102 protein-coding genes and 1 tRNA gene (1 of these 103 running past the window's edge) are annotated in these 115,343 nt (G+C 38.2%); 61 read left to right on the forward strand and 42 right to left on the reverse strand.

Annotation, left to right across the window (positions count from 1 at the left end):
* The first annotated feature begins 533 nt into the window (after positions 1 to 533).
* The 4 genes from SKC36_RS08515 (at position 534) to SKC36_RS08530 (ending at position 3,361) form a co-directional block, all read left to right on the forward strand.
* On the forward strand, positions 534 to 743 hold the full coding sequence (locus SKC36_RS08515) for a response regulator transcription factor (protein WP_459465606.1): 210 nt from the start codon (positions 534 to 536) through the stop codon (positions 741 to 743).
* Between the two features lie 176 nt (positions 744 to 919).
* Positions 920 to 1,219: a hypothetical protein gene (locus SKC36_RS08520; RefSeq protein ID WP_459453996.1), complete on the forward strand. Its 300-nt coding sequence runs from the start codon at positions 920 to 922 to the stop codon at positions 1,217 to 1,219.
* Between the two features lie 40 nt (positions 1,220 to 1,259).
* Positions 1,260 to 1,919 carry a hypothetical protein gene (locus SKC36_RS08525; RefSeq protein WP_459453995.1) on the forward strand — a complete coding sequence of 220 codons (660 nt, stop codon included), beginning with the start codon at positions 1,260 to 1,262 and terminating at the stop codon, positions 1,917 to 1,919.
* Positions 1,920 to 2,629: 710 nt separating this feature from the next.
* A complete protein-coding gene (locus tag SKC36_RS08530; RefSeq protein ID WP_459454004.1) occupies positions 2,630 to 3,361 on the forward strand; it encodes an RluA family pseudouridine synthase in 732 nt (243 codons plus the stop codon).
* A 1-nt stretch (position 3,362) separates the two neighbouring features.
* On the opposite strand, the gene SKC36_RS08535 is transcribed toward SKC36_RS08530, so the two are convergent.
* The 5 genes from SKC36_RS08535 to SKC36_RS08555 all read right to left on the reverse strand — a co-directional run bounded on the left by SKC36_RS08535 (position 3,363) and on the right by SKC36_RS08555 (position 8,187).
* Positions 3,363 to 3,770, reverse strand: a complete 408-nt coding sequence (locus SKC36_RS08535; RefSeq protein ID WP_109324128.1) for an RrF2 family transcriptional regulator — start codon at positions 3,768 to 3,770, stop codon at positions 3,363 to 3,365.
* Between the two features lie 138 nt (positions 3,771 to 3,908).
* Entirely contained in the window at positions 3,909 to 4,376 is a 468-nt protein-coding gene (gene rpsG / locus SKC36_RS08540; protein ID WP_109324129.1) for a 30S ribosomal protein S7, read from the reverse strand.
* A gap of 72 nt (positions 4,377 to 4,448) precedes the next feature.
* Positions 4,449 to 4,853: a 30S ribosomal protein S12 gene (rpsL, locus tag SKC36_RS08545; RefSeq protein WP_109324130.1), complete on the reverse strand. Its 405-nt coding sequence runs from the start codon at positions 4,851 to 4,853 to the stop codon at positions 4,449 to 4,451.
* Positions 4,854 to 4,993: 140 nt separating this feature from the next.
* On the reverse strand, positions 4,994 to 6,184 hold the full coding sequence (gene uxuA, locus SKC36_RS08550; RefSeq protein WP_459465607.1) for a mannonate dehydratase: 1,191 nt from the start codon (positions 6,182 to 6,184) through the stop codon (positions 4,994 to 4,996).
* 473 nt (positions 6,185 to 6,657) lie between these two features.
* Entirely contained in the window at positions 6,658 to 8,187 is a 1,530-nt protein-coding gene (locus tag SKC36_RS08555) for a DUF4301 family protein (protein WP_459465608.1), read from the reverse strand.
* Between the two features lie 87 nt (positions 8,188 to 8,274).
* On the opposite strand from SKC36_RS08555, the gene SKC36_RS08560 reads away from it, so the two are divergent.
* Positions 8,275 to 10,197 carry a RecQ family ATP-dependent DNA helicase gene (locus tag SKC36_RS08560; RefSeq protein WP_459465609.1) on the forward strand — a complete coding sequence of 641 codons (1,923 nt, stop codon included), beginning with the start codon at positions 8,275 to 8,277 and terminating at the stop codon, positions 10,195 to 10,197.
* Here SKC36_RS08560 and lon read toward each other — a convergent pair.
* The 7 genes from lon to SKC36_RS08595 all read right to left on the reverse strand — a co-directional run bounded on the left by lon (position 10,158) and on the right by SKC36_RS08595 (position 18,693).
* Positions 10,158 to 12,653 (reverse strand): endopeptidase La, encoded by a 2,496-nt coding sequence (gene lon / locus SKC36_RS08565; RefSeq protein WP_459465610.1) that lies wholly within the window; start codon positions 12,651 to 12,653, stop codon positions 10,158 to 10,160. The two genes, SKC36_RS08560 and lon, sit on opposite strands and share 40 nt — an antisense overlap.
* A 90-nt stretch (positions 12,654 to 12,743) precedes the next feature.
* The gene (locus SKC36_RS08570; RefSeq protein ID WP_459453990.1) at positions 12,744 to 13,247 is read right to left on the reverse strand and encodes a DUF6702 family protein; all 504 of its coding nucleotides are present in this window, start codon (positions 13,245 to 13,247) and stop codon (positions 12,744 to 12,746) included.
* Between the two features lie 3 nt (positions 13,248 to 13,250).
* On the reverse strand, positions 13,251 to 14,642 hold the full coding sequence (rseP, locus tag SKC36_RS08575; protein ID WP_459453989.1) for an RIP metalloprotease RseP: 1,392 nt from the start codon (positions 14,640 to 14,642) through the stop codon (positions 13,251 to 13,253).
* Between the two features lie 16 nt (positions 14,643 to 14,658).
* Positions 14,659 to 15,831, reverse strand: a complete 1,173-nt coding sequence (locus SKC36_RS08580) for a 1-deoxy-D-xylulose-5-phosphate reductoisomerase (RefSeq protein ID WP_459453988.1) — start codon at positions 15,829 to 15,831, stop codon at positions 14,659 to 14,661.
* A complete protein-coding gene (locus tag SKC36_RS08585; RefSeq protein ID WP_459453987.1) occupies positions 15,825 to 16,448 on the reverse strand; it encodes a rhomboid family intramembrane serine protease in 624 nt (207 codons plus the stop codon). Before SKC36_RS08585 ends, SKC36_RS08580 begins: the two co-directional genes overlap by 7 nt.
* 49 nt (positions 16,449 to 16,497) lie before the next feature.
* Positions 16,498 to 17,475 carry a polyprenyl synthetase family protein gene (locus tag SKC36_RS08590; protein WP_459465611.1) on the reverse strand — a complete coding sequence of 326 codons (978 nt, stop codon included), beginning with the start codon at positions 17,473 to 17,475 and terminating at the stop codon, positions 16,498 to 16,500.
* Between the two features lie 3 nt (positions 17,476 to 17,478).
* The gene (locus SKC36_RS08595) at positions 17,479 to 18,693 is read right to left on the reverse strand and encodes an NADH-quinone oxidoreductase subunit D (protein ID WP_459465612.1); all 1,215 of its coding nucleotides are present in this window, start codon (positions 18,691 to 18,693) and stop codon (positions 17,479 to 17,481) included.
* A 175-nt stretch (positions 18,694 to 18,868) separates the two neighbouring features.
* Between SKC36_RS08595 and rpmG the strand changes: the two genes are divergently transcribed.
* The 3 genes from rpmG to ftsY all read left to right on the forward strand — a co-directional run bounded on the left by rpmG (position 18,869) and on the right by ftsY (position 20,300).
* Positions 18,869 to 19,051, forward strand: a complete 183-nt coding sequence (gene rpmG, locus SKC36_RS08600) for a 50S ribosomal protein L33 (protein WP_109325429.1) — start codon at positions 18,869 to 18,871, stop codon at positions 19,049 to 19,051.
* Between the two features lie 18 nt (positions 19,052 to 19,069).
* Positions 19,070 to 19,222, forward strand: a complete 153-nt coding sequence (locus SKC36_RS08605) for a DUF4295 domain-containing protein (RefSeq protein ID WP_109324168.1) — start codon at positions 19,070 to 19,072, stop codon at positions 19,220 to 19,222.
* Between the two features lie 100 nt (positions 19,223 to 19,322).
* On the forward strand, positions 19,323 to 20,300 hold the full coding sequence (gene ftsY / locus SKC36_RS08610; RefSeq protein WP_459465613.1) for a signal recognition particle-docking protein FtsY: 978 nt from the start codon (positions 19,323 to 19,325) through the stop codon (positions 20,298 to 20,300).
* 45 nt (positions 20,301 to 20,345) lie between these two features.
* Here the strand turns inward: ftsY and SKC36_RS08615 are convergent, their stop codons facing one another.
* Positions 20,346 to 22,013 (reverse strand): glutamine--tRNA ligase/YqeY domain fusion protein, encoded by a 1,668-nt coding sequence (locus SKC36_RS08615; RefSeq protein ID WP_459465614.1) that lies wholly within the window; start codon positions 22,011 to 22,013, stop codon positions 20,346 to 20,348.
* A 248-nt stretch (positions 22,014 to 22,261) separates the two neighbouring features.
* Between SKC36_RS08615 and SKC36_RS08620 the strand changes: the two genes are divergently transcribed.
* Both SKC36_RS08620 and SKC36_RS08625 read left to right on the forward strand, forming a co-directional pair.
* Positions 22,262 to 24,739 carry a T9SS type A sorting domain-containing protein gene (locus tag SKC36_RS08620; RefSeq protein WP_459465615.1) on the forward strand — a complete coding sequence of 826 codons (2,478 nt, stop codon included), beginning with the start codon at positions 22,262 to 22,264 and terminating at the stop codon, positions 24,737 to 24,739.
* A 54-nt stretch (positions 24,740 to 24,793) separates the two neighbouring features.
* Positions 24,794 to 25,843, forward strand: coding sequence for a WD40/YVTN/BNR-like repeat-containing protein (locus tag SKC36_RS08625; protein ID WP_459453981.1), 1,050 nt, complete (start codon positions 24,794 to 24,796; stop codon positions 25,841 to 25,843).
* Here SKC36_RS08625 and der read toward each other — a convergent pair.
* A complete protein-coding gene (gene der / locus SKC36_RS08630; RefSeq protein ID WP_459465616.1) occupies positions 25,823 to 27,145 on the reverse strand; it encodes a ribosome biogenesis GTPase Der in 1,323 nt (440 codons plus the stop codon). The two genes, SKC36_RS08625 and der, sit on opposite strands and share 21 nt — an antisense overlap.
* Positions 27,146 to 27,155: 10 nt before the next feature.
* Positions 27,156 to 28,058, reverse strand: a complete 903-nt coding sequence (gene era, locus SKC36_RS08635; protein ID WP_459453979.1) for a GTPase Era — start codon at positions 28,056 to 28,058, stop codon at positions 27,156 to 27,158.
* Between the two features lie 97 nt (positions 28,059 to 28,155).
* Between era and SKC36_RS08640 the strand changes: the two genes are divergently transcribed.
* The 3 genes from SKC36_RS08640 to SKC36_RS08650 all read left to right on the forward strand — a co-directional run bounded on the left by SKC36_RS08640 (position 28,156) and on the right by SKC36_RS08650 (position 30,795).
* Positions 28,156 to 28,228 (forward strand) — tRNA-Met (locus SKC36_RS08640).
* Positions 28,229 to 29,129: 901 nt separating this feature from the next.
* Positions 29,130 to 29,348: a helix-turn-helix transcriptional regulator gene (locus SKC36_RS08645; RefSeq protein WP_459465617.1), complete on the forward strand. Its 219-nt coding sequence runs from the start codon at positions 29,130 to 29,132 to the stop codon at positions 29,346 to 29,348.
* A gap of 1,132 nt (positions 29,349 to 30,480) precedes the next feature.
* The gene (locus tag SKC36_RS08650) at positions 30,481 to 30,795 is read left to right on the forward strand and encodes a LytR/AlgR family response regulator transcription factor (RefSeq protein WP_459453977.1); all 315 of its coding nucleotides are present in this window, start codon (positions 30,481 to 30,483) and stop codon (positions 30,793 to 30,795) included.
* A gap of 51 nt (positions 30,796 to 30,846) precedes the next feature.
* Here the strand turns inward: SKC36_RS08650 and SKC36_RS08655 are convergent, their stop codons facing one another.
* The 6 genes from SKC36_RS08655 to atpD form a co-directional block, all read right to left on the reverse strand.
* Complete coding sequence (locus tag SKC36_RS08655; protein WP_459453976.1) at positions 30,847 to 31,746, reverse strand: OmpA/MotB family protein; 900 nt, start codon at positions 31,744 to 31,746, stop codon at positions 30,847 to 30,849.
* Between the two features lie 102 nt (positions 31,747 to 31,848).
* A complete protein-coding gene (locus SKC36_RS08660) occupies positions 31,849 to 33,639 on the reverse strand; it encodes an acyl-CoA dehydrogenase family protein (protein ID WP_459453975.1) in 1,791 nt (596 codons plus the stop codon).
* 61 nt (positions 33,640 to 33,700) lie between these two features.
* The gene (locus SKC36_RS08665; RefSeq protein ID WP_459453974.1) at positions 33,701 to 34,159 is read right to left on the reverse strand and encodes a MarR family winged helix-turn-helix transcriptional regulator; all 459 of its coding nucleotides are present in this window, start codon (positions 34,157 to 34,159) and stop codon (positions 33,701 to 33,703) included.
* A gap of 103 nt (positions 34,160 to 34,262) precedes the next feature.
* Positions 34,263 to 34,799 carry a hypothetical protein gene (locus SKC36_RS08670; protein ID WP_459453973.1) on the reverse strand — a complete coding sequence of 179 codons (537 nt, stop codon included), beginning with the start codon at positions 34,797 to 34,799 and terminating at the stop codon, positions 34,263 to 34,265.
* A gap of 4 nt (positions 34,800 to 34,803) precedes the next feature.
* Entirely contained in the window at positions 34,804 to 35,034 is a 231-nt protein-coding gene (locus SKC36_RS08675; RefSeq protein ID WP_109324192.1) for a F0F1 ATP synthase subunit epsilon, read from the reverse strand.
* A gap of 9 nt (positions 35,035 to 35,043) precedes the next feature.
* The gene (gene atpD, locus SKC36_RS08680) at positions 35,044 to 36,561 is read right to left on the reverse strand and encodes a F0F1 ATP synthase subunit beta (protein ID WP_459453972.1); all 1,518 of its coding nucleotides are present in this window, start codon (positions 36,559 to 36,561) and stop codon (positions 35,044 to 35,046) included.
* 216 nt (positions 36,562 to 36,777) lie between these two features.
* Here atpD and SKC36_RS08685 point away from each other — a divergent pair, with 216 nt between their 5' ends.
* Both SKC36_RS08685 and rpsJ read left to right on the forward strand, forming a co-directional pair.
* Positions 36,778 to 38,985: a tetratricopeptide repeat protein gene (locus SKC36_RS08685; protein WP_459465618.1), complete on the forward strand. Its 2,208-nt coding sequence runs from the start codon at positions 36,778 to 36,780 to the stop codon at positions 38,983 to 38,985.
* A gap of 229 nt (positions 38,986 to 39,214) precedes the next feature.
* Positions 39,215 to 39,520 carry a 30S ribosomal protein S10 gene (gene rpsJ / locus SKC36_RS08690; RefSeq protein ID WP_130895342.1) on the forward strand — a complete coding sequence of 102 codons (306 nt, stop codon included), beginning with the start codon at positions 39,215 to 39,217 and terminating at the stop codon, positions 39,518 to 39,520.
* Positions 39,521 to 39,631: 111 nt separating this feature from the next.
* On the opposite strand, the gene SKC36_RS08695 is transcribed toward rpsJ, so the two are convergent.
* Complete coding sequence (locus SKC36_RS08695; RefSeq protein WP_459465619.1) at positions 39,632 to 40,408, reverse strand: glycosyltransferase family 2 protein; 777 nt, start codon at positions 40,406 to 40,408, stop codon at positions 39,632 to 39,634.
* A gap of 223 nt (positions 40,409 to 40,631) precedes the next feature.
* Here SKC36_RS08695 and rpmH point away from each other — a divergent pair, with 223 nt between their 5' ends.
* From rpmH to SKC36_RS08720, 5 genes are read left to right on the forward strand one after another with little or no spacing between them, the layout of a single operon-like run.
* Complete coding sequence (gene rpmH, locus SKC36_RS08700; protein ID WP_109324196.1) at positions 40,632 to 40,787, forward strand: 50S ribosomal protein L34; 156 nt, start codon at positions 40,632 to 40,634, stop codon at positions 40,785 to 40,787.
* Positions 40,788 to 40,847: 60 nt separating this feature from the next.
* On the forward strand, positions 40,848 to 41,252 hold the full coding sequence (rnpA, locus tag SKC36_RS08705; protein ID WP_459453969.1) for a ribonuclease P protein component: 405 nt from the start codon (positions 40,848 to 40,850) through the stop codon (positions 41,250 to 41,252).
* On the forward strand, positions 41,233 to 42,903 hold the full coding sequence (locus SKC36_RS08710) for a S41 family peptidase (RefSeq protein ID WP_459453968.1): 1,671 nt from the start codon (positions 41,233 to 41,235) through the stop codon (positions 42,901 to 42,903). The genes rnpA and SKC36_RS08710 overlap by 20 nt, the downstream gene beginning before the upstream one ends.
* A gap of 2 nt (positions 42,904 to 42,905) precedes the next feature.
* The gene (gene tsaB, locus SKC36_RS08715; RefSeq protein WP_459453967.1) at positions 42,906 to 43,601 is read left to right on the forward strand and encodes a tRNA (adenosine(37)-N6)-threonylcarbamoyltransferase complex dimerization subunit type 1 TsaB; all 696 of its coding nucleotides are present in this window, start codon (positions 42,906 to 42,908) and stop codon (positions 43,599 to 43,601) included.
* Positions 43,601 to 44,110 (forward strand): DUF2480 family protein, encoded by a 510-nt coding sequence (locus tag SKC36_RS08720; protein WP_459453966.1) that lies wholly within the window; start codon positions 43,601 to 43,603, stop codon positions 44,108 to 44,110. The genes tsaB and SKC36_RS08720 overlap by 1 nt, the downstream gene beginning before the upstream one ends.
* Before the next feature lie 117 nt (positions 44,111 to 44,227).
* Here SKC36_RS08720 and SKC36_RS08725 read toward each other — a convergent pair whose 3' ends face one another.
* A complete protein-coding gene (locus SKC36_RS08725; RefSeq protein WP_459453965.1) occupies positions 44,228 to 47,521 on the reverse strand; it encodes an Asp23/Gls24 family envelope stress response protein in 3,294 nt (1,097 codons plus the stop codon).
* Between the two features lie 130 nt (positions 47,522 to 47,651).
* Between SKC36_RS08725 and SKC36_RS08730 the strand changes: the two genes are divergently transcribed.
* Complete coding sequence (locus SKC36_RS08730; RefSeq protein ID WP_459465620.1) at positions 47,652 to 48,542, forward strand: fructosamine kinase family protein; 891 nt, start codon at positions 47,652 to 47,654, stop codon at positions 48,540 to 48,542.
* On the opposite strand, the gene SKC36_RS08735 is transcribed toward SKC36_RS08730, so the two are convergent.
* Positions 48,539 to 49,855: a 4-hydroxy-3-methylbut-2-enyl diphosphate reductase gene (locus tag SKC36_RS08735; protein WP_459465621.1), complete on the reverse strand. Its 1,317-nt coding sequence runs from the start codon at positions 49,853 to 49,855 to the stop codon at positions 48,539 to 48,541. The genes SKC36_RS08730 and SKC36_RS08735 overlap by 4 nt on opposite strands.
* A 209-nt stretch (positions 49,856 to 50,064) precedes the next feature.
* On the opposite strand from SKC36_RS08735, the gene SKC36_RS08740 reads away from it, so the two are divergent.
* Genes SKC36_RS08740 through SKC36_RS08760 form a run of 5 tightly spaced genes read left to right on the forward strand, consistent with a single transcriptional unit; the run spans position 50,065 to position 52,767 of the window.
* Positions 50,065 to 50,679: a hypothetical protein gene (locus SKC36_RS08740; protein WP_459465622.1), complete on the forward strand. Its 615-nt coding sequence runs from the start codon at positions 50,065 to 50,067 to the stop codon at positions 50,677 to 50,679.
* A 17-nt stretch (positions 50,680 to 50,696) separates the two neighbouring features.
* Positions 50,697 to 51,062 (forward strand): hypothetical protein, encoded by a 366-nt coding sequence (locus SKC36_RS08745; protein WP_459453961.1) that lies wholly within the window; start codon positions 50,697 to 50,699, stop codon positions 51,060 to 51,062.
* A gap of 3 nt (positions 51,063 to 51,065) precedes the next feature.
* Positions 51,066 to 51,827 (forward strand): exodeoxyribonuclease III, encoded by a 762-nt coding sequence (locus tag SKC36_RS08750; RefSeq protein ID WP_459465623.1) that lies wholly within the window; start codon positions 51,066 to 51,068, stop codon positions 51,825 to 51,827.
* Positions 51,828 to 51,832: 5 nt separating this feature from the next.
* Positions 51,833 to 52,135, forward strand: a complete 303-nt coding sequence (locus SKC36_RS08755) for a (2Fe-2S) ferredoxin domain-containing protein (RefSeq protein ID WP_459453959.1) — start codon at positions 51,833 to 51,835, stop codon at positions 52,133 to 52,135.
* A gap of 8 nt (positions 52,136 to 52,143) precedes the next feature.
* Positions 52,144 to 52,767: a hypothetical protein gene (locus tag SKC36_RS08760; RefSeq protein ID WP_459465624.1), complete on the forward strand. Its 624-nt coding sequence runs from the start codon at positions 52,144 to 52,146 to the stop codon at positions 52,765 to 52,767.
* On the opposite strand, the gene SKC36_RS08765 is transcribed toward SKC36_RS08760, so the two are convergent.
* Positions 52,746 to 53,453, reverse strand: coding sequence for a YjjG family noncanonical pyrimidine nucleotidase (locus SKC36_RS08765; RefSeq protein ID WP_459465625.1), 708 nt, complete (start codon positions 53,451 to 53,453; stop codon positions 52,746 to 52,748). The genes SKC36_RS08760 and SKC36_RS08765 overlap by 22 nt on opposite strands.
* 53 nt (positions 53,454 to 53,506) lie before the next feature.
* Between SKC36_RS08765 and SKC36_RS08770 the strand changes: the two genes are divergently transcribed.
* The 11 genes from SKC36_RS08770 (at position 53,507) to SKC36_RS08820 (ending at position 67,050) form a co-directional block, all read left to right on the forward strand.
* Entirely contained in the window at positions 53,507 to 54,316 is an 810-nt protein-coding gene (locus SKC36_RS08770; RefSeq protein WP_459465626.1) for an exonuclease domain-containing protein, read from the forward strand.
* A gap of 105 nt (positions 54,317 to 54,421) precedes the next feature.
* On the forward strand, positions 54,422 to 54,751 hold the full coding sequence (gene nuoK / locus SKC36_RS08775) for an NADH-quinone oxidoreductase subunit NuoK (RefSeq protein ID WP_109324234.1): 330 nt from the start codon (positions 54,422 to 54,424) through the stop codon (positions 54,749 to 54,751).
* Between the two features lie 30 nt (positions 54,752 to 54,781).
* A complete protein-coding gene (nuoL, locus tag SKC36_RS08780; RefSeq protein ID WP_459465627.1) occupies positions 54,782 to 56,662 on the forward strand; it encodes an NADH-quinone oxidoreductase subunit L in 1,881 nt (626 codons plus the stop codon).
* Positions 56,663 to 56,684: 22 nt separating this feature from the next.
* A complete protein-coding gene (locus tag SKC36_RS08785; RefSeq protein ID WP_459465628.1) occupies positions 56,685 to 58,133 on the forward strand; it encodes a complex I subunit 4 family protein in 1,449 nt (482 codons plus the stop codon).
* Positions 58,134 to 58,169: 36 nt separating this feature from the next.
* Positions 58,170 to 59,567 (forward strand): NADH-quinone oxidoreductase subunit N, encoded by a 1,398-nt coding sequence (locus SKC36_RS08790; protein WP_459453953.1) that lies wholly within the window; start codon positions 58,170 to 58,172, stop codon positions 59,565 to 59,567.
* 12 nt (positions 59,568 to 59,579) lie between these two features.
* Complete coding sequence (locus SKC36_RS08795) at positions 59,580 to 60,074, forward strand: GtrA family protein (RefSeq protein WP_459453952.1); 495 nt, start codon at positions 59,580 to 59,582, stop codon at positions 60,072 to 60,074.
* Between the two features lie 128 nt (positions 60,075 to 60,202).
* Positions 60,203 to 60,445 (forward strand): hypothetical protein, encoded by a 243-nt coding sequence (locus tag SKC36_RS08800; protein ID WP_459453951.1) that lies wholly within the window; start codon positions 60,203 to 60,205, stop codon positions 60,443 to 60,445.
* 63 nt (positions 60,446 to 60,508) lie between these two features.
* On the forward strand, positions 60,509 to 61,132 hold the full coding sequence (locus SKC36_RS08805; protein WP_459465629.1) for a SprT-like domain-containing protein: 624 nt from the start codon (positions 60,509 to 60,511) through the stop codon (positions 61,130 to 61,132).
* The gene (gene porU, locus SKC36_RS08810; RefSeq protein WP_459465630.1) at positions 61,092 to 64,430 is read left to right on the forward strand and encodes a type IX secretion system sortase PorU; all 3,339 of its coding nucleotides are present in this window, start codon (positions 61,092 to 61,094) and stop codon (positions 64,428 to 64,430) included. Before SKC36_RS08805 ends, porU begins: the two co-directional genes overlap by 41 nt.
* Before the next feature lie 102 nt (positions 64,431 to 64,532).
* Complete coding sequence (porV, locus tag SKC36_RS08815; RefSeq protein WP_459453948.1) at positions 64,533 to 65,714, forward strand: type IX secretion system outer membrane channel protein PorV; 1,182 nt, start codon at positions 64,533 to 64,535, stop codon at positions 65,712 to 65,714.
* Positions 65,715 to 65,754: 40 nt separating this feature from the next.
* A complete protein-coding gene (locus tag SKC36_RS08820) occupies positions 65,755 to 67,050 on the forward strand; it encodes a M16 family metallopeptidase (RefSeq protein ID WP_459465631.1) in 1,296 nt (431 codons plus the stop codon).
* Here SKC36_RS08820 and SKC36_RS08825 read toward each other — a convergent pair.
* Together SKC36_RS08825 and SKC36_RS08830 are read right to left on the reverse strand one after the other, a co-directional pair.
* Positions 67,047 to 67,955, reverse strand: coding sequence for a PfkB family carbohydrate kinase (locus tag SKC36_RS08825; protein ID WP_459453946.1), 909 nt, complete (start codon positions 67,953 to 67,955; stop codon positions 67,047 to 67,049). The genes SKC36_RS08820 and SKC36_RS08825 overlap by 4 nt on opposite strands.
* A 10-nt stretch (positions 67,956 to 67,965) precedes the next feature.
* The gene (locus tag SKC36_RS08830; RefSeq protein ID WP_459465632.1) at positions 67,966 to 69,144 is read right to left on the reverse strand and encodes a hypothetical protein; all 1,179 of its coding nucleotides are present in this window, start codon (positions 69,142 to 69,144) and stop codon (positions 67,966 to 67,968) included.
* A gap of 170 nt (positions 69,145 to 69,314) precedes the next feature.
* On the opposite strand from SKC36_RS08830, the gene cysS reads away from it, so the two are divergent.
* The 5 genes from cysS (at position 69,315) to typA (ending at position 76,362) form a co-directional block, all read left to right on the forward strand.
* Positions 69,315 to 70,808, forward strand: coding sequence for a cysteine--tRNA ligase (gene cysS / locus SKC36_RS08835; RefSeq protein WP_459465633.1), 1,494 nt, complete (start codon positions 69,315 to 69,317; stop codon positions 70,806 to 70,808).
* 4 nt (positions 70,809 to 70,812) lie between these two features.
* Positions 70,813 to 71,553, forward strand: coding sequence for a rhomboid family intramembrane serine protease (locus tag SKC36_RS08840; protein ID WP_459453943.1), 741 nt, complete (start codon positions 70,813 to 70,815; stop codon positions 71,551 to 71,553).
* Between the two features lies 1 nt (position 71,554).
* Entirely contained in the window at positions 71,555 to 72,418 is an 864-nt protein-coding gene (locus tag SKC36_RS08845; protein ID WP_459465634.1) for a rhomboid family intramembrane serine protease, read from the forward strand.
* 68 nt (positions 72,419 to 72,486) lie between these two features.
* The gene (gene dxs / locus SKC36_RS08850; protein WP_459465635.1) at positions 72,487 to 74,439 is read left to right on the forward strand and encodes a 1-deoxy-D-xylulose-5-phosphate synthase; all 1,953 of its coding nucleotides are present in this window, start codon (positions 72,487 to 72,489) and stop codon (positions 74,437 to 74,439) included.
* A 114-nt stretch (positions 74,440 to 74,553) separates the two neighbouring features.
* Positions 74,554 to 76,362, forward strand: coding sequence for a translational GTPase TypA (gene typA, locus SKC36_RS08855; protein ID WP_459453940.1), 1,809 nt, complete (start codon positions 74,554 to 74,556; stop codon positions 76,360 to 76,362).
* Positions 76,363 to 76,394: 32 nt separating this feature from the next.
* Here the strand turns inward: typA and SKC36_RS08860 are convergent, their stop codons facing one another.
* From SKC36_RS08860 to SKC36_RS08895, 8 genes are all read right to left on the reverse strand, one after another.
* Positions 76,395 to 78,398, reverse strand: a complete 2,004-nt coding sequence (locus tag SKC36_RS08860; RefSeq protein WP_459465636.1) for a ComEC/Rec2 family competence protein — start codon at positions 78,396 to 78,398, stop codon at positions 76,395 to 76,397.
* Between the two features lie 80 nt (positions 78,399 to 78,478).
* Positions 78,479 to 79,051: a nicotinate (nicotinamide) nucleotide adenylyltransferase gene (gene nadD / locus SKC36_RS08865; protein WP_459453938.1), complete on the reverse strand. Its 573-nt coding sequence runs from the start codon at positions 79,049 to 79,051 to the stop codon at positions 78,479 to 78,481.
* Between the two features lie 3 nt (positions 79,052 to 79,054).
* Positions 79,055 to 79,621, reverse strand: a complete 567-nt coding sequence (gene gmk, locus SKC36_RS08870) for a guanylate kinase (protein WP_459465637.1) — start codon at positions 79,619 to 79,621, stop codon at positions 79,055 to 79,057.
* Between the two features lie 20 nt (positions 79,622 to 79,641).
* A complete protein-coding gene (locus SKC36_RS08875; protein WP_166229664.1) occupies positions 79,642 to 79,914 on the reverse strand; it encodes a phosphohydrolase in 273 nt (90 codons plus the stop codon).
* Positions 79,915 to 79,967: 53 nt separating this feature from the next.
* The gene (locus tag SKC36_RS08880; protein WP_459465638.1) at positions 79,968 to 80,576 is read right to left on the reverse strand and encodes a sigma-70 family RNA polymerase sigma factor; all 609 of its coding nucleotides are present in this window, start codon (positions 80,574 to 80,576) and stop codon (positions 79,968 to 79,970) included.
* 98 nt (positions 80,577 to 80,674) lie between these two features.
* Positions 80,675 to 81,184 carry a hypothetical protein gene (locus SKC36_RS08885; RefSeq protein ID WP_459465639.1) on the reverse strand — a complete coding sequence of 170 codons (510 nt, stop codon included), beginning with the start codon at positions 81,182 to 81,184 and terminating at the stop codon, positions 80,675 to 80,677.
* A 1-nt stretch (position 81,185) separates the two neighbouring features.
* Entirely contained in the window at positions 81,186 to 82,025 is an 840-nt protein-coding gene (gene mreC / locus SKC36_RS08890; RefSeq protein WP_459465640.1) for a rod shape-determining protein MreC, read from the reverse strand.
* An 18-nt stretch (positions 82,026 to 82,043) separates the two neighbouring features.
* Positions 82,044 to 83,069 (reverse strand): rod shape-determining protein, encoded by a 1,026-nt coding sequence (locus tag SKC36_RS08895; RefSeq protein WP_109324299.1) that lies wholly within the window; start codon positions 83,067 to 83,069, stop codon positions 82,044 to 82,046.
* Positions 83,070 to 83,384: 315 nt separating this feature from the next.
* Between SKC36_RS08895 and SKC36_RS08900 the strand changes: the two genes are divergently transcribed.
* Positions 83,385 to 84,311, forward strand: a complete 927-nt coding sequence (locus SKC36_RS08900) for a helix-turn-helix domain-containing protein (RefSeq protein WP_459453933.1) — start codon at positions 83,385 to 83,387, stop codon at positions 84,309 to 84,311.
* 68 nt (positions 84,312 to 84,379) lie between these two features.
* Here SKC36_RS08900 and SKC36_RS08905 read toward each other — a convergent pair whose 3' ends face one another.
* The gene (locus tag SKC36_RS08905; protein ID WP_459465641.1) at positions 84,380 to 86,224 is read right to left on the reverse strand and encodes a pseudouridine synthase; all 1,845 of its coding nucleotides are present in this window, start codon (positions 86,222 to 86,224) and stop codon (positions 84,380 to 84,382) included.
* 137 nt (positions 86,225 to 86,361) lie between these two features.
* Between SKC36_RS08905 and SKC36_RS08910 the strand changes: the two genes are divergently transcribed.
* Complete coding sequence (locus tag SKC36_RS08910) at positions 86,362 to 88,386, forward strand: OmpA family protein (RefSeq protein WP_459465642.1); 2,025 nt, start codon at positions 86,362 to 86,364, stop codon at positions 88,384 to 88,386.
* A 1-nt stretch (position 88,387) separates the two neighbouring features.
* Positions 88,388 to 89,728, forward strand: a complete 1,341-nt coding sequence (locus tag SKC36_RS08915) for a dihydroorotase (protein WP_459465643.1) — start codon at positions 88,388 to 88,390, stop codon at positions 89,726 to 89,728.
* Here SKC36_RS08915 and SKC36_RS08920 read toward each other — a convergent pair.
* The gene (locus SKC36_RS08920) at positions 89,725 to 90,423 is read right to left on the reverse strand and encodes a porin family protein (RefSeq protein WP_459453929.1); all 699 of its coding nucleotides are present in this window, start codon (positions 90,421 to 90,423) and stop codon (positions 89,725 to 89,727) included. The two genes, SKC36_RS08915 and SKC36_RS08920, sit on opposite strands and share 4 nt — an antisense overlap.
* 56 nt (positions 90,424 to 90,479) lie before the next feature.
* Here SKC36_RS08920 and SKC36_RS08925 point away from each other — a divergent pair, with 56 nt between their 5' ends.
* Positions 90,480 to 91,067 carry a ribonuclease HII gene (locus SKC36_RS08925; RefSeq protein ID WP_459465644.1) on the forward strand — a complete coding sequence of 196 codons (588 nt, stop codon included), beginning with the start codon at positions 90,480 to 90,482 and terminating at the stop codon, positions 91,065 to 91,067.
* 84 nt (positions 91,068 to 91,151) lie between these two features.
* Positions 91,152 to 95,081: a S8 family serine peptidase gene (locus SKC36_RS08930; protein ID WP_459465645.1), complete on the forward strand. Its 3,930-nt coding sequence runs from the start codon at positions 91,152 to 91,154 to the stop codon at positions 95,079 to 95,081.
* Here the strand turns inward: SKC36_RS08930 and SKC36_RS08935 are convergent.
* Genes SKC36_RS08935 through fcl form a run of 3 tightly spaced genes read right to left on the reverse strand, consistent with a single transcriptional unit; the run spans position 95,078 to position 97,757 of the window.
* Complete coding sequence (locus tag SKC36_RS08935) at positions 95,078 to 96,070, reverse strand: YhdH/YhfP family quinone oxidoreductase (protein ID WP_459465646.1); 993 nt, start codon at positions 96,068 to 96,070, stop codon at positions 95,078 to 95,080. The two genes, SKC36_RS08930 and SKC36_RS08935, sit on opposite strands and share 4 nt — an antisense overlap.
* A gap of 5 nt (positions 96,071 to 96,075) precedes the next feature.
* Positions 96,076 to 96,813, reverse strand: coding sequence for a class I SAM-dependent methyltransferase (locus tag SKC36_RS08940; RefSeq protein WP_459465647.1), 738 nt, complete (start codon positions 96,811 to 96,813; stop codon positions 96,076 to 96,078).
* 5 nt (positions 96,814 to 96,818) lie between these two features.
* Complete coding sequence (gene fcl / locus SKC36_RS08945; protein ID WP_459465648.1) at positions 96,819 to 97,757, reverse strand: GDP-L-fucose synthase; 939 nt, start codon at positions 97,755 to 97,757, stop codon at positions 96,819 to 96,821.
* Between the two features lie 120 nt (positions 97,758 to 97,877).
* Between fcl and SKC36_RS08950 the strand changes: the two genes are divergently transcribed.
* Genes SKC36_RS08950 through SKC36_RS08965 form a run of 4 tightly spaced genes read left to right on the forward strand, consistent with a single transcriptional unit; the run spans position 97,878 to position 101,383 of the window.
* Positions 97,878 to 98,816 carry a toxin-antitoxin system YwqK family antitoxin gene (locus SKC36_RS08950; RefSeq protein ID WP_459465649.1) on the forward strand — a complete coding sequence of 313 codons (939 nt, stop codon included), beginning with the start codon at positions 97,878 to 97,880 and terminating at the stop codon, positions 98,814 to 98,816.
* On the forward strand, positions 98,816 to 99,172 hold the full coding sequence (locus SKC36_RS08955; protein WP_459465650.1) for a hypothetical protein: 357 nt from the start codon (positions 98,816 to 98,818) through the stop codon (positions 99,170 to 99,172). The genes SKC36_RS08950 and SKC36_RS08955 overlap by 1 nt, the downstream gene beginning before the upstream one ends.
* 44 nt (positions 99,173 to 99,216) lie before the next feature.
* Positions 99,217 to 100,743: a SulP family inorganic anion transporter gene (locus tag SKC36_RS08960; protein WP_459465651.1), complete on the forward strand. Its 1,527-nt coding sequence runs from the start codon at positions 99,217 to 99,219 to the stop codon at positions 100,741 to 100,743.
* 4 nt (positions 100,744 to 100,747) lie between these two features.
* Positions 100,748 to 101,383 carry a carbonic anhydrase gene (locus tag SKC36_RS08965; protein WP_459453920.1) on the forward strand — a complete coding sequence of 212 codons (636 nt, stop codon included), beginning with the start codon at positions 100,748 to 100,750 and terminating at the stop codon, positions 101,381 to 101,383.
* Here the strand turns inward: SKC36_RS08965 and aspS are convergent, their stop codons facing one another.
* Positions 101,384 to 103,144 (reverse strand): aspartate--tRNA ligase, encoded by a 1,761-nt coding sequence (aspS, locus tag SKC36_RS08970; protein WP_459465652.1) that lies wholly within the window; start codon positions 103,142 to 103,144, stop codon positions 101,384 to 101,386.
* A gap of 105 nt (positions 103,145 to 103,249) precedes the next feature.
* Between aspS and crtD the strand changes: the two genes are divergently transcribed.
* A complete protein-coding gene (gene crtD, locus SKC36_RS08975) occupies positions 103,250 to 104,719 on the forward strand; it encodes a 1-hydroxycarotenoid 3,4-desaturase CrtD (protein WP_459465653.1) in 1,470 nt (489 codons plus the stop codon).
* 22 nt (positions 104,720 to 104,741) lie between these two features.
* Entirely contained in the window at positions 104,742 to 105,215 is a 474-nt protein-coding gene (locus SKC36_RS08980) for a DUF4293 domain-containing protein (RefSeq protein WP_459465654.1), read from the forward strand.
* 2 nt (positions 105,216 to 105,217) lie between these two features.
* Here SKC36_RS08980 and SKC36_RS08985 read toward each other — a convergent pair whose 3' ends face one another.
* The gene (locus tag SKC36_RS08985; protein ID WP_459453916.1) at positions 105,218 to 106,186 is read right to left on the reverse strand and encodes a KpsF/GutQ family sugar-phosphate isomerase; all 969 of its coding nucleotides are present in this window, start codon (positions 106,184 to 106,186) and stop codon (positions 105,218 to 105,220) included.
* An 88-nt stretch (positions 106,187 to 106,274) separates the two neighbouring features.
* On the opposite strand from SKC36_RS08985, the gene SKC36_RS08990 reads away from it, so the two are divergent.
* From SKC36_RS08990 to SKC36_RS09025, 8 genes are all read left to right on the forward strand, one after another.
* On the forward strand, positions 106,275 to 108,593 hold the full coding sequence (locus SKC36_RS08990) for a RecQ family ATP-dependent DNA helicase (protein ID WP_459465655.1): 2,319 nt from the start codon (positions 106,275 to 106,277) through the stop codon (positions 108,591 to 108,593).
* A gap of 8 nt (positions 108,594 to 108,601) precedes the next feature.
* Entirely contained in the window at positions 108,602 to 109,888 is a 1,287-nt protein-coding gene (gene purD / locus SKC36_RS08995) for a phosphoribosylamine--glycine ligase (protein WP_459465656.1), read from the forward strand.
* Positions 109,889 to 109,912: 24 nt separating this feature from the next.
* Complete coding sequence (locus tag SKC36_RS09000; RefSeq protein ID WP_459465657.1) at positions 109,913 to 111,319, forward strand: PSP1 domain-containing protein; 1,407 nt, start codon at positions 109,913 to 109,915, stop codon at positions 111,317 to 111,319.
* Positions 111,294 to 111,779: a gliding motility lipoprotein GldH gene (locus SKC36_RS09005; protein ID WP_459453912.1), complete on the forward strand. Its 486-nt coding sequence runs from the start codon at positions 111,294 to 111,296 to the stop codon at positions 111,777 to 111,779. Before SKC36_RS09000 ends, SKC36_RS09005 begins: the two co-directional genes overlap by 26 nt.
* Before the next feature lie 4 nt (positions 111,780 to 111,783).
* Entirely contained in the window at positions 111,784 to 112,266 is a 483-nt protein-coding gene (locus SKC36_RS09010; protein ID WP_223144158.1) for an Lrp/AsnC family transcriptional regulator, read from the forward strand.
* 72 nt (positions 112,267 to 112,338) lie between these two features.
* Positions 112,339 to 113,436 (forward strand): efflux RND transporter periplasmic adaptor subunit, encoded by a 1,098-nt coding sequence (locus SKC36_RS09015; RefSeq protein WP_459453911.1) that lies wholly within the window; start codon positions 112,339 to 112,341, stop codon positions 113,434 to 113,436.
* Between the two features lie 59 nt (positions 113,437 to 113,495).
* Positions 113,496 to 114,491 (forward strand): glycosyltransferase family 9 protein, encoded by a 996-nt coding sequence (locus SKC36_RS09020; RefSeq protein WP_459453910.1) that lies wholly within the window; start codon positions 113,496 to 113,498, stop codon positions 114,489 to 114,491.
* Positions 114,492 to 114,499: 8 nt separating this feature from the next.
* Positions 114,500 to 115,343, forward strand: partial view of an efflux RND transporter permease subunit gene (locus SKC36_RS09025; protein WP_459465658.1) — the start only. It continues 2,261 nt past the right edge of the window; 844 of the gene's 3,105 nt are visible here — the first part of the coding sequence; the start codon lies at positions 114,500 to 114,502; its stop codon lies beyond the right edge, outside the window.

The following is a 115,343-nucleotide window of genomic DNA, read 5'->3' on the forward strand; positions in this document are numbered from 1 at the left end:
TTAGGCCTGCCGCTAGCGTTCATCCTGAGCCAGGATCAAACTCTCCATTGTAAATAATCTTTGGATGTTTGACTTTGCTCTTACTATTAAAATAAGAATTGTCATTATCCTTGTCTTGAATGCTATTCTTCTCTTCATAACCACTTTAAATGATTATGAACTTTTTCCTTTTATCAACACGTCAAAGAACTCTTTGTACTCAAGTTACCTACTCGCTTAAAAAAACTTAGACAAAAAAATTTGAACTCTTTTAAGTTCGCCTCTTTTTTTATCATCTACTTTATAAGCCTTTGGCCTCTCATACTTCGAACGACTGCCGTTGTAGTCGCTAAATCGGAGTGCAAAGATGTAGGTTTATTTTCCTTATTCCAAATCTAGATTCAAAAAAAATTCACTTTTATTGTCAAAGCCCCGATAATTCACTGAAAATCAAGTCGAAAAAATCCAAAGAAAATTTATCCCTCTAGACCTATTCCGTAATTTTTAATAATATTGACTCCAGAAAATACACTAACCCTAATCTATCATTCATCATGGCAAAGAATATCCAACAAGAGATTTTTACTCTCCGTGAACGCACTATTATTACCCTGATTCAACAAGGACTAACATCTCAAGAGATTGCTCAAGATCTAGACATCTCTCTTCATACCACTAAAAAACATCGAGAAAACATTGCCCGTAAGATTGGTAGTCATGGCAAAATAGAATTCCGAAAAATCATTCGAAATATCAAAATGTAGCTTGCCAGTGGTTCTCCCCCAGGCCTGAAAGTAAATTATCAACTTCTTGATTAAAGTAGGACTTCTTTCCCTACTATTCTCTTTTATTTTTCCAGCAGCTTTACTCCATGTTTGCAAACATTGGTAAAACCAGAAAAACCAGAAAAGAGTAGGGGTAATTTTTAGTGAATTAAAAAATGAGAAATTTTGTAATACTATTTGTAAAAAAATATAAAAGACTATTTGTTATTTTAGCTGTTGTCAGTATCCCATTGATTGCCTTAGGTTATGAAGCTCCAAATCCATGTGAACCTGATTGGAAATTTTTTGGTTGGAGTTATTCAAATTGTGGTTTAGATGGAGGATCTCAGGGAGTAGGTCATTCACATTTACCTGACCCTAAAAGATGTGTCTATTATTTTGAAGATGTAAAATATTTCTTTGGATTTAAAATTGATACTAGGATTAGAACGGAAGAAGGTAATTGCCCAGATTAATAATAAATGACAAATTGATAATACTAATATTTAATAGACAATGAAAATCAACATACTTCATTTTATTATATTTTTGTCATTTACTTTTTCGAGCTTTTTAACTGCGGTCGCTAATCAAAATCTAGAAAATGATAAAACAGACTCTGATTCGACCAAATCAGCTCTGCTGCAAGAGGTCAAAATAACTGCGAAAAAAATAAGTCATTTTGAAACTGAAAAACCTTCCAGAAAAAGACATTATTCGTTTTTAACAAAATCTCCTCATCAAACAGGAATAATTTTTGATGAAGAAGAAATAATTGGAAAGAAACTAAACTCCATTTCTATTTATTTTGACCAAAAATTTACACCAACATATATCTTTCAGATTTTATTGTTTACTGTTGGCAAGGATACCCTTCCATCCACTTTATTAAATAAACGTGAACTTGTCTACTCTGCCAACCATGAAGGCTGGACTAAATTCAACATTCAGACAAATGATATAAGTATTCCTAAAGAAGGTATAGCGGTTGTCATCAATTTTTTCAATAAATCCAATGTCATCACAGGAGAAACCGATCGAATAGCAATGGGTAAATATTCCACCAAGAGACGCTTTTTTTTCCGTCCAACTAGCCAGAACGAATGGATTATTTTTGATTCTTTTCAGGAAGGGCGCATTGGTCCCATGATTCGCATATCCGTAGATAATGAATAAAACAAAAAGTCGAAGCCAAAATTTTCACCAATTTAACTTGGTTTTTTTTCGCCTGGCCTTTTCACTTAGCTCAAATACGAATACCTGACATCAAAAAATTAATTTTCAGAAATAGGACACAAATATTTGTTTAGTAATTTTTAAATATTGCAAAAAACTCAAGCTGGTATAAAACGATGAACATACCTAAAATGCCATGGCCAGCCTCATTCTATCTCATCCTATTTATACTTGGCAAACACATAAATGATGTCATTATTGCGAATCATGTTTTGAATCCTTTGTTTTGGAAAAAACTACTGACTCAATCTATCATCTATTTTATTACAGGTGTTATAATAATTACAATTAATAGAAAATTGTATTTTAAATTTCCACCGACGGTAGCTTCAATCCTCTATTTTATTTTCATTATTGGTTGCCTTATTTATTTTGGACAACAGAAAACAAATGAATGGCAAATAGATTTCATTCTTTTCGCCATTATCAACATAGGAATAATGAGCTTATTCTTGAAAAAAGGGAAAAATGAATCGAATTGAATCAGCAAATTGATTATGTGAAAAATGAATCAATAGACAACTTATGGCATAGAATGGATGCTTTTTACTCAGGGACGCTCCATTCTATTCTGCCTCTGAAAAATTTTACAAATTAATTGTCCTACCTTTGTCATCGCAAGACTAAGTCCATTCAAGTCTTGCTGATTGATTAAAATGAAAGACTACCACATTGTATACGAAGACAATCACCTCCTAATTGTCAATAAAAGAGCGGGAATACTAGTTCAAGGAGATAGCACGGGCGACCTTACTTTGACCGATGTATTGAAGGACTATATCAAGGAAAAATACCAAAAACCAGGAGCGGTTTTCTTACATCCAGTCCATCGCCTAGATCGCCCTGTCAGTGGCTTAGTCGTATTTGCCCGTACTTCCAAAGCTTTGGAACGTATGATGGAACTGTTTCGTAAAAGAGAAATTCAAAAGACCTATTGGGCGGTAACAAGAAGAAAGCCAGATCCTACGAAAGGGAAGCTGACCCATTGGCTTTTAAAAAATGAATCCAAAAATACTACTACTGCTTATGATTACCCTGAGGACAAGGCACAAAAAGCGGAATTGAATTACAAATTATTAGGCAAGATTAACCTTCACTACCTAATCGAAGTTGAACCTATTACGGGTAGACCACATCAAATACGGGTTCAATTAGCTACTCTAGGTTGCCCGATTCGAGGTGATATCAAATATGGCTACGACCGCCCGAATCCAGATGGTAGCATAAATTTACATGCTCGACGATTGTATTTCGTTCACCCCATCAAGAAAACGCCAATCATCTGCAAAGCCGCAGTACCAAACAATCCATTCTGGGAAGAATTCTTAGAGCTAGATTCGGAAGAGGTAAAAGAAAAGAATTTAGATCATTTATATGAATAGCCTAGATCAGCTCTTCTAAAGTAGTTTTTTCCAAAACAGATAGGTTAGCATCACGCCATTTCGCTAGAACCGAACGCAATTTGCAGGTTTCTTCATTGGCACAGTCATCACACTTGCCATAAAAATGTAGAGATACACAAAGAGCAGGTGCAATGGGGCCATCCACAATTCGAATAATTTTCGCAAAGGTCACCTGACTTGGTGGTATACGTAGATAATATCCTCCCCCTTTACCTTTTTGGCTTTGTAGAATACCATGATTTCTTAGCTCCAATAAAATAGCTTCTAAAAACTTTTTAGGGATATTCTCGGATTCAGCAATATGTGAAATCAACAAAGGCCCCTTTTCATAAGCCTGAGCCAATACTTTTAACGCCTTCAAAGCATACTTTGCTTTCTTAGAAATCATACGATAATAATGAATTAAATAGGGAACTGTTCAAAGCTAAACATTTTAACAAGATTTGCCAAATTCTCCATTTGTGATAAAAATCAGCATAAATAAAAAAGGCCAACCTTGCGGTTGGCCTTTCCAAAAAATCATTCATTAAAAACGGAAGTGTGAGAACGCTTTGTTCGCTTCCGCCATACGGTGAGTATCATCCTTCTTCTTCACAGCAGCTCCCTCACCTTTGGATGCAGCAATGATTTCGTTCGCTAAGCGATCCATCATTGTCTTATCACCTCTTTTTCTTGCATATCCAATTAACCATTTCATTCCTAACGCAACTTTACGTTCAGCTCGCACTTCCGTTGGAACCTGGAAGTTAGCTCCACCAACACGGCGACTCTTAACTTCAACAGATGGCATTACATTGTTTAATGCTTTTTTCCAAGTTTCTAATCCATTCTCTTTAGTACGCTCTTCTACCTTATCTAAAGCATCGTAAAAAATAGTGAATGCCACTGATTTTTTACCGTCATACATCAAGTTGTTTACAAACTTAGTTACTAATACATCCCTAAATTTAGGGTCTGGCAATAAATAGCGCTTTTTTGGTTTCGCCTTTCTCATGGTGTTAATGTTTAATGTCGACCCAACCTTCTGCCTTCACCGAGGCATACTGGATCTTTGTGTTAAAAAAAATTACTTCTTCTTAGCTGGAGCTGCTGCTTGACCTGGTTTAGGACGCTTTGCACCATACTTTGAACGAGATTGTAAACGACCAGATACACCGGCTGTGTCCAATGCTCCACGAATGATGTGATAACGTACACCTGGTAAGTCTTTTACACGACCACCACGAATCAATACGATTGAGTGCTCTTGCAAATTGTGACCCTCACCTGGAATGTAGGCATTCACCTCTTTCTGGTTGGTTAAACGAACACGAGCTACTTTACGCATAGCTGAGTTTGGTTTCTTTGGAGTAGTTGTGTACACACGCGTACAAACTCCTCTTCTTTGTGGACAAGAATCCAAAGCTGGTGACTTAGATTTCCAAGTCATTTGCTCACGGCCCTTGCGCACTAATTGCTGAATAGTTGGCATTTTAAATAATTACCGTTTAAATTTTAAATCTTTTTTTATTCCCTTAAATAGCTTAAACTCATTTGGATAGAGTAATGCCATAGTAACGGGGGTGCAAAGTTAGCAATTAGAAATAGAATTCAAAACATCATTTTGGAATTTTATTTTAAAAATCCCTCAATGCCCATCTCTAATCCTCTAAGCTCGGCTAGTCCTCTTAATCTTCCAATTGCCGTATAACCTGGATTGGTCTTTTTACCTACTTGCAAATCATCCAACATTTTATGTCCATGATCTGGCCTAAACGGCATTCTGATATCTTTTCTACCTTGAGCCACTCGGTTTTTTTGCTCCAAAACCAGCGCCTTCATCACACCAAACATATCTACATCTCCATCCAAATGGTCGGCCTCATAGAAATTCCCAAATTCATCCCGACGAGTAGCTCGTAAATGAATGAAGTTGATTCGGTCACCCATTCGCTCTACCATTCCTACCAAATCATTATCCTCCCGCACTCCATAACTTCCCGTACAGAAGCATAATCCATTATTCCGACTCTCATACGCAGCTAATAATTGCTTGGCATCAGATTCTGTACTTACCACTCGGGGCAAGCCTAAAATTGGATAAGGAGGATCATCGGGGTGAATAGACAAATTGACGCCTGACTCTTCAGCTACAGGAGTAATTTCACGAATAAATTCATACAAATGCTCTCTCAACTCCTGATCTCCCACATGAGCATAGGTATCCAATGCTTCTTGAAAGGAAACCAAAGTGAAACTCTCTTCACTTCCCGGTAACCCTGCTATGACATTGCGGATTAATTTTTCTCTTTGACTAGGACTTGACTGATCAAACCAAGTTTTAGCGCGTTGAATCTGTTCAGGTGTATAATGATTTTCGGCGCCTGGTCTTTTCAATAAAAACATTTCAAACGCGGCAAACTCTGCTGCATCAAAACGCAAGGCTCTTGAACCATCAGGCAACTCAAAATCTAGGTCTGTTCTTGTCCAATCTAAAATTGGCATGAAATTGTAGCATACAGTATCCAAACCAGCTTTTGCTAAATTTCGGATCGACTGCTTATAATTTTCAATGTACTTTTTAAAGTCGCCCGACCGAGTTTTGATATCCTCATGAACCGGAATACTTTCAATGACTGACCACGTTAAACCCGCCTTTTCAATAATTTGTTTTCTCTCTAAAATATCTGCCAACTCCCATACTACTCCGTTTGGGATTTGATGCAGTGCGTTTACAATGCCGGTTGCACCCGCTTGTCGGACGTCTGATAAACTAACCGGATCATTCGGTCCGAACCAACGCCAAGTTTGTTCTAATGCCATAGTCTATTTTTTCTATCTCTTATTTATTAAAATTAAATCATTAGCTCAAGCACCAACTAATCAACTTATGCCTATTGTGCCTGGTTTTGAAAACGTATGACTTGAGGCTCAAGGTTTAGGCTTGAGGGTTTAGGGTTTAGGCTCAAGCCTTGAGGCCTAAGCCTTGAGATTTGACAACTTTTGAAAAGTTGTCAAATCTAAATCAAAATCTAAATCAAAATCCTTATCCAAATCCATATCCCAATCAAAATCTAATATATCTCAGAATATAAGCTAAAGAGCACAAAATTAGCCTTTCCTACTCAATAAAATATGAAAAACTTGATTATTTTAACCAGGAATATGGACAAAAAAAACCTTGCCTAGAAACTAAGCAAGGTTTTTGTAATCAAGCATTTATATACTTTCTTTAATATCAATCTCGTTCAAAGGCCGCAAAATTAAAGCCTTTTTTAACAGGAACAAAACATCCCCTAATTTTGATGTGCTGGCCTCAATAAATCATTCACCGTCTTGACAGGATTAAAAGTATCCAATGGGACTTCAACAAATATGGTATTCCAAAAGGCCATCGCGCCATTCCACAACCCAGGTAATTCCTGAGCTTTCAATTTCTTCCCATCTTTGGTTTTCTCCGTAATAAATCCTGTACTCATGTCGCGGTACTGCAATAAATCAAAGGACTTACCATGAATATCCTTGGTGGCACAAACCAAGTCCACCGGATTAAAGTGAGTTGATCCAGTGAAAATATCTTTTTGTGCTTCATTTGACATATCCACTTGAGCCGATTCTACCAATTGCAATGTGCTGTTTCCCTCTTGATCCCGACACCAAAAAGGACCTCCACCCGGCTCTCCTGTATTTTTTACAACCCCGCAAATACGTGTAGGTCGATTAAATATCTTTTTAAATAAATTTAATTTTTCAACTGGTATGTGTGCATCCCATGACTTGCCTGGTTGAATTCCCAAATATTGAGATGCAAAATCCTGGATTTCTTGCATTTTCTCCGCACTAACTTCCCCCTCCAAGTCTTTGGAATAGGCTTTTATCTTATCCAAAATTTCTACCAACAATCCGCCCAAAGCTTTCTTGAAGACAATCGTATTATCTTTCAATTTATCTGGAACCACATTGTCAATATTCTTTATAAATATTAAATCAGCATCTAAATCATTCAAGTTTTCCAATAAAGCGCCATGGCCGGCAGGTCGGAATAACAATGAACCATCCGCTTCGCGGAATAAGTTGTTCTCCATATCCACGGCCACCGTATCTGTACTTGGCTTTTGCTCTGAAAAACTTATATGAAATTTAACCTGATACCGCTTCTCTAATTTAGGTACAACTTGTTGTACCAAGGCATCAAATCGCGAACGATGCTCGGGAGAAACCGTGAAGTGCAAATACGCATCTTTGCCATCTGAAGCATAGGCTACCGCCTCCACCAAATGCTCCTCCAAAGGGGTTCTTACTCCGTCCTCATAATAGTGAAATGATAATAAACCCTTTGGTAGTGAACCATAATCTAATCCCTTACTAAGTAATAAATTTTCTAATATTTCCTGCTCAGTGGACCACTCTGGCAATAATTTCTTCAATTCAGGAGCAAAGGCAAAATCACTCAATCGATCAAAAAATGCCTGAGATTCCTTGTTTGGTTTTGATTCAGCCAAATGCTCAAACAAAGATTTAAACATCCTTGTAGCCGCACCAGATGCGGGAACCATTTTTAAAATGGACAATGTCATTTTAGCATCTTCAAATCGTTTTACATAACGATTCACGTCCCCATCAGTCAAATGAATTATCCCATTCCCAATGCTAGCCGCTCGATCCAATTTCATCCAAGGAAAACCTTGCTTAAAATAATCAACTTGTTGATTTACTTCTTGCTCACTAATTCCTCTTTTACTTAATTGTATTTTGTCCTTTTCTGTCAACATACGTACATATTTATTCCTAAATTTAATTGGAATCGTATAAAATTTCACCATCATGGCCGCTTTTATTCTCTTCTCCCTTCAAATTTTCTCCATGTCAGACATAAACTCCCTGCCCTTTTTTTTGGTAGCTTTGAAATAGCTATGCAGGATATACACGCCATATTAAAAAAATACTGGAATTACGACTCTTTTAGACCCCTTCAAGAGGAGATTATTCATTCCATATTGGCTAAAAATGACACCTTAGCTTTATTGCCCACAGGCGGTGGAAAATCCATTTGTTTCCAAGTTCCAGCCCTTGCATTAGACGGCATTTGCCTAGTAATCTCTCCCCTGATTGCTTTAATGCAAGATCAAGTAAACCAATTGAAACAAAGAAACATTGCAGCTGAAGCGCTCTACTCAGGAATGCATCCTAGGCAAATAGACATCTTGCTCGACAATTGTATTTATGGCCAAATCAAATTTTTATATGTCTCTCCAGAAAGATTAAAAACTGACCTATTTTTAGAGAGGGCCAAGCAAATGAATATCTCCTTAATCGCAGTCGACGAAGCTCACTGCATTTCACAATGGGGATATGATTTTCGACCGTCCTATTTAGAAATTCTACCATTCAAAAATCTATTCCCACAAACCCCTTGCCTGGCACTAACCGCTAGTGCCAATCCAGAAGTTAAAGCGGATATTGTGCAAAAGCTGGATTTTAAAAATCCGCAAATCTTTCAAAAGAGCTTTAGTCGGGCTAACTTATCTTACTCTGTACTATGGGAGGAAAATAAAGAAAAAAAGTTAATCCAAATGCTTCAACGGGTTCCTGGCTCCTCCATTATTTATGTCCGAAATAGAAAAAAAACCCAACAAATAAGTGAACTCATTCAACAGCATGGTATATCCAGCACTTTTTATCATGCTGGTTTAGAACCCAAAGAAAGAAGTTCACGACAAAAAGAATGGATCGAAAGTCGAATTCAAACCATGGTTGCCACCAATGCTTTTGGTATGGGAATCGACAAAGCAGATGTCCGCTTGGTCGTCCACCTGGATTTACCCGATTCCTTGGAAGCTTATTACCAAGAAGCAGGTCGAGCTGGAAGAGATGAGAAAAAAGCCTATGCGGCCATATTAGTGGAGGAAAAAGACATCATCGAACTGCAAAACCAGTGGACAAAATCATATCCTGATGCTCCTGTTTTAAAGAATGTTTATCAGGCCATTAGTAATTATTTGCAAATTCCTGAAGGTAGCGGAGAATTAATGCACTATGATTTTGAATGGGCCGAAATGGCCAAGCGGTTTAATCTGCCATCATCCGAAACCTTTTTTGCACTAAAAACGCTCGAAAATGAGGGTTTAATTTTATTAAACGATGCCTACCAAAATCCTTCCAAAATCAAGATTAAGGTTTCTGCCACAGAACTTTACGATTTTCAAATTCGTAATGAACGCTTTGAATCTTTCATCAAATGTCTTTTGCGAATGTTTGGAGGAAATCTGTATCAACAATTTGTACCTATAGCTGAAGCAGCCATTGCTCAACAATTTAAAGCACCCATAGCCGAGGTTGAACGTAGCCTAAGCTTGCTCGAAAAATTTGAAATTTTGGACTATGATAAACAAAATGGACTTGCTAAATTAACCTTGTTAACCCCAAGAGCATCAGCCTCTGCTTTACCGATCGACTGGACCTCATACCATAAAAAGAAAGAGAGAAGCCAAGGAAAAATTAAGGCAGTGGAACATTATGTCCGAGATAAAAAGATTTGTCGAACCCGACTCCTTGTCGCCTATTTTGGTGAAAATCTGGATAAAAAATGTGGCATCTGCGATACTTGTATTGAACAAAAAAAGGCCTCCACTGGGAAGGCCTATCCTGAAAGTCATGAAAGTGAACGCAAACTAATTCTTCATTACCTTCAACATGGTTCACTTAGTCTTCAAAATCTAGTGGACTGCCTCCGTCCGCTTTCCAAAGATGAGGCCATCCGAATCATACAATATGCCCTAGATATCGGTGAAATTTCCTATACCGCCACAGATGAATTAGGCTTAACTTCGTCTTGAAGCACAAATTTTACTGGATTTTTAACCTGCTCATGTAACAAGGCCAAGGCCAATACCTCCATGGCATTTTCCACATAATGGAAGGTCAAATCCGTTATATATCTGGCCTCAATCTCTTCAATGTCCTTTTTGTTTTTATGACAAAGAATAATTTCCTTAATACCCGCTCGCTTAGCTGCTAATATCTTTTCTTTTATTCCACCTACAGGCAGAACTTTACCTCGCAAAGTAATTTCTCCTGTCATGGCTAAATTTGGTTTTACCCTGCGCTGAGTTAAGGCCGAAGCAATAGCTGTCAACATTGTTATACCAGCCGATGGGCCATCTTTGGGAACCGCACCAGCAGGCACGTGAATATGTAAATTATACTGATCAAAAATGCGATAATCAATGTCTAACAAATCAGCATGCGCCTTCAAGAAACTTAAAGCAGCCATGGCAGATTCTTTCATTACATCTCCTAATTGGCCCGACAAGGTCAATTGACCTTTACCACGGTTCAACAACGTTTCAATGAATAAAATATCTCCACCCACAGGTGTCCAGGCTAATCCAGTCACCACACCAGCATATTCATTGCTTTCATAAGAATCATTCTCAAAATTCTCTTGTCCCAATAAGCGCACTACATCAGCTGGCTGTATTTTGTGGGGGTATTCCTCCCCTATCGCAATGGACTTAGTGATTTTACGTACCACTTTTCCAATTTCCTGCTCTAATTTCCGAACTCCCGATTCCCGGGTATAGCCTTCTACCACTTTTTGAATAGCAGCATCTGACATGGTAAAGTCTGACTTTTCTAAACCATGTTCCTTCTTTTGTTTTGGTAATAAATGCTTTTTGGCAATTTGTACCTTCTCTTCAATGGTATAACCACTTACTTCAATAATTTCCATACGGTCACGCAATGCAGGATGTATGGTATCTAAATTATTAGCTGTGGCAATGAAAATCACGCGAGATAGATCAAATTCAACCTCCAAGTAATTATCCAAAAAACTATTATTTTGTTCCGGATCCAACACTTCTAATAAAGCGGAAGAAGGATCACCCCGATGGTCTGCTCCGACCTTATCAATTTCATCTAAAATAAATACAGGATTGGAAGATCCTGATTTCTTGATATTCTGAATAACTTTTCCAGGCATTGCTCCTATATAGGTCTTCCTATGGCCCCTGATTTCCGCCTCATCCCTGAGTCCACCTAAAGCCATCCGAACATACTTTCTTCCCAAAGCTTTGGCAATACTTTTACCCAAAGAAGTTTTACCTACTCCAGGAGGGCCATATAAGCACAAAATAGGTGCCTTCATGTCTCCTTTCATTTTCAAGACTGCCAAATATTCGATGATTCTCTCTTTTACTTTTTCAAGTCCAAAGTGATCTGCATCCAAAATCTTTTTTGCTTTTACCAAATCAAAATGATCTTTGGTATATTCAGCCCAAGGAAGATCAACCAACAGTTCAACAAAGTTCATCAACATCGGATATTCTCCCGACATGGAATTCGTTCTTTGGAGTTTTGATAACTCCTTTAAGAAAAAATCATTGACTTCTTTTGACCATTTTTTCTTAGCCCCTTTAGCACGCAAACCATCCAATTCTTGTTCCGGACTCTCTACTCCCAACTCCTCTTGTAGAACTTTGATTTGCTGACGAATGTAATAGTCACGCTGCTGCTGGTCAATATCACTACTTGCTTTACTTTGTATTTCACGCTTTAATTCCAGGTGTTGAATTTCCTTCATCATGTATTCCAATAGATGAGTGGCTTGCTCAATACCATCTAGGGTCTCCAATAAAGCTTGCTTATCTTTTAGTTCGGCATTGATATTAGAAGAAAGAAAATGCACTAAAAATGCGGAAGAATCTATATTATCCAAGGCTATTTGAGCTTCTCTCGGAATCTCAGGATTTAAATTCAATATCTTCAGGGCTGATTCCTTCAAAGTAGAAACTAATGCCTTATTTTCCTTATTTAATTTCTTTGGAAAATTGTCTTCCAAATAATTCACTTTGGCAATAAGATTAGGTTCCGTTTTAATAAATTCTCTTACTTCAAAACGCTTGCGTCCTTGAACGATAATCGTTGTATTTCCACCCGGAAGCACAAACATCTTAACAATGTGTGCCACTGTTCCAACTTTGTATAGATCGTCAACCTGTGGCTCCTCCTTTGAATTATTAGCTTGTACCAATACACCAATAGTCCGATCTCCTTTGTAGGCTTTCTTCACTAAACGGACGGATTTTTGGCGACTAACGGTAATGGGTATCACCATTCCAGGGAACAATACAATATTGCGGATTGGCAGTATAGGTAGTTCATCTGACAAAACACTCATTTTGTCATTGTTTTCCAATCCTTCTGCTCCAATTGGAATCAACTCAATATTCTCGAAATCGGAAATATCCGATAGGCTCAAATGCTTAAAAAGGTCATTTGGATTATTCATACACACATTTATTTAATCTCACCCTCCAATCTTGAAAGACGTATGGAGCAATAAACAAATTTCATGCCATAAGACAAGTTGGCAGAAAAATTACCAAACTATCTGATGAAGAACTTGATTTTTTTGAAATAAAAACGATTTCTTTTTTGCACCCCTAGCACAATGTAACAAATTTGTTTGGTCTGGGAATTGTTCAACCAAAAGATCATTCATGATATAAACCCCAGCTAAATCTTGTTCCGAAGGAATTTCTACATATACCCAAATAACGTCAGGGTTAGGCTCCCAACCTATCCAACGGTAAGGAGTCTGTAATTGCTTATTGACTTGGAAACCAAAATGTTTACGAATGTAGGGCTCTAACAATTCATCCATATTAGATGCCTTTTCAAAGCTTATTTTCTTCCCATGAAATTCACTTAGGCCTATTTCTAGGTCATCTTGAAATAATCGAATGGCGATTTCCCAGGATTTTTCCTTTTCATTATACACACACTCCGTTACACTCGTATGAAAAGGATGCCTCTCTTCTCTAGCTAAACTTTCTACCGAGGAGAAAATCAAAAAAAGAAGGATGAAAAGCTGTTTTTTCAAGGTTTAAAAGAATACTTTAAATATATCGTTTCCAAAAGTATATGCCATCAAAGCCAATAACAAAATCATACCGATTTGTTGGGCACGCTCCATTACTTTATCTGAAGCAGGTTTTCCCGTTATCATCTCATATAATAGGAAAATAGCATGTCCACCATCTAAAGCTGGGATGGGCAATACATTAAAGAAGGCCAATGCCATAGAAAGCAAACCAGTCAACATCCAAAATCTAGTCCAGTCCCAAACTCCTCCAAACATCTGCGCAATTCCAATTGGGCCACTCAAGGCTTTAGAAGCCGAAACATCACCCGAAGCAATTTTCTTAAATCCACGAATATTATCCGTAATTACCGAAAAGGCACGTTTTGTACCTATTCCCATGGACTGGGCAAATGTATAATCTTCATGGGTCATTTTCATTAAAATATCTGCCTGAAAACCAATTTGACCCGATTTAGCTACCACCATTTCCAAGGTATCTGCTTTTCCTTGACGAAGAATAGCCAAGCGGATGGGTTTACCAGCCTCCTTACTTAATACCTCACGAATTTCATGGTAGTATTGAATGGGTGTTTGGTTAACTGCCGTAATATAATCTCCCGCTTTCAAACCTGCTGCCAAAGCTGGCAACATCTCTTCGGACTCCTTTCCTAGCCATTTGTCTAATAAACTTGGAGGATTGGGTGCCGCAACATCCAATACCTTAAATTTTGTCATAGGTTCGATAAAGGCTGACTTTTTATCGCTCAATTGACCTATGAAATTAGCAGGGATTTGAATATTAATTTCTTTTCCGTCGCGTAAAACCGTGTAATACGAATTATCCCCCAATAAGACATCTGATGAGCGTAAATCTGATAATTGCTTATAATCAGCTCCATTGACACGAATAATTTTATCGCCAGTTTTAAGCCCAATATGCTTACCCAAATCCAAGGCAACGATGCCATTCTTATTTAATTCTTCTTTAGAAATATAATTGTTTCCATTGGAATAGGTCAAGGAAATGAAAATGACCACACCTGTAATTACATTCACGATTACACCACCTAACATGACAATTAAGCGCTGCCAAGCGGGTTTTGCTCTAAACTCCCATGGTTCAGGTTCCTTCGCCAATGTGGCTGCATCTTGTGTCTCATCAATCATTCCAGCGATAGACACATAGCCTCCTAGCGGAAACCAGCCTAAACCATATTCTGTATCACCTATTTTTTTCTTGAATAAAGCAAAATTCAATAAGGAAGGTATAGGGAATAGAAAATCAAAAAATAGATAAAACTTTTCGACCCGCATTTTGAACCATTTCGCCGTAATGAAATGCCCAAATTCATGCAATGTTACTAAAATGGACAATCCTAAAATCAATTGCCCCGCCATAATCAAACCTTCCATAATCTTGCTTTAATTGCTATTTACTATTTTTTTCTACCCAATGGGTAGCTAATTCTCTACTTAATTGATCACTTTGAACATAGTCTTCTAATGTCGGATTAGCTAAAAAAGTTCCACGACCCATTGTTTCAGATATCAAATCTGACATTTCTAGAAATCCAATTTTATCTTCCAAAAAGGCTGCCACAGCTACTTCGTTGGCCGCATTCAAAATACATGGCATATTCCCTCCTTTATCTAAAGCTTCAAAAGCCAAACCTAGATTTCTAAAAGTAGTCAAATCGGGGGCCTCAAAGGTTAAATTGGGATAAGCGGCAAAATTGAAACGAGGGAAATTTGCTTCTAAACGATTGGGGTAACCCAAGGCAAATTGAATGGGTAATTTCATATCAGGTAGCCCTAATTGTGCCTTAATTGATCCATCCTGAAACTGAACTAAGGAATGAACTATGGATTGAGGATGTACGACCACATCGATCTGGCTGGCTTTTACTTGAAATAACCAAGCTGCTTCAATGACTTCCAAACCCTTATTCATCAAACTGGCTGAATCAATGGTAATCTTGGCCCCCATGGTCCAATTGGGGTGCTTTAAAGCTTGTTCTCTAGTTACTTTAGCCAATTGATCCCTATTCCAAGATCTAAATGGCCCACCAGAGGCCGTCAATATTACTTTCTCAATCGGATTATGGGATTCCCCCATTAAGCACTGAAATATGGCGGAATGCTCTGAATCTACTGGCAAAATAGGTACCCCCATTTTTGCCGCTAATGGCATAATCAATGCCCCTGCCACCACTAATGTTTCTTTATTAGCTAGGGCTATTGGCTTTTTTGCCTCGATAGCACGCACCGTTGGTAACAACCCTGCGTAACCTACCAAAGCAGTTAGCACCACATCCACTTCATCCAAACATACTACATACTCCAAGCTTTTCGCTCCAGCATGTACTTCGATGGGTAAATGAGCTAAGGCCTCTTTGACAAAATTATATTTAGTTTCATCACCTATTACTACATGGCTAGGCAAAAATTCCAAGGATTGTTCTATCAATAAAGCAGCATTGGACTGAGCTGTGAGCACCGATACTTTAAACTGTTCGGCATGCAGAGCGATGACCTCCAAGGCTTGAGTTCCAATAGAACCAGTGGAACCTAAAATGGCAATATGTTTTTGTTTTCCTACCAAAGCATGGCTTTTATCTGTTCAACAAAGGTCAGCCATACTTTCGGATACATGAAAGTCACAAAAACTAAACCATACAATCCTCCATATAAATGGGCAGAATGATTGACGTAATCCCTACCTCTGCGATCCATGGCAATGGAGTACCAAGTAAACAAACCCGCATAAATAAAGCCTGGGATTCCAAGGATACCAAACAAATAGATTTTCTCAGTTGGGAAAAATAATATTCCCGCAAAAATGACTGCGGAAACCGCACCTGAAGCACCCAATGAATTGAAATACGGGTTTTTTCTTTGTTTGAAATAAGTGGGCAAATCTGCCGCAATGATGGCCGTAATGTAAAAAATGACAAACAGCGTTTGACCTATTTCTGGGTATAAGATGGAAAATATATTTTCCAATTGTAAGCCAAAGAAAAAGAAAGAAAACAAATTGAAAAATAAATGGGTAAAATCAGCATGAATAAATCCAGAACTTATAAAACGCCAATATTCATTATCTCGATTGATGTGATAAGGATTCATCGTCATCTTATCCATGAGTGCAGGCTTTTGCCAACACATCAAAGAGACTAAGACGGTAATGATAATGATAATAAAACTGATAGAATCCCCCATAAAACAAAAAGCTTCGTGATGAAGCTAATTTAATTGCCACAAAACTACATTAAACTTCCCGATCAACCAACCCTGCCATAAAACCCAATAAGGTATTTTTCTTTTCTTGTGGTAATTGTAAGGTTTCCATTCCTGAAAATGCCCGGTCAAAATACGATTGAATTTGTTGCTCCACTTCTTCTTTTAGACCTAAGGCTGTATATATCTCAGTAACCGCCTTTACTTTTTCCTCCGCATCAAACTGTTTTTGATTAAGCCAATAACTTAATTTTGCTTCCCTTTCTCCTTGAGCTAATTCCATAGCCCGAATAAGTAAATAGGTTTTTTTGTTGGCCAAAATATCCCCGCCTACCTGTTTCCCAAATTTCTCTGGATCTCCATATACATCCAACAAATCATCTTTTAATTGAAAACCAAGGCCCACCAGCTCACCAATTTGATACAGTTGCTTAGCTATTTCTAAATCAACTTGAGCTAGTAACCCTCCCATTTCCATAGAGAAACCCAATAATACCGAAGTTTTCAATCGGATCATCTCTAAATATTCATCAATTCGTACATCCGACCTTTCTTCAAAATTCATATCCCATTGCTGACCTTCGCAAACTTCTGCAGCGGTCCGACTAAATCGCTCGAGGAGATGTTGAAATTGAGAAAGACTTAATCCTTGAATTTGATTTAAAAATTGGTAGGCTTCAACCAACATGACATCCCCTGAAAGGATGGCTATATTATCATTCCACTTTTCATGAACCGTTTGCTTACCTCTTCTCAAAGGGGCTTTGTCCATGATGTCATCATGCATTAAAGTAAAATTATGAAATACTTCTATCGATAAAGCGGGTTTAACTTGACTAGTCCAATCGTCCCGAAATAATGAATAGGCCATTAAACACATCACCGGACGAATCCGCTTACCCCCTAAGGCCATCAAATATTGAATCGGCTCATACAACTCTATTGGTTGTTTTCCCCGCTCCATCGTGGCTATTTCCTGATCTAGGACTTGTAAAAATTCTTTTGTCATAATTTATCGATCAACTTCCCCCATAACCAAATCCAAGGACCCGATAATTGCTACCAAATCTGCCAAATAGCTGCCTTTTGCTAACGTAGGCAATACCGACAGATGGTGAAATGAGCAAGCCCTTACTTTCATTCGGCTAGGAATATCTGACTTCCCATCCGCACGAACAAAAAAACCTAATTCTCCTTTCGGATTCTCTGCTCGAACATATACGTCCATGGCAGAAGGTCTTATTTTCTTTGGGACCATTGCATGAGGCTGGAAGTCTTTAGTTCTTTTACAATCTCCAACTAATTTATCTAGACATTGTTCGATGATGCGAATAGATTCTTCACATTCTCTAATTCGAACATGGTTACGGTCCCAACAATCTCCTATTTGTCCCATTGCCCCTTCTCCAATAGGTATATCAAATTCTAAAGAGGGATATACCGAATATGCATCTACCCTACGTAGATCAAAAGGCAATCCAGAACCGCGCAAAACAGGTCCCGTGCATCCATAATTAATGGCTGTCGACAAAGGCAAAACTCCAATATTGGCTGTTCTCTTAATGAAAATAGTATTTTCCTCCACGAGGTTTTTTACCTCTTGAATGGTATTTTTTAGTACGGGTACCAATTCTTTTACGCGCGCTTCAAACCCGACAGGTAAGTCATAAAATAATCCCCCGATCCAAACATAATTGTATAACATTCGAGCCCCCGACAACCATTCTAATAAGCGTTGGATATGCTCGCGATCCCGCATTAACCATAAAAATGGCGTGTAAGCTCCAATATCTAATCCATATGTCCCAACGGCAACAAAATGCGATGCAATACGATTTAACTCTGCCACTAAAACACGGATGTATTCAATCCTCAGTGGTAATTTACCTTCCAAATCAAGCATTTTCTCAATAGCCATCACATAGGCGTGCTCAGAATTCATGGAAGCCATATAGTCTAGACGGTCCACGTAGGGAATTACCTGATTATAAGGCAGCGCCTCGGCATGTTTTTCAAAACAACGATGTAAATAGCCTAAATGAGGAACCACATCTACCACCAATTCACCGTCCGATATCAATTCTAATCGGAGTACACCATGAGTAGATGGATGCTGGGGCCCCAGTGAAATGATCATTTCTTCTGATTTCAAATTTTCAAGCGAATATCGATTGGGGTCTGATAAGGCAAAATTTTCCGCTTGATATTGATATTGAAGGGGCTTCATAAAACAAAAATGAGAAAAAAGGCTAGTAAATAAAAGCCCTTGAATGGGATTTAAGGGCGACTTATCAATATGTTTGAAAATTTACGACATATTTTAATTAAAGACTTTGCGAAAAAAAATATTTCTTCTACCTTTGCAGTCCGTTTCAAATGAGGCGAAAAAAGATTTTAATACTATGGCAAAGAAAGGAAATCGCATTCAAGTAATTCTAGAATGCACTGAGCACAAAGAATCTGGGTTACCAGGAATGTCGCGTTACATCACGACTAAAAATCGTAAGAATACGACAGCTCGTATCGAATTAAAGAAATACAATCCGGTATTGAAGAAAGTTACACTTCATAAGGAGATCAAATAGTTTTAATACTTAAGAAATATGGCTAAGAAAGTAGTTGCAACGTTAAAGAAAGAAGGAGGCGTAAAATACGCTAAAATCATTAAAGCGGTTAAAAATCCAACCACAGGGGCTTATACCTTCAAAGAAGAAATTATTCTTCAAGATGAGGTAAATGCTGCATTGAAAAACTAATTTTCAAGCGGGGCACCTTTTTTTCGCTAAGATATTGAAGTCCCTTCGTGAGGGACTTTTTTTATTTTTATTACATTCGTTTTTATTTTCATTCAAAGCCATGGGACTATTCGATTTTTTTAAAAAGAAACCAGCACCACAAGAACAGGAGGAGCTGGAAGCCTTGGAGAAAGGACTAGAAAAAACCAAGGAAGGTTTTCTTTCTAAAATGGGAAGAGCCGTTCTAGGCAAATCTAAAGTGGACGAAGATGTATTGGACGAATTGGAAGAAATCCTATTAAGTTCCGATGTAGGAGTCCCTACTACTTTAAAAATTATAGACCGAATCGAACGCCGAGTTGAGCGGGACAAATTCGTATCTACCGAAGAGCTTGATCAAGTTTTACGGGAAGAAATTGCGGCTTTATTAGAAGAAAACCAGTCGGCCGACTTACAGCATGCTTTTTCCGAACCCAAACAAAAACCTTATGTCATCATGGTAGTGGGGGTTAACGGGGTTGGAAAAACTACCACGATCGGGAAATTGGCTTCGCAATTCCATCAAAATGGGTTAAAAGTGGTTCTTGGTGCGGCGGACACTTTCCGTGCAGCAGCTGTCGACCAATTAAAATTATGGGGAGAACGGGTTGGCATTCCTGTGATAGACCATGGAATGAATACAGACCCAGCTTCCGTTGCCTATGACGCCGTGAAACAAGGCGTTGAAATGAATGCCGACATAGTCATTATTGATACAGCAGGTAGATTACATACCAAAGTGAATTTGATGACAGAATTGACGAAAATCAAACGCGTAGTTCAAAAATTCATCCCTGATGCGCCCCATGAGGTTTTACTTGTATTAGACGGTTCCACCGGACAAAATGCCTTTATTCAAGCTCAAGAATTCACCAAAGCAACTGAAGTAACAGCCTTGGCCATTACCAAGTTAGATGGCACTGCCAAAGGTGGAGTAGTCATTGGAATTTCAGATCAATTCAAAATTCCTGTCAAATACATTGGTGTAGGAGAAAAAATTTCTGATTTACAAGTATTCAACCGAAGCACATTCGTAGAGTCTCTTTTTGCCAAAAAATAATACATATGGTAGAGACGTAGCAATGCTACGTCTCTACCATATGTATTATTTCTGCTGTTTCGCCCAGGTATCTTTCAAGGTAACCGTACGGTTAAATACCAAATGACCTTCTTTGGAGTCTTTGTCTAGACAGAAATATCCCTTCCGCATGAATTGAACTGCATTTTCAACTTTAGCTTCCAGTAATGCAGGCTCTACATAGACTTTATCTAAAATTTGCAATGATTCAGGGTTGATGAATTTCATGAAATCATCGCCTAACTCCGAGGCATCCTCAACAATCAATAATCGATCAAATAAACGTACTTCGGCTACTTCAGCATGAGGAATCGAAACCCAATGAATGGTTCCTTTAACCTGTATGCCTGAGGTATCCTGACCAGATTTACTTTCTGGAATGTAAGTAGCACGAATCTCTTTCACTGAACCATCTTCATTCAATTCAAAACTCTCACATTGAATGATATAGGCTCCTTTTAAACGAACCGATAATCCAGGACCTAGTCGGAAGAATTTCTTAGGTGGATCCACCATAAAATCTTCTCTTTCGATGTATAATTCTCTAGAAAAAGGCACTGACCTTTTACCTGTGCTCTCGTCTTCCGGATTATTTTCAATCAACAAATCTTCTGTTTGACCTTCTGGATAATTGCTAATGACCAGTTTCACGGGATCTAAAACTGCCATGTAACGATTGGCTGATTTATTCAAATCTTCACGAATACAAAATTCTAACAAACTAATGTCAATTAAATTATCCCGTTTGGCTACTCCAATACGTTCACAAAAATTTTGAATGGATGCTGGAGTGAAACCTCTTCTACGTAATGCTGAAATTGTTGGCATACGCGGATCATCCCAACCTTGAACAATTTTCTCGTTCACTAATTGCAACAGTTTTCGCTTACTCATCACAGTGTGTGACAAATTCAAACGAGCAAACTCATACTGGTGAGTAGGGAAAATTTCTAATTTCTCGATAAACCAGTCATATAAAGGGCGGTGCACATCAAATTCTAAGGTACAAATGGAGTGGGTAATACCCTCCATCGAATCAGACTGACCATGAGCAAAATCATACATCGGATAAATACACCAAGCATTGCCTGTTCTGTGATGTTCTACATGCCGTATACGGTACATGAATGGATCACGCATGTGCATATTCGGATGAGACATATCTATTTTGGCTCGTAACACTTTGGCGCCATCTGGAAACTCTCCAGCGCGCATTCTTTGAAACAAATCCAAATTTTCTTTTACTGACCGATTGCGATAAGGGCTTGGAACACCGGGTGTAGTGGGAGTACCCTTCTGAGCGGCAATTTCCTCTGCAGAAGAATCGTCCACATAAGCCAATGATTTTTCAATCAATTGAACCGCATACTGATAAAGGGTCTCAAAATAATCTGAGGTATATAATTCGTTGGCCCAACTAAAACCTAACCAAGCCACATCCTTTTTAATAGATTCCACATATTCTGTTTCCTCTGTAATGGGATTGGTGTCGTCAAAACGTAAATTAGTCTTGCCTCCGAATTCCTTAGCTAGGCCAAAGTTGAGACAGATGGACTTGGCATGACCAATATGTAAATATCCATTAGGTTCTGGAGGGAATCGAGTAAAAATTCCTTGCGGATATTTACCTGCCGCTAAATCGGCTTGAACGATTTCTTCTAAAAAATTAAGGGATTTTGGTTTTAATTCTTCCATTCAATATACGTTCGTGACTATTCTGTCGTTTTAAGGGTTGAAATTGGTTAATTCAACTTCAAAAATAAGCAATATTTAAGCTATGCCTACAGAAAGCTAACAGAATATTCGCCTTTTAAAATTTAATTGTTGTTTTCTGTGCCATTTAATAAATTTCTTGCCCTACATAAGATATTTTTAATTAATTTAGTGCCTAATTCAATAGGTAGCTTTATTGTTTAATTAATCTACTCAAACTCGTTCTTAACATGATGAACAAATTCTTCAAATTCAATTTATCCGCCATTCTAGTTTTCTTGATGGCTTATTCTGCCTCAGCTCAACTTATTAATGGAAAACTAGGTGATCAAACTACACTAGTTAAAAACGGAGAAGCTAAGGCACTTGTAGCATCTGGTTGCCCAGCAGGTACTTATTTCGATTGGGGCTTTTACAAAAATGAGCCTAATGGTGGTGGTGTTACTTATTTCCCAATGGCTGATTGGGATGCTGCCTATTCAGGAAATGGAGTAGCTGATAATAACGTAACAGCGCTTGCTTTAACTTTGGACAATAAACCAGGTGGTAATATTCCTCCATACGTATATGAATTAAAATGTGTCACTACTTTAGGTGGTAGTACCATTGCTCCTGGAACAATGGCTTCCAAGGTAACCATCCAAGTAGTAGATCCTGCAACTTATGCTCCAGCACTTTCTATGTTAGCCGGTAGTATTGTTTGCGGAGATATTAACGATCCAAATTCAGGTTCCATTTCATTAAGAGCCTCTGGTTGTCCAGATGGTACTTTATGGTATTTACCTGTTAACAATAAGACAGTTGAAATTGCTAATTGGGATGCCATTAAAATTTCTGGAACAGACTACATTACTGGTCGTTACAGTGTTAGTTGCATCATCAATTATTCAGATAATGTTGCAGCATTAGGTTCTGGAACTAATATTCCTAAAAAGGAATATTCTAGAGCGGCTGGATACGATGTTAAAAAAGGATATGCTGTTCCAACGGTATTCGTAAACAGTGTAAATAGTTTATTACCTGACAATGATACCAAAGAGGTTTGTCAAGGAACTTTAGTGGACTTAGGTATATACACGAATCCACAAAGAAACAATACCTTAAATTTTAATCAATATAACCAATACTTTGAATTCCAATGGTTTGGAAAAGATGAGTACAAGCCTTCAGATAATTTTGGCGCCGATAGATTTGGTGCAACAGGTTTCACTTCAGGTGTTTTAACAGCCAAGGCCGAGAAAAAATCAGTTTTATACTACGTAAAAATGACTGATAGAGCTGGTGTATGTGGTTCTAAAGAATCAAACCAAGTTCGTATTACTTATGTCGAATTGCCAAAACCAGGCCCTATCACTGGAAACCTAGGTTATTGCATCGAAGGTTCTACTAGTTTGAAAGTTGACTCTGCTTCCTTAGTACGTAATGAAGGTTATTTATGGGCTGCTAACAAAACGCCGACCAAGCCATCTAAATTCCGTTGGTATGTAGATGGAGTAGAAACTGCTTCATTGGGTAATTTATCAAGCATCATTTTCAAACAAAATGCGAAAGTGAAAGTGGACTATGTATCTAACTACAATTGCCCATCTCCTGCTTCAGATGAAGTAACTGTTAAAAACTTTGACAAGCCAGTAACGCCAACTATCACGGCATTGAAACCAGCGAATGGTTCATTGGTTACTGCTTCTACAGTCGGTTTCTGCGAAGGAACTCCAGTGGCAGGTCAATTACAAGCTTCTTCTTTACCAAATGGTGAAGTTACTAAATGGGAATGGAGCAATGCTTTAACAAGCAGCTTGATTGATTACAACAAAGTAGGTTTCTATACTGTTAAAACCATCAACGCGAATGGTTGTTATTCTGAGTCATCTGCTCCAGTTGAAGTTAAAGTGTTAGCTCTTCCAGCTGCTCCGACTATCACAGCTGGTGGTGCCACTACTTTCTGCGCCAGAAAAGATGATGACTATAGTGCATTCAACGCGGTAACCTTAACAGCTTCTACTTCTAACAGTATTGTTAACTGGTATGGTAATGCGAATGCATCTTTATCTACTTTGAAAGTATTTGAAGGAATTAGAACTTCAGATACCTATTACACTAGAGCAACGGATATTTACGGATGTATCTCTCCTGCTTCAAACAAGATTAAAGTAAGTGTTCAACAAAATCCTGTGGCTAGCGATGCAAGAATTCTTAAAGAAGGAGTTTACACATTAAAAGCTTTAAATTTCCCTGCAACAGTAACAGGTGGAACAGCTAGTGAATATGAGTGGAAATTCGGAACCACCGCACTTCCTTCAAAAAGCTACATTACGAAAGTGAAAACAAATGGAGATTACAGTGTTAGAAGAAAGTATTTGTATGCCATCGATGGTTTCCCATTAACTTGCTACACAGACTTCACTAAATATTCTTACACATTAGATCCAGAGTTTAACGGTGTTGCTATCTTCCCTAACCCAGTGACTAAGCCAGATGTTGAAGGTGTTAACATTCAAATCTTAGATGACTGGACTAATGCAGTGGTTACTTTATATGATATGGTGGGCCGTCCAGTATATACAGGAAAAATTGCCTCTATCAATGCAGCAAACCCTGAGCCAACCAATATCCTTAAATTACCTGGATTAGGAAACGGTATTTACATTGTAACCATCACTGCTGACAACAGCAAATCTTATACAGGTAAAATTATCGTAAGTAAATAAGCTATTAACTTATATTAGAAGCCTCTCGTTTACTCGAGAGGCTTTTTTTATGCCATGAAACTACATACACTCCTTCTAGCATTTTGCTTGTTTCAAGCACCTTCCATCCAAGCACAATGGACTAATATCCTATTAGAAACAAAGGCTTCATTCCGTGCAATTCGAAGTCAGAAAGATCAAATATGGATTGGAGGAACACAAGGTACTGTTGTGTATTCTTTAGATGCTGGTAAAACTTGGCAAGAGACAAAAATTGCTGGGGCAGAAAAACTTGATTTTAGGGACTTAGCTATAGTCAATCAAGAAAAAATAATTTTAATGAGTGCTGGACCAGCTGAAAAAGGAGCAGCAAAACTATTCATTAGTAAGGATCAAGGGCAAACCTGGAATCTACTCTTTGAGAAAAAAACAGGACCCTACTTTTTTGATGCAATAGCTTGGAATCAAAAAAAACAAGAAGGAGTATTGTTATCTGACCCCATTCAAGGACAATTCCCCCTATTTAGAATTAAAGCGAAAGAAGACCGCGTAGAAGAAATTAAGATAAAAGAATTTCCAAGCCTATTACCGCGTGAAGCTGCCTTCGCTGCCAGTGGGTCATCCTTACTCTGGGTACTAGGTAAATTGAATTTGGTAACAGGGGGCGCATCACATGCTAGAATCATCCAAAGTGACGATGAAACATTTACACAATTTTTGGATAGACACCATAGTACGCCAGCAGATAGTAGCAGTGGTTTTTTTTCCATTGGAGCTAGAAATAAATTGAATTATTGGGTAGTAGGCGGAAACTACTTACAATTAAATGAAAACAAAATCGGGATTTTAGAAACAAATAATGGTGGCTTAACCTGGGAGAAAATAGCAGAATTTCCGAAATTCTATATGGAAAAGGTTCTTTGGACAGGTAAATATTGGGTGGTGATAGGTCCATCCCAAAGTGCAGCATACCACCCAAAAACAAAAAAGTGGATATCGCTTGGCGAAACCCACTTTCATAATGTAATACTCCACAAAAAACACTTATTTGCTGTAGGATCTAAAGGCACATTGGCCACTCTTTCCTTAGCAGAATTAGACCAATTATTTCTTTCTAAAAAATAGAGAAATTGGAGTACCTTCTAATTTAAATGCCTTACGCATTTGATTCTCCAAATATCGCTCATAACTCTCCTTAATATATTGAGGCAAGTTACAGAAGAAAATAAAGGTTGGGTAAGGTGTTGATACTTGAGTACAATACTTGATTTTGATGTACTTACCTTTCCAAGCTGGAGGGGGATAATTGTTGATAACTTCCAACATCACATCATTCAATTTAGAAGTTGAAATTTTCTGAGAACGGTTCTCAAATACTTCTAACATTTTTTCTACCACCTGGAAAATACGTTTCTTTTCCATCACAGAAGTAAATATGACTGGCATGTAATTAATAGGTGCTAAACGCTCCTTAATCGCGTTTTCCAGTTTAATGGCTGTATTCGTATCCTTGGCTACCAAATCCCACTTATTCACCATCAAAACTATACCCTTCTTGGCTTTATCTGCCATACTGATGATATTCATATCTTGGGCTTCTAAACCCGTATTGAAATCAATGGTCGTGGCATCAACTAAAATAATAGCTAAATCGCATTCCTCCATGGCCTTGATGGAACGAAGAACAGAATAATATTCAATATTATCGTCAATCTTAGCTTTTCTGCGAATACCAGCTGTATCAGTAATGATGAAATCCTTACCATATAAAGTATAACGATTCTGAATGGCATCACGGGTAGTTCCGGCTAAATCCGTTACAATGGAGCGCTCCCGTCCAAGCAAGGCATTTAAGAAGGATGATTTACCAACATTGGGTCTACCTAAAATAGCCACACGAGGTACACCCGCTTCTGGGTTTTCAACACCTTCCTCTTTAAAGTGAGAAACCATCAAATCCAACATATCCCCTGTTCCACTTCCGCTTTCCGCAGCTATGGCATAAGGGTCGCCTAGACCTAATTCATAAAATTCCGCGGCAACAAAAGCCTTATCATGCGTATCGGCTTTATTGGCTACAATAATCACGGGCTTTTTTGATTTTCTTAAAACTTTGGCAAAGTCTTTATCCAAATCCGTTAATCCAACTTGACAATCTACTACGAATAAAAGCACATCGGCTTCTTCCATAGCCATTTCTACTTGCTCACGAATGGCTCCTTCAAACATATCTTCAGAACCATGTACATAACCTCCTGTATCTATTACCGTAAAAAACTTACCAGTCCATTGACCATAGCCATAATGGCGATCCCGAGTAACCCCGGACACATTGTCCATGATGGCCTTTTTTTGTTCAATCAATCGATTAAATAAGGTCGACTTTCCTACATTGGGACGCCCAACGATTGCTACTATATTTGACATGTTATTAAAATTAATCGAGCGAATACCCGAATGAACGCAATTTATCAGCCTTTGCACGCCAATCTGGCTCCACTTTGATAAATTGCTCTAAAAATACTTTTTTACCAAAAAATTTCTCCAAATCTTGTCGGGCTTCTATACCTACTTTTTTGATACTTTCTCCCTTATGCCCTATTAAAATGGCACGCTGTGAGACGCGTTCTACATAAATCTCGGTGGCGATTCGTAAAATAGTAGGTTCGTCTTTAAAAGAAGTAACTACTACCTCACAAGAATAAGGAATCTCCTTCTTGTAATTCATGAATATCTTTTCTCGGATAATCTCCGAAGCAAAAAACTTTTCAGGCTTATCTGTTAATTCCTCTGGATCAAAAAATGGAGGATGAACAGGTAACTGAGCAACTATATGTTCAAAAATTTGATCTAAATGCACCGCTTCTAAGGCAGAAATGGGCAAAATAGGTTTATTAGGGAATATTTGTTGCCAATAATCCAACCGTTCCTGAAGCTTTTCAGTTCCGACTAAATCAATTTTATTTAATAATACGAGAATGGGGGTATCTGTATGATCCTTCCAATTCGTCAAAAATTCCAAATCTTCATAATCATCAAATACATCTGTCACATATAAAACTACGTCTGCATCCTCTAAAGAACTTTTCACAAACTGCATCATGGATTTATGCAATTCGTATTTGGGCATCAATACCCCTGGAGTATCTGAATAAACAATTTGGTAGGGTGTTCCTTCATAAACACCGTTGAGCATACCCAGTATACGGTGCCGAGTGGTTTGGGCCTTAGAACTAACAATGGACAGACGCTCACCCACAAGGGCATTCATTAGTGTACTTTTACCGACATTCGGTTTACCAATGATGCTAATAAAACCCGATTTGTGAGGAGATGTCATAAGAAAAAAATCATTTCCTATTCATAGGAATGAATATTAAAATACAAAGATACTTGTTTTTCTCGACAAAACCCTGCATCTTTGCACTCCGATATATCGCGGGGTGGAGCAGTTGGTAGCTCGTTGGGCTCATAACCCAAAGGTCGTCAGTTCGAGTCTGGCCCCCGCTACAGAAGAGGACAAATCATAGTTACTTGGTTTGTCCTCATTTTTTTACCCTCACAACTCGTTTAAATAGAAGAACTTAGTAACCTGAAATTGTTAATATTTCAAGTTAGAGAACTATGATTTTTCTTGTCAAAATAGATACCTCCCGGAAATAAAGTTTCATGTAGTTTTTATTTGTCTTTGATTGTACACAAATCCCATATATTGACCATATTTTGAAGGTTTTTACAAACATTTGAGATGGTTTCTTCTTGGTTAGATAATGTCGGCATTAGATAGTTCCAATTCCACGCTCAAAAAGACAAACAAAATTGTTTTCAAACAGGCATTATTAACCCTTTAAATTTGTAACTAATAATAATCTTTTTGTATAGTTTGTTTTACATTATGTAATTTTTAATATACATTTACTGTGTACTTAAAAAAACATAATGGGAACAACTCTTTTATTTCACAATCGTTTTAAGAAAATCGGTTGGATATTAATTCTTATTTCAATTGGATTTCAATTATATCCAATGATTTTCAAGAAATACTTGATTACAAGGTATGTCTATGTACCGGTTCTTTTTAGTAACTACATGTTCAAAAATTTCCGGGAGACATTTTCTATTCATCCCCATGATATTGATTTAACAGTATTCTTGACCTTGTCAATATTGGGATGTTTATTGGTCATATTTTCAAAGGAAAAAATTGAAGATGAATTAGTGTCAAATATTCGACTGACTTCATTGATTTGGTCAGTACTTATTAGTTATATGTTATTTTTAATTTTAACAATGACCATTTATGGAACAACATATTTACTGGTCTGTATATTTAACATTTACACAATACCGCTGGTGTATTTAATTAGATTTAACTTCTTACTATATAAAAATTCATTTTACACACGAACTGATGAACAATAAGATAAAGATAGAGAGGGCGGTGAATAATATTACTCAAGACCAATTGGCACAATTGGTTTCAGTAACAAGACAAACCATCAACGCGATTGAACTTAAGAAGTTTGTTCCATCAACGGTTTTAGCTCTAAAAATTTGTAAAGTATTTAATAAACCTGTTGAAGAAGTCTTTTTCCTTGAAGATGAGGATTTCCCAACACAAATAAACTAAAATGAAAAAACAAACATTAAATTCCGGTGTCGCATCAGTGCTCTTGATGTTATTTTGTTTGACAACCAACGTTAAGTCGTATGGTCAAACATTTCAAAAAATTGAATGGAAAAGGGTACATCCTTCTCAATCAAGGATAAAATACGCTATTTCCAAAGGACGGAAAATTGTCTTTAATCGTGTCAATGGTGTTAAATCCTTACCGGACAAATTGAAAAGATTTCAATAGTATCAAGTTGTCACCTCTTCAAGTATATTGTGAAGCTGGTACAAATCAGACAAAATTGAGTTAGAGATTTGTAACGTACAAACTACAAGTAAAAAGCGAACCTAAATGGTTTGCTTTTTTATTTTCGGTGACTTCGAGAACCTCAGTCACCGAAAAAGATTATGAACGTAATGACAAAAACCAGTACCTGAGGTGCTCGAAGGCACCGGAAAAACCACAGGAGCTGTGACAAAAACAGGTGACTTCGAGAACCTCAGTCACCGAAAAAGATTATGAAAGTAATGACAAAAACCAGTACCTGAGGTACTCGAAGACACAGCGAAAACCTCAAGAACCTTGACAAAAATAGGTGCCTGAGGTACTCGAAGGCAGCGGAAAAATCAATTACTATCCTCCCTATCTCAAAGGCGTTTTCAAGTTCTTGAAGATGTTAGACTACCTTATTTTCCAATCGAGAAAACTCATCAAAAATTAAAATTTTCATCTCTTTGCAAAATTTAAATATAATGTAGTCTATTTTGAAAGAATAAAGTACTTAGCAAATGTATAGGTGACTTCGAGAACCTCAGTCACCGAAAAAGATTATGAAAGTAATGACAAAAACCAGTACCAGAGGTACTCGAATGCACAGCAAAAACCTCAAGAACCTTGACAAAAACAAGTGACTTCGAGAACCTCAGTCACCGAAAAAGATTATGAAAGTAATGACAAAAACCAGTACCTGAGGTACTCGAAGGCACCGGAAAAACCTTACATCCCTAATAAAATAAAATTTATTGAGCATGAGAGAATCTAAAATTCAATAACCATTTAAATTGAATACTTACCGCTAGATAAATGCAGGACAGAAATTTACTGTTTGTTAAGTACATTTACACTACCTATTTTAACTATAATCAACCTATGAAAAAAGACATTAAATTGCCGAGCATAGACCAATGCCCGGTAGAGGACATTGTGTTCATCGAAGGGAAAGGAAATTACAGTATCGTATTCCTTAAAAACAAAAAACAAATCACCATTGCCAAAACTTTAAAGAAATTTGAATCTCAATTACGTATGAACCCTTTTTTGCGGGCACATAAATCATACCTAGTGAATAAAGAGAATATTTCAAGTCAAAATTTTCAAGGCACTAACACCTTGACAACAGTTTTAGGCAACGAAATTCCCGTTTCTAGACGAAAGCTAGACTTAGTTAAAAAACATTTCGAATAAAAAAAGGGCCTCAATTGAGGCCCTTTTCTATGATAGTGTCTTATAATCTGATTACTTTCCAGAAGGAGGAGCTAACAAATTAAAGAATTGATCTAACTTAGGAGTAACGATGATCTCCGTACGACGGTTCATCTTACGTCCAGACTTACTCTTATTTTCTGCTTGTGGTTCAAACTCGCCACGTCCACCTGCCGTCATACGCTCAGGATCTACAGAGAATTTAGTTTGCAACAAACGAACAACCGAAGTAGCACGCTTAGCACTTAAATCCCAGTTATCTTTGATACAATCTGTAGAGATAGGTACACTATCTGTATGGCCTTCTACTAAGATATCTAAATCCTTATGATCGTTCACCACTTTAGCAACTTTAGCTAAAACTGCCTCAGCCTTTGTGTTAATAACGGCGCTACCTGAAGCAAACATTAACTTGTCTGAAATCGAGATATAAACTACACCTTTTTTAACTTCTACTGTTACATCTTCATCATTCACATCAGCTAAAGAACGTTTCAAATTCATTACTAATGATAAATTGATTGAATCTTTGCGTTGGATCGTCGAATTCAAGTCTTTGATGTATTTCCCCTGCTCATTCAAGGCATCTAATGACTTACGAATACTTTCAGCACCTGATTTATTGATCACTGACAAATCAGATAAACGATCTAACAAATTGGTATTTGTTCTTTTCATGTAATCTAATTGCTCCTGCAAGTTCTTCAATGAAGCTGTTCTTGCTTCTAACTCCGCATCTCTCTTTTTAATTTCAGCTTGTAAACTAGCTGTTAAAGATTGACAATCAGCAAGATCTGCTCTTGATTTTGCAAGCGATTGGTCACTACTAGCCTGTAGCTCAGTTAAACGTGATTGCAAATCAGCAATTTTCTTTTTGCTTGCACAAGAGAAGAAAAACGGCATCAGAGCGATTACTAAAAGTAATTTTTTCATAATGATGATTCGGTTTGGGGGTTAATGACTCAATGTTTAAAAAATAATTGCCACAAAAGTATGAATCTAATCGCTAAAACTTATCCTTATTTTTATTTTTTTTTAAAAAATATAGCCCATTTTTAGAATAGCAGCCTCTGCGATTTTACGTCTAGCCTCCTTTAAATTTTTTGGATCAATTTTTGTAAATCGCTTCAATCCCATTAACATAACGTTTAACTCATCTCCGCTGGCAAAACCTGTAATTACCTCTTTACCATGGTGGTGAATTTTGTCTACTGCTTCATGTAAATAAACAAGGGCACATTCTTTAGCAATTTCATTGGCTGCTTCGCCATTTTGTTGAATTAATTTGTCTACTCTAACTAAAACTGACTCAGCAACATAAATTTCTATCATCATGTCGGCTAGTGACATCAGGATTTCTTGCTCTTTTTCAATCTCAGTAGTATACTTCTGCAAGGCTCCTCCTGCGGACATCAATAAGGCCTTTTTCAAATTGGCAATCACCTTATACTCCTTACCAAATACACCCTCTGGAACTGAGGTTGAGAAATCTGGCACACCCAATATCTCCTTCCCTACGGCCATAGCTGCCGTCATAATATCCAACTCCCCTTTCATTGCGCGTTTAATGACGGTACCGACTGCTAACAAACGGTTAATCTCATTGGTACCTTCAAAAATTCGATTGATTCTGGAATCCCTGTAGGCTCTATCCATAGGGGCCTCGGCAGAAAATCCCATTCCTCCATATATTTGAACACCTTCATCTACTGAATAATCTAAGGTTTCAGAGCCATGTACCTTTAACAAGGCACATTCAATGGCAAACTGCTCCACCCCTTTTAGTTTGGCTTCTGAATCATTCATTCCTGAGGCCTTTAATTCAGCAATGGTATCATCAATATTTTGCCCAACACGGTAGCAGGCAGATTCACTAGCGTAATTCTTAATAATCATTTCCGCTATCTTATACTTGATAGCTCCAAATTGATGCAATGATTGGCCAAATTGCTTACGGTCGTTAGCATATTGCACAGCTTGATCAATAACACGCTTTCCTGCACCAATAACTGCAGCGGCTAATTTAATCCGACCTATATTCAAGATATTAACAGCTATCTTAAAGCCTCCTTCTCTTTTGTAAAGTAGATTCTCCACTGGGACAGGACAATCATTGAAGAAAATTTGTCTTGTTGAACTACCCTTGATACCCATTTTACGTTCCTCCTCGTTCATGGTAATACCACCAAAACTTTTTTCCACTAAGAAGGCTGTCAAATTCTTATCATCCCCAATTTTGGCAAAAACAATGAATACATCGGCAAAGCCACCATTAGTAATCCACATTTTTTGACCTGTGATCAGATAATGTTTTCCGTCTTCCGATAACACGGCTTTCGACTTCGCCGCATTTGCATCTGAGCCTGAATCAGGTTCCGTTAAGCAATAGGCTGCTTTCCACTCACCCGAGGCTAATTTTGGTAAATAGTGCTGTTTTTGTTCTTCTGTACCATAATATAAAATAGGAAGGGTACCAATCCCCGTATGAGCGGATAAAGCTACAGCAAAAGAATGACCAGAACCACATGCCTCCGCTACCAACATGGACGTATTAAAATCCATTCCAAATCCACCATATTCTTCTGGTACCGAAGTTCCAAGTAAACCTAAACTTCCAGCCTTATCCATCATATCTACCATGACAGAACTATCTTTGGCACCATCCATTTCTTCCAAACGAGGTTGGATCTCCGTTTTGATAAAGTCAATACAGGTCTGACCAATCATCTTCTGCTCCTCTGAAAACTCTTCAGGAATAAATAATTCCTCAGGCAAGAGTGGGCGAATTAAAAACTCTCCCCCTTTCATTGTTTTGTTCGTAGACATGGTATTTGAATTTTATTGTTGATGAAATGTAATGCTTTTCAATGTTTGTTGATGCGTGTAATTATACCTTTTGATTTAGCGCTTGAAGAATTTCTGTTGCATCTTCATCCAAGAACTGATTAATCGATTGTATTACCTTGAAGAACTCTTGAGCCTGTTCGGCACCAATTCGCTCAAATAATTTTTCATTAAATAAAATAACCCCCTGTTTCGCCACATCCCTTTTTTTCTTACCTAGGTCTGTCAAGAATATCTTTACAACGCGCTTGTCAGCATAATTAGTCTCTCGCCTTATCCATTTTTTATCTTCCAAGGTTTTCAACATACGGGTTAGACTTCTGGCTTCCAATCCTAAAGCCGGAGCAATTTTGGTAGCTGGAGTGCCATCCTTGTCAATATGCAGTAATACATAACCAATAGCCATGGACATGTCAAATTGAGCGGCGTATGTATTATACATGCGACTGATGGCATACCAGGCTGATTTAATTTGAAAATCAAATGTACTTTCTGCTTTCATAGTAAAAATCTTATTTAGTATGCTTGCATACCATTACGTAAAAATGAAACAAAAAAAAATAGGATGCAAGCATCCTATTTTCAAAATTCCTAAATATTTATGATTATCTCACACGATTACCGCGCATTCTTTTGCTATTCACCTTTAAACCGGAGAAAGAAGACTTCATAATCATCAAACGAACTTTCTTTTTGTTATAGAGTAAGTACTTATTTCCATCGTAACTCAAGCGAGAAAAAGTTGGACTTCCTGTATCATCAACCAATTGGTAATAATATTCTCCTCTTTCACCAACCACTGGTCCGAAATGCAAACTTTTTTCTTCGCCAGCTCCTGCTTCAAAGGAAATTAATAAGCGATCATTTGCCTGTTTTACCAAAACACCAGGAGTTTGTTGTTCTAATGTCACGCGATTGATCGACTTACCATTGATTAATATAATCTTACCAGATTTGACATTGGCATCAGAGGCATTCAACTCTCTTTCCAGAAAAAGGGCATTGTCATTATAAAACTGAATCTTCTCTAAAGGAAGTTGGTTTTCTTTGATCAAAGTCATCAAAGAACCAGTCAAATAAGCTTGTTGTGAACAACTACTTAAAAGGACTACAGCAAAAAATACAATGGCTAAGTTTTTCATGGAATTAATTAACGCCTTCTGCAAGGATAAGCACTTTATTATTTAATACTTCCACAACTCCTCCCTCAATTTCAAATGATTCTTTGTCGGCCGTTAGTAAGCCTTTTTTCAAAGTACTAACTAAAGCTGCGTGATCATTCAAAATTTGAAAGGAACCATTAACGCCAGGCAAAGTAACCACAGAAGCTTCTGCGGAAAACACTTTACGGTCGGGTGTAATAATTTCTACAAACATATCTATTTTTTATTTTGCAGCTTCTGCCAACAATCTTTCACCTTTTTCTATGGCATCTTCTATGCTACCTACTAAGTTGAACGCTGCCTCAGGCAAGTGATCGTAAGTACCGTCGATGATGGCATTGAAACCTTTGATGGTATCGTTGATGTCTACCAAAACGCCTTTTAAGCCTGTAAATTGTTCAGCCACGAAAAATGGTTGAGACAAGAAACGTTGAACACGACGAGCACGAGATACTACTAATTTATCTTCTTCCGATAATTCATCCAATCCAAGGATAGCAATGATATCTTGTAACTCTTTGTAACGTTGCAAAATTTCTTTAACACGTTGAGCTGTATTATAATGCGCAGCTCCTAAAACCTCCGCAGAAAGAATACGTGAAGAAGAATCCAATGGATCCACCGCTGGATAAATACCTAACTCCGCAATTTTACGCGAAAGTACGGTGGTAGCATCTAAGTGAGCAAAGGTTGTTGCCGGAGCCGGGTCAGTCAAGTCATCCGCAGGTACATAAACCGCCTGAACTGAAGTAATAGATCCACGTTTTGTAGATGTAATACGCTCTTGCATCGCTCCCATCTCTGTTGCCAAAGTTGGCTGATAACCTACCGCTGAAGGCATACGACCTAACAAGGCTGATACCTCAGAACCCGCTTGAGTAAAACGGAAGATGTTGTCAATGAAGAATAAGATATCACGACCTTGACCTTCTCCATCACCATCACGGAAGTGTTCTGCAACTGTCAAACCTGACAAAGCCACACGAGCACGTGCTCCTGGAGGTTCGTTCATTTGACCAAACACTAAGGTTGCTTGTGATTTAACTAATTCGTTTTCATCCACTTTCGTCAAATCCCACTCACCAGCTTCCATCGCGTGCTTAAACTCCTCACCATATTTAATAACGCCAGATTCAATCATCTCACGTAATAAGTCATTTCCTTCACGAGTACGCTCTCCAACTCCTGCAAATACTGACAAACCTTCGTATGCCTTCGCAATGTTGTTGATCAACTCCATGATCAATACTGTTTTACCTACACCGGCACCACCAAACAAACCAATTTTACCTCCTTTTACGTATGGAGCTAATAAATCGATTACTTTGATACCTGTAAATAAAACTTCTGTAGTAGTAGCTAACTCGTCAAATTTCGGAGCAGAACGGTGAATGGGTAATCCACCAGCTGATTTTGGCTGAGTAATACCATCAATGGCTTCTCCAACTACATTAAACAAACGGCCCTTAATTCCATCACCCGTTGGCATTGTCATCGGTGTTCCTTTGTCAATTACCTCTTGTCCACGTTGAAGTCCTTCCGTACCTTCCATCGCAATGGTTCTTACTCGATCTTCTCCTAAGTGTTGTTGAACTTCTAAGATAAGTTCCTGACCATTGGTTTTGGTAACAGAAAGTGCATTTAGGATAGCTGGTAAGTGAGAGCCTTCACCTTCAAAGCTTACATCGACTACGGGGCCAATTACCTGAGCTACTTTTCCTTTATTAACTGCGTTTGCCATTTGAAAAATAAATTTGTTAGCTTAAAAACTAAGAATTGTTATTGAATCGAATGCTATAAACATTCGGATTGCAAAATTAGTCGGTAAATTCCAATTAGCAAAACCGAAGTTTGTATTTTTTTGCTATTTTTTGTCGATATCTGCCCTTTTCTTTGAATGAATTAAAGTTTATGCAGAAATTTACGTTATGTAGCCACTGTCTATTTTTTCCAATTCATGAAACAACGAACTGATCATATACCTACTATTTGGTTTATCTTTTCCACCCTACTTAGCACCATTTGCCTAGGAATATACATTTGGGGCGGAATGGAGGCCTTGGACTGGGAGGAAGTCAGTGAATTAATCCCTCAAACAGTTTCGTTATTCCCAGAATCACGAGAACCCATATCCTCTACGATTTTTTTGGTTCGCCAACATTATTATGTTCAAACCATAGCCCCTAATTTTTGGCCAATGGTCATAGGGGGCCTCATGGCTATGCTGGGTTTGGCCTGGCTGGGACAATTCATTCAAGTCTGGTCAAAAGTTTCATGGCGACAAATCCTATTGGGGCTATTTCTGTGGGTGGGTATCTTGTTTTTGAGAAATTCGAATTTGGAAATTGGGGCATGGCTTAGCTTTTTTCATAGCCCTTGGATCTGCCTAGCATTCGTGTCCATGGCATTGCTTACCGTATTATCTAGTTCAGCAATCCCATCATTTCTTCTAGAAATTTCTCATAGTCCCGATAAAAAATCTAGCCAAAAGAAATTTACTGGATTTATGTTGTTCTATGGCATTAACCTCATTTTGAGCATGGGGAATTTATGGGGCATGTGGACTTCCACCTTGTATGTCCCAGCCTTCATCATCTTTGAAATCAGTATGGCGCTGGGCATGTTTCGAATCCTTCGATATGAATCACCCTTAAATCAGAAATTATTTGGCGCGCTATTTTTACTAAGTCATTCGGTTTTAATTCCAATTTTATGGAATAATAATGAAGTCGGGATTCGGGCCATAGAGAGTTGGACCCTGATGACCCATCTTTCCATGGCAATACTTTACCCTGTTTTTTTATGGACTAATTTCAAAGAGCCCATTCAAAATAATTTGCCCATTTATAAGGTGGTACACAAGGCCCATTTTATCCCGATTTATTTAATTCAAATCGGGGTGTTTATCCTTTGCGTATCCTGGGTATTTGCCCGTCAAGGCACAGCCTGGCATCAGGTAGTTGCTGCTTATTACAATGAGCAAGGTGATGTGGAACATTTTGTTGGCGATCGTTTTTTGGAAGAATTGGCCTATAAAAATTCTATGATACATAGTAAGCTCAATCAAAAAAGCAATTTGAGTTTGGCACGTATTTCTCAAGCTGCTGGTGATACGGAAAAACAAGCCTATTATTTGCAGACCAGTCAAATAAGACATCCCAGAGAGAAAAGTTTTGTTGCCTTGGCCAATATTTATGGCAATGAAAATCAATGGTTTGAATCCCTATTTACGCTCAAAAAAGCATACCAACTATTTCCCCAGAGCTCTCAAATCGCAACGCAGCTCAGTCGGGTTTATGAGCAAATCAAACAAATTGATTCCGCAGCATATTACTTGGTTTTAGCCAAAGAATTAGCCCCCAAAAACAGCATAAATTGGACCAACCTGATGTATTTTGATGTACGCCATGGAAGCAAATTAGCTAGCAAGGAAGATTTAGAAAGTTGGTCTTTAAGTCGTGATCATGCAGTCCAGAGCAATTTACTTGCACGTTTTTGGAATAATAAAAAAGAACTACCTGCAAATTTTGCTCAGGATACAAAGGAAGCCCAATTGGATGTTCGAGATTTTGCCTTACTATTCAATGCTAGCCTATTTTTTCAAGGCAGATCTTTGGTTTACCCCATTCAGAATTATCTCAAAGACCCCCAGTGGCTACAAAAATTTCCTGAAATAGCCTTCTTGGATGCTTGGCAAGACTATTACCATCAACACCCATTGAGAGCCCTAAACAAATTGGATTTACTCATGCAGAAAGAAAATGATATCAAGGCGCAAGAATATCGATTTATTCTTTCTCATTGGAAAAAACAACTTTTAGAAGTAAAAGCTAAAGTCAAATTAAATAATGTATCACAAGCCCTTGCTGCTATTCAATCTTATCCATTTAGTTTAGGGATTTTGCAACAAGCCTTGCCCTTGCTTCACCAATCCAATAAGCATCAAGAGGCATATCAGGCAACTTTGGCGGCCATCCAGTGGAATGAAGATCGAGCTGAGTTCTATCCACTTTATATCTTAGAGGCATTCCAACAAGGAGAAATAAGCTATGCAGAAGAGGCTATGAATCAATTGAAAAAATTAGATCCTATCTTATACCAAAGCCATGCAACTGCTTTTGTACAAGCGAAAGAAAAGGCCCTAAAAAGACAGAAATTCAACTAGAGATGAGAGATTAGTTTAAGGGATTAGTGTTGAGGGATTAGTGATTAGCTAGTAAAGCCATTTTTCAATCAAGTCATAACATGGCAAGTCATTTAACAAAATACCTGACAACTAATCGCTTACCAGTTCTTGGCTAGTTTAGAAAATTGACTTACCTTTGCATCTAACTAGTATGGGAAACGGAGTAAATGGTTCTTTCGCTTCCTATTCACTTAATGAACCAAACAATATGAATCAAAAAATTCGCATCAAGTTGAAATCTTTCGACCATTCATTGGTTGACAAGTCAGCTGAAAAAATCGTTAAGGCGGTTAAAGCCACAGGAGCAGTTGTTTCTGGCCCTATCCCACTTCCTACTAAGATTGAGAAATTCACTGTTTTGCGTTCACCACACGTGAACAAAAAAGCGCGTGAGCAATTCCAATTATGCACTTACAAGCGTTTAATTGACATTTTCTCTTCTTCAGCTAAGACTGTGGACGCGTTGATGAAATTGGAATTACCATCAGGAGTTGATGTTGAAATCAAAGTTTAATGATTTCAGATTCCGAAAAAAAGGTCTTTATAGCAATATGAAGACCTTTTTTTATGGTCAAAATAGACTAAAAGTTCACTGAATTTTCAAAAGCAATACGCTTATGAAAGCCTATACTGGCCTTCTTGCTTTTTTCTCCGAATTAAATAATTGAAATATCTTACGAACGGGCTTAAGGAACAAAGTAAAAAAGTAAGGTTGAAGTCCATTATCTTTCCATGCTTGACGATCTTCTAGATTAGCCACCAAACGATGTTTCCAAGAAGCCGTACTCGTGCCTCCATTTCGCATGGTCATCAAGGTTTTTGGCAAGTAAGCTGCCGTTTTTTTTGCTTTATATAAGGCTCTCAGCATCCAATCATAATCCCCAGCGCATGTAAAATCGGTTCTAAATGACCCAATTTCATCATACACTGATTTTTTAGCATAAAAGGATAAATGAGGAGGCATCCAGCCCCACAACCAATTATTGCGTTGGTATTCACCGGCTGACCAAAAACGAACCAACGCCCCGCTGATTGGATCTACGAATTGAATATCTCCATAAACAGTATCGGTTCCTTTTTCTTCAAAACAATTGACCACAGAAGAAATAACATCCTTGCTTGGATAAAAATCATCTGCACCAATCATACCTACAATATCACCTGTTATTCGATCTATTCCTTTATTCATGGCATCATAAATCCCATGATCTTTTTCCGAGATATAGTGAATCCTTCCTTCGTATTCCTTGAGAATGGACAGGCTTTCATCTTTTGAACCTCCATCAATCACCCAATATTCTACATTAGGATAATCCTGTGCCAAGACACTCTCGATGGTTTGTCGGAGAGTAGCAGCAGATTGATAACAAACAGTAATGATGGAAACCTTGGGTAAATGCATAGATTTCACAAAGATATAGATTGTCGAATGAAATTGGGAATAATTACGAGCATATGGTCCTTGGGGTAGGATTACTAAAACCAAATGAAAAATTAATTGGGCTTAAATCCCCCGCTAAAAAACTCTTTCTATTTTTTTATACTTAGGGCTTTGTTAAAAATATTTTTTTTGTACCTTTGCAAACCCAATTCGAATCAGTTTCGAATATTTAAATGTTAAAGAAATGAAAAGAACTTTTCAACCTTCGGTTAAAAAAAGAAAAAATAAGCACGGATTCCGTGAGCGTATGTCTACAGCTAATGGTCGTCGTGTGTTAACAGCACGTCGCGCTAAAGGTCGTCACAAACTTTCAGTTTCTGACGAGAAGAGAGGAAAATAAGCCTTAGATCTTAGGAAAGAAGATTTCGGGTTAACTTAGTTGTACAACAAGTTTTATGCCGTGAAGTTTACTTTTCAAAAATCCGAGCGACTTACGCAAGTCAAAATCATAGATTCACTATTCCAAAAGGATAGTCAAATCGTAGCACAACGGTTTGTCTATCCTTTTCGAGTTTTATATCAATTCGGCCCTCAGCCATTGGAATTTCCTCAAATTCTCATTTCGGTACCCAAACGGAAATTCAAAAAAGCGGTAGATAGAAATCTCATCAAGAGAAGAATACGGGAAGCATATCGCCTAAATAAAGGATTTCATATAGGAGAAGGCAAAGAGAAATTGCCAGATTTTCTGGCTTTTGTTTATATTGCTTCTACAATTGAGTCTTTTGAAAAGATCAATAAAAAAATGCAACAAGTCTTGCAAGAATTTAGCAATACCAAAAAAGATGCCACAGAAATCGCCTAAGACCATCAAAAAATGGCTCATCGCCTCTCTTTCAGGAATCAGTATACTTGGCGTTTTAGCATTAAATTCCCCGGGAGATCGATTCTTTGAGATTGCTAAAAATCTAGATATATATGCTTCTGTATTCAAGGAGTTAAATAAGTTTTATGTCGATGAAGTTAATCCCAATCAAGCCGTTAAAACTTCCATTGATGCCTTATTGAAAAGTTTTGACCCATATACCGTTTTTTATCCGGAAGATGAGCTAGAAGATTTCTTAACCATGACCACTGGTAAATATCAGGGAATTGGAATTGTTTTGGCTGAAATCAATGATACTTACCGCATTTCATTCATTGAAGAAAACAGCCCTGCCTTAAAAGCAGGTTTGGGAATAGGCGACCAAATTATTTCTGTGAATGGTATAGCCCTATCTGATAAACCGGAAGCAGATCCATCTAAGTTATTGCGTGGACAAGCTGGAACTAAAATAGTGGTTAAGGTTATAAAAAATGGGCAAAGCATTCCGCAAGAAATTAATATTAATCGGGAAACTGTTCAAATTAAAAATGTAGTCTATTCGGGAATCATTCAACCTGGAGTAGGTTATATATTATTAGAGGATTTTAATGCCTCTGCAGCCAAAGAATTAAAAAATGCCTTGCAAAGTTTGAAACAAGCGGGCATGAAGAAATTAATTTTAGACTTAAGGGAAAATCCGGGGGGGCTTTTGACCCAAGCAGTGGACATTTGCAATCTTTTTCTTCCAAAAGACTCAGAGGTTGTTTCCACACGAGGGAAAGTTGAAGAGTGGAACAAAACTTATAATGCACTAAATCCTAGCACTGAACCAGATTTACCCTTAATTATTCTAATTAATAATCATTCTGCTTCTGCTTCGGAAATTGTGGCTGGCGTGATGCAGGATTACGACCGAGCTGTATTAATTGGTCAAAAAAGTTTTGGGAAAGGGCTTGTTCAAGTAACCCGCGATTTGCCTTTCCGTACCAAAATGAAAATAACAACGGCAAAATATTACATTCCAAGCGGTCGCTGTATTCAAGCCATTGATTATCAACATCGAAATCCAGATGGTAGTGCGGTTGCACTCAAAGATTCCAATAGTAAAACTTTTTATACCAAAAATCGCCGTAAAGTGGTTGATGGTGGAGGGATTACGCCTGATATTACGGTAGAAAGGATCAGTACATCACCCTTCACCAATGCGCTACAAAAGCAACATATGATTTTCTTGTATGCATGTTTTTTTCGTAGTACTCACCCGAGTATTCCGCCTGCCAAGGATTTCAGCTTGAATTCCACAGATTATCAAGCCTTTTGTGCTTGGTTAAAAAAACAAAATTTCAAATTTGAAAGCCAGATTGAAAAGCAGTTTCATGTCATAAGTGAATTAGCTAAAAAGGACAAATCCTATGCGAGCATGGAACCAGCTCTACAAAACTTCAGAAGGGAATGGGCCTCTAATATAGATCGGGAATTGACAGCCTATCAATCAGATATTAGCACCCTTTTGGAACAAGAAATTGTCCAGCATTATTACCTTCAAAAAGGGATAAATGAGTGGTCATTTTCTAAAGACCCTTCCATTCGGGAAGCTTTAAAATTATTTGAACAGAGTAATCGTTTTCAATCGATTTTGGCCGGAAAATAAGTATGAACTTGATTCTCAGTATTGAAACCTCCACTCCAACTTGTTCTGTTGCTATTCATCAAAACGGGGAATTAATTGCTCAAAAATTAATTGTAGAAGAGGGAGGGCATTCTAAGCAATTAACTGTCTTAATCGAATCTTTGCTACAAGAAAATGGATTCACCCTATCCCAATTATCTTGTTTAGCCGTTTCTGTGGGGCCAGGATCCTATACGGGCTTACGCATCGGTTTAGCAACTGCCAAGGGATTATGTTTTGGCTTAGATTTACCCTTAATTGCACTACCTACATTAAAAATATTGGCTGAAGGTTTCAGAATGTCTAAAAAGAAACAGCCGCATGTAAGACTTTTGCCCATGCTAGATGCCCGCCGAATGGAGGTTTATGCAGCTTGTTATGAATGGGAAAATTTAGAAGAAATTCAAGCCTCCAAAGCTGTCATTCTTGATGAACAGTCATTTGCGGAATTACAAGGTTCTCCTTTGCTTGCCTTCGGTAATGGGGCTGAAAAATGGCGAAATATATCTCAGCACCCCGATATTGAATTTGAAATTGATCCAATGTTTCCTGAAGCACAATATATGGGAAAGTTGGCATATCAGGCATTTTTGAACAAAAACTTCCAAGATTTAGTTATTCTTGAACCCGATTATTTGAAAGAATTCATGGGTACACAGCCTAGAAACAAAGCATTATAATGGAAGAAGAAATTGTTAACCGAGTAAAACAAAGCGGTCTAATTCAATTGGATTTGGAAGAAATGCGTGTTCCGGGAGAACGAGTATTTCTGGACATTAAGTCGCAGTTATTCATGGAACTCGTATTAAAGGAAAAAGACTTCCGAAGCTTTTTAGCAGAACATGATTGGGCCTTTTACCAAGACAAACATGTAGCTGTGGGATGCAGTAATGATGCCATTATTCCTACTTGGGCATTCATGTTATTAAGCATTCACTTGAGTCCATATGCTAAAACGATTGTTTTCGGCACCCTAGAAGATTTAGAAAAAACATTGTTCAAACAATGTATCGATGAATTGCCCACAGAAGATTTAGAGGGAGCACGTGTCGTTATCAAAGGATGCTCCAAAGAATCCGTTCCAACGGACGCTTATGTGCAGATTTCCCAGAAACTACAACCGATTGTAAAAAGCTTATTCTTTGGTGAACCATGTAGTACAGTTCCTTTATTTAAGAAGAAACAATAACTAATACCGGGAATTCACACCAAAATTTTGATTATCAAGTTGTTGGACAATAAGAACAAAATCTCATTCGTTTTGACAACGCTGTCAAGGTTTGGAACCTTGCCAGCGTTAGGCAACTTATTTTAATTTTTGCTTAATCTTCTCCATATACTGCAATACCTTTTGTTGATAATATGGTAAAAGGTCTACCGGCACATTTTGGAATAGATCCCTATTCTCCTTTTGTTTTTTGAGGAATGGAATTAAATTGGGTGGAGGATTTTCTTTCCATTTTTGTAAGGCCGTCTTCGATTCTCTTTTGGGATCTTCACCTTGTTCTTTTAAGGCTTTTTCAGCTTCCATAAGCCTTGGGAGCATTTGATCTTGTCGCTGTTGGAATGAATTATTCAGGCGCTTATTCACTAAATCTGATTCATTTTTGTCCATATCTTTGATTAAATCCGATAAAGATTTTTGTAATCCTTGATTTCCTGGCTGACCTTGTAATTCATTTAACTTTTGTTCCATTTCTTGTCGGATCTGCGCTTGCTCCTCAGCCATTTTAATCAATTCCTCATTCGTGATCATCATGGGCTGAGAGCCCATTTTTCTTGCCTTTTGATTTAATTGCTGTTGCCTTTGCCCCCAATTCCCTTTTGAATTTCCTTTGGACTTACCCTTTTTACCCGATTTTGCTTGGGCCGCTTGGTCTTGTACTTGCCGTAACAAATCGGAAAGTAAAACCGCTAATTGGTTGGTTGCGGCCATAGCTTCTTGCTGCCTTACTGGAACAATATCCCACTTACGTTCTTTCATCATGCGGGAAGCTTCTTGCATCCTCTGTTTCATGTTGGCCGTTTCCTTGGTAATAGTTTGGGACAAAGGCATCAGTTTTTTCCCTAATGAAATCAAACTATCTTCCAAAATATGGGCCATCTCTCCCAATTTATTTTGTTCTTGAGCTATTTGTCTTACCGCTACATCGCCTGCAGGAATCTTTTTATAGGCCTTCATAATTCGCTCCTGATCAAAAGAAAGTTGTAATAAATCCTCCATCAACAACCGAAGCTGTGCTAAATTCAAAGCCACTTCCATGGATTCTTGCTGCTCCTGCTGTTCTTCTAATTTTTTAGCCAATTTTTTCATTTTCTCCGCAGCTTTCTTCTGATTTGTTTGGGCTTGCTTCGACTGCTTATTCTTCAGATTCTCCTCGGCATTTTCTAAATTCTCTTCCATTTCCTCTTGCAGCTTCTCCTCCTTATCCAAATCTTGTTCTCCAGGGATTTCCTTTTTTTCTTTGGCAATTTCATCCAACTTTTTCCTTTCCTCTTCCACCTCCTTATTTAGTGCCTCTTGCTGCTTGGCTAAATCTTGTTCGTTTTTATCTTGGTTTTTCTCACTTAATGCCTCTTGTTTTTTAGCTAATTCATTCCATCGTGAAATAGATTCATCCAACATCTTTTCCACTTTTAATTCTTGATAGAATTGTTGCAAACGCTCCAATTCACGCTCCATGTTTTTCCCTTGGTTCCGCATTTGATCCAAGTGTTTTTGCCAAAGAGTAGCCGACTCTTTTTCCCAATTTTTCAAAAGTGCATCTCTGCGTTTTTCCATTTCAGGATCCCACAGTTGAGAAATCATTTTCTGCAAATTTTCCATCTTTTTCATCCAAGCAGGGTCCACTTGTTGAAAACTCATTTGCTGTCCCATCCACTGTTCTTGCATCTTTTTCAGCTCTTCTATGGTCTTTTTTAATGCCGTCTCTTTGTCTAGGACTTCTTGTAAAGCTTTCAAATCAACCTCTTTGCCCAGCTGTACTCGCTTGGTCAGTTCATTGATTTCTTGCTTCATATTTTGGGCTTTTTGCAAGGAATTTAATACCTGCTTTTCGGCCAAATCCGCCTGCTGATCCATTTTCTTTTCCAGTCGCTTTACATCAGGAAATTCCCAAATCTGTAAGCCGGTTTGAGTCCATTTAGGCCCATGAAGGCCATCTTGATCTGACACTTCTACTCGATATTGTACCTGATCTCCTGGCTGTAATCCCAATGAATCTAAGCGCCAAATGTATTCTACCTCCAATCTTTTAGCCCCTGATTGCATGGGTATCCATTTCACCTTTTTAGCAGACAAGCTAGACGCATCTTTCTTTTTTATTTGATATGACAATCGCATTTGACCTAAAGCATAATCATCCTCGACCAATGCATTCAGCACCCTAAAACGGTAATACAGTGTATCTTCCAACCATTGGGTTTCTAGCCTAGGTTTCTGGTCAAAAATAACCTCAATAGGTTGCATGACACTTTTTTGTATTGGCATTTGAGCATTCTGAGCAACAATTTGATAGCTGCTATTTTGATTAATCGTCTTGGTTAATTGATAAATCGTCTTTAAAAAATTAGGCTCAGCCCACTCTACTTTCGCTTGGTTTTGAAATTGTATGCCTAAATTTTGGGCACTTTCAGAGGTCATCTCCCAAGTCACCTTTGTGCCTTCAGGTATTTTTAATGGGATTGCCTGATGAATGGTTTCTTTGGCCTTTTTTAAATACGGTGGATAAATCAAATGAATGGTCATTTCTTTTAATCCTGGACGATGAACAACAGGCAATAACTGAGGCTCTGAAAAATAGCCTCCTGCCTCAAATTGAAACCATTTTTCTACTTGAACTGGGGGAATAACTCCTCTAAATTGATGTGGCTTTTCCGTAGGATTCAAAGGAATTCGCTCGCCATCCCAATGTAAAAACAAATCACTCGGCAAATTTTTCCCTCTTAATTCCACCAAAAATTCGGTGTTTTCACCAGCAACGGCTTGAAATGGTTTATTAATCAGGACAAAATCAAAAGGTAATTCTTTCGGATAATGAAATGAGTAGTTCCAAATTCGTAAACTCGGCTTTCTAAATAAATTAGGGAAAGTAATTTGCCCCATTCCCAACAGGGCAAAAAGTCCTAAAAACAAGAAAAATGATTTCTTCAACTCGGATAATTGAATGAATTCTTCCCAGCGATATTGTTGCAAAAAGGCTTGTTTTTCTTCAATTGCTGCTTGCCACAATTCCATGGAATGATCGGGTACCTGGTTTTGGAGCTGAAGGACATTAATTAATGCATCAGCATGCTCCTTGGGTAAAAATTGACCCAAACTTATGGCAAGTCGATAGTAATCTTTTTGAGCCAAAGGCCGAAACAAATCCCAAAGGGGTATTCGAACAAAAAACAGAAAAATACCTAGAGATCCGACAAAAAATGCATACAAAAATATCCCCCTAATGGTAGAAGAAAACCAAGCTACATATTCGAGCAAAATCAAGAAAATAGCTAAGCTCAAAATCCAAATAGCAGCCAGAATTAATGCTCTCCACAACTCCTTTCGCGAAAGTTGTTGGTGGTATTTTCGTAATTGAATTTGAAGCGGATTGGACACGGGTTTTGTAATCAGTGCTAGTCAGAACTTGAAAATACAAATTTTCGCACGCATACCATTCATGTGATGAACAAAATAAAATTGTCCATGAGTTTCTATTTTGGTATTTTTGAAGAATATTGACTCCAACATGTCGCAACAATCACAAGAACAGTATCAATTTATTGAAAGTATTCTCCGCCAAAATTTAGGTGATATCGGCAAGATGGAGGATTTTCAATTTTTCTATGGAGGAAATTTCAATTTGGCAGTTCGTGTCAAGGTTGCTCAGGGTGAATATTTCATCAAATGGAACCAAGGTGACCACCAAGGATTATTTCAAGCTGAGGCTAAAAATTTAAGCTTAATAGCCTCCACAGGCACCATTCCTGTTCCTCAAGTTTTGGGGGAGGGCCAAATGGATGAAAAAGAATACCTCGTCATGGAATGTATTCCAACAGCCGAGAAAAAAGACAATTATTGGAGTGATTTTGGAATTAAGTTAGCTCAATTACATCAGACAAATACTACTAAAGGGCATGGCTTAGACTATGATAATTTCATTGGTGCAGCCAAGCAAGTGAATAGCTGGAAAACTGATGGTGTTTCATTTTTTATTCAAAATCGTTTGAAATATCAAGTAGAAACCGCTGCCTATCATAGAAAAATTGATGGTGCTATAACGGAGGCTTTTGAAAAACTTTATGATAAAATTCCATCCATTATTCCCAATGAGCAATCAGCCTTATTGCATGGAGATTTATGGTCTGGCAATGCTATGGTTAACCAAGATGGACTAGTGAGCTTGGTGGACCCTTCTTGTTACTTTGGTTTAAGAGAAGCAGAAATAGCCTTCACTACCATGTTTGGAGGATTTGAAAAAGAATTCTACGAAGCCTACCATGAGTCATTTCCTATCCTTAAAGGCTTTCACGAACGGATACCTCTTTATAATTTGTACCCATTAATGGTACACGTTAACCTATTCGGAGAGGGATATCTTCCGGCTGTCAATAAAATTTTAGATTCATATTTGAACTAAACCTGAGTCAAAGCCCAGTTTTCTACCACTTCTTCTACATCCCGAGCATCGGGGAAAAAAGATACCAATTTTCGAAGAATTTCTTCTATAACGGCATCCGGGCAAGAAGCTCCACAAGTTAAAAGAACCCTTACTTTGGTTTTTTGAGGAATATAGCCTTGAATGAAAATCTCTTCTTTCTTTTTATTATCAAAATGAAGAATTTCTTTTTCTGAAATCAATTTTTCCGCTGATTTAATAAAATATGACGGTAACTTTTCTTGGCATAAATCCACTAAATGCGATGTATTTGAAGAATTATACCCTCCAGCAATGATCGCAAAATCAGCTTCTTCTGCAATTAAACCATAAGTAGCACTTTGATTGTCATTGGTCGCATAACACAAGGTATCTCGCGTATCCGCAAAATGGGCGGTAATTTGATGCGGCTCCAATTGATAAAAACGAATAATCTCCGCTTTTAGATACTCTACAATTTCCTGCGTATCCACCGCCAACATGGTCGTTTGATTTACCACACCAATTCGAGTTAAATCAGTAAGTGGGTCAAATCCTTGAGAATACTGACCTTCAAACTCCTCATAAAACTCTTGGGGTGTTTTTTCCTGACGGATGTAATAAGCAAGGCGTTTCGCTTGTTCTAAATCTTTGACAATAAGCGTTGGAGTAACCACCTGAGAATGGGAAAAAGTAGCCTTAGTTTCCTCATGGCTAGGCTTTCCATGCACAATTACGGTATATTTATTTTGTCCAATTTGACTTGCTCTGTTCCACACTTTTTCCACGAATGGACAAGTGGTATCGTATGCATATAAATCTATACCAATTTTATCTAAAATGGCATGAACTTCCAAGGTTGTACCAAACGCTGGAATAATGACAATATCATCCTTGGTTAAGGTATCCCATGGCACCAATTGATTTCCGTAGGTATCTTGAACAAATTTCACCCCCAATTCCAATAGGTCTGCATTGACAGCTGGGTTGTGAATCATCTCCGAAAGCAGAAAAATACGCTTCTGAGGATTATCTTCAATGATTTTGTAGGCAGTTTCTACTGCATTTTCTACCCCATAACAAAATCCAAAATGACGGGAAAGTAAAATCTCGACAGGCCCAAAATCAAGGATGGAAGGTTGAAAATTCTTTTTTAGCTTATCTCCCAAACGGCGCACCTCTTTGATCCGACTAATCAGTTCACTTTTAAATAAAGAAGGAATAGAAAAAGACTTCATTTTTTTAAAATTTCTTTTTTCGGTTCTCCCATTAATAAACCGATATTTTACGACAGATTGATCAAGATCCTCTTTCATTTGCACAACCCTTATAACTAATAATTTGATTAACAGTTTTCAAATTTACCAATTGATTTACAATTCTATCCAATAATAAAAAAATAACCACTTAATAAATCTTGTGTTAATTATTGAACTAAATCTTGGCAAATCAGTATAGTTATAATATTTTTGTAGCTGATTTTCTTCTCAACATTCCTGTTTCTACCTGTTAAGCCAAAAAAAGTATGAACAAATCTACTTCATGGAAAGTCCGATTTTGGCAGAATATTGATAAAAATCCTATTGGGGGCTTCATCTTGTCATTCGTGAAATACCCTATCAACATCTTGTATGCAGGTTTAGGAATCGTGGTCTTCATGTTCAGTTACCAATCTTCCTTTTCTGAAAAACCCGTTGAACCCGGCTATTTTGCAGGTAAAATTGTGTTCGATGATGAAAATTATCACCGAATTGAAACAAAAAATATAGAGGCCCAAGTAAAAAATGAAATGGGAAATCCTGTTTTAACTCTTACTTGTACGCAAGAAAATAGTTTGGAGTCGGTCTATCTGAAGATTTTCAAAGTCAAAGGCCCTGGGACGTATTTTATTCCTGGAGATGGGGAAATTTCCAACATTGGAAACTTGATTAAAAACTTGGATAACTACCAGGATAAAAATAATTTCTTTGAATCTAGTTTACCCAATAAAGAAGGTGTTAAGAATGGCGTTGGTCGTGTCAATATCACCAAAATCACATCGAATTACATAGAAGGCGAGTTAATTCTAATCGCTAATAACCCAAAAGGTCAGCAAGCAGTGCTTGAATCTGCTAAATTCAAAGTAGCTTTGCAGAACTAAATGTTCCTCGCTTAGCCATGGATTTTGAACCAAGCATCGTTACTTCAGAATGGAATCAAATTCTTGATTTCCTCGAAACCCAATTTAATAAAAGACCAGCGGATGTTGATTCCGTCCTTTTTTTGATAGGCGTACAAGAATTGGGCAAGGGTCATGCCACATTTAGCAAAGAACAAAAACAAGATTTAATGCACATTGCTACCTGCAAAGTCTTAAGTTTTAGTGGATTTTACACCTTAGAAGGCTTAGATGCAGATGGTTGGCCACATTGGAATTTAGTCCAGGCGGTCCCTCAAATGCCTTTAAAAGAACAGGAAATTCTTATCAAAGCTCACATCATACAGTATTTCAAATCAGAAGTATTCAGTTCAGAACAAGCCTAGCCCATGAAAATTATATCCTACAATGTCAATGGAATTAGAGCAGCCATTCAAAAAGGTTTTGTTGATTGGCTGAAAGCGGAGAGCCCGGATGTCATTTGTTTGCAAGAACTAAAAGCCGATATTGATCAGGTAGACACATCGGAGATTGAAGCATTAGGATATCAAATATTTTGGCATTCTGCACAAAAAAAAGGGTATTCGGGAGTTGCCATTTGGTCTAAAATTCCTCCCAAACAAGTCACAGTAGGTTGTGGTATTGAGAAATATGATGCCGAAGGTCGAGTTTTGAGAGCTGATTTTGAGGAATTTTCCATCATGAGTGTCTACATGCCATCTGGTTCCAGTGGAGAAGAAAGACAAGATTTTAAAATGACTTGGTTGGCCGACTTTCACCAATACATCCATCAACTAAAAACTGAAATTCCTCAACTTATTATATCAGGAGACTATAATATTTGCCATAAGGCCATTGACATCCACAATCCGAAATCGAATGCCAATAGTTCAGGATTTTTACCGGAGGAAAGGGAATGGATGGAAAATTTTATTAATTCAGGATTTGTAGATTCCTTTCGCCATATCAACCAAGAACCACACCATTATAGCTGGTGGAGTTACCGAGCTGGAGCTAGAGCTAAAAATCTAGGTTGGCGTATTGATTATCATTTAGTTAGTGAATCCTTGCGAGATCGAATTTCGTATGCTCAAATATTACCCGAAGTAAAACATTCAGACCACTGTCCGGTGGTTATACATTTAAATTAATAACTATGCATTTCGAAAAACACGTATTTATTTGCACCAATGATAAACCAGCCCCTAAAAAATGTTGCAGTTCAGAACATGGCATGGCCTTAGTAGAAGCCTTCAAAGCCAAATGGGCAGAATCGGGAAGTGATAAAAAAATCAGAATCCAAAAAGCCGGATGTTTAGACTTCTGCGGTAAAGGTCCTAGCATGGTCGTATATCCAGAAGGGGTATTTTATGGTAATGTACAAATAGAAGACGTAGCTGAAATTACTGAAAAGCACTTATTAGGAAACGAGATTGTATCTCGACTTGAAATTGGATAAATTGCATTATGCTGTATCGTTTATACCCTACCCTACTCAATTCTTACGCATTATATTTAAATCAATCCCGAGATGGGAACGGCAAGATCATTGTTGATGAAATCGAGATGATTGAACGTATTAATCGGGTTAAAAAACCAACAACAGCTGCGCAAAAAAAAGGCGTAGATTTTGAAAGAGCTGTGACCTTAGGAGAAGGAGAGGAATTATTTCAAGAAGGCGTTATCGACAAAGCGAGGGAGTTATTACCCAACAAATATAAAACTCAGTTTTATGTAGAATCTCGTTATAAAAATGCCATGATTTATGGTTATGTCGATGGCGTAGGAGAAAAAACGGCCTTTGATTTAAAAAGTACATCCTTTTATGAACCTGGACGTTTTACCAAAAATCATCAAAATCTGTACTTATTAGGCCTTCAGAAATACGGAATTGAGCAGTTGGATTATGTTATAACCGACTTCAAAGATGTCTATGTAGAATCGTATCCATTGCAATCCGTAGATTTCAACCCATTATATCAGCAAATTGAGAGCTTTATTTCCTTTTTAGAAGAAAACAAAAAATTCATTCGAGATAAAAAGATATTTGACCGGAAGGCCAATGACAATCAATTATCCCTGTTCGAATAAAGTTCCAAGTGATTTTTTACGTGCTTTAAATCAGAGATTTGCCAAATGGCTTCGGAAGCATCCGCCAAATTATAATGGATAGCAGGTATCCCTGCTTGATTGGCCCCGTGAATGTCGGCATGCCAATTATCCCCAACCATCAGCGCTTCATGAGCTAAACAGTTCGCACGTTGAAGTGCATGTTCAAAAAAGGCCGTTTCAGGCTTTTTGGCTCCTACCCCTTGAGAGGTAATTAACTCCTTGAAATGATGACCTAAACCAGAAGAGGCAACTTTAATATGTTGTATATCTTCGAAGCCATTCGTTAAAATATACAAAGGATAATGGGGAGATAATGCTTCGATTAATTCCTTGGCCCCATCCATCAAATGGGTTTTACGGGGCGTTCTATATAAAAATTGTTCCGAAAACTCCTCCGATGGACCTTGCACCTCAATAGCTTCAAAAAACCGCAAAAAACGAGATTCTCTTAATTCACTTTGAGAAATCAAGCCTTGTTGGTAGTCGTCCCACAAGTCGGTATTGATTTTTTGATAGGTATCCCAAATAGCTGAAACAGATAAGGGACTTTGTTTATTTAAACCATATTCCTCAATTAAATCAAGAATTACTTCTTGAGAATTTCGATCATGATCCCATAAAGTATGGTCCCAATCAAAAAAAATGGCTTTAGGCTGAAATATCATCCAACAAAGGTAATAATCATTTACCTTTGCGAAGCCTTTATGAGCAATATACTATGGAGCATCAACTGAAATTAACCAAACCGCTTGCCTTCTTTGATTTAGAAACAACCGGAATACAGGTACAAAAAGATCGAATCGTGGAGATTTCCATAGCTAAAGCTAACATAGATGGCACGGTCGACATCAAAACAAGACGTGTAAATCCAGGTATTCCCATTCCATTGGAAGCTTCTTTGGTTCATGGTATTTATGATGAGGATGTCAAAGACGAACCCAATTTCAAGCAAATTGCTAAATCCATGGCGCAGTTTTTAGAAGGCTGCGACTTAGCTGGTTTTAATTCTAACCGGTTTGATGTACCCATGTTGGTTGAGGAATTTCTACGCAGTGATGTGGATTTTGATACAAAAAACCGCCGTTTGGTTGATGCACAACGTATATTTCACATGATGGAACCGCGCAATTTAACTGCAGCATACAAGTTTTATTGCCAAAAAGATTTGATCGGTGCTCACGGTGCGGAAGCGGATGTCCTAGCTACTTTGGAAGTATTAAATGCTCAAGTAAAGCATTATAAAAATACAGCGATGAAAGATGCGGAGGGAAATGAATATTACCCGATTCAGAATGATGTGGCTGTTTTACATCAGCTTAGTGCTTCCAATTCCATTGATTTTGCGAACCGAATGGTGTATAATAAAGACCAAGTAGCCGTATTTAACTTTGGCAAATACATTGGAAGACCCATTGCCGATGTTTTGAAAACCGATCCTTCCTATTATGATTGGATGATGAAAGGTGATTTCCCGATGGATACCAAACGAAAATTAACTGAAATTAAATTAAAAGGTTTTCAGCGTTAGACCCCCAGATAATTTCTATTTTGTCAGTTTATTTCCTATTTTTGCCCCGCATAAAAGCATTCGATTGAATAGGCAATTTGTTTATTTGACCATTACATTTTTACCATGCAGTCCATACCAGAAATAATACGTACCATTCCATTGACAAATTACATCATGCTGAGTTCAGCATTATTTTGCATAGGAATATTAGGCGTACTTACTCGCCGAAATGCCATCATCGTATTTATGGCGATAGAATTGATGCTCAATGCCGTAAATTTATTGCTGGCAGCATTTTCATCGTATTATTCAGATCCTTCTGGACAAATTTTTGTCTTTTTTATTATGGCCGTAGCTGCTGCTGAGGTAGCGGTAGGATTGGCGATTATCGTTATGATTTATCGTAACATTCAAAGCATCGATATTGGTGTGCTTAATAAGTTAAAAAATTAATTTCAGCACAATTTCATCGCATATTCGACTATGTCATTACTTCTATTAATTCCTCTTTTACCACTGATTGGTTTTGCCATCAATGGTTTGGCTTATCCGAAATTATCGAAATCAATCGCTGGAATCGTGGGAACCATCCCTCCTTTGGTGGCATTTGTAATTTCACTTCAGCTATTTTTAAATTTTGATGGTCAGACACAAATTATTCAATTAGCCGATTGGATTAAAGTAGCTGATTTAAGCATTCCATTTGCTTTTCAAATCGATGCTTTATCCATCATGATGTTATTAGTGATTACAGGAGTAGGCACACTCATTCATCTGTATTCCATGGGCTATATGGCACATGATGCTGGTTTTGGCAAATTTTTCTCCTTTTTAAATCTCTTTATCTTCTTCATGTTGATTTTGGTTTTAGGTGCCAATTTCACCGTATTATTCATTGGTTGGGAAGGGGTAGGTTTGTGTTCTTATCTATTAATCGGATTTTGGAATCAAAAGAATAGTTATGGAGATGCCGCTAGAAAAGCCTTCATAATGAATAGAATAGGCGATTTAGGCTTTTTGCTAGGTATATTTTTATTGATTCAAGAATTTGGCACAACCGACTATCAAACGATTTTCTCTACCATAAAAGACGGAACTGAGGTGGGTAACATAGGCTTAATTGCTTTCTGTTTATTTATTGGTGCCATGGGTAAATCCGCACAAATCCCATTGTTTACTTGGCTACCCGATGCCATGGCGGGTCCAACACCTGTTTCTGCCTTGATACATGCGGCTACAATGGTGACTGCAGGTATTTATATGGTGATTCGCGCTAATGCCTTATTTGAATTAAGCCCTGAAGTTTTACATTTTGTAGGCTGGATAGGATTAGCCACAGCTTTATTAGGAGCTGCGATTGGTTTATTCCAAAATGACATCAAAAAAGTATTGGCCTATTCAACCGTTTCTCAATTAGGTTACATGTTCATGGGTTTAGGCGCCTCTGCTTACACTGCATCTTTCTTTCATGTCATGACACATGCTTTTTTCAAGGCATTGTTATTCTTAGGAGCTGGTTCTGTTATTCATGCCATGTCAGATGAGCAGGATATTCGTAAAATGGGTGGCTTGAAAAGTAAAATGCCTATCACTTACATTACCTTTCTTCTAGGCACAATTGCCATATCAGGTATTCCTCCATTTGCAGGTTTCTTTTCCAAAGATGAAATATTAGCTGCCTTATATCACCATGATTTTGCGATGTGGTGCTTAGCCATATTAGGTTCAGCCTTAACTTCTTTCTACATGTTCCGTGTGTTTATCTTGACGTTCTGGGGAGACTTTAGAGGAACAGAAAAGCAAGCGCATCATTTGCATGAGTCACCTTGGAGCATGACTTTCCCGTTAATCATTTTAGCAGTATTTTCCGTAGGTGGAGGATTAATCAATTTACCTCATTTTGCGGGTGGAAATGAATTTTTAGCTCATTGGTTAGCTCCCATTTTACCTGAGCCACATGTAGCTGGCGAAGTATCTTTCTTTAGTTTAGAAATGGGTGCTCCCTTGTTGGCCGCATTCCTGCCTGCTATGTTAGCCATCTATTATTTTGGAATTCAAAAAGCTGTACCTGGAAATGACGAATCCATTCAAGGTATCCAGAAAATCATTTATCGTAAATTTTACATAGATGAGTTGTACGATATCCTATTTGTTCGTCCTATCCAAGTATTATCTAATTTCTTTGCCCAGGTTATTGATTTCTTAGTGATTGATTTAATCGTGGAGGGTGTAGGTAAAACAGTTAAAACAGCGTCTGATGAAATTAGAAGAGCCCAAACTGGAAATGTAGGTTACTATATTTTTATGATGGTCGTATCCATTGCGCTTATCCTAGTTTTAACACTTCGCTCACGAATATTATAATTCATCTTTGAAATAATAAGGTATGTCTTTACTATTTATACTTTTTTTCCCACTTGTGATAGGCGCCATTCTTTTGGTAGCCAAGCCTAAACAAGCATTCATTATCTCGCTGGCAGCATCTATCATTGAGTTAGTCGCAACCATCTTAGTATTGAAAGATGCCGCTGCAACTGAAAATGGTTTGGTTTTCACTAAACCCTGGATAGAGGAAGCAGGCATTTCTTTCTCCCTTTGGGTTGACGGTGTGAATGGAATTTTAATAGGTCTTTGCGCGCTGATGGTCCCCTTCATTGTGGCCACTACAGCCAATTCGGATAAGGCCAATAATACACAATACCAAGGATTAATGCTTGCTATGCAAACTGCCTTGATGGGAGCATTTTTGGCTAAAGATGCCTTTTTGTTCTACTTTTTCTTTGAAGCCTCTTTATTACCCATTTATTTCTTGGCTGCCATTTATGGAGGTGAAAACAAAAATGTGATCACGTTCAAATTCTTTGTTTACACCTTATTTGGATCCTTATTTTTATTGATTGGCTTAATTTATGTGTATTTAGCTACTCCGGGAAGTCATTCATCTGACATTGAAACCTTGTATCAAACTGCCACCATGCTGCCTGAGCATATTCAAGGTAATTTATTTCTTGCCTTTTTTATTGCTTTTGCCATCAAAATGCCCATTTTCCCATTTCATACCTGGCAACCTGACACATACACGGTAGCACCGACCCAGGCCACCATGCTTCTTTCGGGAATCATGTTAAAAATGGGTACCTATGGTTTAATTCGTTTGGTTTTGCCCATGTTCCCTTTGGGCATCATTACATGGGGTAATACAGCTATCATCCTTTCTGTGATCGGAATCATTTATGGCTCCATCATTGCGATTCAACAAAAAGATGCCAAACGTTTATTGGCTTACTCATCCTTTGCTCACGTTGGTCTTATGTCTGCTGGTATTTTGAGTCAAAGCGTGGAAGGTATTCAAGGAGCATTATACCAAATGTTATCCCATGGTATCAACATCGTAGGTTTGTTCTTCATCATTGAAATTATCGAAAGAAGGACAAAATCAAGGGAAATTGCTCAGTTAGGCGGTATCACTCAATTCTCATATGTATTGACGGTGGCCTTCGTCATCCTAAGTTTAGGGTCAGTAGCCTTACCATTAACCAATGGTTTCATTGGAGAATTTTTACTTTTGAAAAGCGTATTTGATCATGACATGATCATAGGTATTGTAGCAGGAATCACCATTATTTTAGGTGCTGTTTATACATTGCGTCTGATTCAAAAGACAATGTTTGGTAACTTTTCTCGCATCACAAAAGATTTTGAAGATTTAAGTGCGGCAGAGAAATGGGTTTTAATTCCGCTTTGTGCCTTGGTCATTATAGGTGGTGTTCACCCAACATGGATTTTAAATTTTACTGAACCAGGTGTTCAGGCTTTGGTTTCAATATTAAAATAGAAACCCGAAAATACTTAAACAGCATCGCATAAAATTATGACGGCTATCATTGCTTTATCTCTTTTTGGAATTAGTAATTTATTCTTGGGATTTTGGTTCCCTAGAAAAACGATACAATTGGTAACCCTCTTATTCTTAGTGGTTTCCATGGCTTTGACTGTTTCCGACTGGAATCATGAATTATTGTGGTTTGGAAATATGTTCCGCACGACCAACACGTCCATTAATTTTAGTCTCATCATACAATTAGCCGCCTTTTTTGTAGTAGCATTTTCTAAAGCATTTGGGCAAGATGATGAACATACTCATCCTGCAGAATATTATGCCATTATGCTATTTTCTGTAGTAGGGGCCATTTTAATGGTATCATTCGATCACATGATTGTCTTGTTTGTGGGTTTAGAAATCTTATCGGTAGCCATGTATGTGTTAACAGGTAGCGACAAGAGAAACCTTCGCTCGAATGAAGCTGCGATTAAGTATTTCTTAATGGGTTCATTTACCACGGGTATCCTACTTTTTGGTATTACCTTGGTTTACGGGGCTACTCGTTCTTTTTATATTTCAAACATAGGGACAATTCTTACCAGCACTGCTCCTGAGTCCATGCCAACCTTTTTGTTCATTGGAGTTTTATTAATTATCGTAGGATTATTGTTTAAAGTATCAGCGGCACCTTTCCACTTTTGGACTCCCGATGTTTACGAAGGAGCTCCAACCATTTTCACCATGTTTATGTCGACCATCGTGAAAACAGCTAGCTTTGCGGCGCTATTTCACCTGGTTTCAGGCATCTTCGGAAGTTTATATACCGTCTGGGTACTACCCGTATATTTCATCAGTATGCTAACGCTGGTCGTAGGAAATATTTCGGCAGTTTATCAGCAGAGTGTGAAAAGAATGCTAGCATTCTCCAGTATCTCTCATGCTGGTTACTTGTTATTAACAGTAAGTTCTAAGCAAATCAGTACCACTTCCAGTATCTTATACTATTCATTATCTTATACATTGGCAACTGTGGTGGCCTTTGCTGTATTAATTTTAGTATCGGAATACCAAAGTGCCCGCGTAGAGAAACCAGAAAATTTCAGTTCATTTGAAGGCCTTGCTAAAAACAATCCAGGCTTAGCTTTATGCTTCAGCATTTCGATGCTTTCTTTAGCAGGTATACCTTTAACGGCTGGTTTCTGGGGTAAATTTTTCATTTTCTCTGACACCTTTAGTAGAAATATCATTTACCCTGTCATCTTAGCCATCCTGATGTCAGCAGTCGGTATTTACTACTATTTCAAAGGAATCATAGCTGTATATTTGAAGGCTGGAGAAATAGAAAAAATTGAAGTTCCTGCTCTATTCAAAGTAGCGCTTTGGGCTTGCACACTTGGTACTATCATATTAGGAGTTTACCCTAGTCTAGTCAAAAGCGTTTTCTAATCATTAGCCATTTTGAGCAAATCGAACTCTAAACTATTTAATAAAAAAGACCTATTAGCCTATTTCCTTATTGCGGGAACTGGGGCTGTAGTACAACTAATATCTGGCGGATTGATCAAAGATTGGTTTAAAGTAAGTTACGAAGAATCCATTTTACCCGCTTATTACATTTCATTAGTCGTTGGATTTATTCTGACAAAACTATTTGCCTTTAATGCCCGCCAGTCGCAGCAAACAAGGAGGGAAATGATTAAATTCTTAATGGTTGCGTCTTTTTCTGGTTTTGTCACTTGGTTCTTTAGTGTATTGCCCTATCGCGCTTTACATGGAATCATGAATGATTTTTATTGGCAAATACCTTATTCAGTTAAAAAAATCAACCTCACTCAAGTACTTACTACCACCAACGGTATGGGCTTTAGTTTTGTGTCTAACTACGTTTTGCACAAATCTTTTACTTTTAAAAGTAGTGGTTTTTATGACCGATTTAAGGATTTAATCCGCTAAAGATCCATTAATTTTAGAATTCCTTAAGAATTACTTAATATTTTTAAGTTCTAAAAACGGCCAATATATCCTCTTAATAAGGTTTTTTGAAAAAACCTTGACCAATACTTAAAAATTTCTTAAAATTTTTGTCAAAATTATTGGTAGATACAAATCAATCCATTAGTTTTGTAACTCAAACCTTAAATATCAAAAAAATGAAAAAAGTATTCGCTCTAGCTTTCGTTGCTGCAATGGTAACTTTGGCATCTTGTGGTGAGAAAAAAACTGAAGCTGCTGCTGATTCTGTAGCTGTTGATACTGCTGCTGCTGCTGCTGTTGATACTGCTGCTGCTGACACTGCTGCTGCTGACACTGCTGCTAAGAAATAATTTCTAAGCAAAAGAGAGAAAGGTCCTTCGCATGCGAAGGACTTTTTTTATGCCCTTTTCACAATGGTCAAAAGCAAAAGAATTCAATCCTTTTTCGATCATTTCCCCGCCAGCGTCGCTGAGTATTGTTTTCAGCTTTGGCAAGACTATTCCTTTGACTTTATTGTCAGTAAAGAACGAGGCTCTAAATTAGGGGACTACCGTTTTTCTCCTCAAAAGGGACATCAAATAACGGTGAACCACAACCTAAACCCCTATGCATTTTTGGTCACCTACATCCATGAAGTAGCCCATCTTAGCACCTACCTCGCACATAAAAACAAAGTATCTCCTCACGGCAATGAATGGAAAAAAGAGTTTTATAACTTATTCGAACCCATCCTTGATCCTGAATTATTACCCGAAGCCTTAGTGAACGTCCTAAAGACCTATCTAAAAAATCCCTCAGCTTCTTCCTCCATGTACACTCCTTTAGTGGAAGTATTAAAAACCTTTGACCCTGAAAATCCCTTGGTCAGCCTGCACGAACTCGAGGAGAATCAATTGTTTTTTCTAAAAAACCTCCAACTTGTCAAAGGGAAACTTCGTAGAACCCGTTACATTTGCAAAGAACAGATTAGCGGGAAACTCTATTTAGTAGCGAAAAATGCCCAAGTTAGCTTATTGGAAAACCAATCTACCGATTAGTCCTGGACATATCTTCTTGGCTATTATTTCTGTTTTTCTATTTCCTGGGATTAGCCTTTGCCAGTCACATTCTGTCTTATCAGAAGGTACATGGACAAAAATCGCTGTCAGCCAGACAGGAGTATATCAAATCAATAAAGACTGGCTAATAAAAAACAAGATTGATCCTAGCCGCATTAATCCTCAAAAAGTAGTTATTTTTCAAGGCCAAAGAGGAATTCTTCCTCAACTCACTAATAGCCCTAGAACCAAGGACTTAGAACCTATCAGTAGTTTATTCCTGGGCGAAGAAAATGGTGTTTGGGATGACAATGACCTAATTTGTTTTTATGCTGAATCTGCTCATTTGACCATTTGGGATAAAGATCAAAAAAGATGGCAAAGAGAGACTCACCCTTATACAGATTCCTCTTACTACTTTATTCGATGGGATAGTCCAAAAAGCCAAAGAATCAAGCAAACAACTTGGGGGCAGGCACAAGAGCCTAGCCTAGATTACGCTTGGTCCCATTTCCACTACCAACCAGAGTTGACCAATGCTATCCAATCAGGTAGGCAGTGGTTGGGGGATGCCTTTTCAGGTAATAGCGAGAAAATCATTCAATATCCAATCAAAGATTATAAGGAAGGGGTATTGGCTGAAATATTTGGCCAGTTGGCTTCTAGCTCCGTGAAAGAAGGAATTTTCACGTTCACTATTGAAAACAATAAGCTTCCACCTTGGGTGATAGGTGCTATTTCAGGCGATCGTTATGACCAAAAAATTCAAGTAAAAAATTTTTATGGTACTGTTCGACCGAACATTAAAAACAATCAATGGTCCTGGAAAATCAACTATGCCAATAGTATCGGAACAGGCTACCTCAATAGCCTTACACTCAATTACCCGCGACTTTTCAATGCCGCCAATGAAAATCCATTATATTATTTAGCTAATCAACAAGATTCCAGTTTCAGCATTTCTATTCAAAACCTTAACGATAAGCATCAAATTTGGCTTAAAAACGGAGATCAGGACTGGCTTAGTTTATCAAATAAACAGGCAAAAGGAAAAATATCGACTTCTCCAGGGAGTAAATTATTAATTTTTGAACCTAGTAAATTAAGCAGCCCTGATTTTGTACAACAGTTGAAGCTTCAAGACATTAAACATAGTCCAGCCAGCGAACTCATCATCATCTCAAGTCCTAGGCTTCAAAATGCCGCAGAGAAACTGGCTTGGTATAAAAATACAAAGGCCCAAATTAAAACGAGTGTAATTACAACCGATTTAATTTATCATGAATATGCCGGTGGCAAACAAGATGTAACTGCCATCCGTGATTATTTATATGACCAAAAAAATAGACCAGATGCCCTATTAAAGTATGTTATCTTGTTAGGTGATGCCTCCATAGATTATAAAAATAAAAATTCAGTAGCTACAGCCATTGAAAAAGCGAGCTATGTTCCTACCTATGAAAGTGTAGAATCTTTTCATCCCCTTTTAAGCTATGCTTCTGACGACTATTTTGGATTTTTGGAACCTGGCCAAGGAGCATGGATAGAAGGAGACCAAGCAATAAATGAAAGACTTTCTATTGGCATTGGCCGATTACCCGCTAGAAATCCCAATGAAGCCTTAGTTTTAGTCAATAAATTGATGGATTATTCCGAAAAACAAAAATCTTCGCCTGCTTCAATTTATCAGTTTTCTTGGATTGCAGATGACGGCGATTCCAATTTACATGTTCAGGATGCTGAAGATTTTTCGTCAAGTTTAGCCAAGAGTAATCCCTTATTTCAAAAACAAAAAATTTATTTGGATCAATTTCCCATGGAATTGAATAATGGAATTTATGGTTCAAAAGCTGGCAGGCAAGCTGTAAAAAACACCTGGGAGCAAAAAGCGAACTTTATTCATTTCATAGGTCATGGAGCAGAGACAGTTTGGACTGATGAAAAAATATGGACAACTGAGGATATTCAGAAATTAAATAATGCCCAACATCTTCCTTGGGTGCTGACTGCCACTTGTCAATTCGGAAGATTTGATGATCCCAATGTATTATCGGGTGCAGAATTAAGCTTACTTTCAGACAAAGGAGGAGCGATTGGCCTAATTAGTACAACTAGACCCGTATTTCAAAGCAGCAATTACATCTTTGGTCAAGCATTTTATCGCCTCATTCAAGAACATGCTCATCAAAAAAATTATAAAATGGGCGACTTGTTCAGAGATACCAAAAACCAAAGTCACGCAGGAGTAATCAACCGTAATATTAGTTTGTTGGGAGATCCTTCTGCGGATTTACCATGGATTTATCAGCCAATAAACATACCCGAAGATAGTCTATTATCAGGAAGTGAAAAACTGATTAGTATACCAATGCCGGGCCCAGCAAATGAAGTAGAAATATCATTGGTAGGACCAGATACACCCCAAAAAACCTTAGGTACTAAAACTGCTAGCTATTCATATAAACTAGATGGAGAGATCTTTTGGAAGATATCAAGTAAAATAACCAATGGGAAAATCTCCTTTTCCCCAAAAAATATTCCACCAATGGGGAGGAACCAACAAGTGACATTAAAAATAATTGGAAAAGACACCCTTGGAATGACCTGGGCAGGTGCTAAATCCATGGTACAAATAGCCACTAAAACCAATTTTTCAGATAACCAGAGCCCAAAAATTCAGATTAGCCTAAATGAACCAAATGTAGAAGCCACTAGCTCAAAACCCATATTACAGATTCAGCTCAAAGATGATAGTGGTTTTTTATGGCGCAAAATGAATGGAGAAATCAGTTATATTTTGGTAAATGATACCTTAAAAATCCCCTTGGTTGATTACTTTATTCCCAAATCAGGCCAAAGTAATGAGGGGACGGCGATATATCCCTTTCAAAATTTAGTTCCCGGAGAGTACAAAATTCAGGTAAAATGTTTTGATATAAACAATAACATGAGCGAGTCATCGTTTCGTTTTCAAGTTTCGAAAGAGAATCTTACAGCTAATTTTTGCTTAGTATATCCTAATCCTTTTCAAGAACAATTAAACATTCGCCTGAGTCAAGAAAAGTTTTGGTCAGATTATCAGTATAATTTTAAAATTATCAACATCTTAGGTCAAACCGTAATAGAAAAAGAGGGAAATTTACTGGGAGGAGGTTCGGAATTTTTAGATCTTTCATTCCAATTTAATGAATCAGAGCTTAGAAATATCGGTTTAGGAGCTAATTATATGCTTGAAATCAAAGATATACAAGGTTCCAATATCCGCAAGTACCAAGGCAAAATAGCTACCTTAAAATAAATTTTGACAAATATTTTAGCTTACAAAACAACAATTAGCGTAAAAATGCCTATTTTTGGCCTTGGCTTTATGCTAAACAAGACTCTCTAATTTTTTTAAACAATGACGACAAACAATTCATTATTCCCAAAAGCATTATTAACCTTGGTAGCAGGTTTGATTAGTACTTGTGCGTTTGGACAAGCATTAGTTTCTGGTCAAATAAATGCAGGAAGAATACCTACACCAACCATGTTATTCTTGAATGTTGCTCCAGATGCACGTTCGGCTGGTATGGGAGATGCTGGTGTCGCTATTTCATCGGATGTCAACGCCATTTATTGGAATCCAGCTAAATTAGCTACAGCTGAGAAAGACTTAGGATTCTCTATATCATATACACCTTGGTTAAGAAACTTGGTAAATGATATGGCACTATACAACATAGCTGGATACAAAAAGACTAGTAAAGATCAAGCATTCGGATTTTCCATCAATTATTTTGATCAAGGTTTATTCCAAGCAACTACTTCAACAGGTCAGAGTGCAGGTAACTTCAATTCGAAAGAATATGCTATTACTGCGTCTCATGCTCGTAAATTATCAAACACTTTATCTTTAGGTGTTAATTTAAAATACATCAATTCGAATTTATTAGGAAACTATACTGGAACGAATGGATCCAATGTAGCAATGAAACCTGCTCAAACAGTAGCTGCTGATGTGGCCTTATATTGGAACAGCGTTTCAGCTAAAGAATGGAAATATACTTACGGTTTAGTTTTGTCTAATATTTCAGGTAAGGTTTCTTACGGTGGTATTGATAAAAACTTTATTCCTACCAACTTGCGTTTTGGAATGGCAACTACCAAGGATATTTCTGAGGGAAATCGTTTAACATTTACCTTAGACTTTAACAAATTAATGGTGCCTACTCCATATTCCATTGACGCCAATGGTGCTAAAGTGGGTAATGATCCAAACGATGCCACTGCCATCGGTGGAATCTTCAGTTCATTGTTTGATGCTCCAGACGGATTTGGTGAAGAGTTAAAAGAAATCACTACTTCAATCGGTGCTGAATACTTATTCAATAATTCATTCGCTTTAAGAACTGGTTATTTCAATGAAAGCGAAATGAAAGGAAATCGTAAATATTTCACTTTCGGAGTTGGTTTTAAATTAGACCAAAAATACGGATTTGATTTTGCTTACTTAGTTCCAACAGGTTCTGGTAGCCCTCTAGCTAACACACTTCGTGTTTCCTTGTTAGCAGCTATTAATAACGGTGCTTCTAAGAAATAATCCAAAATACATCTTTTGATTTCAAATGACATTCCTAGGAATGTCATTTGTTTTTTACTCGAATATCATGCTAGATCGTTCCACTCCTCCTCCTGCTTATCCCATTGAATTAGTAAAATTCCCAATGGTTGATGTGTTTCATTTAAGTAATGGGATTCCGGTTTATTCCATAAACCTAGGAGAACAACCTGTGTTTAAGCTGGAGATTATCAGCCCGGCGGGCTCAAAATCTGGATCCAAAGCTGGGTTAGCCAATATGGCAGCTAATCTTATGAAAAGAGGGACAAAGGCCCATTCTGCGCAAGCAATACATGAAGCATTTGATTTTTTAGGTGCATTTTGGGATATTCAAGCAAATTTAGATCATGCTAATTTCTCTGTATATGGCCTTAATAAACACTTTGAAGCATTAATTCCCTGGGTGGCTGAATTGCTAAAGGAGGCTACATTTAGCCAAGAAGAATACGAGAAAGAAATTGCCATTGAAATCCAAAAAAATAAATTGAATTGGCAAAAAACATCATTTGCCGCAAGTCAATTATTCCGCGGACAAATTTTTGGTCAACATGCCTACGGCCGATATTCATCCCCTGAAAGTCTTGCGGACTTAAGTCGAACGGATTTATATAACTTTTATACGTCTACTTGGGCCAATGTCAAACCCATTATCTTTCTTTCTGGTAAAATATCCAAGCAAGAAATGCGCTTACTAGATCAGCAATTAGGTCAATTGCGTTTCGAGCAATCGTGGCCAACTAATTTACCAGAAGTATTGCCCCAATCCTCCAAAGTAGAACATGAGCGTCGGGATGGCGCATTACAAACATCCATTCGAGCAGGTAAATTAGCCATCGGGAGAACGCATCCTGACTATTTTAAATTTAGCATTTTAAATACCATTTTAGGCGGTTACTTTGGCTCAAGACTTCAGAATAATATTCGAGAAGATAAAGGGTTTACCTATGGAATTTCATCGTCCATCGTCGCACTAAAAGAGTCTTCCTATTGGGTTACGGGAACGGATGTCAATGGAGAAAATAGCGAGCAAACCTTGGATGAAATCAAAAAAGAGATACGTTTGCTTCAAACTGAATTAGTGCAGAATGAAGAATTAGAATTAGTCAAAAACTACTTGATGGGTAGTTTTACCGGCGAATTAACCCAGGCTTTCGATATAGCAGAAAAAATAAAGGTCATTCAACTAGAAAACCTAGCGCCTGATTTCTATGATCAATTTCAAACGCAAATCGTTCAATGCCAAGCTCAAGAATTGCGCGAAATAGCGAATCAATACTTGAACATGGATGAATTACATGTGGTGATGGTAGGTGCTTAAAATCTAGCTAATTCCCTAAATTCATTCACTCGGGCTTCCAAATCAGCAGGACTTATTTCAAATAAACGTTCTGTTCCAAATTTCTCCACACAAAAGGAAGCCATTGCTGAACCGTACACGATAGCTTGACGCATACTTTCAAAGGATGTATCATCTTTTTGTGCTAAGTACCCAATAAAGCCCCCAACGAAGGTATCTCCCGCTCCCGTTGGATCGAATACTTCTTCCAAAGGCAAAGCTGGGCAATAAAACATTTTATCGTCTTGGAATAAGAGAGCACCATGCTCTCCCTTTTTAATGATCAATGTTTTAGGTCCCATCGCCATAATCATCTTAGCCGCTATTCTCAAGGAGTATTGCTCAGATAATTGACGAGCCTCCTCATCATTAATGCAAAGGACGTCAACCATTTTCAACACACGTTTCAAATCATCCATAGCCACATTCATCCAAAAATTCATCGTATCCATTACGATTAATTTAGGTCGCTTTGTTAAACCCTGAATGGCATCTATTTGAACCTGTGGCGTCAAGTTTCCCAACATTAAATAATCACAATCTTGATAAGATGCAGGAATTGCTGGCTGAAAATCCGCTAATACATTCAAATCAGTTACCAAGGTATCACGGGTATTCATATTATTGTGATACTTACCTGCCCAAAAGAATGTTTTTTCACCTTCTTTGATCTGTAAGCCAGTCAAATCGATTCCTTTCTCCTCCAAAGTTTCCATATATTCCTTGGGAAAATCATCTCCAACTACTGCCACAACATTTACCTTTGGCAAGAAAAATGCCGCTGATAGGCTAATGTAAGTACAAGATCCACCGATGATTTTATCTGTTTTTCCGTACGGGGTTTCCAGGGCATCAAAAGCCACTGTTCCAATTGATAATAAGCTCATTTTAAATTATTTAGCCTACTTTAGGACAACGACTAAAGGGCTGGTTTGGATTAAATAAATAACGATATGTAATGTAAGTTTTATCGATACTGGCTCCCAATTGGGAAACAAATCGAAGCATTTTCGGATTAAAATCACCCACCCAATTCATATCCATGGTTTCATATGGATAAAAAGGATTATCACGAGCAGCTTGACGGAAACGTAAGGCGATGGCAGACTCCACACCTTTGCCTTGATGTTCGGGAACAACTCCAAAAATCACCCCACAGCAACGAGTTAGCGCTCCCTTCCATTTTAAAAGTAAAAATTTAATCATTCCCCAAACATTCATCTTCCCATTCAGGTGCTTGACAATTTGATTTAAATCAGGAATAACAATAAAAAAGGCAACAGGTTCACCCTCTGATGTATAAGCAAACCATAATAATTGCTCATCAATGATAGGCTTCATTTTCTTTACGAGCTTTTGAGCTTGCTCTGAGCTCATGGCTGTTACACCTGGAAATTTGGCCCAAGCTGCATTGAAAATGATTTTAAAATCTTCCGCATATTTACTCAAATCTGATTTTTCAATGTGCTTGAACACATAATTCGGATTCTGATAAATTCGTTGTGCTTTTTCTTCAATGGACGGGGCTACATTCGCTGCAGATACGGGTGATACAAATACATATTGCTGGAAATAATCCTTGAATCCATATTGTTCAAAATAGGCAATATAATATTCCTTAGTCCAAGGCATTTTATAGGTAGGTTCAAATTCCCAACCTTTCACCATCAATCCCCAAAAGCTATCCCTTTCTCCAAAATTAATAGGGCCATCCATGGCCTCTAGACCTTTGGATTTTAACCAATCCGCGCAAGCATCAAACAAAATAAAAGCAGCTTTCTGATCTTCGATACATTCAAAAAACCCCATCCCTCCCGCAGCTAATTCTCCATCTTTGGCGGCTTTCCCATCATAAAATGCTGCCACTCGACCAATTACTTGATGATCTTCATTGAATAATAACCAACGAATAGCTTCCCCATGCTTGAAATGTGGATTTTTTTTAGGGTCAAAAATAGACTCTATGTCGGAATCCAATGGACGTATCCAATTAGCATCAGTTGCATAAAGGCTAACAGGAAATGTCAAAAAAGCTTTCTTTAATAAATTATCATCAGCTACTTCTCGTAAATACATGCTGGATTTTAAATGGAATTTCAATATTTAAACAAAGATAATAGAATGAGTCGAGCAATCCTCCCTCCCATAAAACATTCCAAGGCGATAAATCGTTTGGTGGTTTAAAAGAATCAAAGTAATTTTAATTCTTTTATAAATAGCACATCCGAAAAGGAATCGTTCAAACCATGCAAGCCTTAAAATTATATAATACCCTCAGTAGAGAAAAAGAATTATTCACGGCCATTAATGCTCCACATGTAGGTTTATATGTATGTGGGCCAACCGTTTATAATTATGTTCATTTGGGTAATTTAAGGACTTTCACCTCCTTCGACATCCTGCACCGTTACTTACGTCACCTAGGCTATCAAGTACGTTATGTGAGGAATATTACCGATGTAGGTCACTTAGTGGGTGATGGAGACGAAGGAGAGGACAAAATTGGTAAAATGGCCAAGCTGGAAAAGCTAGAGCCAATGGAAATAGTGCACCGCTATACGCAAAATTTCCACCAAGTTTTGGAGCAGTTCAATTTACTTCCCCCGAGTATTGAGCCAACGGCCACGGGACATATCATGGAGCAAATTGAAACTACTAAAACTCTATTAGACAAAGGATTAGCTTATGAGTCCAATGGATCTGTTTATTTTGATATAGAAAGCTATAATAAACAAGGGGGAGATTATGGAAAACTGTCTGGTCGAGTTTTAGAAGATTTATTGACTGAAACACGGGATTTGGACGGGGTTGGTGAAAAAAGAAATCCATTGGATTTTGCCTTGTGGAAAAAAGCTGCTCCAGAGCACCTCATGCATTGGCCATCTCCTTGGGGAGAAGGATTTCCAGGCTGGCATTTGGAGTGTACTTGCATGAGTCACAAGTACTTAGGAGACACCTTTGATATTCATGGCGGTGGAATGGACTTAAAATTCCCACATCATGAATGTGAAATTGCTCAGGCCAAAGCTACCTATGGCAAAGCACCAGTCAGGTATTGGATGCATACCAATATGCTCACCGTTAATGGGCAAAAAATGAGCAAATCACTAGGTAATTCATTTTTACCTTCTGAATTATTTAGTGGAAGTCATCCTCTATTGGTACAAGCCTACAGCCCAATGACGGTGCGCTTTTTTATGTTACAATCTCAATACCGAAGTACCCTGGACTTCTCCAATGAGGCACTAAAAGCAGCCCAAAAAGGCTATAAACGTATCGCTAATGGCCTAAGAATCGTCAAGAACATGTCATTCCCAGAAGTTGCCAATGCGGCAGCTATTGAAAGTAAGCATGCGGAAGAAATTCAAGCTGCCGTTCAGGGATGTTACGATGGAATGAACGATGATTTAAATACGGCTGTTACTATAGCTCATTTGTTTACTTTATTGAAGAAAATAAATCAGATTTATACTGGACAAATTTCATTAGAGTCCATTGGAGAAAAGGCATTTGAATCCTTGAAAACAAATTATATTTCATTCCTAGAAGACATTTTAGGTATTAAAGAAGAACTGCCTGACCATTGGGAAAATATGATTCAAGGATTACTTCAATTGTATACTGAATTCAAGCGGAGTAAGCAATATGACAAAGTGGATGAAATTAGAGCTACTTTCAAATCCATGGGATTGATCATTAAAGACATGAAAACCTCGATAGATTGGGGATACGAAGAATAAAGAAATGCTACAAAACTTAACACCAACTGTTCGTACTTTATTGTTAATCAATGTAGGACTTTACTTGATCAAGGGTTTCGGCTTTCCTCAAGACTTTCTCACTTTGCATTATTTTGGAGCCAGCGATTTCCGCTTTTTCCAGGTAGTAAGCTACATGTTTGTGCATGCTAGCTTCATGCACCTACTGGGAAACATGTTTGGACTTTACATGTTTGGATCCTTACTAGAACGTATTTGGGGGGCTCAACGATTTCTTTTCTTTTACTTTTTTTGTGGTATTGGGGCAGGCCTTTTGTATATGGGGATCCAACACTTCATCGACTTCGCAGAAATTAGGAGAGCCACAGAACTGGTTTTAGCTAATCCCAACTCAGAAAATTTAATTGATTATGCCCAGCATTATGGCATTATTTCAGCACCAGGTGGGCAAATTAACATCAATTGGGTAATTGCTAATTATGAAGCATTAATCAATATGGGGGCACTAGGTGGTGCATCAGGTGCCATTTTCGGAATCATCATGGCATTTGGTTATTTATTCCCCAATTCAGAAATGTTTTTATTTCCCTTTCCCATACCCATTAAGGCGAAATATTTTGTCACCTTCTACGGACTTTATGAGCTCTATGCAGGTATCCAACAAAGCCAGGGAGATAATGTGGCTCATTTCGCTCACATTGGTGGAATGATTTTTGCGGTGATCTTATTAAAGGTTTGGAAAACACAAAGGAATAATTTCTATTGAGATGAAAAGTATTTGGCAGGACATTCGGCTAGTCATACAAAACCCAGAAAATGGGTTATGGCGTTTGATATTAGCCAATGTGGTAGTCTTTGTTGTCATTTCTTTAACCCATGTATTTTTATCATTAGCAGGTAAAGAAGACTGGTATAATTTACTCCTAGAGCAAATTGCCCTCTCCTCACAACCTAAGGTCGTTTTGTACAAACCTTGGACATTCTTTACTTATTTCTTTGCTCATTTTGAGATTTTCCACCTGATATTCAATATGCTGTTTCTGTATTGGTTTGGACAAATAATCCACACTTTTATAGGTCAAAAGCGCTTGATTCAATTGTATTTTTTAGGAGGATTAGCCGGAGCTATTGCTTATATTTTATTACTGAATAGCTTTTCCTATTTTGTCATGAAGGGCCCCATTTTCTTAAATGGTGCTTCTGCCAGTGTTTTTGCTATCGTGGTGGGTGCAGCCACTTTACAACCCAACTATAAGGTACACCTTTTAATCTTTGGAGAAGTAGCCATTAAATATGTCGCGGCATTTTATATTCTTTGGTCCATGATTGAAACAACAGGAACTAATGCCGGAGGAAATATCGCCCATTTAGGAGGAGCCCTTTTAGGCTTTCTGTATGCTTACTCTTACCAAAAAAGACAATCACGGAGAACTGCGCCCGAAGAAAAAATATACTCTTATTCCATGACCATCCAACGAAAAATACAAGATTTCGTAGAACAAAATGATGCCGATGAGATTGAAGAGGATGAATTGAACGCCATTTTAGATAAAATTTCTACCTCGGGTTATGAGAGTTTAAGCAAACATGAAAAGAAACGATTGTTTAAAGCAAGTCAAAAAAATGACTAGTCAGCCAAAAACATTTTTACCTTTGTATAGTTAGAAAAGAACCCTTTATAAAAAATACCCCTCCAAGTATGCAATTTCAAGCCGGACCTATCCTAAGCAAAATCCAATCCCCAGCGGATTTGCGGAAGTTGTCCCCTGCAGATTTACCTGCAGTTTGCCATGAATTGCGCCAATTTATTATTGACCATGTATCAGTCAATGGAGGGCATTTTGGTGCTTCATTAGGGGTTACCGAATTGACAGTTGCCTTACATTATGTTTTCAACACGCCAGACGATCAACTCGTTTGGGATGTCGGCCATCAAGCCTACGGACATAAAATACTCACTGGTCGCCAGGATTCATTTCATACAAATCGACTATTAGGAGGAATAAGTGGCTTTCCCAAGCGTTCGGAAAGTGAATATGATGCTTTTGGCGTTGGCCATTCATCCACTTCCATTTCTGCAGCCTTAGGTATGGCTGTCGCCTCTCGGTATAAAAAAGAGTTTCATAAACAGCACATTGCCGTCATTGGTGACGGTTCGATGACAGCCGGTATGGCCTTCGAGGCAATGAATCATGCCGGGGATATTCCTAATAATATGCTCATTATCCTCAACGATAATTGCATGGCCATCGACCCCAATGTTGGTGCCTTAAAGGAATATTTAACCGACATCACCACTTCACATACCTACAATCGAGTAAAAGATGATGTTTGGAATCTATTGGGAAAGATGTCCAAATTTGGAAAATCCGCCCAGGAGATTGTATCTAAAATTGAAAATGGACTGAAAGCCACATTACTTAAGCAAAGTAATCTCTTTGAATCGCTAAATTTAAGGTATTTTGGACCCATTGATGGCCATGATGTACAATATTTAACCACGGTCTTAAATGATTTAAAGGATATTCCTGGACCTAAAATCTTACATTGTATTACTACCAAAGGGAAAGGGTATTCATTAGCAGAAAAAGATCAAACACTTTGGCATGCCCCAGGAAAATTTGATAAAATCACTGGGGAAATCCATAAAAAGACCTTCGATAATCCACAACCTCCTAAATATCAAGAGGTTTTTGGACATACCATATTAGAATTAGCAGAGCAAAATCCTAAAATTATGGGAATTACGCCTGCTATGCCTTCCGGCTCCTCTTTGAATATTATGATGAGAGCTATGCCTGACCGGGCTTTTGACGTGGGGATAGCCGAACAACATGCTGTTACATTTTCAGCTGGTATGGCCACGCAAGGTTTAACCGTATTTTGTAATATCTATAGTTCTTTCATGCAACGAGGCTATGACCAAGTAGTTCATGATGTTTGTCTACAAAAGCTTCCCGTGATATTCTGTTTAGACCGAGCTGGCTTAGCTGGCGCTGATGGTCCTACACATCATGGTTTATATGACCTAGCTTATATGCGTTGTATACCCAACATGATAGTTGCTGCTCCTAGAAACGAGCAAGAACTTAGAAATATCATGTACACTGCGTCTTTAGATACATTTAAAGAACATCAAAAAGCCATTACCATCCGATACCCTCGTGGTGCAGGAGTGATGCCTGTATGGAGGACCTCCTTCGAGGAAATTAAAATTGGAACAGGACAAAAGATATTTGATGGTGAGGATGTTGCCATATTAAGTATTGGCCATATCGGAAATGAGGCTGAATTAGCTTGTCAAAAAGCCAAATCAGCAGGAATGAATCCAGCGCTTTACGACATGAGATTCGTGAAACCATTGGATGAAAAAATACTTCATGAAGTATTTACTAAGTATAATCAAGTCATTACGGTGGAAGATGCCTGCATACAAGGCGGCTTTGGTTCTGCTATCGCCGAGTTTATGCTAGACCATGGCTACAATAAGCCAATTTTACGTTTAGGGGTCCCAGATGATATAATTGAACATGGAGAGCCTCATGAACTTTATCAATTATGTGGTATTGATTCAGATAGTATCCTGAAAAAAATAGCCCACTTCTACCCAAAGAAGACGAAATCTACTTCTCAGAAAGTTAGTCAAGATTAAGTTTTCGCGATTTCATTCAATGCAATTAGTACTTTTCTAAGAAATAATCCCTACCTTTGCACCTTAAATTTCCTCTGGCAGAGAGATTTGATTTCATCAAAGCGCCATTATTTTATGCAAAGCATTCGCAACATTGCCATCATTGCCCACGTTGACCACGGTAAAACTACGCTAGTCGACAAAATCATTCATGCATCTAAGATTTTTAGAGAAAATCAAGAATTCGGTGATCTGATCTTGGATAACAACGACTTAGAAAGAGAGCGTGGAATTACCATCGTTTCAAAAAACGTATCCGTTCGCTATAATGGCGTTAAAATCAACATCATTGATACTCCTGGTCACGCCGACTTTGGAGGAGAAGTGGAACGTGTATTACGTATGGCTGATGGTGTTTTGTTATTAGTGGATGCCTTTGAAGGCCCAATGCCACAAACACGTTTCGTATTATCTAAGGCTATCGCTTTAGGTTTGAAACCAATCGTGGTTGTAAACAAAGTAGATAAAGAAAACTGTCGTCCAGATGAAGTACATGAGTCAGTTTTTGACTTAATGTTTAACTTAAATGCGACTGAAGAGCAATTGGATTTCCCATGCTTATACGGTTCTTCTAAACAAGGCTGGATGAATACAGATTGGAAGACCCCAACTGACAATATCATCCCTTTATTAGATGCCATCATTGAGCACATTCCTGCTTCTAAGGTTCAGGAAGGTACTCCTCAAATGCAAATTACTTCTTTGGACTACTCTTCTTTTGTTGGTCGTATCGCGATCGGACGTTTGGAGCGTGGAACCTTGAAAGAAAATATGCCGATTGCACTTTGTAAGTCTGATGGTTCAGTGAAGAAAATGCGTATCAAAGAACTACAAGTATTTGAAGGCCTTGGAAAGGTACGCGTTGATACTGTTGAATGTGGAGAGATTTGCGCGGTAACAGGTATTGAAGATTTTGAAATTGGTGATACCTTGGCTGATCCAGAAAATCCAGAAGCATTAGAGCGTATCGCCATTGACGAGCCAACGATGAATATGTTATTTACCATTAACAACTCACCGTTCTTCGGAAGAGAAGGTAAAATGGTAACTTCTCGCCATATCCGTGAGCGTCTATTCAAGGAGACTGAGAAAAACTTAGCTTTAAGAGTAATGACCACGGAAAGTGAGGATAAATTCTTAGTTTTCGGTCGTGGAATTCTTCACTTGTCTGTTTTGATTGAAACCATGCGTCGCGAAGGTTATGAATTACAAGTAGGGCAGCCTCAAGTAATTTATAAAGAAGGTGAAAATGGAGAAAAATTAGAGCCAATCGAATCATTAGTGGTAGATGTACCAGAAGAAGTAGCGGGTAAAGTAATCGAATTAGCAACCCAAGGAAAGGGAGAATTATTGATTATGGAACCTAAAGGTGACTTACAACACTTAGAATTTAATATCCCTTCAAGAGGTTTGATTGGATTACGTTCTAAAGTATTAACTGCTACCTTCGGTGAAGCTATCATGGCCCACCGTTTTATTGGATATGAGCCATTCAAAGGCCCCATTCCAGGTAGAATCAATGGTTCTTTGATTTCAATGAATACGGGTGTTGCTACTCCTTATGCTATTGATAAATTACAAGACAGAGGGGTGTTCTTCATTGATCCAGGTGAGGAGATTTACTCAGGAATGGTAGTCGGTGAGCATAATCGCCAAAACGATATTGAGGTAAACCTGCAAAATGCCAAGCAATTAACCAATATGCGTGCTTCGGGTACGGATACCAATACCAAGATTGCTCCAAAATTAAACTTCTCATTAGAAGAGTGTATGGAATTCATTCAAAAGGATGAATACTTAGAAATCACTCCTAAGTCTTTACGTATGCGTAAGATCTACCTTGATCCAAACGAGCGTAAACGTCAAGAGCAAAAAAATAAATAAATTAGAAAGGCTGTCCGAAACGACAGCCTTTTTTAAAATACCTGAGCAGAAACGGAATCCAAGGCTAGCTGATTGTGAGATGAGGTTAAAGGTCTTCGGTAATAAGCCGGTATTGATTGTGTCCAAAGCCATTTACTTTCCATATTATATTTCAATAGCTCATCCCAATGGGCCTTTTTAAGCCGGCCATTCAAAATGAAAACATCTACATGCTTAGGAATTAAACCTTGTTCATTCTTTGCCCAATAGTAATGTTTTCCCTTCCAATACCAAGAAAGATTTCTGGTTGAATCCCAAGTTACCTGAACAGTATCCTGTACATAGTGATTGGCTAAAAGAGGTGAAATATTAGATTGTATCCAAGCGGGGTCTTGGTACATACCTGATGGCCCTACTAGCTTAGCTTTTAATCCTTTGAGATGAATCCAAACAGGGTCTCCCCTATACTGTGCTAGGTAAGCCATAGATTGCTCTTTCATTAACTTCCATTGCTCCCACTGAAAATAGCCAACACTTCCCAGCATCAATATGGGCAATAAGATTAAATAGGTAAGATTACGTGTTTTCCACCAGGATATACTCCATATAAGGATTAAAAAATAAGGAAAGAACATCCATCCGTCCCAATGTAAAAAGGGAATCGTCGGTTCAAATTCACGATCAAGCCAATACATGAGCGCATGCAACATATGAAGGCTATAATCAAACAATGCTCCTAGAACATCATAGCATGTAATGTAGCCGACCGCTTGAAAAATAGGCGCTGAGATTAGAAAAGCCATCCCCAAGACTAATGAAATGGAAGAAATTAATACCAATATGGGATTAGCCAATAACATAATCCCGATATGAGGGAATTGATGGAAGTAATACAATATCCATGGAAAGGTCAAAATTTGAGCGGCAATTGCCACAGTGGTCAAGGATATCACTTGTTTAATTAGGTAATTAAGTATGGGACTTTCTACTGTTGGCTGCCAAATAGCATTTAAATAAGGCTGAAACAGAAGAATACCCAAAACCGCCAAAAAAGACAATTGAAATCCTACATCAAATAATTGCATAGGATCCCAAATCAATATGATAAATGCAGTAAACGAAAGTAAATTAATGGAGTTTACAGAGAAACGGAATGTCTGAGCAAATAGCACAACGGAAAACATCCAGCTGGCTCTTACTACTGGTGCTGAAAAACCTGTGATACCGGCATACAGCCAAATCAGGATTATAGGAAAAGCAAACAAGGCTACTTGCATCAGCCTGGTTCGCTTAGGAATGAATTTTAGGAAAAATTGTAAACACATAAAAAGTATCCCAATGTGCATTCCAGAGACAGATAAAATATGAATAGCCCCTAAGGCGGCATAGCTTTTTTTTGTTTCAAAATCAATCTTTTCATGACTCCCTAATAACATGGCACCCGCCACGGCCTTATTTCTTTCTTCAAGGACAACACGATGTAAATGATGGAGTAGGGTCCGCTGCCAATGGTCAAAAAGGACGAGTAGGGAGAAATTAGAATGTGAAGGTTGTAGTAATTTTACCTGTTTCCTAGGTAAATACCCCGTTGTGAATATGCCCTTTCGAGCATAAAATACAGGCCAGTTTTGTCCATAAGGAAATGCTCCTGGCCGGATAGCTTGAAGCTGAGCATGAACTAAATAGGAATCCCCTATTCGAGGAGCAGGGCCTTTTTTCTCCAAATAAAAAAGGCTTTTACTTCGAATTTCTTGCCAGAGGCCTTTGCTAGTTAAATAAGCAGAGATTTCGCCTTCTAAGGCATAAGTCTTTGATTTGGCCACAGGTATACTGGTGGATTGAAATCGAAAAGCTATAAGGTCCTTGGGTGGCTTTTGAAAGCGACAATTCCGTTCGAAACTATGAAAATAAGCGGCTAATAAACAGCATACTGAAAGGAGAAAAGAATAAAAGACGGTTTTATTTGAAATCCATAAAAAGAGAGCCACTAGCAAACAAAGTGGAAATATGAACTTCGCTGAAATAAGAGATCCTCCTGGTTGATTGGGAACCATCATAATGCCCAAAATCCACCAGAAACAAAGCCGTAAAAAAGGAAATGGACTAAAAAATGAAAACAAAATTTAAGCGCTTAGGCCTAAATGTAGAATTTTTTCTGAGCGATTAATTGCTCTACTGTATCAGGAACTAGGTATTTTATCGATTGATTTTTTTGAATGCATTCCCTGATATAGGTCGCGGAAATATGTAAAACAGGTGCTTTAACCTTTTTTACTTTTGGATGACTCCAAAGATCGGAATTTGGTTCTTCCCCTCTAGGGTATACGTAAAGGCCAAAATAATCAAGAATCTTATCGTAATTTTTCCAACTTTTAAATTGCTCCAAATTATCACCCCCCAATATTAATTCGAAAGTATGTTGAGGATATTTTTCCGACAAATGAATAAGGGTATCTATGGTATATGAAGGCTTTTTTAGGCTGAATTCAATATCACAGCTTTTGAATTGGAAATTATCTGCAATGGCTCTTTCGACTAAATCCAATCGATCAAACTCATGCAACAAACTTTTGCTCTTTTTATGGGGATTTTGAGGGGAAACAACAAACCAAATCTGTTGAACATCCGTTTGATTCAAAACCGCTTGTGCAATCATCAAATGACCATGATGAATGGGGTTAAATGAACCAAAAAATAAACCGATTTTCATGGATTATTTAGTAAAATCATCAAAAAGGGCTTGAGCCTCTTCGATGGCATGCTCTAATTTATCATTGACTAAGATGACATCAAATTGACTTTGAAAAGACCATTCAAATTTCATCTTAAAAATACGCTTAGATAATGCTTCTTCGCTCTCAGTACCCCTAGAACGCAGTCTTTCTTCCAATATCTCCAAGGTAGGAACTTTAACAAAAATGGCCAATGCACGATTGCCATAATACTTTTTAAGCGCTAGACCACCTTTAACATCCACGTCAAAAATTACGTGTTTTCCGGAAGCCCAAATACGCTCAATTTCAGATTTCAAAGTTCCATAATATGCTCCAGGATACACCTCTTCCCATTCAACAAAGGCATCTTCATTGATTTTTTGTCGAAACTCCTCCGGACTTAAAAAATAATAATCTTTCCCGTTCTCCTCGGATCTCCCACGTTTATCTCGGGTGCATGCTGAAATAGAAAATCCCAAATTGGAATTATTTTTGATGAGTTCTTTAACGATGGTCGTTTTACCTGAACCCGAAGGTGCTGAAAAAATAATTAATTTCCCTTCCAAAAAAATGCTGTTTGATTAAGCTAACAAAATAAGGGAATTAAGATGGAAATAAGGATAATTAATAGAAAAAGTTTCTCTTTGATTCGAGCAAAAAGTTCATCAGGGCATTTTGCCGTACATTTTTCTTTAATGGCCTTCTTTAATGACGTTTCCAATTCATATCCCTCTTGACATGGAATACATTGATCTTTGTTTGCCAAAAAGGCAGCCTCCTCTTCTGGACTTGCCTCTTTATCCAATATTCGCTGGATTAGCTTCATGCAATCTTTCTGATGTTCACAGCTCTTCTTCATGCTCATTAATTAATACATTCTGTTTGGGCTAACACAAGCCTTGATTTAAAAGTTCAATCCAAATCTGACAAAGTGTCAGCGCCATATCCTTTTGATTTAGCATAAATAGCTAAAGATTCTTTCAATAATGCTCTGGCACGGTGTAAACGCGAACGTACCGTACCTATTGGGATGTTTAAAATCTTCGCCATTTCTTCGTAGCTAAACTCCTCCAAATCACATAAAATGATAATCATTCTGAAGTCGACAGGCAAGGCTTGAATCGCTTTGGTAATTTCATCCCCCAGCATTTCATTGACTGTTTCCGCATGTAAATCAGCCTGATGAGCTGGTTCTGGATCATCTTCCCCAGCAAAAGATTGCTCTACCCATTCAAATTCAACTTTGGATGGACCACGTGATTTTTTACGGTAATCATTGATGAAATTATTCTTTAGAATGCGAAATAACCAAGCTTTAGCATATGTCCCCGGCTCAAAAGAATGAATAAAACGATAGGCTTTTAGGCAAGTATCTTGTACCAAATCCTGGGCATCATCTTCATCATTCGTCAATCTCAAAGCAAAATTATACATCGCATCTAGATGCGGCATAAATTCTTTTTCAAAAATCAGTCTCGCTTGTGGCGAAGGATCGATTTCATTTTCTACTTGGACGTCCATAGTCATTATATTAAGGCATTATCATTTCCTGATAACGTACAATCCTCCCTACAATTTTATGCCCAAGAAAAAAGTAAGGAAAAATATGACAAAAAGGCTTATTTATTCAGATTGAAAAGCTCCAGAATACCAAAAACCAGGATTCCCAATAGACAGCTAGAAAGTCCTCTTAGTAAGCTAATTCCAACTAAATCAAAATCACTAGCTTCTAAAAGGAATAACACACCATGATGACTGAATAGCATCAGAAATAAATAAGAAAAAAACCATAAAGGTCTCATCTCTTGTAAACTTACATGGGAACGCTCATCATATCCATTGGCCGGGGTCAATAAGCGAAAAATGGGAGATCGCAAGGATGCCATGAGTACCGTGGCAAAAGCATGCATGCCATGTGTATTATAAAAGACGTCTACAATCCAACCTAAAACAAAGGCTCCCAACATTAAATAGGCAACAGGAGTATCAATGGGAGCTTTAAGTAATGGCCAGACATATAAAAAACAAAAGGCGAAATAAGCGATGGTCAAATCCCTTAAAAAAAGAACTTGAATAAGTAGCGTAAAAACAACCGTCAAAATCCAACGAAAGGTGCTGCTATTTCCCATCTTATTCTGGCTTAGGTTTAGATTGTTCCAATTTGGCTTGTTGCCATGCCAAGCGATTTTTAATCACATAAACATATTGCAACGTAGAAAAATGGGTTAATAACATGATCTTAATATCATGAAAATTACCATCCTTCTTCAAACCTAACTTAGCAACAATTCCGATGGGAACATTGGGCGGAAAGACAGCATTGTAATCGGAGGTAACGACAGTATCCCCTTTGACTACTTTTTTATATTTAGATAAATCCATCATTTCTGCTACTTCTGGTTGCCAGCCTGCCCATTTAACATAGCCTAACTCACCACTTGACTTCAATTTAGCGGAAACCGTATTATTAGTATGCAAAATGGAAATCACCATGGAAAGATTTTCAGTACATGAAAGTATCTTTCCCACTACCCCAGTGGAAGAAATAACGGCCATGCCTGGGTGAAGCCCATCTTTGGTACCTTTATCAATCGTTAAATAATTTTGAGATTGTTGGGTGGTCAAATCAATCACCTTACATGCAAGTGGTTGATATTGATTCAAAACCGCCTCATTAATATAGTAGGGTAGTTTTAAATCAGGCGCCTTTTGTGCTTTTAGGCGAAAAACTTCTTGGCGCAATTGCGCATTTTCGGATGCTAACTCACGGTTGATATCCCTGAGCTTATAATAATTTTGAACTTCTTGTTTTTGAGCCAATAAAGAAGCAACCCACTGGTTAGTCGTATTAAAATACAATGTCCTTTGGTAATCATTGTATTTAAACACCGACCATAAACTGATCAATTCCAATACGAAAAACAAGAGGAAGTTCCTTTGTCGTAAGAGGAATTGAAACAATTGATTCATATCTGAATTGTTGGGTTACTAGGTGATTAAAACAGGCTTATATTTCTCTAAATTTTTCAATATTTCTCCCGTACCACGAACAACCGCTTTCAAAGGATCATCGGCAACATGAACCTTCAATTGAGTTTTCTTTTCAATTCGTTTATCTAATCCGTGCAACATAGCACCACCACCTGCTAGGTGAATACCGTTATGGAAAATATCACCCGATAACTCGGCAGGAGCCCGCTGAAGTGTTTCCATAATCGCTACTTCGATCTTCGTGATGGAAGAATCTAAGGCATAAGCAATTTCAGAATAGTTAATGAGGATTTCCTTAGGAATACCTGTCATTTGATCACGTCCACGTATCTCAAAATCAGCTGGAGGATTTTCAAGCTCAGGTAAAGCTGCTCCAACCTGAATTTTAATTTGCTCGGCAGAGCGTTCACCAATGATTAACTTATGTTCTCTTAATAAATAATCCTTGATATCTCGGGTGAATTCATCTCCCGCTACACGAATGGAGTTCTCTACAACTATCCCGCTTAATGAAATAATTGCCACTTCCGTGGTTCCTCCTCCAATATCTACCACCAAAGATCCGTTAGGTTGTTCGATATCTATTCCAATTCCAATCGCCGCAGCTATCGGCTCATGAACCATGTATACTTCACGCGCACCAGCATGTTCTGCTGAATCCTTTACCGCTCTTTTTTCCACCTCTGTGATGCCAGAAGGAATACAAATAACCATGCGCAGGGCAGGAGAGAAAAATGAATTTCCCTTATCCATCATTTTAATCAAACCACGCATCATTAATTCCGCTGCAGTAAAGTCTGCAATTACTCCATCTTTCAATGGTCGAATCGTTTTAATGTTATCGTTGGTTTTTTCATGCATCATCATGGCTTGTCGACCAACAGCCAAAACCTTGTTGGTTGTTCGATCCAATGCAATAATGGATGGCTCATCTACCACCACTTGATTTTTGTGAATAATCAGAGTATTTGCCGTACCTAAGTCGATGGCAATATCCTTGGTCAGAAAATTAAAAATTCCCATAATTGATTGCTAAAATATACCCCAGTCGCGTGGCTGAACTAAAGCTAAAAAACAAATTTACCAATAAAAAACGAGCTAATTATTTAAATTAAATCAAAAAATGGAATATCCTCGAAATAATTATAAAAGTCAATCTAAACAACGCTTTAAATACTTTCCTCCCTATATACTGCCAATTATAGGTTTATTACAATAATTTATTTGTCATTTTAAGGAAAAAATTGGATTAAATAATTTGGAATTATTATCTGTTTTATTAGTTTTGTCCAAGTTTAATCCTACAAATGTTCTGAATGTTTGTAAACGAGCAAAAAAATGGAAGATTATAACAAAATTATCGAATCCCTTGGTGTTAAATTCATTAAGGCGAGAAACATTAGAATATTACAACCAATCCGCATCAAAAATTATTATGATGTAGAAAACTCGCTCTTGATTTTGTACAAAGGTGAGGTTTCTTTTGGTGAGGAAGATACTCCAGTAGAAGAGGGCGATATGCTCTTTATCCCCGGAGGAAAAATGGTTAGTGTAACCTACGGTAATTCAGAAAAACCGAAAGCTGTCAACAATGAAGAATTCATGACGCACCGTGAATTGTATTTTGATCAAAACATGGATCCAAATACTATCGGCAAGGCAGACAATTCTTTTGGAATGGTAGCGTTTGAAGCGAAAGTTTTTGACTCGGTTAACTTCTTTACTTCGCTGGATATCCCTCCATTTTTGATTAAAAAAGACGACAACCTGGCTCAATCCATTAAGGAAATCTTATTGGAAGATATGTCAGACGAAATTGGAAAAGGACGTATCATCAAAATCAAAACGGAAGAAATCGTAATTGAAGTAATTCGTTACATCATTCGTAATCGCCTTTTTGTTGAGCAATTGGCCACCAATAGTACCTATTTCAAAGACCCTCGTTTGATTGACATATTCGCCTATATCAAAGATAATTTAGGTGGAGATTTATCTAACAAGGTTTTAGCCAATGTAGCTAATGTCTCTGAAGATTATGTAGGTCAATATTTCAAAATGCTGACAGGTATTAATCCTCAAGATTACATTGAATACCAACGCATGGAGGCTGCCGTGGGGCTCTTAAGAACAACAAAGAAGTCCATACGTGCCATTGGTTCTGAGGTAGGCTACAAGGACACCGCTTATTTCTGCCGCCGTTTCAAAATGATGTTTGGTATACCAGCAGGAAAAATGAGAAGAAGAGAATCATTGATGAATATCTAAAACCCTGATTTTAGATTTTTCTATATTCAAATGCAAAAGGCCCATTTTCATGGGCCTTTTGTTTGTTACTACATCAAGTATTTCAACTTAACCAATTCTCTTTCGGAAAGATACCTCCAATTTCCTCGAGGTAAATCTTTCTTATTTAAACCTGCAAAGGTCGTTCTGTCCAACTTAGTTACTTCATAACCTACATGTTCAAAAATACGACGAACAATGCGATTTTTACCAGAGTGGATTTTTACTCCCACCACGTAGCCGTCTGGGGTAACCTTAGCAATATCATCTACTTTGATTTCTCCGTCTTCTAAAGTCAAGCCAGCCTTGATTTTTTCTAAATCTTCATCCGTTAATGGTTTGTCCAATTCGGCTTGATAGATTTTTTCAATTTCATTGGATGGATGAGTTAATTTATCGGCTAATTCACCATCATTGGTTAATAGAATCAATCCCGTCGTATTTCTATCTAATCGCCCTACAGGGTAAATGCGAGCATCTCCTGCATTTTTGACAAGTTCCATCACTGTTTTACGATCATTAGGATCTTCCGTCGTGGTAATGAAATCTTTAGGCTTATTTAGCAACACATATACGGGTTTTTCCCTATTCAGTTTTCGGTTACCATATTTTACGATATCCGTCGGCTGAACTTGATAACCCATTTCGGTAATTACCTTGTTGTTTACTTTAATTTCACCTGCCTCAATCAATTTATCTGCATCTCTACGAGAACAAATACCAGCATTGGCTATGAATCGATTTAATCGAATCGAATCATTTTTACGCTCTTCTTGAATGAATTTCTTTTGTACGCGGGCAGGAGCTTTTTCTCTAAATCGATCTAATTTATATTGAGGCGTAAAGGCGGGTTTTTCCTCATAGCGATTTCTACTTTTGAAAGTATCTCGTTTAGAAAATTTCGCATTTCTACCCTCTGAAAAATCTCTATCTGCTGGAGCATCATCACGTCTTGCAATTGGGCGAGTACGGTCACTGCTATAAGCTCTTGGCTTTACTTCCTCATTTACTGATTCAGTGTTTGATTCTGATCTAAAATCCTCTTTGGGTACAAATGGCTTGTCCTCTGAAAATTCACGCTGGGCATCATAAGGTCTACGATCTGCATCCCCTCTTGGTCCTGAATAAGGTCTTCTTTCTCCATCACCGAATGGGCGACGTGAGTCTCCTGAATCTCTTCTTGGGCCTGAGAATGAACGACGCTCGCCTCCATCCCGATTTCCTTCATAAGGTTTGCGGTCTGAATCTCCTCTTGGTCCAGAATAAGGTCTTCTTTCTCCGTCTCCTGATGGACGACGTGAATCTCTTGAATCTCTTCTTGGGCCTGAGAATGAACGACGCTCGCCTCCATCCCGATTTCCTTCATAAGGTTTACGGTCTGAATTTCCTCTTGGTCCTGAATAAGGTCTTCTTTCTCCATCACCTGATGGGCGACGTGAATCTCCTGAATCTCTTCTTGGCCCTGAGAATGAACGACGCTCGCCTCCATCCCGATTTCCTTCATAAGGTTTACGGTCTGAATCTCCTCTTGGTCCTGAATAAGGTCTTCTTTCTCCATCACCTGATGGGCGACGTGAATCTCCTGAATCTCTTCTTGGGCCTGAGAATGAACGACGCTCGCCTCCATCCCGATTTCCTTCATAAGGTTTGCGGTCTGAATCTCCTCTTGGTCCTGAATAAGGTCTTCTTTCTCCGTCTCCTGATGGGCGACGTGAATCTCCTGAATCTCTTCTTGGGCTATCTGAACGCGGTCCTGAATAGGTGCGTCCTTCTGAATTGGCACGAGGACCTGAATAAGGTGCTCTTTCTCCGCCTCTACTTGATCGGCGGTCGTCCGAAGACTTGGGGGTTGAATCTGAACGACGGCCGTCGTTCTTATCAATTCTTTTTCTCATAATACTAAATTTGCAACATCACTGCTGTAAGAAGCAAGACGCTTTTGTCTTGTAATTATTTCGATTTTCGAAATTTATACAAAGGTACGTGAAATAAATGAGCTTAGCTTGTTACATTTGAATTTCTTTTACACTCCATGAAATACGCCAAACCGAAGTCAACATTGAGCTTGATAGTAAATTCCTTCATAGGAATTAGTTTTGCGCTATGCCTATTGGCATGCCAAGGAGATGAATTTAAGCTAAAAAAAGCCTTAAATTCATTTGATAAAGGGGAATATGAACTAGTCATTCAAGAATTAAAACCTTTGGCAGAGAAGGGCTATCAATTAGACCAAACCTCTTATTTTATTGCGGAATCCTATCGACTTTCCAACCGAATTTCTTCGGCCTTGCCTTATTATCAAACGGCCTTAGCCAAGGGGAATACGGATAATACCATCCGTTTCAACTTAGCTTTTGCGGCAAAAGCCACGGGAAATTATGCCTTAGCCCAGAGTACCTTACAGGATTTTCTTCAAAACAAACCAAGTAAGTCTTTAAAGCTTAAAGCAGAAATTGAATTAGAAAATCTGCCTCAGGTAAGTGCATTACAGCAAAAAGCCAGTCCTGTTGGTGTTCAAGCTGTGCAAGGGAATAGCCCTATGGCAGAGTTTTCTGCACGAAAACTAGGAGATGAATTAATCATTACCAGCTCCCGAAAACAAAGCATTTATAAAAATAATGGCCTACCCTATTTGGGATTATACAAAGCATCCTTAAAAAGCCCAGTGGAAATAGGCCCATTGAACTTATTTAGTTCAATGATCGACAAAGAGAATGCCAATGAGGGTACTCCAGCCTTTTCAAAAGATGGCAATACCGTGGTTTTCGCCCGGGGTAATACAGGGAAAAACAAAGATTTATCTCCGGATGTCGACTTATACATTAGCAGAAGAAACGGAAATGATTGGTCGGTCCCGGAAAGACTCGCCATTTCAGATTCGATTGCTTGGGATGGAAGTCCTGCCTTTTCATCGGATGGTAAAACCTTATACTTTAGCTCAAATAGAAGAGGAGGCAAAGGTGGATTAGATATTTACCGATCTCCTATGGATAATTCAGGTAGATTCGGCCGGCCAATCAACTTAGGCTCGGCCATTAACACGCCAGGCGATGAGATATTCCCTTTTGTAAGTGAAGATGGAAAATTATATTTCTCTTCAGATGGACATCCTAGCCTAGGAGGACTAGATTTGTTTGTAGCGTCTCGGAATGAAAATGATATTGTCATTGAACACTTGGGGGTTCCCATGAACTCCATTTCGGATGATTTTGGCATTAGCTTAGTAGATTCTGTTTCAGGATATTTCAGTTCAAACCGAGCTGGAGGAAAAGGAGACGATGATCTTTATTATTTTAAATCCCCTTCTCTCAACCCAGACAGATGGTGGACCAATGAAGCTCCGCCGGTATTGGCTGCCACTGAAAATAAGATTGTTCACTACTTTTTACAAACCGAAATTATTGACCCTTCGGGCAAGCCTATTGATTCAGTGAAGGTAAGCTTACGTAGAAATGGCCAAACGATTGACCCAGATTATAGTAACAAAAAAGGCCGCTTGGAAATCTTAGATTTGGAAGAAAATGAACAGATTGATTTTGTTTGTGAAAAAGAAGATTATTTGATCAAGCGATCTAGCTTCTCTATGGAAGGAAGGGAAATACCTCCTAGGCTGCTAAAAAAGGAAATTACAGATACCACCTTTGTTTGGCAGATAGTTATGGACAAAGCCGAAGTAGGAAAAGAGATTACTCAATTATATCAAATCAACCCGATTTACTATAACCTGGACCGTGCAGAAATCAGGAATGATGCCTCTGAAGAATTAGAAAAAATTGTCCAGTTCCTACGAGATAACACGCAGGTTTCCATTGAATTAGGGTCGCATACAGACTCCAGAGGAAGTGTTCCCTATAACCAAAAATTATCTCAAAGAAGAGCTGAATCCGCAGTTCGCTACATCGTTCAACGAGGCATAGAGCAAAACCGAATCAAGGCCAAGGGCTACGGAGAAAGTCAATTGGTGAATGAGTGTGCCGATGGGGTCGAATGTAGTGAAGAGATGCACCAGCAAAACAGAAGAACAGAATTTAAAATTACCGAAATCAAAGCGGAATAACATGTCGAACTACCTATTAAAAAATGCCAAAATCGTCAACGAAGGACAGATTATAGAGGGGGAAATACGCATTTCCAATGGCCGAATTGACAAAATTGCTAGCTCCATAAGTCCTCAGGGAAATGAACAAATATTGGATTTAGCCGGCAAACATGTTTTTCCGGGTATGATTGATGATCAAGTGCATTTTAGGGAGCCTGGATTGACCCACAAGGCCCACATAGCTAGTGAAGCAAGAGCTGCGGTAGCAGGTGGAGTGACTAGTTACATGGAAATGCCCAATACAGTCCCCAATGCTTTAACACAAGAGATTTTAGCTGATAAATATGCCATAGCCCAACGTTCCTCATTGGCGAATTATTCATTTTTTATGGGAGCAGGGAATGACAATTTGGAGGAAGTTTTAAAAACGAATAAACGAGATGTATGTGGGATAAAAATCTTCATGGGTTCGTCCACTGGCAATATGCTTGTAGACAATGTTCATACCTTGGAGCAGTTATTTTGTAAGAGTGAGTTATTGATTGCGACACATTGTGAGGATGAACCTACGGTTAGAGCTAGAACTCAGTTATTTAAGGAGAAGTATCCTGAGGAGGCACCCGCTTTCATCCATCCATTAATCAGAAATGAAAAAGCTTGTTACTTGTCATCTTCTGTGGCCATTGATTTAGCCAAAAAGTGCAATGCTCGCCTACATATTTTACATATTACTACAGAAGAGGAATTAGCATTATTTGAAACAAATAAACCTTCAAAAGATAAGCGAATCAGTTCAGAAGTATGTGTTCACCACCTTTGGTTTGATGCATCTGATTATGAAAGATTAGGAAATCAAATCAAATGTAATCCAGCCATTAAAGATTCCCGACACAAAAATGCGCTAAGAAAAGCTTTGCAAACAGGAAGCTTAGATGTCATTGCCACGGATCATGCCCCGCACACTTGGGAAGAGAAACAACAAGGTTATTGGAAATCGCCAGCTGGTTTGCCCCTAGTACAGCATCCCTTATTGATGTTGTTTGACCTGGAAAAGGAAGGAGTGCTATCTTTAACTCAAATTGCCGAAAAGACCGCTCATACGGTTGCTGAAATTTTCCAAATTCAGGATAGAGGATTTATTCGAGAAGGCTACTGGGCCGATTTAGCCATTGTTGATTTTAATACTCCTCAAAAAGTAGAAAAATCTACACTTCATTATCAATGTCAATGGTCTCCTATGGAGGGACATACCTTTGGAGCTAGCATTGCACACACCTTTGTTTCGGGGCATTTGGCCTACTCTGAAGGAAGATTCAATGAAAGCCAATTAGGCAAGCGCCTACTTTTTCAAAGAGATTAAAACATATCATCAAAAAAGACTCTCAAATAGAATCCCAGTGATTGATTGTACGTTTTTTCAGGAGCAACTGTAATATTTGCAAAGCCTGCTTGATAGGTTAGACCCAAGGAGACAAAACGGTTGGAAACGACCCCAATTCCAACCTTGACCCCAGCATCTATACGACGAAAATCACTAGAAAAACTTTCAGTAGATTTAGTAACCGTAATGTAGCTGTTAGGATTATTGGGATTTACTATTCGATTCTCAATGGTGGTATTGTCCCAAAGCCCTATGCCTAAATACGGACCACCCCAGATAGATAGATTACTTGAAAAATCAGACAATTTGCCTATGGTCAATTCAAAATTGGGATTTAAATCCAAGTAATTCAAAGTGATAGTTCTTTCTGAATAAGTTGAATCAGAATTGGCAATTCTACCATGGTGCCCGCGTTGTGACAAATTAATTTCTGGATTAAAACTCCAATGTTTGTTTATAGGAAATTGTATACCAAATCCCACTTCTAAAGATGGCTTAAATAAAAATGATTCCTTATTGGCAACATTTCCATTGAAGCGTACTGAGCTAAGGGCTAAGTGAAATATTTTTTTATTTTTACCCGATTGAGCCATATTTACGTGACCCACCCAAAAAAACAAAATCGCAGCGAGGCAAATTTTAGAATAAGAGCTAGAACTTGAAGATTTATTCATCAATTTTTTATAATTATTGACCTGAATTAGAGAACACCAACTTAATTTTATAACAAATGTCGAAACTTCTGCCTTATTTATCAAATATAGGATTTGAAGCTGGCCTTGATGAGGCGGGTAGAGGATGCTTGGCTGGCCCGGTAGTAGCAGCGGCAGTCATTTTGCCCATGGATTTTCACCATCCCTATTTAAATGATTCCAAACAATTAAATGCACGGCAAAGGCAGGAATTAAAAAAGGACGTAGAAAGGGATGCCATCGACTATGCTATTGCTGAGGTAGATGCCTCCACGATTGACCAAATCAATATTTACAAAGCTAGCGTTAAAGCAATGCATTTAGCTGTTGATCAGCTCAAACAAAGGCCAGACCATCTTTTGGTCGACGGAAATCGCTTCATTAACTACCCATTAATTCCCCATACTTGTATTGTAAAAGGCGATTCAAAGTTTTTTTCCATCGCCGCTGCCTCTATTTTGGCTAAAACTTATCGAGATGAATTAATGGAAAAACTAGCATTAGAGTATCCTGAATATGGTTGGGAACGAAATGCAGGGTATCCGACAATCGCCCACCGAAAAGCCATTCTTTCTCATGGCCCATGTATTTTTCATAGAAAAACCTTTCGCGTGCAAATCAAATAATTTATAGTATTTTCGATAACGATATCCGCTAACAATTTGAGAGCTATACATTTATTCAAGTTTTTTATTGCATTCAACCTTTTAATGAGTGTATCTCCTTTGATTTTGGGACAAGGTGATTTATACCCCATTGAAAAAAGGAAAGCGATATTAAATTTTGCGGAACAATTTAGTACTCAAAGAGACAGCCTCTACCTTAAAGTTCAAAAATTAGCGGCCGAAAAAGGAATTGCGACTTCCGTAAAAATAGGTAATAGATCCATATACCTACAAAGTATAAACCCCAATGGTAGACCAATTTATAAGGGAGTATTTTCCAATAAAGTAGCCTCCATTGCTACAAAAACAAATCAATTTTATTCAGGAGGGTCCTTAGGGCTGAATCTGACAGGAAAATCTGATAGTTTATTTGGTAAGCTAGCCGTTTGGGACGAACAAACAGTTAGGACCAGCCATCAAGAATTGACTGGAAGGGTCTTAGCCCAAGAAAAAACCATCACCTTTGGCGAACATGCTACGCATGTGGGAGGAACGATGATTGCTTCGGGTAATTTTAACCCAGAAGCTAGAGGAATGGCATACGAGGCAAGTTTAAAATCTTGGGACTTTCAAAATGACGATGCCAAAATAAGTGCCGCATCTCCTAACCTACTGATTAGTAATCACTCCTATGGAGCGGTGGCTGGTTGGAGTTTTGATTCCGATGTGAACAAATACCGATGGTATGGTGATGATAAAATGAGTGTCTCTGAAGATTACGTATTTGGTTTTTATGATGATGACGCCCAATCCAAAGATAAAATTGCCTACAATTCTCCCTATTATTTAATGGCTGCTGCCGCAGGGAACAGCGCAGATGATAATGGACCTCCCGCAGGTCAATATTACCTCATTGGTAACACGAAGGATTCATCCAACATAGCCAGAGCCCCCAACACGGGGTTTAATACCGTAGCAAGCCCAGCAACAGCGAAAAATGTTCTTTCAGTAGGTGCCGCAGAACCCTTATCCTCTCCACCAACTAAACCTAGCGATGTGACAATTGCCAGTTTTTCTAGTCGTGGCCCTACCGACGACGGGCGTATCAAGCCTGAAATCATTGGTATAGGTAAAGACTTATTCTCCACTGGATATTTAAGTAATACGGATTATATGCGTATGAGTGGAACATCCATGGCATCACCTCAGGTTTCTGGTTCCCTATTTTTGCTCCAGCAATTACATCATCAACTTTATAAAAAATTCATGTGGGCCTCCACGCTTCGGGCTTTGGTTACACATACGGCTTTTGATATAGGACAAACTGGCCCCGATTATACAAGTGGTTGGGGGCTATTGGATATGGAAAAAGCAGGTAAAGTGCTGCAAAATACAGATCTTAGCCATCGCATTTCAGAAGAGACATTAGCCAATGGTGGAACTAAAAAAATGGATCTTATTGCCTCTGGAAAAGGACAATTACATGTGACTATTGCTTGGACAGATCCTGCCTATGAGGGTAGTAATGGAAAAGTTTTACCCATCATTCCTTCCAGTGTAAATTCCCGCATACCCATGTTAGTAAACGACCTTGATATTCGTTTACAAGCAGAGGATGGCCAATTATTGCCCTTTATACTAGATCCAGATAATCCAACAAAAGCAGCTATCGCTGGTGACAACATCCGTGATAATATTGAACAAATATTGGTCAAAAATGTAGTTCCAGGAAAAAGCTATAGTCTTACAATTTCACACAAAGGAACTTTAAAGAATTCCAAACAGGATTATGCCCTACTTATCTCAGGAATGGGAGGAAAAGCCTATTGTGCGGTATCGGTAAAAAATAAAATCAATACCTTGACTAAGTTTAGTTTTGGAAGCTACAGCAACATAGTTTCTTCCAGTCAGGATTTTACGCAAAATGCCATTCCTGTGGAAATTGGGTCTACAATCCCTATTGATCTAACTTTTAACACCACCCAAGCCAAGCAATGTAAAGTATTTGTTGATTGGAACCAAGATGGTGATTTTGAAGATGCTAGCGAGCTTATTTTAGATAGTGGTATATTAAACACAACTTCATTTTCCGGTGTTGTATCCAAGCTCCCAGCCACCGAAACAGGACAATACTACCGAATGAGGGTAGTAACCGAATTAGGAAACAGCGTTGGATTAGCTGCATCTTGTGGCAATGTCAATGATGGTGAGGTAGAAGAATATGTAATTCAAACTGCCAACGCCTCCAATGACATCAGTGCCTTATCTATCAATTCTCCTACCGGCAGCTACTGTGCTAGTTCCACCAACAGTTTACAAATTGTGGTAAAAAACCAAGGTCTAAAAGATCAAGTTAATGTCCCCTATGAATTAAAAATTCTACAAAATGGCGTTCAAAAGGGTAAATTTTCAGGTTTCATTGCAGAAATTCTTTCTGGGAAAGAGACTGAAGAAACGGTCACTGGGAATTTCAATTTACTAGCTGGTGAGACCTATACTTTTGAACTAAGTACATTATTAACAAACGATCAAAACAGCACGAATAATAATTTCTCCATTAACAAAACCATCGAAAACCCCAGTCCTCCGATAGTGAGTGGAATTCAATGTGCTGGACTTACCGAAATATCACTATCAGCCAATTCGGGTACGCCGCTTTGGTATAACAGTGACAATTCATTGGTGGGATCCGGACTAAACATAAAAGTTCCAAGCAATAGTAAATACTCAGCTTCCTACAATGATTTCAGTGGTGGACTTGGCCCTAAGACAAAATCAGAATTTGGTGGTGGTACTTATTATGGCGTGTTTGGCCCTACCGTCATTGTGGAGGCCAAGGTTCCTATTATTTTAGAGAGTGCCCGAATATATGTAGGTACAGCTGGCAGAATTACATTTGAAGTAATCAATAAAGAAACTGGGAATGTTGTTTCAAGCGTCACTAAAACAGTAAAAGCAACTAGGACGCTCAGTAGCGCTGGTGTCACTGGTCAGCTGGTTGATGATAAAAAAGATGAGGGGGTTGTCATTGGCCTCAATCTGCAAATTCCCACAGCAGGTACTTATTATTTAAGCCAAACTTGTTTGGATGGGGCTTCCATATATCGAAGCAATCGAAGTAAATCTGATACCGCCAATGCCACAACCAATATTGGTTTTCCATATACCATTCCCAACATCCTCAATATACCAGGAGCACTATTTAATAATGGCGTAATTACCTCGGGATATTACTATTTCTATGATATGAAATTTAAATCTTTGGGTTGCCCTAGCCCAAGAGCCAATGTCACTGTGAGTGTTAAGGATTCCCCAACCGCCTCCATCAATCCAGTTGGCGATTTGATTGTTTGTCAGGGTGCTACGGTATCCATTCAAGGAAAAGCATCTGAGAACACGATCATTCAATGGTTTTTGAATGGAAAAGAAATAACTGGGGCGAATAGCTTGAATTATAAAGCCACCACAAAAGGAAAATTTGAAATGGTCGCAAGTTATGACGGTACTTGTCCGGTTAGCAGCAAAGCCCTCAATATAAACATTGGCAACGTCCCAACACCAGCTGTCACCTATAATACGGGTATTTTGCAAGCACCGAGTAATGCTAGTACATACCAATGGTATTTTGGTATAACTGCCGTTCAGGGTGCTAATCAAGCAAGCTATATACCGGTTCAATCTGGGGCCTATCAAGTCAAAATAACTGATACCAACGGGTGCTTGGCCGTTTCTGATTACATCAATGTCGTAATCCTGACAACAAAAAAAGAAAATCCATATCAACAATTAACCCTGTACCCTAATCCCACAAAAGATTTTATCCAATTAGGTATTCCGGATCAGCTTATTCCTGAGGAATACCATATTGAAATTTTGGATTTACAGGGTAAAATAGTTTTGGAAAAAACAATTAGTTCTTCTTCGGTCTCAAACAATAGTTTTAGGATGGATATCCAAAGTTTACCGAGTGGATCTTATTTGCTTAGGCTAGCTGATAACCCAAGTTCATCTCCAGTAAAATTCATCAAATACTAAGTATTGATTTGAACGACAGTCCTCCCCGTATGATTTCCTTCGCGGATTTTTGTCAAATAAGTTGGGGCTTCGATGAGGGGGATTGTTCGACAAATAGCATCCAAGGGAATGTTCCAAGCATTGGCAAGTTTATCCCAAATTTCTTGTTTATTTTCCAAAGGAGAATCGGCCGAATAAATGCCTAATAAGTTAACTCCGCGAAGTATAAAAGGATAAATCTGTAAAGGCAATTCCACGCTAGAAGCCATTCCACAAGCAGCTACTGCACCTCCAAAATGTAGGCTTTTGATGATTTTAATCAAAACATCTCCCCCCAGTACATCAATAGCCCCAGCAAATTGCATGGGATATAAGGCACGGGGTTTTTCAGATAAAAACTCGTCTCGGTCTAATATTCTATCTGCTCCTAATTTTTTCAATGTGGAATACTGGTCCAATTTCCCAGTTATTGCAGCCACTTGAAATCCTAAGTGCTTTAATAATACAAGGGCGATCATAGACACGCCACCTGTGGCTCCTGTAAGTACTATTTCACCTTGATTAGGTCGGATTCCATGATGCCAAAGCGAACTAACCGCCATACCCGCGGTTAATCCGGCTGTTCCCCATTGCATCGCCTTACAAGTAGACATGCCATGCGGCAATGGTATGATCCATTGGGGAGGAACAGAAATATATTCAGCCAAACCACCATGGGTATTCATGCCCAAATCAAATCCTGTTACAATGACCTCTTGGCCTACCTCAAAGGTATGGCTAGGGTCTAGAACAACTTTGCCAGCCGCATCAATGCCTGGAATATGTGGAAAATCTCGGGTGATTCCTTTATGGCCATTTGCCGAAAGTGCATCCTTATAATTTAGCGATGAATAAGCGACCTGGATAAGAACTTTATCCTTGGACAAGGTAGCAAAAGGGACGGATTGCAATCTAGTTTCAAAATGTCCTTCTGAAATTTCTGAGGTCCATAAAGCATTAAAATAATCCATAGGACTTATTTTTTTACCCAAATAAAAATCATGCGGGTAGAGTTCTTTTCATCAAAAGAACCTAATTTATAATCACCAAGCAAATCCACCAAATGCAATCCCGCTTTGGCTGCATAGGCAATAAAGTCATTCTTTGAAATCAACTCTACCCGTTCTTCAAAATGATGTGATTTTCCCAGATCTACGAAATCGATGGATTTGTACAAATATCCCTCCGATTCCCAGCGTTTAATTTGAAATTGAATTCCTCCTCTGACTAGACTCTCTTCTTCAATCAAATGAGCCATAACAAAACTTGGATTGAAAAAATCCAAGACAAAAACCCCTTGAGGCTTCAATGCTTGACTTAGCACTTGAAATGCTTGCTCGTTTTCTTCCTTGGAATCAAAATATCCAAAACTGGTGAAGAAATTAAAGATCGCATCAAACTCTAGGTGTTTAGGTAGATTTTTCCTTAAATCATGAACAAAAAATGATAGTTTGTCGCTTGTAAATTTTTGAGCTTGCTGAATATTGGAAGGCGAAAGATCAAACGCTTTTACATCCAAACCCAAATCATGCAAGGTGATGGCATGCCGACCTTTACCACACGCTACATCCAAGACATGGGCGCCAGTTTGAAGCCTTAATTTGGTTTGTAGGGAACTAATAAAAGCAGTAGCTTCCGCCTCATCTCGCTGGGCATAAAGCACATGATAATATGGGGAATCAAACCAGGTACTAAACCACTCCTTCACTTGCATCCTACCTATTTCCTCGTATTGGGGTTTTGTAAAAAATCTTGATAAGCTAAACGAATACCTTCCTCTAGTTCAATTTCATGTTTCCAGCCCAATGCATGTAATTTAGAAATATCCATCAGTTTTCTAGGTGTGCCATCGGGTCTAGACGTATCCCAATGTATGCTTCCTTCAAAGCCTATTACCTTTTTAACCATTTCCGCTAATTCCAAAATGCTAACATCTTCGCCAGTACCAATATTGATAAATTCCGATTGATTATAATGCTCCATTAAATACAAACAAGCCTTGGCTAAATCATCAGCATAAAGAAATTCTCTTTTAGGAGATCCTGTGCCCCAAAGGCTAATGGAAAGATCGCCCCTGAGTTTGGCTTCATGAAATTTCCGAATCATAGCGGGCAGTACGTGGGAATTCTCTAAATCGTAATTATCATTAATACCATACAAATTGGTTGGCATCACCGAAATAAACTGACAACCATATTGGGCACGATATGCCTCGCACATCTTTATTCCTGCGATTTTGGCTATGGCATATGGTTCATTGGTAGGTTCTAAAAAACCGCTCAACAAATACGATTCTTTCAAAGGTTGTGGAGCTAATTTGGGATATATACAAGAAGATCCTAAAAACATTAATTTTTTAACCTTATGAACAAAAGAAGCATGAATCACATGATTTTGAATCGCTAAATTCTCATATAAAAAATCAGCTCGATAGGTGTTATTGGCCACAATGCCCCCTACTTTTGCAGCAGCTAAAAAGACATAATCTGGCTTTTCTTGTGCAAAAAAATCATTGACGGCTGCTTGATTTTTTAAATCTAACTCAGAAGAAGTCCGTTGTATAATATTCGTAAATCCCTGTGCGTGTAGCTGTCTTACAATGGATGAACCCACCATTCCCCTATGTCCAGCTACATATATTTTTGCTTCTTTTTCCAATGAAATCAATATTTAATTAAGAAAGGCAGTTTATGGACGCAAAAATACACAAAAGCAGGTTCTAATTATTTAAATTCTTAATTTGCGAAATATTTTTATGGTACTAACGTTGCACTTTACATGATTAAACCATATTTGTTTCTGGGCATGAGTTTGTTGCTACTTGGGCAAATTCCAAGTTGGGCACAAAATAGCGCCTTGAAAACGACTAAAAAACCGGCCATTGATAGTACTCAAAGAAATAAGAATACCCTACAAAATATTTCGGAGTTGGTGGGCAAAAGTAAAGAGGAAAGTGCCGATTGGAAAAAAGAGAGCAAGGCCATTTTATCTGAATTAGGCATACAAAACATCGGTTCAAAAGCAAAAAATAGCCCCAAAAAGAAAAAAGTTGAGCTTAAAGACGAATATGAAGGCGTAAAAACCGAACGTCGAATAGGTTCATACGGCAGTGGAAACAGAGCCACAGTGGAAGAACTAAATGTCGTAAAATATGTGGAGGATGAGGCTGTAAGCCCATATAGTCAAGAAATTTGGTGGTATGACCCAGCTCAATCGAGGGTAGTAAATTCTCCGATTAAGGACAGTAAAAATGCACAAATTTGCCATGGACCCTACCGGAAATTTGTGCACGAAAATTTAGTGGAAGAAGGGCATTTTTACATGGGTGTCAAAGATGGTCGATGGGAAAATTATGGTCCAGAATTTGAACTCGAGAACAAGCAATACTTTAAAAAAGGATTTCCAGCTGAATCAATAATTTCTTACTTTGATAAGGAAAAAAAGAAGATACAGCAGGTAATTCCTAAAGTTTATGGTAAATTTTCGGGGCAATATTTGTCTTTTTATCCCAATGGACTATTGAAAGAGGAAGGCAAATTGGATGATAGTGTTAAGGTAGGCCGTTGGAGAGAGTACCATGAAAAAGGGAGCGGAGGAAGATTAAAAAAAGAATGGCGCTATGGAAAGGATAAATTTGATAACTTTACCCCTGTTCTAGTGCAAGAGCGAGATAATCAAGCAAAAATTATCTTTCAAAACACCCAGAAATTTGACTAATGAAACAACTAGGTTTTATTTTATTGGCATTTGCCTTCTTGATGGTAGCGACCGTTTACTCGCAGCTCAATTCCATCACGGCAGCTTCCAATATACCTGTTTCAAAAACTACGCTAAAAACAGACAATTTAGCATCTAAAATGTACATGGCTCCATGGGTAGAACTTTGCGAAGAAGAAGAGGAGGAAGAAGACGAAGGTAAAACACAGCATGGCTTGTCGACATTTACCAAACACGAAATCTCTAAATTTTCATTTTATTCCAAATCCATAAAGGATTCCCTAATTTTTGAACCATTCAGGTTGGCATATCCTCATTTACAAAGTTTTTCCCCTCCTCCAGACATTTGTGGTTAATCCCAATTTACATTTTTAGTAGATTTTAATTAAACCACATGAATATGTCATTCAAAAGTTATCTTCAATCCTTCGTAGAAGGGGATTGGAAATCGGGAATCGCGGTCTTTCTGGTCGCCTTACCCCTATGCCTAGGAATTGCCTTGGCCTCAGGTGCTCCATTACTTGCCGGATTGATTGCCGGTATCATAGGCGGAACCATCGTTTCTTGGGCTTCTGGTTCAGAGTTATCCGTTAGTGGACCTGCCGCAGGCCTCACGATCATCGTGGCCAATGCGATTTTAGATATTGGCTCATTCTCTGGATTTTTAGTAGTCGTTATTCTTGCCGGTATCATTCAAGTAATCTTAGGACTAGCAAAAATGGGTAAACTAGGCAGTTTTTTCCCATCCTCTGTAATCAGGGGAATGCTCGTAGCCATTGGTATTGTTATTATTTTAAAACAAATACCACATGCCATAGGTGATGATTTAGATTTCATCGGGGAGTTTGAATTTAATCAAAGCGCTGATGGCCAGAATACTTTTAGTGAGTTATTAGCTTCTTTATTAAGCATCAACCCAGGGGCATTAATCATTGCTGTAAGTGGATTAATCATCTTGTTTTCGTGGACTCCTCTAAGTAAAAAAGTACCCGTACTATCTCAGCTACCTGCATCTTTATTTGTGGTAATTCTTGGGGTACTAATCAATATGGGCTTTGGAATTTGGATACCAGAATGGTATTTGGGAAATTCCAAAGATCATATGGTAGGATTACCTCTATTTTCTAACCTGGCTGAAATTGGCCAGGCCATGGTTTTTCCTGATTGGGAAATCATCAGTAATCCTAAAGTTTATAGCTTGGCCATTACTTTGGCATTAGTTGCCAGCTTAGAATCCTTATTGTCCCTAGAAGCAACTGATTCACTTGACCCTGCCAAAAGAATATCCTCTGCCGACAGAGAATTACTTGCTCAAGGCGTAGGTAATATTTTTTCTGGGTTTTTAGGTGGTTTACCCATTACCTCTGTTATTGTGCGTTCCTCCACCAATGTTTATGCTGGAGGAAAAAGTAAAATGTCCGGATTTTTCCATGGAATTTTATTGCTGTTGGCAGTATTATTATTACCTCAATATTTAAACAAAATCCCATTAGCTTGTTTAGCTAGTATACTCCTATACACAGGATATAAATTAGCACATCCTTCACAGTTCCGAAAAGTGATTGCTGAAGGTTGGAAACAATGGATTCCTTTTTTAATTACAATCATAATCGTGGTGATGGTTGACCTACTTTGGGGTATTTTTATAGGTACAATAGTGGGAATTGGATTCGTTATCGTAACCAATTATTCCTCTGTTTTCTCCATATTCAACAGTGGAAACGAAATTTTAATCAAATTTCAAAAAGACGTGACCTTTTTACATAAAATGGCTTTAAAGGAAACTTTTCGCAAAATTCCAGCAGGGTCCGAAGTATTAATAGATACTTCAAAAGTGCATTTCATGGACCATGACATTCAATTATTAATTCAAGAATTTATTAATACCGCTCACGAAAGAGGCATTGATGCCGAAATAAAAAAGTAAAAACATGAAAGAATATAAAAAACTACTTCTCAGTAATAAGGCTTGGGCTTCAGAAAGATTAGCCGTAGACGAACATTATTTTGACGATCTTTCCAAAGACCAAAAGCCTCTTTTCCTCTGGATTGGCTGTGCAGATAGTCGAGTTCCTGCAGAAGAAATTACACACGCCAACCCTGGCGATATATTTGTTCACAGAAATGTGGCGAATATGGTGGTGCACACCGACATGAATTTACTTTCAGTTTTACAATATGCCGTAGAAGTGCTCGAAGTGAAACACGTGATTGTTTGTGGACACTACAATTGTGGAGGTGTTCGTGCTGCGATGACCAATAAAGATTATGGTTTAATCAATAAATGGCTAAGAAATATCAAGGAGGTTTATGAAAAGAATTTTGATGAAATCCGTGTACTTCCTACTGAAAAGGACCAATTTGATCGATTAGTCGAATTAAACGTAAAAGAACAAGTATTGAATTTGGCCAAGACAACCATTGTTCAGAAAGCTTGGAAGAAAAACGAATACCCATTCCTTCATGGATGGGTATTCGATATGCATCACGGTGAGATCAAAGAGATTTTGAACATTGACCCTAATGAGTGGCATAGTTCGGTTTTCTCTTTCGATTTTGACGAATAATTATAAATCCGTCTTAATTTTTAATTCCTTTAATTGTGCAGGAGCAAGGGGTGATGGTGAGTCAATCATCACATCCCTTCCTGCATTATTTTTAGGGAAGGCGATGTAATCACGTATAGACTCAGACCCTCCAAATAAGGAACACAGACGGTCAAATCCGAAGGCTAAACCACCATGTGGAGGAGCCCCATATTCAAAGGCATCCAATAAAAATCCAAATTGGGCTTTCGCTTCTTCTTCTGTAAATCCTAGCACTTCAAACATGGTGGATTGAAGCTCTTTTTGGAAGATACGAATAGAACCGCCGCCAACTTCCACTCCATTCACTACTAAATCGTAGGCATTAGCTCTCACCTTACCTAAATCACCTGCCATCATCAAAGGAATATCCTCTGGTTTGGGGCTGGTAAAAGGATGGTGCATGGCAAACCAACGATTTTCCTCTTCACTAAATTCCAAAAGAGGGAAATCTACCACCCAGTGTACTTTATAATTATTTGGATCACGCAATCCCATGCGAGTACCCATTTCTAATCTCAATTCATTCAATTGTTTACGCACCTTGTCTCCTTCGCCGCTTAAAATCAACATCAAATCCCCTGGTTCCGATTGGAAGGCTTCTGACCATTTTTTCAAATCTTCTTCCCCATAAAATTTATCCACCGAAGATTTTAAGCCGTCAGCTTGATGACGAACATAAATCAATCCTTTGGCACCAATTTGTGGACGACGAACGAAGTCGGTTAACTCATCCACTTGCTTGCGTGTATATTCGGCAGCTCCCTTAACACAAATTCCAATCACATGAGAAGCCGTATCGAAAACTTGAAAATCTTTACCAGAAGTTAAGTCATTATCCTCCCCTTTCAATTCCACGAAATGCATATCAAAACGAATATCAGGTTTATCAGAACCATAATATTTCATGGCATCTGCATAGGTCATCCGAGATACTTCTCCTATATCTAATCCTTTCACTTGTAAAAACAAATGACGAATTAAACCCTCAAACATGTTTAAAATATCTTCCTGCTCGACAAATGACATCTCACAGTCGATTTGTGTAAATTCCGGTTGTCTGTCCGCACGCAAATCCTCATCTCTGAAACACTTAACCAATTGATAGTAACGATCAAACCCTGAAACCATTAACAATTGCTTAAACGTTTGTGGCGACTGAGGTAAAGCATAAAACTCACCTGGGTTCATGCGAGAAGGCACCACAAAATCACGTGCTCCTTCGGGGGTCGATTTAATCAAAACAGGGGTTTCTACTTCAATAAAATCGGCATCATCTAAATATCGACGAACCTCTTTGGCTACGGTATGACGTAAACGTAAGCTTTCACGAATGGGAGTACGGCGAAGATCAAGGTAACGGTATTTCATACGTACATCTTCTCCTCCATCTGTTTCATCTTCAATTAAAAAAGGTGGCAATTTTGCAGGGTTCAGCACCTTTATTTCTTTCACCTTTATCTCAATATCTCCGGTGGCTAATTTATCATTTTTAGCCAAACGCTCTACTACGATTCCTTTAGCCTCCACCACAAACTCTCTACCTAAACTACGTGCCAAAGACAAGGCCTCTGGACTAGATTTCCCCTCTTCTAACATCAATTGAGTAATGCCATAACGATCACGTAAGTCAACCCAAATCATTCCCCCTTTATCTCTTGTTCGCTGTATCCAACCACATAAGGTTACTTCTTGCCCTACATGATCCAATCGTAATTCGCCATTCGTATGAGTGCGTAGCATAGTTTATTCTCAGATTAAAAAAATTTGTGCAAAATTACGTAAAATATCTGTTTTAAACATTTTGTCCTTTTAATAAGTTAAAACCGTTTGAGAAATATCATGCCTATGAAACAAGTTGGGGTTGTTGGATCGGGAATAGGAGGAATTGCTTTTGCGATTCGTATGGCTTGTTTAGGACATCAAGTTCAAGTATTTGAGGCCAATTCTTTTCCGGGTGGCAAATTATCTGAGTTTCAAATCAATGGTTTTCGTTTTGATGCAGGACCATCCCTGTTTACCCTGCCCCACTTGGTGGATGAACTTTTTACCTTAGCTAAAAAAAATCCGAGAGACTATTTTAATTATGTTCGTTTACCTGAGGTTTGTCGATATTTTTGGGAAGACCAAACCCGACTCGTAACTCTGGAAAATCCGGCGGATACGGCGCATGAAATAGCCAAAAATTTAGGTGAAAATGAGAAAAATGTACATGATTTCATTTTGGGTTTGCAAGATAAATACCAAATCATTTCAGAATTATTTCTCGAAAATTCTTTGCACCAGGCAAGCACTTGGTTGAGTAAAAAAGCTTGGAATGGCTACCTAAATATACCCCGATTGGGTATGTTTTCCACCATGCACCAGGCACATAAAAATCGATTTAAAAACCCTAAAACGGTTCAATTATTCGATCGTTATGCCACCTATAATGGCTCAGATCCTTATCAAACACCCGCTACTTTGTCGATTATCCCCCATTTGGAATATAACATTGGGGCATTTTTTCCCAAAGGGGGCATGATTGCGATAACTCAATCCTTGGTTCAATTAGCTAAAGATTTGGGCGTACAATTCCATTTCAATGAAAAGGTAAATCAAATAGTTTGCGAAAATAACCGTGCCGTAGGCCTTGAAACGGAAAAGGGCTATTACCCTTTTGACATCCTAGCGAGCAATATGGATATTCGCCCATCCTACCAACAATTACTCAAGGATCAAATTCAGCCAAAAAGGCTCTTACAACAAGAAAAATCAAGTTCCGGAATCATATTTTATTGGGGTATGAATAAAAAATGGTCCGAATTAGGCGTACATAACATTTTCTTTTCTGACCAATATCAAGAAGAATTTAAAGCTCTGTTTGTAGACAAAACCTTGTCGGATGACCCCACTGTTTATCTCCATATTTCATCCAAGGTAGCCCCCGAAGACGCCCCAGAAGGTGGAGAAAATTGGTTTCTATTAATCAATGCTCCAGCTAATCAAGGCCAAAATTGGGATGAATTACTGCGCTTAACGCGAGAACGAGTGATTCAAAAAATCAATCGGGCATTAGGTGAAGACATACGTCCTTACCTCGTAGTTGAGGATTATTTAGACCCCAGAAGGATTGAAGAACGCACCTCCTCTTCTGGTGGGGCGCTTTACGGTAATGCGTCTAATAATCGATTTGCCGCTTTTTTACGTCACCCAAATTATCGAAGTGCCATTAAAAACTTATATTGGATTGGAGGAAGCGTACACCCAGGAGGAGGAATTCCCCTTTGCTTATCATCTGCCAAAATTGCTTCCAAGCTTTTTCAAGAAAATGCTTAATTTCGCATAAAATTGACATATCATGATTCAAAGACCCCAATCTATTTTTTTACTAATTGTTATCATTGCAGAAATACTGGTAATAGCTGGCTGGCCATTGTGGACCAAAACAGGTATGTCTGGTGAGACGGCCCAGGTATTTATTTCTGAATGGACTTCACAAATTCAAGGCAAATCCCAAGTGGAAGCGAATTATATTCCTCTGGTTTTGGTATTGATTTCTATTGCTTTAACGGCATTTATTTTGTTCCAATTTAAGAACAGAATGCGTCAAATGGCCTTGGGATTAGTCAATTCCATGTTGATAGCAGGAACCATGGGATATAGTTTCTATACGATTTACAAAAAAACCATTCCATTGTTTAACCCAGAAATGCAAGGCGCTTACGACCTAGGTTTTTATGCCCTCATAGTGGCTTTATTAGCCAATATGATTGCCAACAGATTAATTAGAAAGGATGAAATGTTAGTTCAATCCTCCAATCGAATGCGTTAAAATTAAACGATTCCCTCACGTAAAAGGTCGTGGAGATGTATGAATCCCACGGCCTTTTCCTTTTCTAAGACTACAAGCTGGGTAATATTTTTTTCTTGCATCAAAGCCAATGCTTCTGTGGCAAAAGCCTCGGATGAAATGGTTTTTGGATGGGAATTCATCATCTGAACAATCTGAATATTGGCCCAATCTTGCTGTTTTTCTAACATTCTACGAACATCACCATCCGTTATAATTCCCAGTAAATCCCCCTTTTCATTCATAACGGTAGTGGCCCCTAAGCGCTTGGAGCTTATTTCATGAATGGCTTCTTGAATAGAGGACTGAGGTAAAATGCTAGGAAACTCATGTTGAGGATAAATATCTGCGACTTTTAAATACAAACGCTTACCCAAGGCACCTCCAGGGTGATATTTAGCAAAATCTTGGGAAGTAAAGCCTTTACATTCTAACAAACAAACAGCCAAGGCGTCTCCTAAAGCTAGGGCTACCGTAGTGGAAGTAGTGGGGGCCAAATTCAATAAATCTGCTTCTGATTCGGCTAGTGCGTGAAGAACAAAATCAGATTGTTGGCCTAGATAAGATTGTTTATTGGAAACCATGGCAATCAAGGGAACCCCCAATCGCTTAATTAAAGGCACTAAAACTTTTATTTCAGGGGTGTCTCCAGATTTAGATATACAAATCACCGAATCTCCACGTTGTATCATTCCCAAATCCCCATGGATAGCATCTGCTGCATGCATAAACAAGGCAGGGCTACCCGTGGAGTTTAATGTAGCAACAATTTTCTGAGCGATTAAAGCTGATTTACCAATGCCCGTAAAGACTATTCTTCCTTGGCTAGCCAGTAAATGTTCCACGCAAGCTTCAAATTCAGAATTTATGGCAGCACTAACTTGTAAAATAGCTTCTGCTTCTTGGGTTAAAACTTTTTTTGCTGTGGATTGAATATTTTTGTTTAATTTCAATTTTAGTAGAATTTGAGTAGACAAAGTTAATTAACTATGTACGATTATTTCTGCTACATTGTGAAACATACCAGTAGTTCCTAAAATTATGCCCATTCAAATTTCCAACGATACGTTAAAGGAGCATCTCAAGAAGACCTTTGGATTTAGCCAATTTCGTGGAGAGCAGGAAGCTATCATCCAAAATACGCTTCAAGGGAATAATAGCTTTGTGCTTATGCCTACTGGAGCAGGGAAATCCCTATGCTACCAACTTCCGGCCATTGTCATGCCCGGAACAGCCATTGTTATTTCTCCTCTAATTGCATTGATGAAAAATCAAGTTGATCAAATGATCGCATTGGGTGTCAATGCTCAATTTTTAAATTCGTCACTTACCCGTGCAGAAATGAATCGGGTGAAAAACGAAGTATTGAGTGGGGAGGTGAAGTTATTATACATCGCTCCAGAATCTTTAAATAAGCAGGAGAATCTCAGCTTCTTACAACAGGCCAATATTTCATTTGTAGCCATCGACGAAGCACATTGTATTTCCGAGTGGGGGCACGACTTTAGGCCTGAATATAGAAAAATACGTGCCATCATTGAATCAGTCGACGAAAAATTACCCATCATCGCGCTGACAGCCACTGCTACGCCCAAGGTGCAGCTGGATATTCAAAAAACATTAAATTTAGAGGATGCCAAGGTGTTTAAATCATCTTTTAACAGAAAGAATCTCTACTATGAAATTCGCTCTAAAAAGGATATAGACAAACAGCTGATTCGTTATATCAAAAGTCATTCTGGAAAAGCAGGCATCATTTACTGTTTGAGCAGAAAACGCGTGGAGGAGATTGCCGATTTATTACATGTAAATGGCATAAAAGCTCTTCCTTATCATGCTGGACTAGATCCCGCGGTTAGAATGGCGAATCAAGAGTCATTTCTTAATGAGGAAGTTGAAGTGATGGTGGCAACCATTGCCTTTGGCATGGGTATCGACAAACCTGATGTGCGTTTTGTCATACATTATGATGCCCCTAAATCTTTAGAAGGATATTATCAAGAAACGGGTAGAGCAGGAAGAGATGGTCTAGATGGTACTTGTATCTTGTTTTATACCTACGATGATATCCTAAAGCTCGACAAGTTCAACAAAGACAAAGCTGTTTCTGAAAAGGAAAATGCCAAATTATTATTGGCTGAAATGGTTTATTATGCCAATTTAGGTGTCTGCCGAAGAAAACAATTACTTAATTATTTTGGGGAATATATGGCGGAGAATTGTGGCTTTTGCGACAATTGCCTCCACCCAACTCCAACCTTCAAAGCCGAAAGCGAAGTTGTATTAGTATTACAAGCCGTTCAAGCAACAGAAGAGAAGTTTGATGCCGAACACATAGCCGACGTTTTAGAAGGCAAAGTGAACCAATACGTACAAAGTTATGATCACGATAAATTACCTGTTTTTGGAGCAGGTAAGACCGTTTCTTGGAATGCGAAAGCAGTAGACGAAGATGATGATGACGACAATGAGGAAGAGGATGAGGAAAACCCAAGCCCTAAAAAGCCGAAACTGAAAAAGAAATCCCAAAAGGAAAATCATTCAGACGACGAGAAATCACCTTGGATTTCTTTCATCAAACAAATCACCATTCATGGCTACTTGGTCAAAGACATTGAGAACTATGGTGTTTTAAAATTAAGTGAAAAGGGTCTCAACTTCATTCAAGATTCTTATCCAGTAACTTTCTCCAGAGACCATGACTATGAGAAAGAAGCTGAGCCTGATGAAAATGATGAAATGAATGCAGGAGTAGGTGCCAAAGCCTATGATGATGCCTTATTTGAACTACTAAAAAACTTACGTAAGAAATTAGCCAAGGAGAAAAACTTACCTCCTTACGTGATTTTCCAAGATCCATCTTTGGAAGAGATGGCGACAACTTATCCTAGTACCCAAGAAGAAATGGCTCAGATCAACGGAGTCGGGATGGGAAAAGTAATCAAATTTGGAAAGCCTTTCTTGGATGTCATTAATCGTTATGTAGACGAAAATGAAATTGAAACGGCCCGTGAAGTGGTCGTTAAATCCACTGTCAATAAATCTAAAATTAAGATATACATCATTCAACAAGTAGATCGTAAAATAGATTTGGATGATATCGCCTATCAAAAAGAATTAAGTATGGCGGAATTAATCGAGGAGATTGAAGCCATCTGTTATTCTGGAACAAAACTGAATTTAGATTATTACATCAATCAGGTAATAGAACCCGATAAGCAGGAAGAGATTTATGATTACTTCTTAAGCTCTGATACCGATAACATTACGGAAGCCTTAGACAATTGCAATATTGACGACGTCAGTGAGGAAGAGTTGCGTTTAATGCGAATCAAATTTTTAAGTGAACTAGCCAATTAACGAATATTATGAATGTATTACTTTTGGGATCCGGAGGACGAGAACATGCATTTGCCTGGAAAATATCCCAAAGTCCTTTATTAAGTCAATTATACATAGCTCCAGGAAATCCTGGAACAGCCCAATTAGGCATTAATTTGCCATTTGGTTATGCTGATTTTTCAGCGATTGTGGATGCCATTAGAACTTATCAAATTGAATTAGTTATTGTGGGTCCAGAAGAACCCCTAGTTAAAGGAGTTCGTGATTTTATTGAATCTCAAGAAGATTTACAACATGTGGGAATCGTTGGGCCAGGGGCTTTAGGTGCCCAATTGGAGGGAAGTAAGGATTTCTCAAAGAACTTCATGAAGGCTCATGGTGTTCCTACAGCCGCATCCAAAACATTTACCAAAGATAATGGAGAAGAAGGCCTTGCCTATTTAGCCACACAGTCGCTTCCTATCGTATTAAAAGCAGATGGTCTTGCGGCAGGTAAAGGAGTAATCATTGCTCAAAGTCATGCAGAAGCAGAAAAAGCTTTCAAAGAAATGATCTATGATGCCAAGTTCGGAGAAGCCAGCTCTAAAGTTGTTATTGAACAGTTTCTGAGAGGGATTGAGCTATCCGTATTTGTATTAACTGATGGTGAAAACTACGTGGTATTACCTGAGGCTAAAGATTATAAGCGAATTGGCGAAAATGATGAAGGCTTGAATACTGGCGGTATGGGAGCCGTTTCACCTGTCCCCTTCGCTACGGAAAGGTTCATGGAATTAGTTAAGCAAAAAGTCATTGAACCAACCATACAAGGACTTAAATCAGATAACATACCCTATCAAGGTTTCATCTTCATTGGTTTAATGAATCATGAAGGAGAACCTTATGTGATTGAATACAATGCCCGTATGGGAGACCCTGAAACAGAAGTAGTATTGCCAAGAATCGAATCAGATTTCTTATCTTTGCTTCTTGCGGCTGCTCAAGGGAAATTAAAAAACGAAAATTTACAAATTTCTAACCAATATGCTGTGACTACCATGGTGGTAGCTGGTGGTTATCCTGAAGATTATCGTAAAGGAGACATCATGACCGGCATAGAGAAAGTAGAAGAAGCCCTAGTATTTCATGCTGGGACCCGTGAGCAAGACGGACAAATTGTTACCTCGGGAGGCCGGGTAATGGCCTTAACCGGCACTTCAAATACCTTGGAAAGAGCCATCCAAAAATCTCAAAAGGCGGCTCAAACCATCCAATTTGAGGGTAAAAACTTTAGACGAGATATTGGTCTCGATGTATTACGATATAAGTCGTAAGGAGACCGATTGACACATATACTTATGGCATGTAAATCGTGTTCAACTGGATCATGTGGATCCAAGGCATCAGCAGAAGGAGCAGTTTCTGGCTGCCAAAGCAATGGAAGTTGTGGTACTGGTGCTTGCAATAAAATGAACGTTTTTGACTGGCTGTCCGACTTGGATGTGCCTCAATTTCAGCGTTATCATGTAGTTGAAGTTAAATTCAAAGCAGGAAGAAAAGAATATTTTCGCAATCCCAATCAATTAGCTTTACATACCGGAGACTCTGTCATGGTAGATTCATCTAGCGGTGTACAGCTGGGTGTAGTTTCCCTACAAGGTGAACTAGTACGCTTGCAATTATTAAAAAAGGGGATTAAAGACGACGATAAACTCAAAGACATCCTTCGCATAGCTACTGAAAAAGATGAAGAAAAACATCGTAATTCTTTAGAAAGAGATTTACCTACCCTATATCGTACCCGACAAATCATTGGTGATTTGAAGTTGAACATGAAACTTTCAGATGTTGAGTTTCTTTCTGATGGTACTAAAGCCGTATTTTATTACTCTTCTGACGACCGTGTTGATTTTAGAGAGTTAATCAAATTATTGGCGAACGAATTCAAAATCAGGGTGGAAATGAAACAGATTTCCCTTCGTCAAGAAGCCGGCAGATTAGGTGGCATTGGCGTTTGTGGTAGAGAATTATGCTGCTCTACTTGGTTGACTGACTTTAAAAATGTTACCACTTCGGCGGCTAGATATCAAAACCTTTCCCTGAATCCTGTGAAGCTAAGTGGCCAGTGTGGTCGCTTAAAATGCTGTCTCAATTATGAATTAGAGACCTACATGGATGCCTTGAAGGAAATCCCGACCATAGAAGGCCGCTTAAAAACCAAGCGTGGAGATGCTATTTTACAAAAAACAGACATCTTTAAACGAATGATGTGGTTTGGCTACGCTGGAGAGGAATCCATTTGGATACCTGTGACCTGTGATCGTGTTAAGGAAATCATTGACCTAAATAAAAAAGGCATCATTCCTGATTCATTTGAAAATCTGGACCCAGATGTACCAGAGGTAGAAAAGCCTAAATTGTCTGAATTAAATTCCGATTTGGAAAGAATGGACAAAAAATATGGAAAAGGGAAACCTAGTGGACCTCGTTCAGAAAATCAGCGAAGAAATAATGGAGAGCAAAAAGCCCGTAACAATTTCCAAAAAGGAAATAAAGGACCGGGAAATAACAATCCAAATAAACCGCAAAATAAACAGGAAGGCCCTAAAGTTCGTCCAGAGAACAGCGTAAAACCTCCTGTGATCAATACCCCTGAGGGAGGAGAAAATACAGGTGAGGCTACTCCAAAGCCATTTAAAAAGAAATTCAAAAAGAAATTTAAACCCAGACCACCTAGAAATGGCCCTGAGACGCCCACTGCTTAAATTCTTTCTGTTACTTTTTCCCTTGAGCATTTTAATCGCATGTCAGGGAGATCAAGTATTTGACCAAACTAGCAAAATGGGAGAGCAAGGCTGGTCACAAAAAAATCAGGTTGTTTACCCATTTGAAATTAAAAACTTGGATCAAACGTATAACTTGTATATGGCTTTACGTCAATCGAATGATTATCCTTTCAACAATTTTTATTTTGTTCCCAAGCTAATAAGCTCCGACGGCAAAGTAATTAAACAAGCATTGGCTGAGGCCATTTTATATGATCCAAAATCAGGAAAAGCCAAAGGGGAAGGCCTTGGGGATATCTACAGCCATAAATTTTTGATTTTTAAGCAATTAAAATTCCCTAAAAAGGGGAAATACAACTTGTCCTTATCGCATGACATGCGAACAGATACCTTAGCTGGTATTATTTCTATCGGTGCATCCTTAGTCCCTAATCCATAGTCACATGTCTAAGATTGATGATATTGATAAACAAATTCTAGCCTTTTTACATGAAGATGCCTACATGTCCAATAAAGACATGGCACAGCGACTAGGCATGAGCCCTACTCCTATCCACGAGCGTATCAAGCGCATGGAAAAAGATGGAGTGATCACAGGATATAAAGCCACCATCAATCCCAATAAATTAGGTAAATCATTAACCGTATTTTGTGATATTTCTTTAAAAGAACATGCAGCAGAATATCTAAAACAATTTGAAGAGGATGTGATGAATCTATTAGAGGTGCAAGAATGTTACTGCGTTTCAGGGCATAGCGACTTTCTACTTAAAATTGTGGTGGCAGACATGGATGAATACCGTGATTTTATCTTGCATAAACTGGCGAGCATCAAAAATATTGGTAACGCCCAAAGCCACTTTGTGATGAATCAAATACAAAATGAAAGCATTTTACCTTGGTTAAATCAAGAAAAAACTAGATAAACCTATAAATTGGGGTAGATGCACCAATAAAATTACCTAACTTGAATAATTAACATCGTTTGAATTGACCTTATGAACAAGATTACAAAAACAATCGTCAGCCTATTAGTAATCGTTTTGATATTAGGCATCGCCTTTTACCCCAAGGTAAAAAAGACTTTTTTTGCTGAAAAGAAGGAAGAAGGTAAAGAAAAAGGTAAAGGTGGCCCTGGAGGTGGTAAAGGTGGTAAAACTACCGTTGTGGTTATGGTCGTTAAAGCAACTCGACTAGACGACATGATCAATTCCACAGGTAGTATTCTTCCCAATGAAGAGGTTGAAATCCGTTCAGAGATTGCAGGAAGAATTAATCAGTTAAATATCAAAGAAGGAGATGTGGTTCAAAAAGGAATTATTCTTTTACATATCAATGATGATGATTTACAAGCACGTTTGAAAAAACTAGGCTACAATAAAAAATTAGCTGAAGATAATGAGGCTCGCCAAAAGGTCTTACTTCAAAAAGAAGCGATCTCACAAAGGGAATATGATATTGCCGTAAACTCGGTTAATACCATTTCGGCTGACATTGAAGATTTAAAAGCACAGATTTTAAAGACAACCATCCGTGCTCCTTTCTCTGGAACCATTGGATTTCGCTATGTAAGTATGGGAAGTTATATTTCCCCAACCACTAGAATTGCTACATTAACTAATACGAATCCAGCTAAAATTGAATTTTCAATTCCAGCCAAATATGCTTCTCAAATTCGTAAAGGAAATACCATTGAATTTATCACGGAAAATGAATCAAAAACCTATGCTGGTAAAGTATATGCGATTGACCCTAAAATAGACCCTTTGACGCGTACACTTCAAATTAGAGCCTTATCACCAAACCCTGGTGGTGTTTTAGTTCCAGGTGCATTTGCGAAGGTTAACCTAATTTTAAAAACCAAAGGTTCAGCTATTTTAGTACCCACTGAAGCCGTTGTTCCTGAATCAAAGGGGAGCAAAGTTTATGTGGTAAAAAATGGCAAGGCCGTTTCTACCAAAGTAGAATTGGGTACACGTGGAGAGAGAAACGTGGAAATTTTATCGGGACTTTCTATTGGAGACACCTTAATTACCAATGGTATCATCCAAGTTAAACCAGACGGTGAAGTGGATATTAAAGAAGTCGTTCAATAAGACAAAAGATGCCCAGCATTTACCTAAGTACAGCTCTTTGGCAATATAAATTTCGCAAAATGGGATACTTATTTGCGGGTTTAAAGGCCTATATACAGCTATGTACTTGGGTCATGTTCCAGCGCATCCTACATCCTTCAAGACCCATACTAGGCGTTTTATTGGCTCAGCACTTGGGTGATATTGTCGCATCTGAACCTATCATTCCCGCTTTGTTAAAGAAATATCCTCAAGCCAAACTTGTGTGGATTATTCAAAAGCATTTTAGACCTCTGTTAGAACAGCATCCGGATATATTCCGCTTGGTGTCGGAAGAAAATATGCTGAGTAGCTACTTCTTAACGAAGTGGAATCCTTTCCATCATTTTTTTAATCTTCACTTAAACGAATTACGAAAAGATCCTTTCTTTCATATTCCTTTAGAGAATGACACGGCAACTAAGCTGGGTATTAACATTCATAATTATTATTCCAAGCATAATTTATTAGAGAATTTCTCCCAGCTAGCCAGATTAGGTTTAATAAAAGGCCAGCCCACCATTTATTTGCCCAACAAAAAATTCAATCTCCCATTTGAAGGAAAATATTGGCTTATTCATCGCATTTCCAATGACCCATGTCGGGAGTGGACTGATCAAAATTGGTTAAAACTCATTCAAGCAGCTATTCAGGAATGGGATGTTAATATAGTAGAAATTGGGACAAGTCAGGGCCTTGATTTTGAACATCCAAAATTCCTTTCCTTGGTTGGGAAAACCAGTGTAGAGGATAGTTTATTTTTAATTAAATCTGCGAGCTTTTTTATTGGTATTGACTCTGGTCCAACCCACTGTGCCAACGCATTCCAAATTCCTGCCTTGGTTATGTTGGGAGAGTTTGCCGACTTTAAGAAATACATGTCCTATTCAGGGGCATATCAGCAAAATACCTTGGCTAATCTGGTATACAATGAACAAGGACCAGCAAAGCAATTAAGTTTTGAGGAAGTTTGGAATAGGCTTCAGCAGAGCATAGAATTACATCATATCACTCAAGAAATACCAAATCATAACTAATATAAATTATGGCCTCTCTATCAGAAACCAGCATTAAACGACCGGTATTATCCATTGTAATGTCCATCACCATCATTGTGTTTGGAATCATTGGATATACATATTTAGGTGTTCGTGAGTTCCCTTCTGTGGACCCTCCGGTGGTAACTGTTCAGACTTCCTACACGGGAGCCAATGCAGACATTATTGAATCTCAGATTACTGAACCTCTAGAAGAATCCATCAATGGTATTGCTGGGGTTAGAACCTTAGCCAGCTCAAGTCGCGATGGGCGCTCCAGCATCACGGTAGAATTTGATTTGGCCGTAAATATTGAAGATGCCGCCAATGACGTTCGTGACCGTGTATCGAGAGCCATGGCTCTTTTGCCAAAAGATGTGGACCCTCCAGTAGTAGCCAAAGCGGATGCCGATGCGAACCCAATCTATAACATTAATATCTTCTCCAAAACGAGAGGTTTATTGGAATTGAATGAATTAGCCACCAGAAATGTAAAAGAAAAGTTTCAAACTATTCCAGGCGTTAGTTCGGTACAAATGTGGGGTGAGAAGAAATATGCCATGCGTATGCATATTGACCCTGAACGTTTGGCTTCCTTCCGCTTAACAGCCCCTGATATCGTTTCAGCTTTAAGTAAACAAAATATCGAGTTGCCTTCAGGAAGTATTGAAGGTGCGAATACTGAATTAACAGTAAGAACTCAAGGAAGAATGACTACGGTGGAAGACTTTAACAATTTGATTATTAAAGAACAAGATGGCCGTTCCGTTAAATTTTCTGATGTAGGCTTTGCCGAATTATCCCCTGAAAATGATAAGACATTCTTCAAACGTGATATGACACCTATGATTT

This window comes from Aquirufa sp. OSTEICH-129A, assembly GCF_054558355.1.

Coding starts and splice junctions, on each gene's coding strand:
- rpmH (WP_109324196.1), top strand. CDS start 40,632: ATGAAAAGAACTTTTCAACCTTCGGTTAAAAAAAGAAAAAATAAGCAC.
- SKC36_RS08895 (WP_109324299.1), bottom strand. CDS start 83,069: ATGGGAATTTTTAATTTTCTGACCAAGGATATTGCCATCGACTTAGGT.
- SKC36_RS08765 (WP_459465625.1), bottom strand. CDS start 53,453: ATGATATTTCAGCCTAAAGCCATTTTTTTTGATTGGGACCATACTTTA.
- SKC36_RS08620 (WP_459465615.1), top strand. CDS start 22,262: ATGATGAACAAATTCTTCAAATTCAATTTATCCGCCATTCTAGTTTTC.
- SKC36_RS08885 (WP_459465639.1), bottom strand. CDS start 81,184: ATGGGAAATAGCAGCACCTTTCGTTGGATTTTGACGGTTGTTTTTACG.
- typA (WP_459453940.1), top strand. CDS start 74,554: ATGCAAAGCATTCGCAACATTGCCATCATTGCCCACGTTGACCACGGT.
- SKC36_RS08740 (WP_459465622.1), top strand. CDS start 50,065: ATGAACAAATCTACTTCATGGAAAGTCCGATTTTGGCAGAATATTGAT.
- aspS (WP_459465652.1), bottom strand. CDS start 103,144: ATGCTACGCACTCATACGAATGGCGAATTACGATTGGATCATGTAGGG.
- SKC36_RS08675 (WP_109324192.1), bottom strand. CDS start 35,034: ATGTTTGTAGAAATTATTACACCCGACCGTAAAGTGTTTTCCGCAGAA.
- SKC36_RS08525 (WP_459453995.1), top strand. CDS start 1,260: ATGAAAATCAACATACTTCATTTTATTATATTTTTGTCATTTACTTTT.
- SKC36_RS08805 (WP_459465629.1), top strand. CDS start 60,509: ATGGTCAAAAGCAAAAGAATTCAATCCTTTTTCGATCATTTCCCCGCC.
- era (WP_459453979.1), bottom strand. CDS start 28,058: ATGACATCTCCTCACAAATCGGGTTTTATTAGCATCATTGGTAAACCG.
- SKC36_RS09015 (WP_459453911.1), top strand. CDS start 112,339: ATGAACAAGATTACAAAAACAATCGTCAGCCTATTAGTAATCGTTTTG.
- cysS (WP_459465633.1), top strand. CDS start 69,315: ATGCAAGCCTTAAAATTATATAATACCCTCAGTAGAGAAAAAGAATTA.
- SKC36_RS08535 (WP_109324128.1), bottom strand. CDS start 3,770: ATGATTTCTAAGAAAGCAAAGTATGCTTTGAAGGCGTTAAAAGTATTG.
- tsaB (WP_459453967.1), top strand. CDS start 42,906: ATGAACTTGATTCTCAGTATTGAAACCTCCACTCCAACTTGTTCTGTT.
- nadD (WP_459453938.1), bottom strand. CDS start 79,051: ATGAAAATCGGTTTATTTTTTGGTTCATTTAACCCCATTCATCATGGT.
- SKC36_RS08830 (WP_459465632.1), bottom strand. CDS start 69,144: ATGTATTTACGAGAAGTAGCTGATGATAATTTATTAAAGAAAGCTTTT.
- SKC36_RS08825 (WP_459453946.1), bottom strand. CDS start 67,955: ATGAGCTTATTATCAATTGGAACAGTGGCTTTTGATGCCCTGGAAACC.
- SKC36_RS08845 (WP_459465634.1), top strand. CDS start 71,555: ATGAAAAGTATTTGGCAGGACATTCGGCTAGTCATACAAAACCCAGAA.
- rpsJ (WP_130895342.1), top strand. CDS start 39,215: ATGAATCAAAAAATTCGCATCAAGTTGAAATCTTTCGACCATTCATTG.
- SKC36_RS09010 (WP_223144158.1), top strand. CDS start 111,784: ATGTCTAAGATTGATGATATTGATAAACAAATTCTAGCCTTTTTACAT.
- SKC36_RS08625 (WP_459453981.1), top strand. CDS start 24,794: ATGAAACTACATACACTCCTTCTAGCATTTTGCTTGTTTCAAGCACCT.
- SKC36_RS08655 (WP_459453976.1), bottom strand. CDS start 31,746: ATGAAAAAATTACTTTTAGTAATCGCTCTGATGCCGTTTTTCTTCTCT.
- SKC36_RS08980 (WP_459465654.1), top strand. CDS start 104,742: ATGATTCAAAGACCCCAATCTATTTTTTTACTAATTGTTATCATTGCA.
- dxs (WP_459465635.1), top strand. CDS start 72,487: ATGCAATTTCAAGCCGGACCTATCCTAAGCAAAATCCAATCCCCAGCG.
- ftsY (WP_459465613.1), top strand. CDS start 19,323: ATGGGACTATTCGATTTTTTTAAAAAGAAACCAGCACCACAAGAACAG.
- SKC36_RS08595 (WP_459465612.1), bottom strand. CDS start 18,693: ATGAAGCCCCTTCAATATCAATATCAAGCGGAAAATTTTGCCTTATCA.
- SKC36_RS08990 (WP_459465655.1), top strand. CDS start 106,275: ATGCCCATTCAAATTTCCAACGATACGTTAAAGGAGCATCTCAAGAAG.
- porU (WP_459465630.1), top strand. CDS start 61,092: ATGCCCAAGTTAGCTTATTGGAAAACCAATCTACCGATTAGTCCTGGA.
- lon (WP_459465610.1), bottom strand. CDS start 12,653: ATGAATAATCCAAATGACCTTTTTAAGCATTTGAGCCTATCGGATATT.
- SKC36_RS08790 (WP_459453953.1), top strand. CDS start 58,170: ATGACGGCTATCATTGCTTTATCTCTTTTTGGAATTAGTAATTTATTC.
- SKC36_RS08785 (WP_459465628.1), top strand. CDS start 56,685: ATGTCTTTACTATTTATACTTTTTTTCCCACTTGTGATAGGCGCCATT.
- purD (WP_459465656.1), top strand. CDS start 108,602: ATGAATGTATTACTTTTGGGATCCGGAGGACGAGAACATGCATTTGCC.
- SKC36_RS08650 (WP_459453977.1), top strand. CDS start 30,481: ATGAAAAAAGACATTAAATTGCCGAGCATAGACCAATGCCCGGTAGAG.
- rpmG (WP_109325429.1), top strand. CDS start 18,869: ATGGCAAAGAAAGGAAATCGCATTCAAGTAATTCTAGAATGCACTGAG.
- SKC36_RS08760 (WP_459465624.1), top strand. CDS start 52,144: ATGCTGTATCGTTTATACCCTACCCTACTCAATTCTTACGCATTATAT.
- nuoL (WP_459465627.1), top strand. CDS start 54,782: ATGTCATTACTTCTATTAATTCCTCTTTTACCACTGATTGGTTTTGCC.
- der (WP_459465616.1), bottom strand. CDS start 27,145: ATGTCAAATATAGTAGCAATCGTTGGGCGTCCCAATGTAGGAAAGTCG.
- SKC36_RS08880 (WP_459465638.1), bottom strand. CDS start 80,576: ATGGACGTCCAAGTAGAAAATGAAATCGATCCTTCGCCACAAGCGAGA.
- rpsG (WP_109324129.1), bottom strand. CDS start 4,376: ATGAGAAAGGCGAAACCAAAAAAGCGCTATTTATTGCCAGACCCTAAA.
- SKC36_RS08955 (WP_459465650.1), top strand. CDS start 98,816: ATGAAACAACTAGGTTTTATTTTATTGGCATTTGCCTTCTTGATGGTA.
- SKC36_RS08515 (WP_459465606.1), top strand. CDS start 534: ATGGCAAAGAATATCCAACAAGAGATTTTTACTCTCCGTGAACGCACT.
- SKC36_RS08585 (WP_459453987.1), bottom strand. CDS start 16,448: ATGGGGGATTCTATCAGTTTTATTATCATTATCATTACCGTCTTAGTC.
- SKC36_RS09020 (WP_459453910.1), top strand. CDS start 113,496: ATGGGATACTTATTTGCGGGTTTAAAGGCCTATATACAGCTATGTACT.
- SKC36_RS08930 (WP_459465645.1), top strand. CDS start 91,152: ATGAGTGTATCTCCTTTGATTTTGGGACAAGGTGATTTATACCCCATT.
- SKC36_RS08750 (WP_459465623.1), top strand. CDS start 51,066: ATGAAAATTATATCCTACAATGTCAATGGAATTAGAGCAGCCATTCAA.
- SKC36_RS08940 (WP_459465647.1), bottom strand. CDS start 96,813: ATGCAAGTGAAGGAGTGGTTTAGTACCTGGTTTGATTCCCCATATTAT.
- SKC36_RS08685 (WP_459465618.1), top strand. CDS start 36,778: ATGAAACAACGAACTGATCATATACCTACTATTTGGTTTATCTTTTCC.
- uxuA (WP_459465607.1), bottom strand. CDS start 6,184: ATGGCATTAGAACAAACTTGGCGTTGGTTCGGACCGAATGATCCGGTT.
- SKC36_RS08910 (WP_459465642.1), top strand. CDS start 86,362: ATGAAATACGCCAAACCGAAGTCAACATTGAGCTTGATAGTAAATTCC.
- rseP (WP_459453989.1), bottom strand. CDS start 14,642: ATGGAAGGTTTGATTATGGCGGGGCAATTGATTTTAGGATTGTCCATT.
- SKC36_RS09000 (WP_459465657.1), top strand. CDS start 109,913: ATGGCATGTAAATCGTGTTCAACTGGATCATGTGGATCCAAGGCATCA.
- rpsL (WP_109324130.1), bottom strand. CDS start 4,853: ATGCCAACTATTCAGCAATTAGTGCGCAAGGGCCGTGAGCAAATGACT.
- SKC36_RS08615 (WP_459465614.1), bottom strand. CDS start 22,013: ATGGAAGAATTAAAACCAAAATCCCTTAATTTTTTAGAAGAAATCGTT.
- SKC36_RS08560 (WP_459465609.1), top strand. CDS start 8,275: ATGCAGGATATACACGCCATATTAAAAAAATACTGGAATTACGACTCT.
- crtD (WP_459465653.1), top strand. CDS start 103,250: ATGAAACAAGTTGGGGTTGTTGGATCGGGAATAGGAGGAATTGCTTTT.
- porV (WP_459453948.1), top strand. CDS start 64,533: ATGACGACAAACAATTCATTATTCCCAAAAGCATTATTAACCTTGGTA.
- SKC36_RS08920 (WP_459453929.1), bottom strand. CDS start 90,423: ATGAATAAATCTTCAAGTTCTAGCTCTTATTCTAAAATTTGCCTCGCT.
- SKC36_RS08720 (WP_459453966.1), top strand. CDS start 43,601: ATGGAAGAAGAAATTGTTAACCGAGTAAAACAAAGCGGTCTAATTCAA.
- SKC36_RS08860 (WP_459465636.1), bottom strand. CDS start 78,398: ATGATGGTTCCCAATCAACCAGGAGGATCTCTTATTTCAGCGAAGTTC.
- SKC36_RS08520 (WP_459453996.1), top strand. CDS start 920: ATGAGAAATTTTGTAATACTATTTGTAAAAAAATATAAAAGACTATTT.
- SKC36_RS08745 (WP_459453961.1), top strand. CDS start 50,697: ATGGATTTTGAACCAAGCATCGTTACTTCAGAATGGAATCAAATTCTT.
- SKC36_RS08660 (WP_459453975.1), bottom strand. CDS start 33,639: ATGTCTACGAACAAAACAATGAAAGGGGGAGAGTTTTTAATTCGCCCA.
- SKC36_RS08950 (WP_459465649.1), top strand. CDS start 97,878: ATGATTAAACCATATTTGTTTCTGGGCATGAGTTTGTTGCTACTTGGG.
- SKC36_RS08960 (WP_459465651.1), top strand. CDS start 99,217: ATGTCATTCAAAAGTTATCTTCAATCCTTCGTAGAAGGGGATTGGAAA.
- SKC36_RS08935 (WP_459465646.1), bottom strand. CDS start 96,070: ATGGATTATTTTAATGCTTTATGGACCTCAGAAATTTCAGAAGGACAT.
- SKC36_RS08735 (WP_459465621.1), bottom strand. CDS start 49,855: ATGAAAGAGGATCTTGATCAATCTGTCGTAAAATATCGGTTTATTAAT.
- SKC36_RS08905 (WP_459465641.1), bottom strand. CDS start 86,224: ATGAGAAAAAGAATTGATAAGAACGACGGCCGTCGTTCAGATTCAACC.
- SKC36_RS09005 (WP_459453912.1), top strand. CDS start 111,294: ATGGCCCTGAGACGCCCACTGCTTAAATTCTTTCTGTTACTTTTTCCC.
- SKC36_RS08820 (WP_459465631.1), top strand. CDS start 65,755: ATGTCATTTGTTTTTTACTCGAATATCATGCTAGATCGTTCCACTCCT.
- SKC36_RS08710 (WP_459453968.1), top strand. CDS start 41,233: ATGCCACAGAAATCGCCTAAGACCATCAAAAAATGGCTCATCGCCTCT.
- SKC36_RS08665 (WP_459453974.1), bottom strand. CDS start 34,159: ATGAAAGCAGAAAGTACATTTGATTTTCAAATTAAATCAGCCTGGTAT.
- nuoK (WP_109324234.1), top strand. CDS start 54,422: ATGCAGTCCATACCAGAAATAATACGTACCATTCCATTGACAAATTAC.
- SKC36_RS08730 (WP_459465620.1), top strand. CDS start 47,652: ATGTCGCAACAATCACAAGAACAGTATCAATTTATTGAAAGTATTCTC.
- SKC36_RS08670 (WP_459453973.1), bottom strand. CDS start 34,799: ATGAAAAACTTAGCCATTGTATTTTTTGCTGTAGTCCTTTTAAGTAGT.
- SKC36_RS08590 (WP_459465611.1), bottom strand. CDS start 17,475: ATGACAAAAGAATTTTTACAAGTCCTAGATCAGGAAATAGCCACGATG.
- SKC36_RS08915 (WP_459465643.1), top strand. CDS start 88,388: ATGTCGAACTACCTATTAAAAAATGCCAAAATCGTCAACGAAGGACAG.
- SKC36_RS08645 (WP_459465617.1), top strand. CDS start 29,130: ATGAACAATAAGATAAAGATAGAGAGGGCGGTGAATAATATTACTCAA.
- SKC36_RS08605 (WP_109324168.1), top strand. CDS start 19,070: ATGGCTAAGAAAGTAGTTGCAACGTTAAAGAAAGAAGGAGGCGTAAAA.
- SKC36_RS08755 (WP_459453959.1), top strand. CDS start 51,833: ATGCATTTCGAAAAACACGTATTTATTTGCACCAATGATAAACCAGCC.
- mreC (WP_459465640.1), bottom strand. CDS start 82,025: ATGAATCAATTGTTTCAATTCCTCTTACGACAAAGGAACTTCCTCTTG.
- SKC36_RS08770 (WP_459465626.1), top strand. CDS start 53,507: ATGGAGCATCAACTGAAATTAACCAAACCGCTTGCCTTCTTTGATTTA.
- SKC36_RS08840 (WP_459453943.1), top strand. CDS start 70,813: ATGCTACAAAACTTAACACCAACTGTTCGTACTTTATTGTTAATCAAT.
- SKC36_RS08555 (WP_459465608.1), bottom strand. CDS start 8,187: ATGATGGTGAAATTTTATACGATTCCAATTAAATTTAGGAATAAATAT.
- atpD (WP_459453972.1), bottom strand. CDS start 36,561: ATGGCAAACGCAGTTAATAAAGGAAAAGTAGCTCAGGTAATTGGCCCC.
- SKC36_RS08900 (WP_459453933.1), top strand. CDS start 83,385: ATGGAAGATTATAACAAAATTATCGAATCCCTTGGTGTTAAATTCATT.
- SKC36_RS08875 (WP_166229664.1), bottom strand. CDS start 79,914: ATGAAGAAGAGCTGTGAACATCAGAAAGATTGCATGAAGCTAATCCAG.
- SKC36_RS08695 (WP_459465619.1), bottom strand. CDS start 40,408: ATGCATTTACCCAAGGTTTCCATCATTACTGTTTGTTATCAATCTGCT.
- SKC36_RS08925 (WP_459465644.1), top strand. CDS start 90,480: ATGTCGAAACTTCTGCCTTATTTATCAAATATAGGATTTGAAGCTGGC.
- SKC36_RS08965 (WP_459453920.1), top strand. CDS start 100,748: ATGAAAGAATATAAAAAACTACTTCTCAGTAATAAGGCTTGGGCTTCA.